This is a genomic window from uncultured Arcobacter sp. (genome assembly GCF_937982575.1).
Lineage (GTDB): Bacteria > Campylobacterota > Campylobacteria > Campylobacterales > Arcobacteraceae > Arcobacter.
This window is the reverse complement of record NZ_CALJLR010000015.1, coordinates 115,344-221,767: the sequence shown is the minus strand read 5'-3', so window position 1 is coordinate 221,767 and position 106,424 is coordinate 115,344. Positions and strand designations below refer to the sequence as shown.

The 106,424-nt window shown below is 29.1% G+C and carries 126 protein-coding genes, 2 tRNA genes and 1 pseudogene (1 of these 129 only partly in view); 70 read left to right on the top strand and 59 right to left on the bottom strand.

What is annotated here, in order from left to right; translation table 11 throughout:
• A pseudogene (locus tag Q0617_RS11065) lies at window positions 1–343 on the top strand (MBOAT family protein); the annotation flags it as partial.
• 8 nt (window positions 344–351) lie between these two features.
• Window positions 352–1,452 carry a hypothetical protein gene (locus Q0617_RS11060; protein ID WP_298753347.1) on the top strand — a complete coding sequence of 367 codons (1,101 nt, stop codon included), beginning with the start codon at window positions 352–354 and terminating at the stop codon, window positions 1,450–1,452.
• 88 nt (window positions 1,453–1,540) lie between these two features.
• Here Q0617_RS11060 and Q0617_RS11055 read toward each other — a convergent pair whose 3' ends face one another.
• On the bottom strand, window positions 1,541–2,365 hold the full coding sequence (locus Q0617_RS11055) for a glycosyltransferase (protein ID WP_298753346.1): 825 nt from the start codon (window positions 2,363–2,365) through the stop codon (window positions 1,541–1,543).
• Window positions 2,362–3,375 carry a glycosyltransferase family 4 protein gene (locus Q0617_RS11050; RefSeq protein ID WP_366517904.1) on the bottom strand — a complete coding sequence of 338 codons (1,014 nt, stop codon included), beginning with the start codon at window positions 3,373–3,375 and terminating at the stop codon, window positions 2,362–2,364. Before Q0617_RS11050 ends, Q0617_RS11055 begins: the two co-directional genes overlap by 4 nt.
• Before the next feature lie 114 nt (window positions 3,376–3,489).
• Here Q0617_RS11050 and Q0617_RS11045 point away from each other — a divergent pair, with 114 nt between their 5' ends.
• The 18 genes from Q0617_RS11045 to Q0617_RS10960 all read left to right on the top strand — a co-directional run bounded on the left by Q0617_RS11045 (window position 3,490) and on the right by Q0617_RS10960 (window position 18,748).
• Entirely contained in the window at window positions 3,490–4,230 is a 741-nt protein-coding gene (locus tag Q0617_RS11045; protein WP_298753343.1) for a hypothetical protein, read from the top strand.
• Window positions 4,223–4,939, top strand: coding sequence for a polysaccharide deacetylase family protein (locus tag Q0617_RS11040; protein WP_298753342.1), 717 nt, complete (start codon window positions 4,223–4,225; stop codon window positions 4,937–4,939). Before Q0617_RS11045 ends, Q0617_RS11040 begins: the two co-directional genes overlap by 8 nt.
• A 7-nt stretch (window positions 4,940–4,946) precedes the next feature.
• On the top strand, window positions 4,947–5,696 hold the full coding sequence (locus tag Q0617_RS11035) for a glycosyltransferase family 2 protein (protein ID WP_298753341.1): 750 nt from the start codon (window positions 4,947–4,949) through the stop codon (window positions 5,694–5,696).
• 335 nt (window positions 5,697–6,031) lie between these two features.
• A complete protein-coding gene (locus Q0617_RS11030; protein ID WP_298753340.1) occupies window positions 6,032–6,610 on the top strand; it encodes a glycosyltransferase family 9 protein in 579 nt (192 codons plus the stop codon).
• Window positions 6,607–7,668 (top strand): hypothetical protein, encoded by a 1,062-nt coding sequence (locus tag Q0617_RS11025; RefSeq protein WP_298753339.1) that lies wholly within the window; start codon window positions 6,607–6,609, stop codon window positions 7,666–7,668. Before Q0617_RS11030 ends, Q0617_RS11025 begins: the two co-directional genes overlap by 4 nt.
• Window positions 7,661–8,596 carry a glycosyltransferase family 9 protein gene (locus Q0617_RS11020; protein WP_298753338.1) on the top strand — a complete coding sequence of 312 codons (936 nt, stop codon included), beginning with the start codon at window positions 7,661–7,663 and terminating at the stop codon, window positions 8,594–8,596. The genes Q0617_RS11025 and Q0617_RS11020 overlap by 8 nt, the downstream gene beginning before the upstream one ends.
• Complete coding sequence (locus Q0617_RS11015) at window positions 8,589–9,461, top strand: glycosyltransferase (protein ID WP_298753337.1); 873 nt, start codon at window positions 8,589–8,591, stop codon at window positions 9,459–9,461. Before Q0617_RS11020 ends, Q0617_RS11015 begins: the two co-directional genes overlap by 8 nt.
• A 60-nt stretch (window positions 9,462–9,521) precedes the next feature.
• Window positions 9,522–9,710: a 50S ribosomal protein L28 gene (gene rpmB, locus Q0617_RS11010; protein WP_298753335.1), complete on the top strand. Its 189-nt coding sequence runs from the start codon at window positions 9,522–9,524 to the stop codon at window positions 9,708–9,710.
• 26 nt (window positions 9,711–9,736) lie between these two features.
• A complete protein-coding gene (locus tag Q0617_RS11005; protein ID WP_298753334.1) occupies window positions 9,737–10,867 on the top strand; it encodes a potassium channel protein in 1,131 nt (376 codons plus the stop codon).
• Window positions 10,867–12,048, top strand: a complete 1,182-nt coding sequence (argJ, locus tag Q0617_RS11000; RefSeq protein ID WP_298753333.1) for a bifunctional glutamate N-acetyltransferase/amino-acid acetyltransferase ArgJ — start codon at window positions 10,867–10,869, stop codon at window positions 12,046–12,048. The genes Q0617_RS11005 and argJ overlap by 1 nt, the downstream gene beginning before the upstream one ends.
• Before the next feature lie 38 nt (window positions 12,049–12,086).
• On the top strand, window positions 12,087–12,308 hold the full coding sequence (locus Q0617_RS10995; protein ID WP_298753332.1) for a DUF465 domain-containing protein: 222 nt from the start codon (window positions 12,087–12,089) through the stop codon (window positions 12,306–12,308).
• A 114-nt stretch (window positions 12,309–12,422) separates the two neighbouring features.
• Entirely contained in the window at window positions 12,423–14,981 is a 2,559-nt protein-coding gene (gyrA, locus tag Q0617_RS10990; protein WP_298753331.1) for a DNA gyrase subunit A, read from the top strand.
• Between the two features lie 2 nt (window positions 14,982–14,983).
• Window positions 14,984–16,021, top strand: coding sequence for an aspartate-semialdehyde dehydrogenase (locus Q0617_RS10985; protein ID WP_298753330.1), 1,038 nt, complete (start codon window positions 14,984–14,986; stop codon window positions 16,019–16,021).
• Window positions 16,021–16,533: a YqhA family protein gene (locus Q0617_RS10980; protein WP_298753329.1), complete on the top strand. Its 513-nt coding sequence runs from the start codon at window positions 16,021–16,023 to the stop codon at window positions 16,531–16,533. Before Q0617_RS10985 ends, Q0617_RS10980 begins: the two co-directional genes overlap by 1 nt.
• Before the next feature lie 20 nt (window positions 16,534–16,553).
• A complete protein-coding gene (gene hemE / locus Q0617_RS10975) occupies window positions 16,554–17,585 on the top strand; it encodes a uroporphyrinogen decarboxylase (RefSeq protein ID WP_298753328.1) in 1,032 nt (343 codons plus the stop codon).
• Window positions 17,585–18,493, top strand: a complete 909-nt coding sequence (locus Q0617_RS10970) for a radical SAM protein (RefSeq protein WP_298753326.1) — start codon at window positions 17,585–17,587, stop codon at window positions 18,491–18,493. The genes hemE and Q0617_RS10970 overlap by 1 nt, the downstream gene beginning before the upstream one ends.
• Before the next feature lie 72 nt (window positions 18,494–18,565).
• Window positions 18,566–18,640, top strand: a tRNA-Asn gene (locus tag Q0617_RS10965).
• A gap of 33 nt (window positions 18,641–18,673) precedes the next feature.
• Window positions 18,674–18,748: transfer RNA gene (locus Q0617_RS10960), tRNA-Asn, on the top strand.
• A gap of 162 nt (window positions 18,749–18,910) precedes the next feature.
• Here the strand turns inward: Q0617_RS10960 and Q0617_RS10955 are convergent.
• From Q0617_RS10955 to Q0617_RS10930, 6 genes are all read right to left on the bottom strand, one after another.
• Window positions 18,911–19,576 (bottom strand): hypothetical protein, encoded by a 666-nt coding sequence (locus Q0617_RS10955; RefSeq protein WP_298753325.1) that lies wholly within the window; start codon window positions 19,574–19,576, stop codon window positions 18,911–18,913.
• Window positions 19,577–19,732: 156 nt separating this feature from the next.
• Window positions 19,733–20,062: a hypothetical protein gene (locus tag Q0617_RS10950; protein ID WP_298753324.1), complete on the bottom strand. Its 330-nt coding sequence runs from the start codon at window positions 20,060–20,062 to the stop codon at window positions 19,733–19,735.
• A 332-nt stretch (window positions 20,063–20,394) separates the two neighbouring features.
• Window positions 20,395–20,883: a hypothetical protein gene (locus tag Q0617_RS10945; protein WP_298753323.1), complete on the bottom strand. Its 489-nt coding sequence runs from the start codon at window positions 20,881–20,883 to the stop codon at window positions 20,395–20,397.
• 93 nt (window positions 20,884–20,976) lie between these two features.
• A complete protein-coding gene (locus Q0617_RS10940; protein WP_298753322.1) occupies window positions 20,977–21,852 on the bottom strand; it encodes a DMT family transporter in 876 nt (291 codons plus the stop codon).
• 40 nt (window positions 21,853–21,892) lie between these two features.
• Window positions 21,893–22,291: a rhodanese-like domain-containing protein gene (locus Q0617_RS10935; RefSeq protein WP_298753321.1), complete on the bottom strand. Its 399-nt coding sequence runs from the start codon at window positions 22,289–22,291 to the stop codon at window positions 21,893–21,895.
• Window positions 22,292–22,339: 48 nt separating this feature from the next.
• Window positions 22,340–22,669: a hypothetical protein gene (locus Q0617_RS10930; protein ID WP_298753320.1), complete on the bottom strand. Its 330-nt coding sequence runs from the start codon at window positions 22,667–22,669 to the stop codon at window positions 22,340–22,342.
• 198 nt (window positions 22,670–22,867) lie between these two features.
• On the opposite strand from Q0617_RS10930, the gene Q0617_RS10925 reads away from it, so the two are divergent.
• Both Q0617_RS10925 and Q0617_RS10920 read left to right on the top strand, forming a co-directional pair.
• On the top strand, window positions 22,868–23,857 hold the full coding sequence (locus Q0617_RS10925) for an LLM class flavin-dependent oxidoreductase (RefSeq protein ID WP_298753319.1): 990 nt from the start codon (window positions 22,868–22,870) through the stop codon (window positions 23,855–23,857).
• Between the two features lie 112 nt (window positions 23,858–23,969).
• Window positions 23,970–24,482: a hypothetical protein gene (locus Q0617_RS10920; protein ID WP_298753318.1), complete on the top strand. Its 513-nt coding sequence runs from the start codon at window positions 23,970–23,972 to the stop codon at window positions 24,480–24,482.
• A gap of 30 nt (window positions 24,483–24,512) precedes the next feature.
• Here Q0617_RS10920 and Q0617_RS10915 read toward each other — a convergent pair whose 3' ends face one another.
• A complete protein-coding gene (locus tag Q0617_RS10915) occupies window positions 24,513–24,917 on the bottom strand; it encodes a DUF350 domain-containing protein (protein WP_298753316.1) in 405 nt (134 codons plus the stop codon).
• A gap of 98 nt (window positions 24,918–25,015) precedes the next feature.
• A complete protein-coding gene (locus Q0617_RS10910; RefSeq protein WP_298753315.1) occupies window positions 25,016–27,277 on the bottom strand; it encodes a glutamine--tRNA ligase/YqeY domain fusion protein in 2,262 nt (753 codons plus the stop codon).
• A gap of 296 nt (window positions 27,278–27,573) precedes the next feature.
• On the opposite strand from Q0617_RS10910, the gene Q0617_RS10905 reads away from it, so the two are divergent.
• Window positions 27,574–27,855 (top strand): iron oxidase oxidoreductase, encoded by a 282-nt coding sequence (locus Q0617_RS10905; RefSeq protein ID WP_298753314.1) that lies wholly within the window; start codon window positions 27,574–27,576, stop codon window positions 27,853–27,855.
• Window positions 27,856–27,993: 138 nt separating this feature from the next.
• Window positions 27,994–28,488: a redoxin domain-containing protein gene (locus tag Q0617_RS10900; protein ID WP_298753313.1), complete on the top strand. Its 495-nt coding sequence runs from the start codon at window positions 27,994–27,996 to the stop codon at window positions 28,486–28,488.
• Between the two features lie 8 nt (window positions 28,489–28,496).
• Here the strand turns inward: Q0617_RS10900 and Q0617_RS10895 are convergent, their stop codons facing one another.
• A complete protein-coding gene (locus tag Q0617_RS10895) occupies window positions 28,497–29,417 on the bottom strand; it encodes an MBL fold metallo-hydrolase (protein ID WP_298753312.1) in 921 nt (306 codons plus the stop codon).
• A 223-nt stretch (window positions 29,418–29,640) separates the two neighbouring features.
• Between Q0617_RS10895 and Q0617_RS10890 the strand changes: the two genes are divergently transcribed.
• Window positions 29,641–30,243: a hypothetical protein gene (locus Q0617_RS10890; protein ID WP_298753311.1), complete on the top strand. Its 603-nt coding sequence runs from the start codon at window positions 29,641–29,643 to the stop codon at window positions 30,241–30,243.
• Window positions 30,244–30,337: 94 nt separating this feature from the next.
• On the top strand, window positions 30,338–31,168 hold the full coding sequence (locus Q0617_RS10885; protein WP_298753310.1) for a methylated-DNA--[protein]-cysteine S-methyltransferase: 831 nt from the start codon (window positions 30,338–30,340) through the stop codon (window positions 31,166–31,168).
• Between the two features lies 1 nt (window position 31,169).
• Here the strand turns inward: Q0617_RS10885 and Q0617_RS10880 are convergent, their stop codons facing one another.
• Window positions 31,170–31,415 carry a hypothetical protein gene (locus Q0617_RS10880; RefSeq protein WP_298753309.1) on the bottom strand — a complete coding sequence of 82 codons (246 nt, stop codon included), beginning with the start codon at window positions 31,413–31,415 and terminating at the stop codon, window positions 31,170–31,172.
• Between the two features lie 121 nt (window positions 31,416–31,536).
• Here Q0617_RS10880 and Q0617_RS10875 point away from each other — a divergent pair, with 121 nt between their 5' ends.
• The gene (locus Q0617_RS10875) at window positions 31,537–34,911 is read left to right on the top strand and encodes a transporter substrate-binding domain-containing protein (protein ID WP_298753307.1); all 3,375 of its coding nucleotides are present in this window, start codon (window positions 31,537–31,539) and stop codon (window positions 34,909–34,911) included.
• A 209-nt stretch (window positions 34,912–35,120) separates the two neighbouring features.
• Here the strand turns inward: Q0617_RS10875 and Q0617_RS10870 are convergent, their stop codons facing one another.
• Together Q0617_RS10870 and aat are read right to left on the bottom strand one after the other, a co-directional pair.
• Window positions 35,121–35,693 carry a methyltransferase domain-containing protein gene (locus Q0617_RS10870; protein ID WP_298753306.1) on the bottom strand — a complete coding sequence of 191 codons (573 nt, stop codon included), beginning with the start codon at window positions 35,691–35,693 and terminating at the stop codon, window positions 35,121–35,123.
• Between the two features lie 11 nt (window positions 35,694–35,704).
• The gene (gene aat / locus Q0617_RS10865) at window positions 35,705–36,370 is read right to left on the bottom strand and encodes a leucyl/phenylalanyl-tRNA--protein transferase (RefSeq protein ID WP_298753305.1); all 666 of its coding nucleotides are present in this window, start codon (window positions 36,368–36,370) and stop codon (window positions 35,705–35,707) included.
• 81 nt (window positions 36,371–36,451) lie between these two features.
• Between aat and Q0617_RS10860 the strand changes: the two genes are divergently transcribed.
• Window positions 36,452–36,811: a DUF6172 family protein gene (locus Q0617_RS10860; RefSeq protein ID WP_298753304.1), complete on the top strand. Its 360-nt coding sequence runs from the start codon at window positions 36,452–36,454 to the stop codon at window positions 36,809–36,811.
• Here Q0617_RS10860 and Q0617_RS10855 read toward each other — a convergent pair whose 3' ends face one another.
• The gene (locus tag Q0617_RS10855) at window positions 36,812–37,669 is read right to left on the bottom strand and encodes an ARMT1-like domain-containing protein (protein ID WP_298753303.1); all 858 of its coding nucleotides are present in this window, start codon (window positions 37,667–37,669) and stop codon (window positions 36,812–36,814) included.
• A 142-nt stretch (window positions 37,670–37,811) separates the two neighbouring features.
• Here Q0617_RS10855 and Q0617_RS10850 point away from each other — a divergent pair, with 142 nt between their 5' ends.
• From Q0617_RS10850 to Q0617_RS10820, 7 genes are all read left to right on the top strand, one after another.
• On the top strand, window positions 37,812–39,110 hold the full coding sequence (locus Q0617_RS10850) for an NCS2 family permease (RefSeq protein WP_298753302.1): 1,299 nt from the start codon (window positions 37,812–37,814) through the stop codon (window positions 39,108–39,110).
• 3 nt (window positions 39,111–39,113) lie between these two features.
• Window positions 39,114–39,563 (top strand): phosphoribosyltransferase family protein, encoded by a 450-nt coding sequence (locus Q0617_RS10845; protein ID WP_298753301.1) that lies wholly within the window; start codon window positions 39,114–39,116, stop codon window positions 39,561–39,563.
• Between the two features lie 74 nt (window positions 39,564–39,637).
• On the top strand, window positions 39,638–39,892 hold the full coding sequence (locus Q0617_RS10840) for a hypothetical protein (protein WP_298753299.1): 255 nt from the start codon (window positions 39,638–39,640) through the stop codon (window positions 39,890–39,892).
• A gap of 58 nt (window positions 39,893–39,950) precedes the next feature.
• Window positions 39,951–40,352 carry a DUF423 domain-containing protein gene (locus Q0617_RS10835; protein WP_298753298.1) on the top strand — a complete coding sequence of 134 codons (402 nt, stop codon included), beginning with the start codon at window positions 39,951–39,953 and terminating at the stop codon, window positions 40,350–40,352.
• A gap of 82 nt (window positions 40,353–40,434) precedes the next feature.
• Window positions 40,435–40,935, top strand: a complete 501-nt coding sequence (locus Q0617_RS10830) for a YajQ family cyclic di-GMP-binding protein (RefSeq protein ID WP_298753297.1) — start codon at window positions 40,435–40,437, stop codon at window positions 40,933–40,935.
• 15 nt (window positions 40,936–40,950) lie between these two features.
• Window positions 40,951–41,616, top strand: a complete 666-nt coding sequence (locus tag Q0617_RS10825; RefSeq protein ID WP_298753296.1) for a response regulator transcription factor — start codon at window positions 40,951–40,953, stop codon at window positions 41,614–41,616.
• Window positions 41,603–42,775 (top strand): HAMP domain-containing sensor histidine kinase, encoded by a 1,173-nt coding sequence (locus tag Q0617_RS10820; RefSeq protein WP_298753295.1) that lies wholly within the window; start codon window positions 41,603–41,605, stop codon window positions 42,773–42,775. The genes Q0617_RS10825 and Q0617_RS10820 overlap by 14 nt, the downstream gene beginning before the upstream one ends.
• Here Q0617_RS10820 and Q0617_RS10815 read toward each other — a convergent pair whose 3' ends face one another.
• Together Q0617_RS10815 and Q0617_RS10810 are read right to left on the bottom strand one after the other, a co-directional pair.
• Window positions 42,776–44,359, bottom strand: a complete 1,584-nt coding sequence (locus Q0617_RS10815; RefSeq protein WP_298753294.1) for an ATP-binding protein — start codon at window positions 44,357–44,359, stop codon at window positions 42,776–42,778.
• An 18-nt stretch (window positions 44,360–44,377) separates the two neighbouring features.
• Complete coding sequence (locus Q0617_RS10810) at window positions 44,378–44,968, bottom strand: hypothetical protein (protein WP_298753293.1); 591 nt, start codon at window positions 44,966–44,968, stop codon at window positions 44,378–44,380.
• Window positions 44,969–45,065: 97 nt separating this feature from the next.
• On the opposite strand from Q0617_RS10810, the gene Q0617_RS10805 reads away from it, so the two are divergent.
• Window positions 45,066–45,641 (top strand): NUDIX hydrolase, encoded by a 576-nt coding sequence (locus tag Q0617_RS10805; protein WP_298753292.1) that lies wholly within the window; start codon window positions 45,066–45,068, stop codon window positions 45,639–45,641.
• A 72-nt stretch (window positions 45,642–45,713) separates the two neighbouring features.
• On the opposite strand, the gene Q0617_RS10800 is transcribed toward Q0617_RS10805, so the two are convergent.
• A complete protein-coding gene (locus Q0617_RS10800; RefSeq protein ID WP_298753291.1) occupies window positions 45,714–45,956 on the bottom strand; it encodes a hypothetical protein in 243 nt (80 codons plus the stop codon).
• Between the two features lie 287 nt (window positions 45,957–46,243).
• On the opposite strand from Q0617_RS10800, the gene Q0617_RS10795 reads away from it, so the two are divergent.
• Genes Q0617_RS10795 through Q0617_RS10780 form a run of 4 tightly spaced genes read left to right on the top strand, consistent with a single transcriptional unit; the run spans window position 46,244 to window position 48,582 of the window.
• Window positions 46,244–46,663 (top strand): hypothetical protein, encoded by a 420-nt coding sequence (locus Q0617_RS10795; RefSeq protein ID WP_298753289.1) that lies wholly within the window; start codon window positions 46,244–46,246, stop codon window positions 46,661–46,663.
• Window positions 46,663–46,920 (top strand): hypothetical protein, encoded by a 258-nt coding sequence (locus Q0617_RS10790; protein WP_298753288.1) that lies wholly within the window; start codon window positions 46,663–46,665, stop codon window positions 46,918–46,920. The genes Q0617_RS10795 and Q0617_RS10790 overlap by 1 nt, the downstream gene beginning before the upstream one ends.
• Window positions 46,917–47,561 carry a response regulator transcription factor gene (locus tag Q0617_RS10785; protein ID WP_298753287.1) on the top strand — a complete coding sequence of 215 codons (645 nt, stop codon included), beginning with the start codon at window positions 46,917–46,919 and terminating at the stop codon, window positions 47,559–47,561. The genes Q0617_RS10790 and Q0617_RS10785 overlap by 4 nt, the downstream gene beginning before the upstream one ends.
• Window positions 47,548–48,582 (top strand): HAMP domain-containing sensor histidine kinase, encoded by a 1,035-nt coding sequence (locus tag Q0617_RS10780; protein ID WP_298753286.1) that lies wholly within the window; start codon window positions 47,548–47,550, stop codon window positions 48,580–48,582. The genes Q0617_RS10785 and Q0617_RS10780 overlap by 14 nt, the downstream gene beginning before the upstream one ends.
• Window positions 48,583–48,629: 47 nt before the next feature.
• On the opposite strand, the gene Q0617_RS10775 is transcribed toward Q0617_RS10780, so the two are convergent.
• Both Q0617_RS10775 and Q0617_RS10770 read right to left on the bottom strand, forming a co-directional pair.
• Window positions 48,630–48,866, bottom strand: coding sequence for a hypothetical protein (locus tag Q0617_RS10775; RefSeq protein ID WP_013135959.1), 237 nt, complete (start codon window positions 48,864–48,866; stop codon window positions 48,630–48,632).
• Between the two features lie 62 nt (window positions 48,867–48,928).
• A complete protein-coding gene (locus Q0617_RS10770; RefSeq protein WP_298753284.1) occupies window positions 48,929–49,906 on the bottom strand; it encodes a phospholipase A in 978 nt (325 codons plus the stop codon).
• Between the two features lie 99 nt (window positions 49,907–50,005).
• Here Q0617_RS10770 and rpe point away from each other — a divergent pair, with 99 nt between their 5' ends.
• The 5 genes from rpe (at window position 50,006) to Q0617_RS10745 (ending at window position 53,052) form a co-directional block, all read left to right on the top strand.
• Window positions 50,006–50,647: a ribulose-phosphate 3-epimerase gene (rpe, locus tag Q0617_RS10765; RefSeq protein WP_298753283.1), complete on the top strand. Its 642-nt coding sequence runs from the start codon at window positions 50,006–50,008 to the stop codon at window positions 50,645–50,647.
• A 3-nt stretch (window positions 50,648–50,650) separates the two neighbouring features.
• Window positions 50,651–51,241 carry a phosphoribosylanthranilate isomerase gene (locus Q0617_RS10760; RefSeq protein WP_298753281.1) on the top strand — a complete coding sequence of 197 codons (591 nt, stop codon included), beginning with the start codon at window positions 50,651–50,653 and terminating at the stop codon, window positions 51,239–51,241.
• The gene (locus tag Q0617_RS10755; protein ID WP_298753280.1) at window positions 51,231–52,052 is read left to right on the top strand and encodes a 3'-5' exonuclease; all 822 of its coding nucleotides are present in this window, start codon (window positions 51,231–51,233) and stop codon (window positions 52,050–52,052) included. The genes Q0617_RS10760 and Q0617_RS10755 overlap by 11 nt, the downstream gene beginning before the upstream one ends.
• Window positions 52,052–52,594, top strand: a complete 543-nt coding sequence (locus tag Q0617_RS10750) for an HD domain-containing protein (protein ID WP_298753279.1) — start codon at window positions 52,052–52,054, stop codon at window positions 52,592–52,594. Before Q0617_RS10755 ends, Q0617_RS10750 begins: the two co-directional genes overlap by 1 nt.
• Before the next feature lie 245 nt (window positions 52,595–52,839).
• A complete protein-coding gene (locus Q0617_RS10745; RefSeq protein WP_298753278.1) occupies window positions 52,840–53,052 on the top strand; it encodes a hypothetical protein in 213 nt (70 codons plus the stop codon).
• Window positions 53,053–53,095: 43 nt separating this feature from the next.
• Here the strand turns inward: Q0617_RS10745 and Q0617_RS10740 are convergent, their stop codons facing one another.
• The 6 genes from Q0617_RS10740 to Q0617_RS10715 all read right to left on the bottom strand — a co-directional run bounded on the left by Q0617_RS10740 (window position 53,096) and on the right by Q0617_RS10715 (window position 56,545).
• Window positions 53,096–53,368 (bottom strand): type II toxin-antitoxin system YafQ family toxin, encoded by a 273-nt coding sequence (locus Q0617_RS10740; protein ID WP_298753277.1) that lies wholly within the window; start codon window positions 53,366–53,368, stop codon window positions 53,096–53,098.
• Window positions 53,369–53,372: 4 nt separating this feature from the next.
• A complete protein-coding gene (locus tag Q0617_RS10735) occupies window positions 53,373–53,606 on the bottom strand; it encodes a type II toxin-antitoxin system RelB/DinJ family antitoxin (RefSeq protein ID WP_298753276.1) in 234 nt (77 codons plus the stop codon).
• Between the two features lie 89 nt (window positions 53,607–53,695).
• A complete protein-coding gene (locus Q0617_RS10730; RefSeq protein WP_298753275.1) occupies window positions 53,696–54,253 on the bottom strand; it encodes a 2-oxoacid:acceptor oxidoreductase family protein in 558 nt (185 codons plus the stop codon).
• A gap of 9 nt (window positions 54,254–54,262) precedes the next feature.
• The gene (locus Q0617_RS10725; RefSeq protein ID WP_298753273.1) at window positions 54,263–55,096 is read right to left on the bottom strand and encodes a 2-oxoglutarate ferredoxin oxidoreductase subunit beta; all 834 of its coding nucleotides are present in this window, start codon (window positions 55,094–55,096) and stop codon (window positions 54,263–54,265) included.
• Window position 55,097: 1 nt separating this feature from the next.
• A complete protein-coding gene (locus Q0617_RS10720) occupies window positions 55,098–56,228 on the bottom strand; it encodes a 2-oxoglutarate synthase subunit alpha (RefSeq protein ID WP_298753272.1) in 1,131 nt (376 codons plus the stop codon).
• 2 nt (window positions 56,229–56,230) lie between these two features.
• Window positions 56,231–56,545 carry a 4Fe-4S dicluster domain-containing protein gene (locus Q0617_RS10715; protein ID WP_298753271.1) on the bottom strand — a complete coding sequence of 105 codons (315 nt, stop codon included), beginning with the start codon at window positions 56,543–56,545 and terminating at the stop codon, window positions 56,231–56,233.
• Between the two features lie 153 nt (window positions 56,546–56,698).
• On the opposite strand from Q0617_RS10715, the gene Q0617_RS10710 reads away from it, so the two are divergent.
• The 6 genes from Q0617_RS10710 (at window position 56,699) to Q0617_RS10685 (ending at window position 61,130) form a co-directional block, all read left to right on the top strand.
• Window positions 56,699–57,409, top strand: a complete 711-nt coding sequence (locus Q0617_RS10710; protein ID WP_298753270.1) for a methyltransferase — start codon at window positions 56,699–56,701, stop codon at window positions 57,407–57,409.
• Window positions 57,406–57,789, top strand: a complete 384-nt coding sequence (locus tag Q0617_RS10705; protein ID WP_298753269.1) for a YkgJ family cysteine cluster protein — start codon at window positions 57,406–57,408, stop codon at window positions 57,787–57,789. Before Q0617_RS10710 ends, Q0617_RS10705 begins: the two co-directional genes overlap by 4 nt.
• On the top strand, window positions 57,765–59,018 hold the full coding sequence (locus Q0617_RS10700; protein WP_298753268.1) for a hypothetical protein: 1,254 nt from the start codon (window positions 57,765–57,767) through the stop codon (window positions 59,016–59,018). The genes Q0617_RS10705 and Q0617_RS10700 overlap by 25 nt, the downstream gene beginning before the upstream one ends.
• Entirely contained in the window at window positions 59,015–59,806 is a 792-nt protein-coding gene (gene trpC / locus Q0617_RS10695) for an indole-3-glycerol phosphate synthase TrpC (protein ID WP_298753267.1), read from the top strand. Before Q0617_RS10700 ends, trpC begins: the two co-directional genes overlap by 4 nt.
• Window position 59,807: 1 nt before the next feature.
• Window positions 59,808–60,515, top strand: coding sequence for a divalent cation transporter (locus Q0617_RS10690; protein WP_298753266.1), 708 nt, complete (start codon window positions 59,808–59,810; stop codon window positions 60,513–60,515).
• An 81-nt stretch (window positions 60,516–60,596) separates the two neighbouring features.
• The gene (locus Q0617_RS10685) at window positions 60,597–61,130 is read left to right on the top strand and encodes a hypothetical protein (RefSeq protein WP_298753265.1); all 534 of its coding nucleotides are present in this window, start codon (window positions 60,597–60,599) and stop codon (window positions 61,128–61,130) included.
• A gap of 17 nt (window positions 61,131–61,147) precedes the next feature.
• Here the strand turns inward: Q0617_RS10685 and Q0617_RS10680 are convergent, their stop codons facing one another.
• The 18 genes from Q0617_RS10680 to Q0617_RS10595 all read right to left on the bottom strand — a co-directional run bounded on the left by Q0617_RS10680 (window position 61,148) and on the right by Q0617_RS10595 (window position 79,024).
• Window positions 61,148–61,828 (bottom strand): YggS family pyridoxal phosphate-dependent enzyme, encoded by a 681-nt coding sequence (locus tag Q0617_RS10680; protein WP_298753264.1) that lies wholly within the window; start codon window positions 61,826–61,828, stop codon window positions 61,148–61,150.
• 8 nt (window positions 61,829–61,836) lie between these two features.
• The gene (rseP, locus tag Q0617_RS10675) at window positions 61,837–62,889 is read right to left on the bottom strand and encodes an RIP metalloprotease RseP (RefSeq protein WP_298753263.1); all 1,053 of its coding nucleotides are present in this window, start codon (window positions 62,887–62,889) and stop codon (window positions 61,837–61,839) included.
• 8 nt (window positions 62,890–62,897) lie between these two features.
• Complete coding sequence (gene pgsA, locus Q0617_RS10670; protein WP_298753262.1) at window positions 62,898–63,440, bottom strand: CDP-diacylglycerol--glycerol-3-phosphate 3-phosphatidyltransferase; 543 nt, start codon at window positions 63,438–63,440, stop codon at window positions 62,898–62,900.
• The gene (locus tag Q0617_RS10665; RefSeq protein ID WP_298753261.1) at window positions 63,440–64,219 is read right to left on the bottom strand and encodes an enoyl-ACP reductase; all 780 of its coding nucleotides are present in this window, start codon (window positions 64,217–64,219) and stop codon (window positions 63,440–63,442) included. The genes pgsA and Q0617_RS10665 overlap by 1 nt, the downstream gene beginning before the upstream one ends.
• Window positions 64,219–65,106 (bottom strand): 4-hydroxy-tetrahydrodipicolinate synthase, encoded by an 888-nt coding sequence (dapA, locus tag Q0617_RS10660; protein WP_298753260.1) that lies wholly within the window; start codon window positions 65,104–65,106, stop codon window positions 64,219–64,221. The genes Q0617_RS10665 and dapA overlap by 1 nt, the downstream gene beginning before the upstream one ends.
• 9 nt (window positions 65,107–65,115) lie before the next feature.
• Window positions 65,116–65,580 carry a globin gene (locus tag Q0617_RS10655; protein ID WP_298753259.1) on the bottom strand — a complete coding sequence of 155 codons (465 nt, stop codon included), beginning with the start codon at window positions 65,578–65,580 and terminating at the stop codon, window positions 65,116–65,118.
• A complete protein-coding gene (locus Q0617_RS10650) occupies window positions 65,561–66,841 on the bottom strand; it encodes a pitrilysin family protein (RefSeq protein ID WP_298753258.1) in 1,281 nt (426 codons plus the stop codon). The genes Q0617_RS10655 and Q0617_RS10650 overlap by 20 nt, the downstream gene beginning before the upstream one ends.
• Window positions 66,842–66,911: 70 nt before the next feature.
• Window positions 66,912–67,973, bottom strand: coding sequence for a quinone-dependent dihydroorotate dehydrogenase (locus Q0617_RS10645; RefSeq protein WP_298753257.1), 1,062 nt, complete (start codon window positions 67,971–67,973; stop codon window positions 66,912–66,914).
• Between the two features lie 56 nt (window positions 67,974–68,029).
• On the bottom strand, window positions 68,030–69,739 hold the full coding sequence (locus Q0617_RS10640; protein ID WP_298753256.1) for an ABC transporter transmembrane domain-containing protein: 1,710 nt from the start codon (window positions 69,737–69,739) through the stop codon (window positions 68,030–68,032).
• Window positions 69,740–69,777: 38 nt separating this feature from the next.
• Window positions 69,778–70,626 carry a UbiA family prenyltransferase gene (locus Q0617_RS10635; protein WP_298753255.1) on the bottom strand — a complete coding sequence of 283 codons (849 nt, stop codon included), beginning with the start codon at window positions 70,624–70,626 and terminating at the stop codon, window positions 69,778–69,780.
• A 7-nt stretch (window positions 70,627–70,633) separates the two neighbouring features.
• Window positions 70,634–71,908 carry a cytochrome c oxidase subunit II gene (gene coxB / locus Q0617_RS10630; RefSeq protein ID WP_298753254.1) on the bottom strand — a complete coding sequence of 425 codons (1,275 nt, stop codon included), beginning with the start codon at window positions 71,906–71,908 and terminating at the stop codon, window positions 70,634–70,636.
• Between the two features lies 1 nt (window position 71,909).
• Entirely contained in the window at window positions 71,910–72,233 is a 324-nt protein-coding gene (locus Q0617_RS10625; protein WP_298753253.1) for a cytochrome C oxidase subunit IV family protein, read from the bottom strand.
• Window positions 72,230–72,904, bottom strand: a complete 675-nt coding sequence (locus tag Q0617_RS10620; protein WP_298753252.1) for a cytochrome c oxidase subunit 3 — start codon at window positions 72,902–72,904, stop codon at window positions 72,230–72,232. Before Q0617_RS10620 ends, Q0617_RS10625 begins: the two co-directional genes overlap by 4 nt.
• Window positions 72,897–74,567: a cbb3-type cytochrome c oxidase subunit I gene (locus Q0617_RS10615; protein ID WP_298753251.1), complete on the bottom strand. Its 1,671-nt coding sequence runs from the start codon at window positions 74,565–74,567 to the stop codon at window positions 72,897–72,899. Before Q0617_RS10615 ends, Q0617_RS10620 begins: the two co-directional genes overlap by 8 nt.
• Window positions 74,557–75,357: an SCO family protein gene (locus tag Q0617_RS10610; RefSeq protein ID WP_298753250.1), complete on the bottom strand. Its 801-nt coding sequence runs from the start codon at window positions 75,355–75,357 to the stop codon at window positions 74,557–74,559. The genes Q0617_RS10615 and Q0617_RS10610 overlap by 11 nt, the downstream gene beginning before the upstream one ends.
• Before the next feature lie 88 nt (window positions 75,358–75,445).
• Entirely contained in the window at window positions 75,446–76,747 is a 1,302-nt protein-coding gene (gene murJ, locus Q0617_RS10605) for a murein biosynthesis integral membrane protein MurJ (protein WP_366517903.1), read from the bottom strand.
• On the bottom strand, window positions 76,737–78,290 hold the full coding sequence (locus Q0617_RS10600) for an endonuclease/exonuclease/phosphatase family protein (RefSeq protein WP_298753248.1): 1,554 nt from the start codon (window positions 78,288–78,290) through the stop codon (window positions 76,737–76,739). Before Q0617_RS10600 ends, murJ begins: the two co-directional genes overlap by 11 nt.
• Window positions 78,291–78,370: 80 nt before the next feature.
• Window positions 78,371–79,024 (bottom strand): ferritin family protein, encoded by a 654-nt coding sequence (locus tag Q0617_RS10595; RefSeq protein ID WP_298753246.1) that lies wholly within the window; start codon window positions 79,022–79,024, stop codon window positions 78,371–78,373.
• Between the two features lie 176 nt (window positions 79,025–79,200).
• On the opposite strand from Q0617_RS10595, the gene Q0617_RS10590 reads away from it, so the two are divergent.
• Window positions 79,201–79,605, top strand: a complete 405-nt coding sequence (locus Q0617_RS10590; RefSeq protein WP_298753245.1) for a Fur family transcriptional regulator — start codon at window positions 79,201–79,203, stop codon at window positions 79,603–79,605.
• A gap of 1 nt (window position 79,606) precedes the next feature.
• On the opposite strand, the gene Q0617_RS10585 is transcribed toward Q0617_RS10590, so the two are convergent.
• Window positions 79,607–80,527: a calcium/sodium antiporter gene (locus Q0617_RS10585; protein WP_298753244.1), complete on the bottom strand. Its 921-nt coding sequence runs from the start codon at window positions 80,525–80,527 to the stop codon at window positions 79,607–79,609.
• A 1-nt stretch (window position 80,528) separates the two neighbouring features.
• Window positions 80,529–80,948, bottom strand: coding sequence for an rRNA maturation RNase YbeY (ybeY, locus tag Q0617_RS10580; RefSeq protein ID WP_298753243.1), 420 nt, complete (start codon window positions 80,946–80,948; stop codon window positions 80,529–80,531).
• 114 nt (window positions 80,949–81,062) lie between these two features.
• On the opposite strand from ybeY, the gene Q0617_RS10575 reads away from it, so the two are divergent.
• Window positions 81,063–81,467 (top strand): thioesterase family protein, encoded by a 405-nt coding sequence (locus tag Q0617_RS10575; protein WP_298753242.1) that lies wholly within the window; start codon window positions 81,063–81,065, stop codon window positions 81,465–81,467.
• A 25-nt stretch (window positions 81,468–81,492) separates the two neighbouring features.
• Here the strand turns inward: Q0617_RS10575 and radA are convergent, their stop codons facing one another.
• A complete protein-coding gene (gene radA, locus Q0617_RS10570) occupies window positions 81,493–82,842 on the bottom strand; it encodes a DNA repair protein RadA (RefSeq protein WP_298753241.1) in 1,350 nt (449 codons plus the stop codon).
• 214 nt (window positions 82,843–83,056) lie between these two features.
• Here radA and Q0617_RS10565 point away from each other — a divergent pair, with 214 nt between their 5' ends.
• The 4 genes from Q0617_RS10565 to Q0617_RS10550 all read left to right on the top strand — a co-directional run bounded on the left by Q0617_RS10565 (window position 83,057) and on the right by Q0617_RS10550 (window position 86,222).
• Window positions 83,057–83,713 carry a restriction endonuclease gene (locus tag Q0617_RS10565; RefSeq protein ID WP_298753239.1) on the top strand — a complete coding sequence of 219 codons (657 nt, stop codon included), beginning with the start codon at window positions 83,057–83,059 and terminating at the stop codon, window positions 83,711–83,713.
• Between the two features lie 148 nt (window positions 83,714–83,861).
• A complete protein-coding gene (locus Q0617_RS10560; RefSeq protein ID WP_298753236.1) occupies window positions 83,862–84,116 on the top strand; it encodes a hypothetical protein in 255 nt (84 codons plus the stop codon).
• Window positions 84,117–84,849: 733 nt separating this feature from the next.
• Window positions 84,850–85,770 carry a sialidase family protein gene (locus tag Q0617_RS10555; RefSeq protein WP_298753234.1) on the top strand — a complete coding sequence of 307 codons (921 nt, stop codon included), beginning with the start codon at window positions 84,850–84,852 and terminating at the stop codon, window positions 85,768–85,770.
• A 14-nt stretch (window positions 85,771–85,784) separates the two neighbouring features.
• Window positions 85,785–86,222, top strand: coding sequence for a nucleoside deaminase (locus Q0617_RS10550; protein ID WP_298753232.1), 438 nt, complete (start codon window positions 85,785–85,787; stop codon window positions 86,220–86,222).
• 1 nt (window position 86,223) lies between these two features.
• Here Q0617_RS10550 and Q0617_RS10545 read toward each other — a convergent pair whose 3' ends face one another.
• A complete protein-coding gene (locus Q0617_RS10545; RefSeq protein WP_298753230.1) occupies window positions 86,224–87,090 on the bottom strand; it encodes an aldose 1-epimerase family protein in 867 nt (288 codons plus the stop codon).
• A 79-nt stretch (window positions 87,091–87,169) separates the two neighbouring features.
• On the opposite strand from Q0617_RS10545, the gene Q0617_RS10540 reads away from it, so the two are divergent.
• A complete protein-coding gene (locus Q0617_RS10540; protein WP_298753227.1) occupies window positions 87,170–87,721 on the top strand; it encodes a YqiA/YcfP family alpha/beta fold hydrolase in 552 nt (183 codons plus the stop codon).
• The gene (locus Q0617_RS10535) at window positions 87,718–88,182 is read left to right on the top strand and encodes an RNase H family protein (RefSeq protein ID WP_298753225.1); all 465 of its coding nucleotides are present in this window, start codon (window positions 87,718–87,720) and stop codon (window positions 88,180–88,182) included. The genes Q0617_RS10540 and Q0617_RS10535 overlap by 4 nt, the downstream gene beginning before the upstream one ends.
• Here Q0617_RS10535 and Q0617_RS10530 read toward each other — a convergent pair.
• The 7 genes from Q0617_RS10530 to Q0617_RS10500 all read right to left on the bottom strand — a co-directional run bounded on the left by Q0617_RS10530 (window position 88,179) and on the right by Q0617_RS10500 (window position 94,497).
• Window positions 88,179–89,204 (bottom strand): thioredoxin fold domain-containing protein, encoded by a 1,026-nt coding sequence (locus Q0617_RS10530; protein ID WP_298753223.1) that lies wholly within the window; start codon window positions 89,202–89,204, stop codon window positions 88,179–88,181. The genes Q0617_RS10535 and Q0617_RS10530 overlap by 4 nt on opposite strands.
• 163 nt (window positions 89,205–89,367) lie before the next feature.
• Window positions 89,368–90,252, bottom strand: coding sequence for a c-type cytochrome (locus Q0617_RS10525; protein WP_298753221.1), 885 nt, complete (start codon window positions 90,250–90,252; stop codon window positions 89,368–89,370).
• An 82-nt stretch (window positions 90,253–90,334) separates the two neighbouring features.
• On the bottom strand, window positions 90,335–91,468 hold the full coding sequence (locus tag Q0617_RS10520; protein WP_298753219.1) for a HAMP domain-containing sensor histidine kinase: 1,134 nt from the start codon (window positions 91,466–91,468) through the stop codon (window positions 90,335–90,337).
• A complete protein-coding gene (locus tag Q0617_RS10515; protein ID WP_298753218.1) occupies window positions 91,455–92,117 on the bottom strand; it encodes a response regulator transcription factor in 663 nt (220 codons plus the stop codon). Before Q0617_RS10515 ends, Q0617_RS10520 begins: the two co-directional genes overlap by 14 nt.
• Window positions 92,114–93,004 carry a cache domain-containing protein gene (locus Q0617_RS10510; RefSeq protein WP_298753216.1) on the bottom strand — a complete coding sequence of 297 codons (891 nt, stop codon included), beginning with the start codon at window positions 93,002–93,004 and terminating at the stop codon, window positions 92,114–92,116. Before Q0617_RS10510 ends, Q0617_RS10515 begins: the two co-directional genes overlap by 4 nt.
• A gap of 20 nt (window positions 93,005–93,024) precedes the next feature.
• Entirely contained in the window at window positions 93,025–93,954 is a 930-nt protein-coding gene (ftsY, locus tag Q0617_RS10505) for a signal recognition particle-docking protein FtsY (protein ID WP_298753213.1), read from the bottom strand.
• Complete coding sequence (locus tag Q0617_RS10500; protein WP_298753211.1) at window positions 93,955–94,497, bottom strand: TlpA disulfide reductase family protein; 543 nt, start codon at window positions 94,495–94,497, stop codon at window positions 93,955–93,957.
• Window positions 94,498–94,556: 59 nt separating this feature from the next.
• Between Q0617_RS10500 and Q0617_RS10495 the strand changes: the two genes are divergently transcribed.
• Window positions 94,557–95,093, top strand: coding sequence for a 5-formyltetrahydrofolate cyclo-ligase (locus Q0617_RS10495; protein ID WP_298753209.1), 537 nt, complete (start codon window positions 94,557–94,559; stop codon window positions 95,091–95,093).
• Between the two features lie 24 nt (window positions 95,094–95,117).
• Window positions 95,118–96,659 (top strand): ribonuclease Y, encoded by a 1,542-nt coding sequence (gene rny, locus Q0617_RS10490; protein ID WP_298753350.1) that lies wholly within the window; start codon window positions 95,118–95,120, stop codon window positions 96,657–96,659.
• A gap of 7 nt (window positions 96,660–96,666) precedes the next feature.
• Here rny and Q0617_RS10485 read toward each other — a convergent pair whose 3' ends face one another.
• The 3 genes from Q0617_RS10485 to Q0617_RS10475 form a co-directional block, all read right to left on the bottom strand.
• The gene (locus Q0617_RS10485) at window positions 96,667–97,134 is read right to left on the bottom strand and encodes a DUF4405 domain-containing protein (RefSeq protein WP_298753207.1); all 468 of its coding nucleotides are present in this window, start codon (window positions 97,132–97,134) and stop codon (window positions 96,667–96,669) included.
• 76 nt (window positions 97,135–97,210) lie between these two features.
• On the bottom strand, window positions 97,211–98,023 hold the full coding sequence (locus tag Q0617_RS10480) for an aldo/keto reductase (protein ID WP_298753206.1): 813 nt from the start codon (window positions 98,021–98,023) through the stop codon (window positions 97,211–97,213).
• A 54-nt stretch (window positions 98,024–98,077) separates the two neighbouring features.
• Window positions 98,078–98,971 carry a hypothetical protein gene (locus Q0617_RS10475; RefSeq protein ID WP_298753205.1) on the bottom strand — a complete coding sequence of 298 codons (894 nt, stop codon included), beginning with the start codon at window positions 98,969–98,971 and terminating at the stop codon, window positions 98,078–98,080.
• Between the two features lie 206 nt (window positions 98,972–99,177).
• Between Q0617_RS10475 and rsmD the strand changes: the two genes are divergently transcribed.
• The 3 genes from rsmD to Q0617_RS10460 are packed head-to-tail and all read left to right on the top strand — an operon-like array spanning window position 99,178 to window position 101,128.
• A complete protein-coding gene (gene rsmD, locus Q0617_RS10470; protein ID WP_298753204.1) occupies window positions 99,178–99,768 on the top strand; it encodes a 16S rRNA (guanine(966)-N(2))-methyltransferase RsmD in 591 nt (196 codons plus the stop codon).
• 3 nt (window positions 99,769–99,771) lie between these two features.
• Window positions 99,772–100,572 carry an ABC transporter permease gene (locus Q0617_RS10465; RefSeq protein ID WP_298753202.1) on the top strand — a complete coding sequence of 267 codons (801 nt, stop codon included), beginning with the start codon at window positions 99,772–99,774 and terminating at the stop codon, window positions 100,570–100,572.
• Between the two features lie 4 nt (window positions 100,573–100,576).
• Complete coding sequence (locus Q0617_RS10460) at window positions 100,577–101,128, top strand: manganese efflux pump MntP family protein (protein ID WP_298753201.1); 552 nt, start codon at window positions 100,577–100,579, stop codon at window positions 101,126–101,128.
• Here the strand turns inward: Q0617_RS10460 and Q0617_RS10455 are convergent.
• Window positions 101,125–101,949, bottom strand: coding sequence for an SDR family NAD(P)-dependent oxidoreductase (locus Q0617_RS10455; protein ID WP_298753200.1), 825 nt, complete (start codon window positions 101,947–101,949; stop codon window positions 101,125–101,127). The two genes, Q0617_RS10460 and Q0617_RS10455, sit on opposite strands and share 4 nt — an antisense overlap.
• Before the next feature lie 64 nt (window positions 101,950–102,013).
• Here Q0617_RS10455 and Q0617_RS10450 point away from each other — a divergent pair, with 64 nt between their 5' ends.
• From Q0617_RS10450 to Q0617_RS10425, 6 genes are all read left to right on the top strand, one after another.
• Window positions 102,014–102,793, top strand: coding sequence for a TIGR02757 family protein (locus Q0617_RS10450; protein WP_298753199.1), 780 nt, complete (start codon window positions 102,014–102,016; stop codon window positions 102,791–102,793).
• A 72-nt stretch (window positions 102,794–102,865) separates the two neighbouring features.
• Window positions 102,866–104,743 carry a hypothetical protein gene (locus tag Q0617_RS10445; RefSeq protein WP_298753198.1) on the top strand — a complete coding sequence of 626 codons (1,878 nt, stop codon included), beginning with the start codon at window positions 102,866–102,868 and terminating at the stop codon, window positions 104,741–104,743.
• Between the two features lie 93 nt (window positions 104,744–104,836).
• Window positions 104,837–104,977 carry an alpha-amylase gene (locus Q0617_RS10440; protein ID WP_298753197.1) on the top strand — a complete coding sequence of 47 codons (141 nt, stop codon included), beginning with the start codon at window positions 104,837–104,839 and terminating at the stop codon, window positions 104,975–104,977.
• The gene (locus Q0617_RS10435) at window positions 104,977–105,207 is read left to right on the top strand and encodes a type II toxin-antitoxin system HicA family toxin (RefSeq protein WP_298753196.1); all 231 of its coding nucleotides are present in this window, start codon (window positions 104,977–104,979) and stop codon (window positions 105,205–105,207) included. The genes Q0617_RS10440 and Q0617_RS10435 overlap by 1 nt, the downstream gene beginning before the upstream one ends.
• A gap of 408 nt (window positions 105,208–105,615) precedes the next feature.
• A complete protein-coding gene (locus Q0617_RS10430; protein ID WP_298753195.1) occupies window positions 105,616–105,888 on the top strand; it encodes a helix-turn-helix domain-containing protein in 273 nt (90 codons plus the stop codon).
• 3 nt (window positions 105,889–105,891) lie between these two features.
• Window positions 105,892–106,424, top strand: the 5' portion of a protein-coding gene (locus Q0617_RS10425; RefSeq protein ID WP_298753194.1) for a phage replisome organizer N-terminal domain-containing protein. Its footprint extends 220 nt past the window's final position; the window shows 533 of its 753 coding nt (coding positions 1–533); its start codon is at window positions 105,892–105,894; its stop codon lies off the right edge, out of view.

Here is a 106,424-nt window from a genome sequence, read left to right as displayed (position 1 = left end):
CTTTTTTAGAGCCAAAGAGTGGGATGATGCTATTAAAGTCTTAGGGGCTATGTTTAGTTTAGATAATATTGTTTTACCAGAGAAGTATTTTAAGTTTTTAGAGGCTTATAATGGGCTGTATTTTAACTATGGAATCGTATATGAAAATATAATGGGTAAAAATAAAACGACGGCATTTATTTTGGTATGTTTTATATTAGTTTTACTATTTAAGAACTCTATGGAAAAAAAAGAAACATTTTTTAATAAGCCGTATCTAAATTCATTGGTTTTTATTGTTTTTTCATTGTATATCATTTCAATTATGAGTAAATACTCAGAATTTTTATATTTTAATTTTTAGGGAGATATATGGATAAGTATAGAAAAATTACATATTTCTGGATAATTGCATTATTGATTCTACTGTTATTTCATATTACAACGTATTTTGTGTATACAAGTGTAGTTTATCCTAATCCTGATGACAATAAATATATAGGGGATTTAGGAAGAACAAGTTACATGGTAGATATTTTACATGAAAGACCAATAAATAAACAAACCTTCACTAAGTCATATATAGATTTTAAAGATTATAATGGTGGAAAGGTTGACTTAGTTACTATAGGGGACTCTTTCTCCCAAGGTATGGGCTTCGGTTTAAATCGTTTTTATCAAGATTATATAGTTAATGAGTATAATTTAAAAGTTTTGAATATTCAACAGTTATCAGGTACAGACAATTATATAGAAACAATTGTTCTATTAGCTAATTCAAACTATCTGAAAACTATAGGTGTTAAATATATCTTAATAGAATCTGTACAGCGTGAAGCATTAGAAAGATTGACAAAAAGAGTGAATTTTTTTAAAATAAGTAAAAATGAAAATTTCACTTCTTTAATAAACAATCAAAAAGAAATATATAATATAAACTCCTTATCTGAAAATAAGATAACTATGATTAATAATTTGAATTTCAATGCTTTAAAATATAATTTAAAGTATTTTTTTAGTGGGTATGGTTCTTTTGGAAGTTTTTACAGAGAAAAATTAAATCAAAAGTTTTTTACAGCTAAATCCTCTTCAGATATAATGTTTTATGCAGATGATATAAATAAGTTATCACTTGAGAATGTAGAGAATATTAAATTATTAAATTATAATTTAAATAGATTATCTGATATTTTAGAAAAACAAAATATAAAGCTTATTTTTATGCCAGCAGTAGATAAATATAATTTATATAGAAAATATATCATAAATCAAGAATATCCTAAAAGTTTATTTTTTGAAGATTTAAGAAGTTTATCAAAAAAATATTACTTTATTGATACAAAAGAAATATTGGAAAAAGAGTTGAAGAAAGGAGTAATCGACTTATTTTATAGTGATGATACTCATTGGTCATATAAAGCAAGTGAGATAATTATTCAAGATGATTTATTTAGAAGTATTGTACAAGATTAAATAGACAAACTTCCTAATCTTTGATTTTATATAAATAAAAGTTACTTTACTTTAATTAACTAAAGGTACTTTTGTGTTCTTTAGAAAGTTATGAATAACTATTTAGACCTTTGGAACATTGATACTGTTTATTTATTTTATTTGTTTGAATTTGGTCCATCATATCACGCTTAAAAGTTCCACTCTTTCTTTTATGAAAGAGATGAAACTGGTTAGCAATGTATTTTGCAGAAACTATTTTATACCCTAAACCTTTAAAACGCCATTCGAGGTCTGTATCGCTGGCATATGCTGAGTTTCCAAGTGCTTCATCAAATCCATTAATATCGTATATGGCTTGGCGATAACATGAAAAGTTACAGCCTAAAAGAGGTAACTCTTTTTTCCTTCGTTTTAAAAGAGAGTGAATCAATCCATGGGGCTTTATTCTTAATCCCTCTTCTGTATGCTTCTCCTCTTTTGCATCATTTGCAATATCAAAATATTTGCGAATAAAGTTTTTTTCAAGCCATAATGCAGTGATTTTTTTATGTCTTAACATGGTTGAGTATTTAGGTCCCAAGTTCACACGACGACCCGATACAATACTTTTTTCAGAAGAAACAGCAAGGTGTTTTTCTATAAAATCAATGTATAAAGTACAATCCCCATCTATAAATATCAAATACTCTCCTGAAGATGCTCTGATACCTTGGTTTTGAGAGTTTGATTTTCTTACTCCATTATCTTCTTGCGTGGTATGCTTTATATCCAAGTCTTTTACAGTAGCTACAAATGTTTTCATCTCTTCAGACTTTCCATCTTCAGCAATGATGACCTCAAAGTTTTTATAAGTTTGATGTCTGAGTGACTCAATGATGAGTTCTAGAGCCTCAACATCTTTATACACTGCTATTATAATACTGACTTTCATAGATTCTCCAATATATTTTTAAAAGCTTGAAACTGTGTCTGACTGTCAAAATATAAATTGGCTTTTTCTTTACCTTTTTGTGCCAACTGTTGTTGAAGTTGAGTGTCATTGACAACGAGGCTTAGCTTATTATATAAATCTTCACTGTCCATACTTTCAAAAAGCAAACCATTTTCATTGTCATCAATGATTTCAATGGGTCCCCCTTGGTTACTTCCTAAAACACAAATACCACACTTCATGGCTTCAATTAAAACCAATCCAAATGTTTCTTTTTGTGTAGCTAAAACCAAGCATGAAGCAATTTGCATTAAGTCACTTACATTATTAATAAATCCTGTAAAAACATCTTTTGGGTATTTTGTTTTTAGTTCAGTCAAATAGGCTTCATCCATCGCATGTCCAATTACTAAAGTCTTAGCCTTAAGTCCATTTTGACGTAACTTTTCAACTGCTTCTAGGACAATGTGTTGTCCTTTTGGTTTCTCAATTCGTCCTACAATAGCAACTGTAAATTCCTCTTTTAAGTTATATCTTTCTTTGAGCTCTTTTTTGTCTTCATCACTTAGTGGAGAAGGAGTACTAGCACCAATATAGCACGTTTTGATTTGGGGTCTCACTGAAGCTGGGATAAACTCATTGAGTTGGTCTTTGACTAAATGAGTCACAGCAATCATGGTATCTATATTTTTGTATAAAAATTTATGGTAAAAATCACTTTTAAAACGTGTCATATGCATGTGTCGCGTTTGTACAATTTTAGGTTTTCTTTTAGAAAGCAATTTTGCAAGTACGACGGTGGGGATATCTTTTGTCCAATGCAAGTGTACAATATCGATTTCATTTTCATCTATGATTTTTGCTAAAGGAAAGAAACTTCGACGTCCAATTTTCTTATATGTATAAGGGCTGTCTTTAAAAAAAGTTTCCAGTTTGGAAGTGCTATTAATAACCACAAGGGAGTTCAGATGTTGAGCCAGGTTTTTAACATGAAGTTCAAGTCCACCCAAATCAGGAGAAAGACAAATTTCTAAAATATTTTTATTCAATTGATAAGATACCTTTTGTTATAATGTTTGCATTTTAACGAAATATAAATTATTTTTAACTAAGAAGTGAAACCAATGCAATATAAACTAAACAGTGGGTTTGAAAAATTTGAACCTTTTATTAAAAACATACAATCGCATTTTAAACAAATAAATGGAAATATCCATAAAGCACGAAATGAACTTAAAATTTTAAATTGGAATGACACTTCGGTGGTTGTTAAGTCTTTTAAAGTCCCACATTTTATCAATAAGATTGTTTACACGTTTTTCAAAGATACAAAAGCCAAGAAATCGTATGACTACTCGATAAAAATTGGAGATTTTACTCCCACTCCTATTGCATACGTGACATTTTATAAAGGAGGTTTACTTAATGAAAGTTATTTTATCAGTGAAGAGTTTAAATATGACTTTACGATACGTGAACCACTTTTAGAAGAGAATTTTGAAGACAAAGAAGAGGTCTTTAAACAGTTTGCCCAATTCACCTATTCTTTGCATGAAAATGGCATCCTTCATCAAGATTATTCCCCTGGAAATATCTTAATTAAAAAAGAGGGAAGTATCTATACTTTTAAGATTGTGGACATCAATCGAATGCAGTTTATAAGCTTGAGTTTAGAGCAACGACTTAAAAACTTTTGTAAATTGTGGGCAAAAGATAAAGACCTTGAAATCATAGCAACAGCATATGCTAAATGTATCAAAGAAAAAGAGCAGATGTGTGTAGAATTGGCATTGCAATATTCGCAACACCATAAAAATAAAATCAATTTTAAAAAGCGTCTAAAAGGGATTGAAGTTGTTGATTAATCTTATGTATCATCATGTCAACAGTGACAGATGCAGTAATAACATAGAAGTTTTTGAAAAACATATGCAGTACATTGCTTCTCATTTTCAAACCACCTTTCCTACAAAAAAAGAACTCAAAGGAAAATACGCTTGCTTAGTTTTTGATGATGCGTATGCGGATTTTTATTATTTAACTTTTCCTATTTTAAAAAAGTACAACATTAAAGCTTTATTGGCTGTGCCCACGAAGTACATTTTGGATGTATGTAGCCAAACACCTGAGGTACGAATGTCCTTTGAACATAATGATGAGTTTAAAAACTATGAAAAAGGTACATTTTGTACTTTTAAAGAAATGAAAGAGATGATTGAGAGTGGTTTGGTGCAAATCGCGTCCCATTCACATACCCATACGAATCTTTTAGAAGAGGATGTAAATATAAAAGAGGAGTTAATACTTTCTCAACAAATTTTAGAAGAGAAACTCAGCATCAAAGTAGAGAGTTTTGTATTTCCTTTTGGAAAATACAATGATGCCATCGCAACAGAGACACTCAATTATTATACATATGCTTTTAGAATTGGCAATGCTATTCATAAAGATTTTTCAGGAATAAAAGGTATCAACTATCGTGTTGATGCTGATGGTTTAAGCACTGCTGATGAAATCTTTACATTCAAAAAGCAATTGGGTTATAAGTTCAAAGCTTTTATCAAATCATTTTAGGATAGTTATGAATATAAGTGCCGTAGTATTAGCAAAAAACAACGAAAATACCATACGAAGAACATTAAAGAGCCTAAAAGGTTTCAGTGATGTGGTTGTCTATGACAATGGTTCAACAGATACCACTATGAATATTGCACAAGAGTTTTCAAATGTTAACTTGATTCAAGGTGAGTTTAAAGGATTTGGATGGACTAAAAACCATGCAGCTTCATTTGCTAAAAATGATTGGATACTCATCATTGACAGTGATGAAGTCGTGGATAAAGAACTCTTTGAAACACTGCAAAACAAAATCTTGGATGAAAAGTGTGTCTATAAACTGAACTTTAAAGCCTTTTACAAAGAGATTCAAGTGAAGTATTGTGGTTGGAACAATCAAAAAATCAAACGCCTCTACAACAAAAAATGTACACAATACAACAGCAACGATGTGCATGAAGATATTATTACTGATGGGTTTAAGATTGAAGAGTTAAAAGGTAATGTCGAACATTACAGCTATCACTCAATTTCACAATTTGTGATTAAAGCCGACCACTACTCAACACTTTTTGCACAAAACAATGCAGGGAAGAAAAAATCTTCTCCTGCAAAAGCTTATTTCAATGGGTTTTATTCGTTTATACGTACCTATATATTTAAACGTGGATTTTTAGATGGCTATGTGGGATTGATCATCGCTTTTTCTCATATGGTTACAAACTTTTATAAATACATCAAACTGTATGAAGCCAACAAAGAGTTGAAAAAATGAATTTACTCATAACACGACATGACAAAATAGGGGACTTTATTGTGACCTTGCCTTTATTTAAAGCCATTAAAGAGCAATACCCTCAAACTAAACTCACGGCACTTGTAAGCAAAGTCAACTTTGAATTCGCACAACATATTGAGTTTATAGATGATGTGATTTTGTACGACAAGAATGATTTAAATACAACGTTACAAACGATAAAGTCTAAAAAGTTTGATGCCAGTATCAGTGCTTATATCGATACTAATTTAGGAAAACTGCTTTTTAAAAGTGGCATTAAAAAAAGAGTCGCACCCGCAACAAAGATTGCTCAATTTTTTTTTAACAAACGGGTGAAACAACGACGAAGTCGTGTAGAAAAAACAGAATGGCAATACAACCTTGATTTGGGGTTAAAACTTTTCCCTGATTTGCAAGCAACTTTTTCTAAACCACTTTTAAATATCACTTCATCTAAAGAGAAAAAAGTGGTCTTTCACCCAGGATTTGGAGGAAGTAGTGATGGAAACTTAGCACTAGATGACTACATCACCTTAGCAAGAACCCTTCAAAACAATGAATATCGTGCAGTGTTTACTTTTGGACCTGATGATGGAGATTCTAAAGAGTACATTCAAGCACATTTAGATTTTGATGCAGAGATTTTAGACTCTAAGATGTCGTTGTATGAATTTACCCAATTTTTAAGTTCATGTTTTCTGTTTGTCAGTACTTCAACGGGGCCCATGCATTTAGCAGGGGCAGTCAATACAAAAACGCTTTCATTTTTTGGAGACACACTTTTTGCAAGTGATAAACGCTGGGCAACAATCAGTGAAAAAGAGAACCAAAACAACTTTTTAGTTCCAGCTGATTATTCCAACGCATTGTATTTGGAAATCGAACAAAGATTAAAAGAGTTGACTTCATGAATCAAGCGCCTTTTTTTTGGGATGAATACTCAGACCAGCCGCATGTTATTAAAGATAAAGCGTATAAAAAAGCCATGCGTAAAAGATATGTGTTGGACTATGTCAAACTTCTTCTGAGTTCTTTGATTGTTTTGCCTTTTGCCATATTAGTGATGAAGTTTTTTTCAAAAAAGCAAAACATTGACAACTCATTTTTTGGAATGGGTGTGAATTTAGATAAAGGCAATGACCAACAAGAACTCATAGAAGAGTTGGGCATTAAACACTTAATCATTCGACTTCCTTTGTGGGAGATGGATAAAATCGATGAGTATGTTACATTTGCCCAAAGTTTTAATGTCCAAAATAAAAAACATATTTTGCTGAATATCATGCAAGACAGAGTACATATTGAAGATGGCAAACTGCTCAAAGAAGATTTAAATATCATTTTGACTAAGTTTGATGGAATCGTTGATGAGTATCAAATTGGTACCACGATTAATCGTGCCAAATGGGGCTTTTTTAGTGTGAAAGAGTATTTGGATTTTTACCTTATTGCGCAAAAATTAAAAAAAGAGCACTTCCCTCACGTTCAACTCATAGGTCCCAGTATGATTGACTTTGAATACTACTACACTATAAGAGCACTGTTTAATACTTTTAATGTAGAGTTTGATAAAGTAAATGCGCTGTTATATGTAGACAGACGAGGTGGTCCTTCAAATACTCAGTATGGTTTTTTTGATACACACAACAAAATTGATTTGTTGTATACTTTGGTGAAACTCTCTTCAAAATGCAAAAGCGATGATGTCTATATCACAGAAGTAAACTGGCCTCTTTCAAACACGGCACCGTATGCACCTACGAGTGAAAAAGAGTGCGTAAGTTGTGATACCTATACAAAATATATGAAAGAGTATCATGAGATTGCCATAAATACAGGGAAAGTTCGTCGTGTCTATTGGCATCAACTGATTGCTCCAGGGTATGGTTTGGTGGATAATAGAGAGGGTAAACTCATCAAATTGCCACAATTTTATGCTTACAAAGAGATGGTACAACACTATGGTTAAAAAAATATTTATAGAAATTCCTACATGGTTAGGCGATGCAATTATGACTACCCCTGCAATTGAAAATATCATCAAAACCTATCCCAATGCAGAGATTACAATGTTGGGTTCGTATGTCTCAACACAAGCTTTGGGAAACTTTAAAAACGTCAAACGTATTCTTGTTGATAATAGTAAAAAAGCTAAGAACCGTTATGTGGGTTTATTTAAAATTGCTAATGAAATAGGCTCAGTAGACTTAGCCATCTCTTTTAGACGAAGTTTTTCTTCTAAGTTAATGATGTTTTTTATTAAGGCTCAAAAAAAATTCAACTATAAAAGACTTGTGAAAGAAGAAAAACATCAAGTTCTTCGTTACAATGACTTTATCAATCATGCGTTAAATTTAAACAACCTCCCTGGTGATTTAAAACTCTATTTTGAACCTTTTTCATACTCAAAACCGACTTTAGGAATAAACCCTGGGGCAACTTATGGTAGTGCAAAAAGATGGTACCCAAAAGAGTTTGCAAAAGTTGCTGTTGAGCTAGCATTTAAGTATGATATTGTAATTTTTGGTGGTCCTGGGGAAGTTGACATTGCTAGTGATATTGAAAAATCTTTAAAAGAAAATGGTATAAAAAACTACCAAAATATAGCTGGAAAGACTAGCATTCCTGAGCTTATTGAAAAAGTTGCAGGGTTAGATATTTTTATTACAAATGATTCTGGACCTATGCATATAGCAGCTGCTTTTAAAGTTCCTACTTATGCAATTTTTGGTCCTACAAGATACAAAGAGACAAATCAATGGAATAATCCCAATGAGCACATTATCACTAAAAACTTAGAGTGTGCACCTTGTATGAAAAGAGTATGTCCTTTAGGGCATCATGATTGTATGAAGCTTATAACTTCAGATGATGTGTTAAAGGTAATAAATGAATAAAAACTTATCAATTTATTTCAAATCAAAAAACATACTTATAGATGAACTTCTAAAAAAAGAAAATATAAAACTCCATAAAAAACAAAATATTTTGGATAAATTAACTTTCAAGAGTAAAACTTATCCTGATATCTATTTTCATAGTGGAGTATTAGATGAAGAGTCAATTGAGTTAGTTGAAAACTCTAAGAAAACTATTGCTAATTCATATACTATGAAACAAGAGATGATAAAAGCTTGCAATATTACAAATGATAAGATTGAGGTTATTTATCCCACAATAACTTCAACATATCTAAAACCAAAAGAGTCAAAAGAAATATTGTCACAAGAGTTAAATCTTAATAAAAAAGATAAAATCATACTTTTTCATGCAAAGAATTTAATGAAAAATGGAGTAATAGAGTTTTTAAATATAATAGCAACATTGAGTGCAAATAACTTTAAAGCAATAATTGCAGGTGATAGTAAACAAATCTATACTCTAAAATTTAAATTCACTAAATATAATTTAGATGATAAAGTGATGCTTTTAGAAGATTATAAAAATATGGATTTGTTATATAGTGCTGCTGATATTTATATACTACCTACATATATAAAAGCTTTCTCTTCAAATGTTATAAAAGCTATGTTTTATAAAACAGCAGTTTTTGTAAGTGCAAATAGTGCCTCAAGAGAAGTTATTGATATATTTTCAACAATGGATTCACCAAGTGATAGGTCAATGCAGTTTAAAGTAGAAGCAATCTTATCAAATAAAGATGAACTAAAAAATATAAAAAAAACAAACAAAGAAACAGCGGATGAATTTTTATTTGATATCCAGTTTAAAAGATTAGAAGAAATACTTTCTGATATTTAAATTAAACTTAAGATAAAAAAGATATAATTCGCAGATATTTTGAAAACAGAAGGAAAAATAATGTCAAGAAGATGTGCAATATCTGGAAAAGGACCTATGGCTGGAAACAACGTAAGTCATGCAAAAAACAGAACAAAAAGAAGATTTTTACCTAACTTAAGAACTGTAAGAGTTACTTTAGATGATGGTACTACACAAAAAATTAAAATATCAGCAAAAGAGTTAAGAACTCTTAAGAAAAACTCATAATAGAGGCACTAAAATAAAGTGCTTCTATGAGCATCTTTCGTAATTTAAAAAAATCCCTTGGCTGGGAAATAAGAACTACAAAGCCAGAATACGATCTTAACCCCTTAATATATCAACAGTTAAAACCATTTAGAGTACCTTTAGTACTAGTACAATTATTAATGATGATTGGTACAGTTGGATATGTGCTTATAGATGATTTTCCAATATTAGATGCTATTTATCAAACAGGTATCACTTTTACTACAGTTGGTTTTGGAGAGATTGCTCCAATTTCTGATGCGGGTAGGTTTTTCACCGTCACACTTATTATTTTTGGGTTTGCTTTGTTTACTCTTTCAATTGCTGTACTAATTGATGCAATTGTAAAAGGTAACCTGATTGAACTATATAAGGAAAGAAATATGCTTTATAAAATTGCAAGACTTCGTAGACATTTTGTTATCTTTCATCACAATGAATATACAATTCAGCTCGCTAGACAATTTAGAGAGAATCATGTACCTTTTGTAGTAGTTGATCCAAGAGAAGACATAGAAGAGATAGCAAAAGAGTACAACTACCCATATTATGTATGTGAGGAATCTTTTACTGAAAGAGCCTTTTTAAAGTCTCACTTATCATCTGCAAAGGGTGTTATTACACTTGCAAGAAATATTTCTGATAATATTACACTTATTGCATCTGTTAGACTTTATGAGAAAGAGTTAGGAAGAAACAAACCATTTTTGATTATCTCAAATGCAGAAACACAGCATGATAAAGAGAGATTAAAAAAACTTGGGGCGGATAAAGTTGTAGCTCCTCCATCACTTATGGCAAAAAGAGTTTCGGCTATGGCAGTTCGACCTGATATGGAAAATGTACTTGAAGAGTTTTTATATAAACCTGATACTCCTATTGATATGGAAGAGGTATTGGTACGTGAAAGTTCATGGTTAGTAACAAGACAGCTAAAAGATATTCATTTAAGAGATAGATATAAGGTTTCTGTGATAGGTATTACAGAAAAAAGAGGAAGATTTATTCAAATGCCAAAAGGTTCAACTATTATTGAAGGTGATTGTAAATTACTTTTAGTAGGTAATCAAAAAGGTATCGCAAAAGCAAAAATTTTAATAAATCAAAAAGTTGTACCAGAGGAGTGTTGTAGCTAATGTTTTCGATTTTTCCAATAAAAGGTTTTATAGACCAAATTGATGGTTTCTATTGTGATGGTATCTCTGCTGGTTTAAAAGCAAATAATAAAAAAGATATAGGTTTCATTTATAGTGATACTTTGTGTGATGTGGGAGCAGTTTTTACAAATAACAAATTTCAAGCAGCACCATTAAAACACTATCAAAAATATTCGGCTAATTTTAAAACAAATTTTGTCTTGATAAACTCAAAAAATGCAAATGCGTTAACAGGTCAAAAAGGTATTGAAGATATTGATACTATTTTTTCTTCACTAAATTTTGATATTAAAAATCCAATTATGAGCTCAACTGGAGTTATTGGAAATAGACTTCCAATACAAAAAATAGTTGCTGGAGCTAAGAAGTTTGATTTAACAAGTAAAAATGGTGAGAGTTTAAGTCAAGCTATTATGACAACAGATGCCTATGCAAAAACTTGTATGTATGAAGTTAAACTTGAAGATGGAACTAGTTTTAAAATAGGTTCAGTAGCAAAAGGTGCAGGAATGATAAATCCAAACCTTGCAACAATGTTATGTTTTATTTGTACTGACGCAAAAGTTTCACAAGAGGCTATTCAAGAAGCTTTAAATGAAGCTAGTGAAACAACTTTCAATGCAATCTCAGTTGATGGAGATACTTCTACAAACGATACTGTATTAGTATTGGCAAATGGTAAATCAAATGCTTATGATAAAGAAGCATTTAAAGAGGCTTTAAAACTAGTAATGCATGACATGGCTATGTTAATGGTTGCTGATGGTGAAGGTGCTAAAAAGAGTGTTGCCTTTGAAGTTATTAATGCTGCATCAAAAGAAGATGCAATGAAAGCTGCAAAAGCTTTATCAAACTCACTGTTAGTAAAAACAGCACTATTTGGAGAAGACCCTAACTTTGGACGAATAGCTTCAACAATAGGAGCTAGTAGAATAGCGTGTGATGAAAACACTTTAGTTATCTCTTATAATGATGTAGTTGTATTTAACAAAGGTGAAATTGTATTTGATGCAAAATGTGAAGAAGATGCTGGAAAAGTATTACAAAATAGAGAGTTTAAAATTATTTGTGATATAGGGCTTGGTAGTGAAAACTTTACTGCATATGGATGTGATTTAGGTTATAAATATGTAGAAATTAATGCAGACTATAGAACATAACTGTTATAATAAAAAGAATTTAAAAACAAGGAAAACATATGTTTCATGAACACAGAGAAATAATAACTCAATTAAAGAGCCGTGATAACCACTTTCACAATCTTTTTGATAAACATAATGCTTTAGATGAAGAGATTGCACAATTAGAGAAAGCTCATGCTGATCAATTTGAAATTGAAACTAAGAAAAAAGAAAAGCTTAGACTAAAAGATGAGATCTATGACGTTGTTATAAAGTATAAAAAAGATAATAATTTATAAAAATTAGATTAAATTTGTACAAGGGGGAGAGTTTTATACTTTCCCCCTTTTTTATTCACTAACACTAAGTAAAATTTGGATAAAATATCTAAATTTTATAACAAGGCAATATCAATGGAAAACCTTTTTGAAAATCAAGATATTATAGATATAAATATCGAAGATTCCGTAAAGTCTTCATACTTAGACTACTCGATGAGTGTAATTATTGGTCGAGCTTTACCAGATGCTAAAGATGGATTGAAGCCAGTACACAGAAGAATACTATTTGCAATGCACGATTTAAATATGAGTGCAAGAGCACCATATAAAAAATCTGCAAGGATAGTTGGGGATGTTATTGGTAAGTATCACCCCCATGGAGATACTTCAGTTTATGATGCACTTGTAAGAATGGCACAAAGCTTCTCTATGAGAGAACCACTTATTGATGGACAAGGAAACTTCGGTTCAGTAGATGGTGATAGTGCAGCAGCTATGAGATATACAGAGTCAAGATTTACAAAAATCTCTGAAGATATTTTAAAAGATATTGATAAAGATACTGTTAACTTTACAATGAACTATGATGATACTATAAAAGAGCCATCAGTTTTACCTACAAGAGTTCCTACATTACTTATGAATGGTTCTGAAGGTATTGCAGTTGGTATGGCGACAAAGATTCCTCCTCATAATCTAAATGAGTTACTTGATGCAACAATGCATATTCTTGATAATCCAGAAGCTACAGCTGATGAGTTAATGGAGTTTATTCAAGGTCCAGATTTCCCAACAGGTGGAACTATCTTTGGAAGAAGAGGTATTATTGATGCATATAATACTGGACGTGGAAGAGTTAGAATTAGAGCTAAACACCATATTGAAACTAGAGGAAAAAAAGAGATTATTGTACTTGATGAATTGCCTTATCAAGTAAATAAAGCAAGACTTATTGAGCTTATTGCAAACCTTACAAAAGATAAGCAAATAGAAGGTATTTCAGAAGTTAGAGATGAATCAGATAGAGATGGTATTAGAGTTGTAATTGAACTTAAAAAAGATGCCATGAGTGAAATAGTTATGAATAATCTATACAAATCAACTCCTATGGAGACTACATTTGGAATTATTCTTTTAGCTGTACATAATAAAGAGCCAAAGGTATTTACATTGCCTGAGCTATTAAATGTATTTATTTCACATAGAAAAACAGTAATTATTAGAAGAACTATATTTGACTTAGAAAAAGCAAAAGCAAGAGCTCATATCTTAGAGGGTCTTAAAATTGCCCTTGATAATATAGATGAAGTAGTTAAAATCATCAGAGCAAGTTCAAATGATGCTGATGCAAAAGAGAAATTAGAAGTGAGATTTGGATTAAGTGCAATCCAGTCACAAGCTATTTTAGATATGAGATTAGGAAGATTAACAGGTCTTCAAAGAGATAAATTAGAGGCAGAATATCAAGAACTTATGGCTATTATTGCAGAACTTGAAGCTATCCTAAAATCAGAAGAAAGATTAGTTGAAATAATCAAAGAAGAGTTAAATGAAATTAGAGAAAAATACTCATCTAAAAGATTAACTGATATTGAAGATTCTTATGATGAGATTGATATTGAAGACTTAATTCCAAATGAGCCAATGGTAGTTACTATTACTCATAATGGATATGTAAAAAGAGTACCAATAAAATCTTATGAAAAACAAAGAAGAGGTGGTAAAGGTAAAGTTGCAGTTACTACTCACGATGATGACTTTATTGAAAGATTCTTTGTAACTAATACCCATGATACCTTGATGTTTGTTACAAACATGGGGCAACTATACTGGTTGAAAGTTTATAGAATCCCAGAAGGAAGCAGAACAGCTAAAGGTAAAGCAGTTGTTAACTTAATCAACCTAAGACCTGATGAAAAAATTATGGAAATCATTCCAACAAGTGATTTTGATGAGTCAAAATCATTGGCATTCTTTACAAGAAATGGTGTTGTTAAAAGAACATCATTAAAAGAATTCTCAAACATCAGAAGTAATGGTGTAAGAGCAATTGTTCTTGATGATGCAGATGAAATTGTAACAGCAAAAATCACAACTGTTGAATCTCAATACCTGATGGTTTTCACAAGCTTAGGTCAATGTATTAGATTTGATATTGAGAAAACAAGAGAACAAGGTAGAAGTACAAGAGGTGTAAGAGGTATCAAGTTTAAACATGATAGTGACTTCGTAGTTGATGCAAATGTTGTTGATAATGTTGAACAAGAGTTGTTAACAGTATCTCAAAAAGGTATTGGTAAACGAACAACAGTAGAAGAGTATAGAGAGACAAACAGAGCTGGAAGTGGTGTTATTTCTATGAAATTAAGCGCTAAAACTGGTAGTGTTGTAGGTGCTGTATTAGTTGATGAAGCACAAGACTTGATGATTTTAACTTCTATTGGTAAAATGATTAGAGTAGATATGCAAACAATCAGAAAAGCTGGAAGAAATACTTCTGGTGTAATTATTGTAAATGTTGATGCAAAAGATAAAGTTGTTTCAATAGCAAAATGTCCAAAAGAAGATGATGATGAGTTGGATATTGAAAGTGCTGATACTATGGATGGTATTAATTTAGATGAATTTAATTTAAAAGATAAACCAGAAGAAAGTACAGTTGATAAAGATAATACTTTAGGAGAGGATTAGAAATGAGAAGATTTAATGTAGCAGTAGTTGGTGCTACTGGTGCAGTTGGTGAAGAACTGTTTAGAGTTATGGAAGCATATGACTTCCCTGTTAATAAAATTGTTCCCTTAGCAAGTGCAAGAAGTTTAGGTAGTACTATTGAGTATAAAAATAAAGAGATAAATGTTTTAGAGCTAACTGAAACTTGTTTCGAAGAAAATGAAGTAGATATTGCTTTTTTTAGTGCAGGTGGATCTATATCTGAAAAGTTTGCTAAATATGCTGTTGAAGCAGGTGCTGTAGTTATTGATAATACAAGTCACTTTAGAATGGACCCAACTATACCTTTAGTTGTACCAGAAGTAAATCCAGAAGATATAGCTTTGTGGAAACAATCAGGAATTATTGCAAATCCAAATTGTTCTACTATTCAAATGGTACTATCATTAAAACCACTTGATGAACTTTATGGAATCAAAAGAGTTGATGTATCTACATATCAAGCTGTTTCAGGAGCTGGTAAAAAAGGTATGGAAGAGCTTGTAAAACAAATGCAAGGTATGTTAGCTTTTAAATTAGATGAAGTAAATGTAGAAGCTTTTGCACATCAAATTGTAAATAATGTTATTCCTCAAATAGATGTAGCCCAAGATAATGGCTTCACTAAAGAAGAGATGAAAATGGTAAAAGAGACTCAAAAAATCATGCACAAAGATATGCAAATAGCTGCTACTTGTGTGAGAGTTCCAGTTCTTAGAAGCCATAGTGAATCTATCACTGTAACGTTTGCAGATGATGTTGATGTTGATGTTAATGAAGTAAGAACTGCATTAGAAAAATTTGAAAATGTAGAAGTAATAGATGACCTTGAAAACAACGCATACCCTATGCCAATTATTTCAACTGATACTGATATTACATATGTAGGAAGAATTAGAAAAGATATCTATTCTGCAAATATGGTTCACTACTTTAATGTTGCTGACCAAGTAAGAGTAGGGGCTGCAACTAACTCTGTTAGAATAGCACTTAAATGGATTGAGTTGGAGAACGACATTTAATGATTGAAAAGCTTTTTGAAGCTGCCATGTGGAAGACAAGATTTCTTGTTCTTTCGGCAGTTATTTTTGGGCTCATTGGAGCTTTAGTTCTTTTTGTTGTAGCTAGTATGGATATTTTTGGTGTAGCTGTATATGCTTTTGATACAATTGTTGCAAGTGCACATCCAGAACATTTCCACGAAGATATTGTAAGTGGTATTATTGGAGCTGTTGATTTATATTTGATAGCAGTTGTTATGTTAATATTCTCATTTGGTGTATATGAACTCTTTATTTCTCCAATTGACCACTCACAAGTTGCAAAAGATGACTCAAAAATTTTATCAATAACAACACTAGACCAACTAAAAGATAAAATAGCAAAAGTTATAGTTATGGTTTTAGTTGTAAACTTTTTTCAAAGAGTTTTACATACAAAATATGATGGTGCACTAGAGATGCTATATTTTGCACTTGCGGTTACTGCACTATCAGTTGGACTTTTCTTTTTGGGAAAAGTTGGAAAGAAATAGAATACAAAAGGAAAATTATAATGTCAAAAATATTTGTAGATGCATGTTTTAGAAAACCAACACCTTACACTCCTGTATGGATGATGAGACAAGCTGGAAGATACTTACCAGAGTACATGAAAGTAAGAGCTCAAGCTGGAAACTTTTTAAACCTATGCCATAATCCAGAATTAGCAGCAGAAGTTACTATCCAACCACTTGATATAGTTGGAGTTGATGCAGCTATTTTATTTAGTGACATTTTAGTTATCCCAAATGAAATGGGTATGCACTTAGAGTTTATCAAAGGTGAAGGTCCAATTTTCAGAGATCCTGTTAAAACAGAAGCAGATATTGATGCTTTACTTGGTGGAAAAGAAGCCGCTGATAAATTAACTTACGTATACGATACTATCAAGTTATTAAAACAAAAGTTACCAGAAGATAAAGCACTTATAGGTTTTACAGGTGCTCCTTGGACACTAGCAACTTATATGATAGAAGGGCAAGGGACAAAGACATACAATATTTGTAAAAAAATGATGTACTCAAATCCAGAACTTCTACATAAAATTTTAAGAAAAGTAACTGATATAGTAAAACTATATATGGAAAACCAAATCAAAGCAGGGGCAGATGTTGTTCAGATATTTGATTCATGGGCAGCAGCAATAGAACCAGCTAAATACGATGAGTTTTCATGGAAATATATGGTAGAAATTGCTGAGTATTTAAAAGAAAAATATCCACATATCCCGGTAATCATGTTCCCTAAAGGAATCCCTGCATTTTTAGACAAAGTTTATGGAAATTTTGATGTATTTGGTGTGGATTGGGGAACTCCAATGGCACTTGCAAAAGAAAAACTTGGAGATAAATATGTTCTTCAAGGTAATATGGAACCTTGTAGATTATACTCAAAAGAAGCTACAACAAAATGTGTTGAAGGAATTCAAGACATCATGCAAGGTGAAGGGCATATCTTTAACTTAGGTCATGGTATCTTACCTGATGTTCCAGTTGAAAATGCAATTCACTTTGTAAAAGAGTGCCAAAGAGTTAGTAAAAAATAGTGTCAAACATAATCTTTGGACCTATTCCTTCAAGGAGATTTGGTATCTCTTTGGGAGTAGATTTATCTCCTGATACAAAACAGTGTAATTTTGACTGCTTATACTGTGAATTAAAGCCTGCAAAAACTGTTGATAAGATGAACTCTTACCCAAGTGTAGATGAAGTCTTAGAGGCTATTGAAAACTCTTTTAAGAAGTATCCTAAAATAGATATGATAACAATCACTGCAAATGGCGAGCCAACTCTATACCCAAACTTAGATGAACTAATCACAAGAATAGATAAAATCAAAAAAGAGGCAAAGACTTTAATACTATCAAATGGAAGTACAATATATGACAAAAAGATTTTTGATGCCTTATTGAAATTTGACACGGTGAAGTTATCACTTGATTGTGTAAGCCAAAAGTGTTTTAAGAAACTAGATAGAATACATGAAAATATTGATATAGAAAAAATAATTGAAGCTATGATAGAGTTTAAAGCAAAAACTACAAAAAGTTTTGTTTTAGAGATACTTTTTGTAAAAGACTTAAACGATAAAGAAAGTGAAATAGAACTACTTTATGAAGCTGTTAAAAAGATAAATCCACATAGAGTAGATATTGGTACAATTGATAGACCACCAGCTTATGAAGTTAAACCAGTGAGTTTTGAAACTTTAGAAAGTATTGCAAAAATATTTGAAAATATAAATGTAAATATTGCATTTAAAAATAGACGAAAACAACTAAACTCTTATAGTAATGAAGAGATATTATCTTTGCTAGAAAGAAGACCTTTGACCTTAGAAGATATCGATAATATGTTTGATGAAAATAGTAAAAAAGAGCTAGAAAAACTAGTGAAATCATCGAAAATATCTCTAGTTGATAGTGCAGGTTTAAATTTTTATAAAATTTGCTAATTTTTGGGAAATTTCCTTGACAAAAAAAACAAATTTTACTATACTTCCACTCCATTTAAAGAGAAGAAAGATTCCGGCATAGCTCAGTGGTAGAGTAGATGACTGTTAATCATTTGGTCCCTGGTTCGAATCCAGGTGCCGGAGCCATCAAACTTCTTTTTAAATACCTTTTATACAAGTTCCGGCATAGCTCAGTGGTAGAGTAGATGACTGTTAATCATTTGGTCCCTGGTTCGAATCCAGGTGCCGGAGCCACTTCATTTTGCATTCAGCAAAAAAATCAATTTATTAAACAATCTTTTAAAATATTTCAGCGTTAAATCAATTTTTTGATTTACTCATTACCGTGAAGGTAAATCCTAAACCAAAAAATTAATTTGCCTCGAACTCTTTCAAAATCTTATTCACTAAATTGATTTAATTAAAATATTCTTTCATTTTATTATGTTTTTCTATCATATCTTTTGATTTGGCTAGTTCAGCTAAAATATAATTTATAATTCTTAGAGAAGATGATTTATCATTGTTTGCGATATGAGTATTTTTCAGAATTTTAGATAAATGAATTAATTCAGAAGCTGTATTTTTTATATTTAATAAATCAAAAACTAATCTTTCAGATGTATATTTATGTAATTCAATATTTAACAAGTAGTCAATATTTTTAATTATTATATTTTCATTTGTTTCATTGTCATAGAAATATTTAATTAAATCTATTTCTTTTAAATCAACATCTTGGCTTTTATTTATTTCTTGTGATAATTCTTTAAAGTATGTTTCTTGGTCATCTATCATCTCATTAAATAGCTTTAATCCTGCAATTAAAATAACTTTATTTTTTTTCTTTTCATTTTCTTTTTTTTCAAGTTCAATTTGTTGAGTATTTAAAATAGTTCTAATTACAGCAAATGAAGCTATAAGTGAAGAAAGTAAAATAGCTGTTGAGGGTAGTATCTTATACAAATTTTCTTTTTCACAATTTAAATATAATGATACAGACCAAAGGAATAAACATAAAAAAGAAATAATTCCTAAGGTAATAAGTGCTCTAAATATTAAAATTAATAATTTGTTTTTCATATGTAATTACCTTTTAATTAGTTATGACTATTATAAGCAATTAGAACTTTACAATTTCTTCTTTTCTATTTTCTTTATTGGATAAAAAATCTGGTACCAGTTTATTAGTTAACCAATTGATAGTTTATACTTTTATCTTCAGTTAAATGATAAGTATCAAAGTTTTGCCAACATAACTAAAATAAATGGAACATGATGTTTTGGAGCATCAACGATATCGAATATTTTGCATGTTACACCTGCAAACTTTAAAATATCATCTTTTGTATATTCATGTTCGTAGGCATTATCAAATAACTCTAAAGTTTTTTGTGATACTAGCTCTAAATCATCACAATTAACAATATCCTCATCAAGTGATTTTACAAATTTACATGCATGTGGAAATGTTTCTAATAGCTCTTTTAACTCTTGTTCTTCAATACCTTCTAAAAGTTGTGAGTACTTATGAAAAAAATCACTTATCTCTTGAAACTTACAAACCATATGATTCCTTTGTGTTTATTTTTTAATATACAAAAAGTGTACCATGTCCTTTTTCAATAAGGATAGACTCCAAATGAGAACTTTTCTGAAACTAATCTTGAAGTTTTGAGAACACAACTTGCATAGTAATCTTTATGAATACTTATTCCTTATATTGTCACAATTGTAAAAAAAAATATAATGTTCGCAAGGAAGATTTAGAACTGATGCAAGAGCATTATAAAAGCTTTGATGGAAAAGAGTATACAAAAGGTTGTTTTTTTAAAGATTTGTCATATATTAAAAAATCAAAAGCTTCAAAGTAGACTTAATAAAAAGAGTCATTAAAACCTTTATATAATCACATACCTACAATTATAATAATCATCTTTTAGTATGATTTTTGAAGATTTGTCTAGTGCATCCTCATAGTGTATTATATATCTAAATTTCACATCATGCTCTTTTAGATTATTTGTCTTAACATAGTTGATTGCACTTTTATGAAATACTCTTATATCTTCTGCTTTGATTGATTTTGCTTTTGAGTTGTTATTGCATTTTATTAGAAATGTTTGCTCATCTTTTGTGCAAATCATGTCTATGCTATCTTCTTTAGGCTCTTTGGTTTGGTTATAGATTACTTTAAATCCTAGTTTTTCATATTTTTCGACTGTACGTAACTCTAGGCTTTGACCTTTTTTTTCATGCTCTTCATTTATGTTTATTCTATGTTTTTTGGATTTGTTATTCATAAATTTTTTTAATAATACAATAAAAATTACAATTGGGATTATATGCCATACTTTTGATAATGAAGCAAGTATCATTTCACTAGACATTATATTTTCTCATTTTATTCCTTATGGGCCTATTTTTGGAGATAGTATATCTAATTAATATAAATAGTATTGAGAAAAAAAAGAGAAAATATATTAGTAAGTTTTATTTCTTTTTTTAATTATACTTGGCAAGGCATTTATAAATATAGCAAATATAACTAATGTACCACCTATTATTGTCATTTTTGGTGGTATTTCGCTAAGAAAAAGCCATAGCCAGATTGGTGCCATTGTTGTTTCAATAGTAGTGAAAAGACTTACTTCTGCTGATGTTATATATTTTGTTGAGATAAAAATAAAATACATGGCTAATGGAATCTGAATAAAGCCCATAATACTTAGCCAAAACAGTGATTCTAAAGAGATATCTAAAAGCTTATCACTAAAAATATACATTATGCCTGCAACAAGAAAACCACTAAGAGAGATGACAAGCATAGTAGGAAAATGTCCATATTTTCTAAGCAGAGTAAGCTCAATACCCATAGTTATAGCTAAAGCTAAACCTAGTATATCTCCTATCCAATTTCCAGAAAAAGAAAAAGAGTTTCCAAAAACAATAAATACACCCAAAAAAGATATAACTATTGCAATAACAGTTTGTTTTTGAATTCTCTCTTTTAGTAAAAAATAGCTAAATATAGCTGCAAAGAAAGAAGAGGTTGCCAAAAGTACAACAGTATTTGCAGCAGCTGTGTATTTTACAGAAAAGACAAAAAGACAAGTTCCCAGTGCGGATAATATGACCACTAAAGAAAAATTCATAAACTCTAGTTTATTGGCAGGAATCCAAGTTTTGCTACTACTTCGTCTCCAAAGAATCAACATACTTATTCCCATAAAAAGACCTCTATAAAAGGAAATAACAGATGCATCAAGATTTGCAAGTCTTACTAAAAGAGCATCAAAGCTTATGATAAATACTCCCAATGCAGCAAGAATCATCCCTTGAACTTTTATATCTTTCAAAAATCAAATCTCCTCAAATTAAATATAATTTATTAGTATTTTAATTTTCTTCTACTTTTCTATTTTCTCTTATCCATGATTTAATGCCATGCTCTAAATGAAAGACATTTTCATATCCCATTTGTTTAGATAAAAATTCACCAACTAAACTTGTTCTATTTCCAGACCTACATATTAGAACAAAAGCTTGATTTTTATCTTTTACATACTTTGAAAACTCATTAAGCCAACTTTGAACATCATAATTTCCTTTTTCATCAAAGAACATGATTTTTTTACTTGTTGGAACAACTCCCAGCTCTTTCCATTCAGGAGGAGTTCGTATATCAATAAGTACTATGTTTTTATCAATTTTATCTTGAAGCATTTTAGGACTAAGTCCTTTAAAATCTCCAAATGCAAAAATAGCTAAAAATACCAATGATAGGAATACTCTCATATCTATAACCTTTTCTTAATTAATTACCAAATAATAGCTTTAAATAGTTTAATCTATAGTTTCTATATTCACAAGTTCTACGTCTGCACAATCTTTTTTTGCAAGATTTCTTTTTTTTGCATCTTCTTCACTTAGTGTTATTAAATCGGCAAAGTCATTCTTATCTACTTCAAATTTATATAGCTCTTTTTTGGTCTCTATTTTTATTTTAGCTTCACTATCTTTTGTGAGAATATCAATATTTCTAATACCTTTGGCAAATTCACTTTTTATTGTTTTTGCTATCTTTTCATTTGCAAATAGTTTTTCAAGTGTTAGCTCTAAGTTGAAGTCATTTTTACACAGTATTTTATAAGTTACTATCATTTTACCATCCATGTTTTATCCTCTATATTTTAAGTCTTATGCGATGATTGTACCATTAAAAAATGATGATATTTAAAATTATTGCAAGTTGTAAGATTTTGTAATTCCTTCACATATAATATATTTTAAAACAAATGAGTGGTTTTTATTATTATATTTCAATTTAGTTTCTTTTTGTATACTTGAAAAACTAAAAAATTAGAGGTTCATATGAAAAAACAAATTCCTTTATCTGTACTTGACTTGGTTCCTATTTGTGAAGGATATAGTATAAGTGAAGCTATTGAAAATAGTACAAAACTAGCTCAAGCGGTAGAAGAGTTAGGGTTTGAGCGTTATTGGATTGCGGAACATCATAACTTTAGTAGTATTGCAAGTGCTGCAACATCTGTGATTTTAAGTCATATTGGAGCAAGAACAAAAAAAATCAGAATTGGCTCAGGTGGGATAATGTTGCCAAATCATACGCCTTTGGTTATAGCAGAACAGTTTGGTACCTTAGAATCAATGTATCCAAATAGAATAGACCTAGGTTTAGGAAGAGCACCGGGAACTGATCAAAGAACAGCAATGGCTTTAAGAAAAGATAACAATGATGGTTCTGATTTTCCTGTTATGTTAAACCATTTACAATATTTTTTATCCAATGAAGGGGGTAAAAAAGCTATAAAAGCTGTACCTGGATATGGACTTGAAATACCTATTTGGCTATTGGGCTCAAGTACATTTAGTGCAAGTTTAGCTGCTGTAAAAGGTTTACCTTTTGCTTTTGCTTCACACTTTGCACCTGATGCGATGATGGATGCTATTGATGTTTATAAATCAAACTTCAAACCCTCAGCACAACTAAAAGAACCTTATATAATAATCTGTATCAATGCAGTATGTGCTCAGACAAATGAAGAAGCCAAATATTTAGCTACCACAGAAATCCAAAAATTTCTTTACCTTCAAAGAGGTGATGAGAGACCCATTTCCAAACCAACTGAAAATATAGATGAGTTGTGGGAAGAGTGGGAAAAAAGAAGTATAACTCAAAAGCTAAGAGAATCCATCTGGGGAACACCAGAATTTGTAAAAGAGAAGTTAGAAAATCTTGTACAAAGAACAGGTGCTAGTGAAATAATGATAAACTCATGGATTCACAATCCCAAAAAAAGAATTCACTCTTATGAGCTTATTGCAAAAACTTGGTTTTAAAATAGAGTATTTATATTTTTTTGAGTTTTATTTTTTACATTAAAGAAAGTGTAGATTAGTTAATATTGCTCTAACAAATTATCATAGATAGAATTAGTTATATGGAGAGTAAATGCAGTTAACTGAACAAAAAGAGTTTATAAAAAAGAATGCATATTTGATATACGAGTATATAAATAGTGAAGTATTAAAAAATGTAGGAACACTAAACCCTAACTTTTATATAAAACTTATTGATGATATATTTGTTAAGCAAATTGATATAAAAATAGGTGAACTAAATATAAATGTAAATATATTACCTTATTTTATTTTTACAATGCTTTTTGGAAAAGGGAAGATGGATTATACCTCTTTAAGAGCCGAGACAATTGACTTAACTGAAATAAACAAAGAGTCAAAAATCTATTATAACTATGCACGATTTACTTTAGAAGATGACTTTTTATGTATAGATTTGATGCAGACTAAAATAGGTGGGATGCCAATTGAAGAAGATATTGTAAAGTTTACAAAAAGAATTCCTGTACAAAATTCAGGATTGGAAAAGTTTATTAGTAAAAATAGAAATATAAGTTCTGAAACATTTAAAAAGATAAAAGAAGATATTGATAATATTCTTTAAGAAAATAGAAAAATATTTAATCAATGAGTTTTAATAACTCATTGATCCTGCATTTAAAAGTCCAATTGAAATTGATAAAAATGCCATCAAAATACCAACAGAAATAATTCCATCGGAAATCTTAGTTTTAAAAGAGTATTTACCACCAAGTCTTGTTACAATAAATGCAAAAATTAATTGAATAAATATTGCAACTGTTCCCCAGATAGCAAAATCTACATAAGATACAGAGTGAACCAATGCACTATACAAAGGAATTGATACTCCAATAATAGCTCCACCAAAACCAAGAGCTGCTGCTAAATTGTTTTCTTCAAAAATTAGCTTGTAATCATCATAAGGTGTAACAATTGCATATAAGTAAAGAAAAACAATCACTAAAATTATTGCGGTAAAAAAGAAACCAAGAAAGCCTATAAATAATTCTATTTCCATTTAAATCCTTTTTTTGAAATCTTATCTAAAGTTAGCTATAAAGATTCATATAATATATTATCTATAAGAAAGCTAGTTTGGTTTATAACTAGCTTTGTTTAATTTAACTTTTGAGCCACAAGTTCATTTACAACTTGTGGATTTGCTTTTCCACCAGTAGTTTTTAAAACTTGTCCTACAAAGAAGCCTAAAAGTTTTGTATTACCTGCTTTAAATTTAGCTACATTATCAGGATTTTTTGCGATGATTTCATCAATAATCGGTAAGATTATTGCAGGGTCACTTATTTGTACTAGACCTTTATCTTCAACTATTTTTTCTGGATTTTCTCCTGATTTTGTCATTTCTTCAAATACTTGTTTTGCAATTTTACTTGAAATAGTTTCTTCATCAACCATTTTTATTAGTTGGGCTATTTGAAGTGCTGTAAATTTTAGCTCATTTATTTGTTTTTCTTTTAGCTCTTTTGCTACATCATTTGCTACAATATTTGCTATTGCAATAGGGCTATTAAGTTCAGATAATGCCTCTTCATAAAATGATGATAGTTGTTCATCACGTGCAAGGATGTTTGCAACCTCACTATTTAGTTTAAGTTCAGTAGTATATTTATCAAAAAGTGCTTTTTGTTCTTCATTTAAAGGCTCTGCTTCACCATGTACAACTGCTTTTTTAATCTCTTGTTTAGGAGCAGATTTTTGTGTAGTTTCAGGTGTTTTTGTCTTTTTAGCCCAAGAGTCTTTTAGTCCTACTATTTTATTAAATACTGGTTTTTCATCACTATAATCAATAGGGTCAGCATAAAAATATCCTTCTCTTTCAAACTGAAATCTTTCATCTTTTTTTTCAGTAATAACAGCAGGTTCTATAAGAGCATTTTCAATGATAGATAAAGAGTTTGGATTTAAGTCTTCTAATCCTTCTGGTGTTTCATTTTTGTATAGTCTGTCATAAAGTCTTACTTCGATTTGTTTTGCCTCTTTTGCATCAACCCAATGAATTGCACTTTTTACTTTGATACCACTTTTATCTTGTCCACTTTTTGAAGTAGGGTTATATTCTGCTTTTATTTCAGTGATATTTCCTTTTTCATCTTTAATGATTTCTTTACATGTGATAATATAAGCATGTCTTAGTCGTACAGGTTGTTCAGGTGCAAGACGATTGTAGTCTTTAGAAGGATTTTCCATAAAGTCTTCACGTTCAATATAAATCTCTTTAGAAAAAGGTATTTTTCTTGAACCCTCTTTAGGTACATCATGAGGGTAGTATGAAGCCTCAATCTCTTCACTTCCTTCATAATTTTCGATTGTAACTTTTAGTGGGTTAATCACACACATCACTCTTGGTACTTTTTGATTTAAATCATCTCTGATACAAAACTCTAATTGTGATACATCAACCATTGAGTTTGCTTTTGCAATACCAATTTGATCACAAAAGTTCAAAATAGATTCAGGTGTATAACCTCTTCTTTTATATCCAGCAATTGTAGGCATTCTTGGATCATCCCAACCACTTACATATTTACCTTCTACTAGCTCTAAAAGCTTTCTTTTACTCATAACTGTATAGTTAATACCAAGTCTTGCAAACTCATGTTGATAAGGACGAGGAGGAGTAAGTTTAAGTGTATCCAATACCCAATCATAAATTTCTCTGTTATTTTCAAACTCTAGTGTACAAATAGAGTGTGTAACACCTTCTATATAATCAGATAAACAGTGAGCAAAGTCATACATTGGATAAACATACCACTCATCTCCAGCTCTATAATGATGAGCATGTCTGATACGATATAAAAGTGGGTCTCTCATCTTCATATTAGAAGCTGACATATCAATCTTAGCTCTTAAAATGTGTTCACCATCTTTGAACTCACCTTTTTTCATTCGTTCAAAAAGGTCTAAGTTCTCTTCAATACTTCTATTAGCATATTTACTTCTACGTCCTGCTTGTGTAACTGTTCCACGATATTCTCGTATCTCTTCTTCTTTTAGACTATCAACATATGCTTTACCCATTTTGATAAGTTCAACAGCATAATCATAAATTCGAGGGAAGTAATCAGAAGTATAGTACTCTGTTTCTCCCCATTCAAATCCAAGCCATTTTACAGCATCTTTTAAAGCCTCAACATACTTTGTATCTTCTTTTGTAGGATCTGTATCATCCATTCTAAGGTTACAGTGACCATCAAAATCACGGGCAATACCAAAATTTATACAGATAGATTTAGCATGTCCAATGTGTGGAAAGCCATTTGGCTCAGGAGGAAATCTTGTAATTACTTCTTTATATTTGCCTGATTTTAAGTCTTCATCTACTTTGACTCGTAAAAAATCTTTGTGCTCACTCATTATTATTAAACCTTTTAAATAAACTGCGTTTTGATTCTAAAACTATTTAAGAGATGTATTTTATCAAATTAGTGCTTATAGCACCTTAGTAGAAGTTATTTGAAGATAAAAAGATTAGAGTTGTTTGTTGTTTTTTAACATATAATTAAAGTAAGGATTTTTATATTATTTGAAGAAACTATAGTTTATGTATAATTTTGAATTAAGCATTATTTTGTAACTATTAAGTAGTTTAAAGGTGAGTAAGCTGTTAGTATAATCAAAAGAATCAATGTAGCAAAATGAAAGGATATGCAATGAAACATGAATCTAAAGATAATATCAAAAGTTTAAACAAACTGCTAAATAGAAGAGGGTTTTTTAAAAGTATGGCTTTTCTTGGTCTAGTAACTTTATCAACAACTCCACTACATGCAAAAGGTTCTAAAAAACAATTTAAATATCAAGATAGTCCTAAAAATGGTGAAATCTGTAAAGATTGTATGCATTTTGAACCTAAATCAAATACCTGTAAGGTTGTTGAAGGTTCAATAAGTCCAAATGGTTGGTGTACCTTATTTCGTAAACCTCCACAATAAGTTCAAGTAAGAAAAGATATAGACTATTTTATTTCATACAGTTTTTTATTTTTTTCATAATTGGCATTTTATCTTTTATTTTAATACAATTACTGTATTTTAAGAGAAGATAACACTAGGTACTAAGTAAGGCAATAATTGAAAGATAAAATAAAAAAATACATTAAAGAGGGTGTAATACTTGTGGTGATGTTGACAATTGCTATGAATGCAATTAGTTATTATCGCTCACTTGATCTAAATAAAGATAGACTAAATATAGATACATTTTATCTTTTTGATGGAACTGAATATGAAGTCTCAAAAGATAAGCCTATACTGATTTATTTTTGGGCTACATGGTGTCCTATTTGTAAAGTTCAATCACCTAATATACAAAAATTATCAAAAGAGTATGAAGTAATAACTATTGCAGTTCAATCTGGAAGTAAAGAGGAGATACAAAATTATCTTGATGAACATAATCTTACATTTAAGGTAGTAAATGATGAAGATGGTTTTTATTTTCAAAAGTTTAATATAGAAGTTTTCCCTACTACACTTATATATGATAAAGATAAAAACTTTAAATTTAGTGAAGTAGGGTATACAACTACCGCTGGACTCTATACAAGGATGTTATTAAGTAAATAAGTTATACTTTATTCCCACTCAAGTTGAGTGTAATATATGGATATATTTGCGCTATTTAACTGTTCAAAATGCTTAAGATAATCAAACTTTTTGCTTTTGACATGATTTTTAACTTCAAAAATATCAATCTCATCTTCATATGCTTTTTTTACGTCATCTCTTAATATTTTTAGGTATTCTAAAGATGCTTTGTAAGAATCTTTATGAAAATCTTTTCCATGTCCACCTAAAAGATATTTTGCTTTTATTTTAGCTAAGTTTTCTAAGGCTTCTATCCAGCCATTTATATTTGAAGTCTTTTTATAGCTTAGGAGTCTTCCATTAAATACCATATTTCCTACGAATAAAAAGCTATCATCTTTTGAATAAACTGCTATATCACTTTTTTCTTCTGAGATTTTGCTAGGTTTTATTATTTCAAGTGTTTTTTTACTTCCTTTTATCTTATATCCTCCCTCAACTAAAGTGTCAGCATTTATTAGTTCTGTTTTTTGATAAATCTCTTTTGGTAAAACTGCTTTCATCCTTTGAAATTTTGAAGGGTTTTGTTTTATGTCATCATTTATAGTTTTGTGTCCTAGAATTTTTGCACCAAGTTCTTTAAAGTAAGATGCCCCTTGAATTCTATCATCGTGATAATTACTTAAAACTACATGGGATATCTTTTTATTTGGATACTCTTTTTTCATTAGCTTATGAAACTCTTTTGCAAATATGTAAGTAGGTCCTGCATCAAGTACAACTAAACTATTTCCCATATTTACATAACACATATTTGAAACAAATCCATTGTTTTGTTTATTTGGTGGATTTATATCTCCTATTACACAGCTAATATCATCTGTAATCTTTATAGGTTTTAGATTATAAATATCTGCAAATAATAGACTACCTAAAGCACTCAATAGCACAAGAACTCTTTTAATCATAACTTCATCCTTTTGATTGTAATAATATTATACTATTTTAATTGCACTTGGCAATATAATAGTGAAGTAAGATATGCACCTGTATTATAATATATTCAAAAAAATGTATCTAAGAGTAGCTGCTTTTTATAAATTCTAAAAATATATAAAAATTGGTACCTTTATTTTCTAAAAAGGAACAATAAATGCTTGAAATCTTTTTATCAAATATTAAAGGAATAAAATGGTTTTAGATATGAATATAGAACTTGAAGGTATTGATGAAGAGTTTTTAGAAAACTTTGAAGAGCTTATTGAAGATACCAGAGTGGAGTATTTTATAATCAACCCTAAGACAAAAGAAGATGTAGAAAAAGCACAAGCACTTTGTTGTGAATATGAGAGGTTTAAGTATACTCTTCCAATAAACTTTTATGAAACTAAAGACAATAATTGTGTGGCAATAAGAGTATCCAATATTGAAGAGTTAGAAACTATTGAAAATATGCCTGTTATTATAGACTCTAAAACTCTTGATGATGAGTTTATAGATGTTTTAAACAATAAAGCAATAAGTGGAGTTGTATTAGAAGCAAAACAAAGTGATAATAGACTTCATAATTTTGCCTATGCAATCTCTTATGATTCTCTAAAAGATTGGACAAAAGAAGGGCTAACAGATACTGATTATAATAAACTTGCCTTACAAAGTAACTATCCAAAATACTCTTATGATGATTTGTTTGATTTATTGTTAAAAGATATGTCTGACCTTACTTTTAGAGCAGAACAATCAATAGCTTCAGGTGGAACAAGAACGGTATTGAAAATCTTCAAACTTTTATAAATAGCAAGATTCGGATTGTAAATATTCTTTTAAAATTATATACTTTTACATACTTAACTTATGTAATAATATATAATTAATAAAAGATATTAAAATGAATGAATTAGAAATAAAAAGTAGATACTATGAAGATATTAAAAAAGCAATTGAATATTTTGATGAAAACTATTTATATCAGCCAAACTTAGATGAGGTCGCAGCTCATGTGGGGATGAGTAAATACCATTTTTCAAGAATTTTCAAAGAGTATGCAGGTATCTCTGCTTTACAATTTTTACAAGCAACTACTTTTTCATACGCAAAAAAGAAACTTCAAACTTCCAAGTCCATATTAGATAGCTCGATTGATTTAGGTCTATCTAGTTCAAGTAGACTTCATGAACTCTTTGTTAACTTTATTGGAGTAACTCCAAATGAGTACAAAAAGCTAGGTGAAAATCTAGAGATAAGATATGGCTTTGGTTTTTCAATCTTTGGTAAAACTATGATTGCTAGTACAAAAAAGGGCATATGTGCTTTAGAGTTCTATGATGAATCATATGATGAGGTTTTTAGTAGACTAAAGTCATCGTGGGAAAAGGCAAAGTTTATCAAAGATGATAAGCATGCCCAAGAATTATTGGATAAAATCTTTATAAATAAAGAAAAAGTAAGTCTATATGTAAAAGGAATAAACTTTCAAATAAATGTTTGGAAAGCTATTTTAAACATATCAAAAGCAGAAGTTTCAACTTACTCAGATATTGCTACTTTAATTGGAAAACCAAAAGCAGTAAGAGCAGTAGCCAGTGCAGTAGGGGCAAACCATATTGGCTTTTTAATTCCTTGTCATAGAGTTATTTCAAAAAGTGCAGCTATGGGTGGATATAGATGGAAAGTAGGACGAAAAAAAGTCATACTTAGTTTTGAAGAAGCGGAAAAATAATTTAGTAAGAAGAGTCCCATTCAGTATAGTCTTGAGGAATACCTAAGCTTGAAGTATCAACTTCTTTATTTGTATTTGGGTCTATTACTGCGCTTGTTTTATTTGTGATTAGATTATCAACTGCCTCTTGGATTGAAGTAAAAGCTCCTAATGATGTATCATCAAATATTACATGGTATTCCTTATCTTCACTTTGTCCTATATCAAAAATACCTATGTCTGTAGGATATGAAATTAATACTCTCATTATAAATCCTTTTATTTGTATATAATAGTATTTTAACGATGTTTTCTTTGATTTTTTTTAAGGGGTTTTATTATTTATTTAATATGATATAATATTTAAAAATAAGATTTAATGGATTTTCATGTCAAAAATAATGTTTAAACTTTTTTTAATTTTATCGCTATTTACTTCACTTTATTCTCAAGAAAAAGTGACTTTACAGCTAAAATGGTTTCATCAATTTCAGTTTGCAGGTTATTATGCTGCAAAAGAGAAAGGCTTTTATAAAGAGGCTGGTTTAGATGTAGAGATAAAACAAAGAGACCTAAAATATAATAACGTCGAAGAAGTAATAAAAGGCAAAGCTCAATATGGGATTGCCGATTCTATACTGATACTTTATAAAGCAAAGGGAGAGCCTGTTGTTATTGTATCTCCTATTTTTCAACATAGTGCTAGTGCTTTAATATCTTTAAAAAGTAGCGGTCTCAATTCTCCTTATGATTTAGGTGGAAAAGATGTACTTTTTTATCCTAATGATACAGATGGTTTCGCAGTATTAGCTATGTTTAAAAAATTAAATGTAAAACCAAATTTGATTCGAGAAAGAGAAAAAGATGATTATTTAAAACTAATAAACAAAGAGATTGATGTTTCTCCTGTTTATTTGAGTAATGAGCCTTTTTATTTTAAAGAAAAGAACATAGATATTAATATTATCAATCCTTCTAATTATGGTTTTGACTTTTATGGTGATATCTTATTTACTAGTGAAGATGAGGTAAAGAATCATCCCAAAAGGGTTCAAAAGTTTAAAGAAGCTACTTTAAAAGGGTGGAATTATGCTTTAGACCACAAAGAAGAAATTATTCAACTAATACACAATAAATATAATTCTTCAAAGTCACTTGAACATTTGCGTTATGAAGCAAAAGCTATTGAAAAACTTATCATGAGAGAAGTAGTCTCTTTAGGAAATGTAGATAAGGGTAGGATTAGATATATTTCTGATTTATATAATGAATATGGTTCAAATATAGAGTCATTTAATATAAATGATTTTATATTTGAAGAGTATATTGAAGCAAAATCAAAAATCAATTTGACACAAGAAGAAAAGAAGTATTTGGATGAAAATCCCATTTTAAGAGTTCAAAACTTAAATGCTTTCCCTCCTTTTAACTTCATTGAAAATAATCAAGCACTAGGTTACACAGTAGATTATATGAATTTGATGGCAAAAGTTCTTGGAGTTAAAATAGAGTTTATTAGTCATAAAAGTTGGAAAGAATCTCTTGATATGCTAAAAAATGAACAACTTGATATCATACCTCACGTTGCTATTAATAATGAACGAAAAAAGTTTATAAACTTTACTGAATTTGAGCATATTAGCTATAAAACAAGTCTAACAGTTAGAAAAGGTTCAAATATAAAATCTTTTGATGACTTGAAAGATAAAACTATATCTGTATTAAATAAGTCTTTTATACATACTATTTTAAAAAATCGATATCCAAATCAAAAACTTTATTTAGCTAATAATACAAAAGAAGCAGTTATTGCTGTGTCAAATGGTAAAGCAGATGCTGTAATTGGAAGTTTGCCTACAACAGAGTATTATATTAGTCAAAACTGGTTGAGTAATTTAGAGACTATACAGTTAAACAATGTAGAATTTATTCCCTCTGAAACTCCACTATACATGGGGGTTTCAAAAGGAAACTTACTACTTAAATCAATTTTAGAAAAAACCTATATGGCAATGCCACATAATGAAGTTTTAGATTTAAAAGAAAAGTGGTTAAACGTAAACGCATCAAAAAAGATAAAACTTTCAGATGAACAATATGCCTATTTGCAGTCTAAGAAAAAGTTAAAATTTTGTATTGACCCCAATTGGTTGCCTTTTGAAAAAATAGAAAAAGGTAAACATGTTGGTATGACAGCTGAGTATATAAAACTTTTTCAAGAAGAGTTACCAGTTCCTCTTGAGCTTGTTTCTAGCAAAAATTGGTCAGATACTATTAGATTAGCAGAAAATAGAACTTGTGATTTTGTAACTGTTATGATGGATACAAAAAAACGCCGAACCTATTTTAATTTTACTGAAAATCTTATGAGTATGCCTTTGGTTATCTCTACTAAATCTGAAAAGCCTTTTATTAATGATATTTCATCTGTATTGTCAGAAAAACTGGCTATTGTAGAAGGTTTTGCCTATTCAGAGATATTAAAGAAAAAATATCCAAATATCAAAATTGTTGAAGTAAAAGATACAATGGAGGGTTTAGAAAAAGTAAATAAAAATGAGCTTTATGGTTTTATTGGAGTTCTTCCAGTTATAGGTTATCACATTCAAGAAAACTTTTCAACAAATCTAAAAATAGCAGGTAAACTAGATACTATAGTTGGCTTTCCCATGGCAACAAGAAATGATGAACCTATTTTAAATGAGATAATTAATAAATTAATATCAAACGTACCTTTAGAGAAAAATAAAGAGATTTTAAATAAATGGCTATCAATTAAGTATGAAGAGAATATTGATTATAAAACTATACTTTATGTAATTGGGGTATTTTCAATTATACTTTTAATCATCATAATCAAAAACCAAGCTATAGGTAAACTTAACGATAAACTTTCAAAATATCTTCATGTAGTAGATGAAAATGTCTTAACATCAAGTACAGATATAGATGGAACTATTGTTTCTGTTTCTCAAGCTTTTTGTGATATTAGTGGATATACAAAAGAAGAACTAATTGGCAATAATCACAGAATCATAAGACACAAAGATATGCCAAAAGAGTTATTTGTTGAGTTATGGTCAACAATCTCAAGTGGAAAAACCTGGAAAGGTGAAATAAAAAATAGAAATAAAAACGGAAGTTTTTATTGGGTATATGCCGTTATTTCTCCTATTTTTGATGAGAAGAATAAAATAGTAGGTTATACAGCAATCCGACAAGATATAAGTGATAAAAAGAAAATAGAAAAAATATCTATAACAGATGAATTAACAAGTTTATATAATAGAAGATATTTTAATGAAGTATTTGAAAACGAACTTAATCGTGCAAAACGTGAGAAGCATTTTTTTGCATTGATTATATTAGATATTGATTTTTTCAAACAGTACAATGACTTCTATGGACATCAAAAAGGTGACAGCGTATTAAAAGGTGTAGGGAAAGCGTTAATTGATATTTGTAAACGTGCCTCTGATGTTCCTTTTAGAGTAGGAGGAGAAGAGTTTGCAATTATATTTACTCCAAAAGATAAAGAAGATGCCATAAGTTTTGCAAAATTGGTTAATCAAAAAATTGAAGAGTTAAAGATAGAACATAAGCACAACAAAGCAAGTAGTTATATAACAGCTTCTCTTGGACTATATGTGGCATATGGAGATGAAATAGATGCTTCTGAACATATTTATAACTTTGCAGATACTGCTTTATATAAAGCAAAAGAGAGTGGAAGAAATAAATTTGTTTTATATGAGAAAGATTAAAAATATAAAACAAATTTTGATATTAACTTTTTGAAGCTTTTTTAGCTTTTTTATCAGCTCTTTTTTCTTTCATTGATTTTGCAGGTTCTGTTTTAACAGATTTCTGTACATCTTTACCTTTAGCCATACTATCTCCTTTATTTGAGTTTATTAGGTAGTATAGCTTAATAATTGAAATATGGTGTTATAAAAAATAGTAGCTTTGTATTTTAAAGCTTTTTAATAGTAATAGCTTGTTTTTTCATTCTATATAACTCATAACTCTCATTAAAAAACTCATCATAATCTAAAACTTCAAACTCTTCATTAAAAAAGCTTTTAAGTTCATCTTTTTTTAATAAAAAATCAGGGTTTGATGGAGGCTTTTCATTATCTTTATCTTCCATATATGTTTCTATAAATAGTATGCCATTTATTTTAAGTGCATTTGATAGTTTTGGGATTAGTTTTCTATTAAGAAAGTTTGTCATAACAATGAGGTCATAACTATTTTTAGGTATTTCATATTCATCTAAATCGACTAATTTAGTACTTATATTTTCAAAGCCTTTTTTATCAAGCTCATCAAGTGCAACTTGTGATATGTCCATAGCATCAACATCAAAACCTTTTGTTGCAAGATAAATAGAGTTTCTTCCAGCTCCACAAGCTACATCAAGAGTTTTTTTACCCTTTACTTTATCTAATATTTCAATTAACTTTTTACTTGGCTCTCTTTTTTCAAGTAATGAGGGAGTTTCATTATATTTTTTGTCCCATTTTGTTTTATCTTTTTGTGCCATCTTATACCTTTTTATTTTCCTAAAATTTTAAAATACTCTTCTCTATCTATCTCTTTTGCACCCAAACTTGCAAGGTGATCATTGTAGACTTGGCAATCTATAATTTTGATACCATTCTCTTTTGCTTGCTTGCAAAGATGATAAAAGGCTACTTTTGAAGCATCTTTTTCTTCTGCAAACATACTCTCTCCACAAAATATATCACCAATAAGTAACCCATAAAGTCCACCTACAAGTTTTTCATCTAAATAACACTCAATAGAAAAAGCATATTCAAGGTGAAAAAGATTTGTATAAGCTTCTATAAACTCATGGCTTATCCAAGTATTATCCTCATGTTTTCTTTTTATATTTGCACAAGATTTTATAACATCTTCAAATCGTTCGTTTGATTTTACTACAAAGCCTTTGTTTTTTATAACTCTTTTTAGGCTTTTTGTTAGTCTAAACTCTTCTGGATATAAAACCATTCTTTTTTTAGGACTAAACCAATGAATGTAATTGTATTCATCTATATACCAAGGAAAAAGTCCATTTTGATAAGCATTGATTATTCTTTGGGGATGAAAGTCTCCACCAATAGCAACTAAATCATCTTTCATCATATTTAGAGTTGGGAAATCAAAGTTATTATCATCAAGTAAGTAAATCTTTTCTTTATCATCTAATATTTTCATAGTAAAAATGTTATCTCAATTTCACTAAAAATTGTCATCATATGGAGTAAATTTGGGTACAATTGCAAAAAAAGGAAAAATTTGAAAAAAACTTTTAAACTTCAAGTAGAAAATAAAAAACCTCAAAGAGTTGTAGAATCAATAAAAAATGAGATAAGAAAATATATAAAAAGAGAACAAAGAAAAACATTATCAACTGATAAACACTTTTGGTTTTTTGATTGTAAGTTTGCAAAAGCTGATGAAACACCAGTTGAAATACCACTTTCTCATGTAATCAAATCTATTGATTTAGCAGCTGCTGATAATTGTGAAACTTGTTATTTAGAGATAATTGCAAGAGAAGAATTAAAGAAAGAAAAAGAGAAAATTCAAACTTTAGATGAAACTGTTCAAGAAGAATCAGATGAAATCCAAGAGATAAAAGAAGAGGATATTTAGTTATCCTCTTTTTAAGATTATCTCTCCTAAATTTCTATTTATAGTTTTTGCAACTACATTACATTTTACTTTAAATAAGAAAAATATTTTTTCATCATTGTATGATTCCAAGCACTCAAAGTTACCCATACCTTTTGATAATACTAAGGGTGTTTTGTTAAATAGTTCCATGAACTCTTTAGAAGCTCTAGTTTTGTCTAATCCTGGAGTATCAACACCTGAACTAATAACTTTACAATATTTATCAATACCACTTTGCAAAGCTTCTTTTGTAGTGATATCGTTTATTATAGCTTTTCCTCTTGTGGCATAAGATATTTGAATATTTGGATATAAGCTAACTATTGTTTTTACCAAAACCTTATCAAATACATTTTCCCCTGCATTATCAGCTAAGATAATCAAAGAGTCGCTTTTTTCTAGCTTTTCTTTAAATATTTTATAATCATTTATTGAAAAATCTGTTTGGAATATAGAATTTATCTCTTCATCTAAAGAAAACTCTTTTGTTGTAGCAAAATCAATTACATTTCCAGCAACTGCAGCTTTTATTGCAGTGAAAAGTTTATCTTCACTTGAAGAAATTTTCTCTTCAATAAGTGGTAGATAAGTTGTTGCTTTTTTTATAGATTCTTCTTTTAAAGTCTCCAATGGATCTTTTAGATTTGTTTTAAAGGCAAGATATTCATAAACATCTTTTGCCACAAAAGGAGGCGACTTTTCAAAATCAAAACCTGAAGCTCTTTTTTCTACTTCACTATTAATCTCATTTGCTAATTTTTCATCAAGTTTAAGTAATTTTGTTGCTTTATCTATTTGTCCTACTATACACTCAACACAATCTTTTGTTATATTCATTTTTTCACTTTTATGTTTTTTTTATTATAGAAAATATTTCTTTATCTTTGATTATTTTACTTGCTTTAATTAATAATTATCCAACTTTAGCTATTATTTTAGGACAAAAAAAGAGAATATCCTCTTTTATTTAGGATTTTATGTGGGTTTTTTTAAATTAAAAAAAAATAATACAAATGTTAAAACTGAGTTTACAGCTGGGTTAACTACATTTTTGACGATGATGTATATTGTTCCAGTGAATGGATTTATACTTTCAGATGCAGGGCTACCTATGGATGCTGTTATAACAGCAACAGCACTAATTACGATTTTAGCAACACTATTTTCAGGTATTTGGTCAAATACACCTATTGCTATGAGTGTAGGTATGGGATTAAATGCTTATTTTTCTTATGGTTTAGTTTTGGGTATGAATATACCTTGGCAAACAGCCTTAGGTATTGTGTTTATTTCAGGTTTGCTTTTTGTAGCTTTATCTTTTACTAATTTTAGAGTTTGGATTATGACTTCTATTCCTATGAATTTAAGAAGAGCAATTAGTGCAGGTATTGGTACCTTTATTGCTTTTATTGGTTTAAAGCAGATGGGTATGATAGTTGACAACCCAGCTACTCTTGTTGCCTTGGGAGATTTTACAAAAGATACAGTTATGTTAGGTACTTTTGGTTTGATTTTAACTTTTATTTTGTTTTCTTATAATTTAAAGGGTTCTTTTATCTTTTCAATAATGATTACCTCTATAATTGCGTGGTTCTTTGGAATAGGGGATGCTCCAAAAGAGTTATTTTCAACACCAGCATCTATTGCCCCTATATATATGCAACTTGATATTGCAAGTGCAATCAGTTTGTCACTTTTACCCGTTATCATTACTTTTTTAATAACAGATATGTTTGATACCTTAGGTACTTTAACAGGTGTTGGTTCACGTGCTAATCTTTTTCAAGAGAATAATAAAGAAGATAAATCTTTACAAAAAACACTTGAAGCAGATGCAATTGCAACAGTTGGTGGAAGTTTATTAGGAGTCTCTACTACGACTTCATTTATTGAGAGTGCTTCTGGTGTAGAACAAGGTGGAAGAACAGGATTAACAGCTGTATTTACAGCCTTGTTTTTTATAACAACACTTTTTATGTTGCCACTTTTTAAATCTATTCCTTCAAATGCTATTTATCCAATTTTGGTGGTTGTTGGAATTTTGATGTTTAGTGAATTGGGTAAAATAAATTTTGAAAAAGTAGATTTTGCTACTGCTTCAGCGTCATTTTTTATAGTGTTACTTATGCCTTTGACTTTTTCTATTACAAATGGAATTGCAGCAGGGTTTATAGTATTTACTATCATAAAATTGGTAAAAAACGAGAGAGAAGATTTAAATTTAGGAATCTTTCTTTTGACATTTATTTCATTATTAGTTTTTATATTAAGAGGTTAAAAATTGCAAGAAAAATATTATTATGGTTATGATGAGTTTAAAAATGATACTCAAGTTTTAGTAGACAAATGTAGAGATTATGAGCCTGATATCTTATTGGGAGTAGCACGAGGTGGTTTAACTTTGTCGCATCTAATGGGACAGGCTTTAAATATGAGAAATGTATTTACGATTAATTCTATACATTATGAGGGTGAGTTAAAACTAGATACTTTTAACATCTTTAATATTCCTGACTTATCCCATGCCAAAAGAGTTTTGGTTATTGATGATATCGTTGATAGTGGTGAAACTATGAGGGAAATTTTAAAGCTTTTAAATAAAAAGTTTCCAAATACAGAATTTAAACTAGCTACCATCTTTTATAAGCCAACAGCCTGTATTAAGGCTGATTATAGTGTTAAAATAGCTGATAAGTGGATAGAGTTTTTTTGGGAAGTAGATATTAAATAATATATTTAGTATATATATTATATATATTTAGTATATATCTAGTATAATTAATTATTATTAAAATAGGAGAATATATGACATTTATAGATTTTAAGAAGCTTCTTTTGGATGCTGAGTTAACGATTCCAAAGTTTACAGCACTAATAAAAGTTAGTGAAAAAAACATTCAAGCATATAAAAAGAAAAAAGAAGTTCCAAATGCTATAGCTGTAGTTGCTGCATGTTTTGCTAAAATGAATCAAGATGGTGTTGATTTTAAAGAGATAATTGAAGATCTAGATTTAAAGAAAAAAGAGAAAAAAGGTGCAGGTTTTTCTGCTAAAAAATAATTTTAAATTTTCAAATTAATTTTTTTTCGATATACTTCCAAGAAATTAGGGAGTATATATGTTAGTAACAAAAAATACAAAAAACTTTTTGATTATTGCCTCATTTATGATGGCAGTTGTCATCGCAATTGGTGCTTTTGGTGCACACGGATTAAAGGCTACAAACGACGAGTATATGATGGCCATATATAATACTGGTGTTCAATACCATTTTTACAACACACTTGGACTTTTCGCTATAGCACTAATCACTCATTTCTTACCAAATTCTAAACAAATCGTTGTATCTGGATATCTACTTATTTTAGGTACTTTAATCTTCTCTTGCTCTTTATATTTGTTAGTTATTTTAAAAGTTTCATGGTTAGGTGCAATTACACCATTTGGTGGGACATTGATGATTATTTCGTGGATGGTTATTGGATTTACTGTTCTTAATGAACTGAAAATTAAAGAATAAAAGAGATAAATAGAGTCTCTTAACAATTATTACATATAAATTTTATATAATGTATAAATAATTATTAAAAATAGGAGAAAATATGGCAGTAAAAGAACATGGATTTGATATTTCTGCAAAGTTAGATATGCAAGAACTAAAAAATGCAGTTATTCAATCACAAAAAGAGATAGAAAATAGATATGACTTTAAAGGTTTAAAAGCAGAAATAGATTTTAATCAAGGTGCTAAAACTATAACTTTAATATCTTCTAGTGATAATAAAGTTGATGCTATGTATGATATTTTGATTTCAAAAATGAATAAAAGAGGCTTATCTATTAATTCACTTGATGAAGCAAAAAAAGATGATAGTTCAGGTGGAAACAGAAAGTATGTTTATGCAATAGTTGATTCAATCAAACAAGATGAAGCAAAACAAATCCAAACAGAGATAAAAAACCTTAAACTAAAAGTAAAGGCTGTAAACCAAGGTGATGAGATAAGAGTTACTGGAAAAAATATTGATGACTTACAAACTATCATGAAACATTTAAAATCATTGGACTTTAAATCACCACTAGTTTTTGATAACTTCAAATAAAACTCAAGGAATATCATGAAAGTTTTACTTTTAGAAGATGACCCAGCTTTAAGTGATATTTTAAATGATTATTTAAATCATAAAGGCTATGAAGTAACTTTGTGTACTCAAGGTGAAGATGCTTTAGAAAACCTAATTGAGAGTGTATATGATTTTGCAATATTAGATGTAAATACTCCAACTATGTCAGGACTTGATGTTTTAAAGCATGTTAGAGATGATTATAAGAGTCGAACACCAATTATAATAATAACTGCATACCAAGATACAAAACATCTAAAAACTGCCTTTGAATTAGGAAGTGATGACTATATTAAAAAGCCTTTTGATTTAGAAGAGTTAGAACAAAGAATAAATAGACTTTGCAGATACTTTTCTTTGGGGACAAGAGATGAGATAAAGATTGATAATAGTATCTCTTTTATTCCCCATGAGTGTATAGTTTTATTGGATGAAAAAAAAGTTCATATTGCTCAAAAAGAGAGAGATATTTTAAAGTATTTTGTCAACCATGCAAATAGGGTGATTTCTTCAGATGAGTTATTACAAAACATTTGGCAATATGATGAACAACCAACTGATGCTACTATAAGGGTTTATATAAAAAATCTTAGAGAAATACTAGGAAAAGAAAAAATAGAGACCATAAGGGGAGTGGGGTACAAGTTTGAACAAAAATGAAAAAAAAGCCCTATATAGTTTTCTTTTTATTTATATAGGTTCAACAGTTTTAATTCTTTCTATTTTATTATTATCTTACTACCAAAAAGAGACTGATATGGTGGAACGTCAGTGCTCAATTGAGATGATAAGTGCAGCAAATAAAATAAAAGCAGATATACTTAATGCAGAAATGGAAAATAAAACTTTTGTACCCAAAGAGTTAAAAAACAAAAATCTAAAATATGGACTTTTTGATAAAGATGGAAATCTCATCTACTCAAAACTTGAAAACAGCAGTATAGACTTAAATACTGAAGTATCTCATAACTCAACTCATTCTTTTCATGTATCACAATTAGAAAAACAACACCATGAAAAAATCAAAATCAAATATATAGTAATAGAGACAAATCAAGCAATTAGTGAGATAAAAAAACTAAAGATTTATATTATATTAATTCTTTTTTTAAGTACCATTTTTATTGGTTTTATTGGATATTTACTTGCAAAGCTTTTATTAAAGCCTGTAAGAGAAAAAGTAGAGCATATGGATAAGTTTATAAAAGACTCTGCACATGAATTAAATACTCCAATTGCAGTTTTGATGACTTCTACATCAACATTAAAACAAGGAAGAAACCCTGAGAAAATGTTGAACTATATAGTTAGTAGTGCAAAACAAATTTCACAGCTATATAATGATATGCACTATAGTGCTTTTAGTAAACAAGATACTTTTTTAGATGTTAATATAGATTTTAATGAATTGATTAATGAGAGTGTTGAGTTTTTTCAAGATATTGCTATTACAAAAGGTATTAAGATTTATGAAGAGTTAGATGAGTGTGATATCTTTATGGATAAAACAAAAACACAAAAAATAGTAAATAATCTTATTTCAAATGCCATTAAATATTCTAACAAAGATTCTAAGATAATTGTAAGAGTAAAGAAAGGTGTTTTTTCTGTTCAAGATTTTGGAATAGGTATTGAAGAAAAAGACCAAAAAGAGATTTTTAAAAGATATAAAAGAGGCAAAAATTTTGAAGGTGGTTTTGGTATTGGCTTAGATATTGTAAGTGAAGTATGTAAAGAGTACAACTTAAAGCTATGGCTAGAATCACATGTGGACAAAGGTTCTATATTTTACATAGATTTTGAGTCAGTTTTAAAATAGTTATTGCTTTAAATCTGGGATTCTTATTTCAAACTCTAAACCCAAATAGCTATCTTTTTGGAAATAAAAGTATGCATTTTTAGCTGTTATTGTACCTTTTAAATGTCTTCCAACTATTTCTTGACACATATATAGTCCAATACCAGTTCCTAGTTTTTGCTTTTTTGTTGTGAAGTATGGTTCAAAGATTCTTTCCAATATATCTTCTGGTGCACCATTTCCAGAGTCTAAGATTTTTAATACTAATAAATCATTTTCTTTATAAGCTTGTATACCTATATATCTATCCTCTGTATTTTTAAGCTCTGAGAGTACATCAATTGAGTTATTTAGAATATTTATCAATACTTGTATTAGCTCATTTTCATAATTTGTAATTATTATAGGAACAATCTCTTTTTTAATTTTAATATTTTCATTCTCTACTCTTGAATCTATTAATTTAAGTGCTAAATTTAATACAGTATCTATTGAAAAACTATTTTTTTCTTTAACTGTAGCAAAATAATTTCTAAAATCATCAATGGTATTTGAAAGATATTGGGCATTTAGATTAATGCTTTCAAATGCTTCGTTTTCTATATTTGATGTATCAATTCCATATTTCTTTTTCATCAAAATACCTGTAGCATAGGTTGATATGATAGATAAAGGTTGTCTCCACTGATGGGCAATATTTTCTAACATTTCTCCCATCATGGCTTGTTTTGTTTTATGCATTAGGATTTGTTCTTTTTCTATTTTCTCTTCTTCAAATCTTTTTTTCTGTAAATAATTGTTATGATTTTCAACAGCAATTCCAGTGATATTTGCAATATCTTCTATAAGTTTTATATCAAATTCGCTAGGTTCTTTTGGAGTATTATAATAAATAGCAAAAGAGCCTAATACTTCATTTGAAGAGGAGAAAAATGGTTGAGACCAACATGCTTGAAGGTTAACTTTTGCAGCTAAGTTTTTTGCATATTTCCAGTTCTCGTGGGTTTGTATATCTTTGACAATAACCCTTTCTTTTAGAAAAACTGCTGCACCACAAGAACCAACATTTGCTCCTATTTGCATACCATTTAGTTTTTCATTGTAAAACTCAGGCAAAGATGGAGCTGCACCTTTTATTAGTTTTTGTTTGGATTCATCTAAAAGTAAAATAGAACAAATCATATTGTTATTTCTTTTTTCAACAGATTTAATAATCTCATCTAGAATAAATTCAATTGGTTTAGCTGTGGCAATATACTTTAATAGATTTTTATGGTCATCATATAAAACTGAATATTTTTTAAACTCAGTAATATTTCTTCGTATGATTTTTATATAGGGCTCTTTGTTAATTTTTTTTACTAGAACTCTTTTTATTTTGAAATAATATATCTCTTTGTTTATTTCAATTGTTTCATCTAAAATCTGTTTTGAATTATTTGATAAGTTGAGTTGTTTGAAAAAATCACTCTCTTTTTTTCCTAAAACATCTTCAATATTTTTATTGATAAACTTTAGAAAAGCAGAGTTTGCCTTAATTATATTATTGTCTAAATCGACTTTTATAGTTAAGTTTTTAAATAAATTAAATGTGCTTTTCCCCACCTATTTTATCTCCAATAACTAGAATCTTATTTGTAACTCTAAAGTACAATTTTCGTTTTCAATAAGCTTTGACTCAACAGAAGTTTTACCTTGAGCCAAATATCCTTGAATAGTCTGTAATACATGCCAAAACTTTTCATTAAAAGGAATACTAATATCTCTTATTTTATGCTCTTTGATTAAGTTTGAGATTATTTCTATAATATGCATATAATAGATTTTGTTTATTGCTCTTTGAACTCTATATTCATGCATTATCTCTAAATTGTTTTTTAGGGCATTTAGTTCTAAATCACTTAAAAGAGGATGCGAATCTTTTATATTTTCAATCTCCGCTTTTAAATAAATTTCATAAGAGTCTACCTCTTTTTCAATTGTATCTTTTAATTCAGGTTTATACTTTGTAATAGTATCTTCTACCTCTTGATCTGACAAGTTTGTAAAGTCAGGATCATATTTATATACTTTACCTTTTATATATTCATGATTTAGTGCATGTAGAATCTCTATTGCATTTTGAATATATACATATTTGTCTTCTTTACCATCTTTAAAACTTATACCATGTTCCGAAATCATAGGTTTGGGCCCTACATATTTTAATTGCATTTTCAACCTTATACTTTGTAGCTTATATGTATTTTACTATATGTTTACTTTCTTTAAATAATTTTTGTATAGAATATCAAAATATAAAGGCTATTTTATGAATAATATTATAAAAAATTTTGAAACATCTGAGTTAAATAATACAAAATTTGTACACCCTGTAAAAATAACATATAAGCAAAATGGTGTAAAAAAGTCATGGGAAGCAGTTAAGAGTTTTGATTCTGTATCTGTCTTACTTTACAATGTAAATAAAAATGCATTTTTATTAGTAAAACAGTTTCGACCACCTGTTTATTTAAATGATAACTCAAACCTATGTACTTATGAACTTTGTGCAGGGATTATTGATAAGGATATCTCTTTAGAAATGATTGTAAAAGAAGAGATAGATGAAGAGTGTGGATATGATGTTCCTATAGAAAATATAGAAAAAATAACCTCTTTTTATACAAATGTTGGAGTAAGTGGAGCAAAACAACACCTATATTATGCCAAAATAGATGATAGTATGAAAAAACACAGTGGTGGTGGAATTCATGATGAAGAGATTGAGACTGTGTATTTGAAAGTTGATGATTATGAAGAGTTTATTTATGATGAAAATAAAGCGAAAACACCAGGATTGATGTTTTCGTTTATGTGGTTTATGGAAAAGAAATTATCTAAATAGAACTTTAGAAAATATAGATTAACCAGCTATTTTTAATTGTTAAATAATATTTATAGAAATAGTTTTTTAACATTATCTTTCTAGAACTTTAGCTAATTGTAGTTTGTTACTAACAATCTCTTGTGCGGCAGGCAGCTCTTTTTTATCCATATTTGTAAGTTTCGTGTCAAGCTCTTTTAATAACTCTGCTCTTATTTTCACATCAGCAGTATTATTGATTTTATAAACTAATTGACTAACATCAGATACTCCTGATGCAAACAAACTTGTTGTTCCTACAATTGCTAAGATAGCTAATTTTTTACCTAATTTCATTTTTATATCTCCTTGATTTTTTATGTGTGGAAGTATATAAATAAAGTGTAAGTTAAATATTAGTTCAAATTTTTTAATCAAAGATTCTTTATTGGCAAAAAAATTGTCTTGATGTTTAATGAATATTCTATTATAATACAGGCCTTAATAGTGGAGTTTGTAGTGATATTTAGGTTTTATATTCCATTATAATTATTAAGTATTTTCCCATATAAATCTAATAGTAATAGGGAATAAATAAAAAATACAAATATGAACGCTGTTTTATTGTAAAAGGAAAAATATAGATGTATAAACTATTGCAAGTATGTTTTATAACAGCTCTTTCAATAACACTAATTGGGTGTAGCCAAAAAGATTTTTCTATAGGTGAAAAAAAGAGTGAGTCTTCAAAAGAGATTATTAGAGATAAAAATTGTAATAAATATAAAAAAGCTATGGATTATGCCTCTACATATATACAAGAAGAGTTTGAAAAAGGCTACTTTTCAAAAAATGATACAGTAGGTGCAAAAGCACAGCTTTTTTTAATAGAGAGTAAATCTTCAACAATTTTTGCAAAAAATATAAATGCTGCAAAAGAGTCTTATGATGCTAATTACAACTTATCAAAAAAAGGAAATTGCAGTCTAAAAAGCTTTTATATACATCCTTTCGAAAAGTTAAAAAATAGTATAGAGACTTTAGAAAAACAAAAGGTTAAATAGTGAGATTAAAAAGTTTAATAATTATATTTATCTTTTCTATGACTTTGCAATTATTTGCTAAAGAAAAAGTAGTGGAAACTCTTCTAGAAAAAGTTAATCAAGCTTCAACACCCCAAGAAAAAAAGCAATTAATAGAAAAATTAAAAGTGGCCTTAGCAAAAAAAAATAAAAAAGCTAGAGAAGAATCAAATGCCATAATAAAAGCAAAACAGAAAGTGCCAATTAAACTTTTTGATGATAAAGTACTTGATAAATGAATAAAAAAATAAAAATCTTACTTTTAGAAGATGATACAATTTTAGCCCAAACTATGGTGCAAATTTTAGAACAAGAAAATTATGATGTTACATTAGTATCTGATGGAGAAGAGGTTATTGAGTATACATATGATAATAAATATGATCTTTATTTATTTGATATAAATGTACCTTTGCTTGATGGAATGGAGACCTTAAAGCTTTTGCGTCAAGCAGATGATAATACACCTACTTTTTTCATAACAGCACTAATTGACATAAAATCTACCCTAAAGGGGTTTGACTATGGTTGTGATGATTATATAAAAAAGCCTTTTGATTTAGATGAGTTGTTAGCTCGTATTCAAGCAACTTTAAAACGGAAAAATCCTGTTCTTCAATACAAAAATATTACATTTGATTTACTAGAAAGTAGGGTATTAAAAGATGATATTGAAGTGCCCTTGGGAAGTGTAGAAAAAGAAGTCTTTTCACTTCTTATAAGAAATATTGGTATGACTGTAAACAAATCTACTTTTTTTGATTATATGAATAAGCCTAGTGAACCAGCACTTCGTGTTTTAATTAGTAAATTAAAAAAGCTTTTAGATTTAGATATTTCAAATATAAAAGGTGTAGGATACAAACTTGAAAAACTATGAAAAAAAGTCTTTAATTACTACTATTTCTCTTTTTTTTATTCCTTTATTTATACTTGCAAGTATAGTTTTATATATGTATCACAGTGATAAAGTTAAAGATATAGAACAAAATATTTTATATCAAATGAAAGATTATACTTTTGATTTTAAAGGTGATACGTTTAGCCTTGATATTGTTGAGGATAATAAAGAAAAACAACTTTTTAAAATCTATCATTGCAAAGAGGGACTTTGCGCTTATTTTCAAATACCCTCAACAGGTCCATATCTTTTAAAAGTAATTTATGACAAAAAGAAGTATGAAAAAGTTTATTATGATTTTCTAGTAGATATTTTTAAGTTTTCAGTTGTAATCTTCTTTTTTCTACTTTTTATCTCTGTTGGTTTTGCCCTATATTCTCTGCGACCAATGAAAGAAGCACTTCATCTTTTAGAAGATTTTCTAAAAGATTTAATTCATGATTTAAATACCCCTGCAACTTCTATTTTGTTAAATTCAAAATTATTAAAAAGACGTGGAGATTTTGAAGAGACTGAAAGAATAGAGTTAAGTGCTAAAACTATATCTTCTCTTTATAAAAATCTAGAACTAATAACTCCTAAACAGATATCAAAAACTGAAGAAGTATCTCTTAGTAAATTGGTAGATGAAAAGATTGAAATTTTACAAAAGTTATATCCTAAAATCAAATTTAATAAAAATATGCAAAATGTTTTCATAAAAAGCAATAAAAATGCAATGGAACGTATTATCGATAATCTTTTAACAAATGCTTGTAAATATAATAAAAAAAATGGTGAAGTAAATATTAGTGCAAGTGAACAAAAACTTATTATAGAAGATAGTGGTATTGGTATAAAAAATGTTAAAAAAGTATTTCAAAGATATTATAAAGAGAATGAGACCGGACTTGGTATTGGCATGAGTATTGTAAAACAGCTTTGTGATATTTTGGATATAAATATTAGTATAACTAGTGTGATTGATAAGGGTACAAAGATAGAGCTTACTTTTAAATAGCTTGAGTAAAAATCACCTTTGAAAAATTCAAAGATGATTTTTACTACTTAAAGAACTTTAGATATTTTTAGTTTAGTATTAATAATTTGCTGAGCGGTAATAAGGTCTTCTTGCCCCATTGATGAAAGCTTTGCATCAAGTTTCTTCAATAGTTGGCTTCTTTCATTTAAATTAGTAGCTGTATTGATTTTATCTACTAATACATTTACATCATTAATTCCAGCAGCGAATAATCCCGTTGCCCCTAATATTGCAAAAATTGCTATTTGTTTACCTAACTTCATATTTCACTCCTTTTTTTAAAGATGTGAAAGTATATGAAGAAAGTGTTAGTTAAGTGTAAGTTTTATCTTGAAAGGCTAATTCCAAAGCTTATTCGATTTATTTCTTCATTATAATCAATTAAACTATCCCCATAACCACTTGATACTTGAACATATCCAAAAGTATTTTTTGAGTTTAGTAAAGGGAAAGTCCAGCTAAGTTCTGCAAAACCTTTATTTGAATCATCAAATTTTAGATTATTTCTAAGCAGTAATTTAAAAGTGTGTTTTTTATATGGTAAATCAAAAGTTAAATCCCCATATCCAAGATAGTCTTCTATATCTGGATTATCATCATTTTGTCCATCTGGTATTCTATACCAAATTCTTGGGCTGAAAAATAGACTTGAAAATTGAAAATAACTTTGGGCATATAATCGGTTCCATGATCTAGATTTTGCTTGGGCTTGGCCATTTGATTCATGTAAAAATCCAAACTTTAAGGCTTTTAAAGAGGTTTTGTTTTTTTTACCATATGGAATCATAACAAAAACTTCAGGCTTATAATTTGTCTCTCTAAAAGGTGATGATTCAGAATATAGTTGCCACCAAGACTTTTGAGTATATGCGAAGTTTATACTCTCTTTTAAACCAAAAAAGTTATAAGAAATAGGCTTTTTAACACTTAGTTGAAATACTGTTTCAAAATCTTTTCTTCCATCATCAAGTTTTGAACTATATGAAAAAGGTAGAAGATAGTTTTCATTGTATGGATATAGGTCAAAAGAAGAGGCTAATATTTGAGATAAAGTGTTTCTTGTCTCTTTATCTTCAATTGTATCTAAAACCTTTTTTGTAGCTTTTACTTCTGCTTCTTTGTCTTCATCTATAAAAGTAATTTTATCATTAGTTTCAGACTTTGCTATTTGTTTATATATAAGCATAGCCTCTTTATAGTTGTGTTCATCTTCAAATTTTTTAGCTTTTGCATAGAGTTCATCCAAATTTTCATTTGCAAATATTGCTGAGATTAAAAAAATAGATAGTAGAAGTTGTTTCATTTACATAAGCCTTAAATAAGTTGGCACAATATTAGCATAAAAAGTAAAATAAAACTATAAAATGATATAATCGCCACAATTAAAGAAAAAGGTATTTTTATGTTAGTTGCTCCTTCGATACTATCAGCTGATTTTGGGAAATTAAATGAAGAGATAAAAGCTATCTGTGATGGTGGCTGTGATTTGATTCATGTGGACGTTATGGATGGTCATTTTGTACCAAATATGACACTAGGACCTGTTGTTGTAAACCCTGTTGCAAAAATAGCAACTAAACCTCTTGATGTACATTTAATGGTAGAAAACAATACTTTTTTTGTGGATTTATTTGCACCTTTAAAACCTGAATATATCTCATTTCATATAGAGAGTGAAAAACATCCACATAGACTTATCCAAAAAATAAGAGATTATGGAATAAAACCAGCAATTGTACTAAATCCTCACTCAACTCCTGAGTCAATCGAATACTTACTAGAAGATTTAGATATGGTTTTACTAATGTCAGTTAATCCAGGTTTTGGTGGACAAAAATTTATTAAAAGTGTTGTTGAAAAGAGTAAAAAACTAAAAGAGCTTATAAATAAAAGAAACCCAAACTGCCTTATTGAAGTAGATGGTGGAGTAAACGATAAAAATATTCATGAACTAAAAGCTGCTGGTGTTGATGTGGTTGTTGCAGGTTCTTTTGTCTTCTCTCAAGATGACTATTCTAAAGCTATAAAAAGCCTTCAGGTATAAGTTATGCGAGTAAAGATTTGTGGTATTACAAATTTAGAAGATGCTATTGATGCTATTAATGCAGGAGCAGATGCTTTAGGATTTGTATTTTATGAGCCAAGTCCTAGATATATTAGACCCATTGATGCTAAAAAAATAGTTGAGCAACTTCCTCCTTTTATACAAACAGTAGGGCTTTTTGTAAATGAGTCATCAAAACACATAAATGATATTTGTAAAGTTGCCCATATGCAATTGGCACAAATAATTGATGATGAAGATACCACAGAGTTTGATAATCTAGAAATAAAACATGTAAAAGTTGAAAGAGTAGCTTCAAAAGAGGACTTAGAAGACTTAGAAGAGAACTTTATGTTAGTAGATGCTTTTGTTCCAGGTTTTGGTGGAGAGGGCAAGCGTATAGCTCTTGATTGGTTTGAGGGTGTTGATTGTTCTAAAATAATTATTGCTGGTGGATTAAAAACTGAAAACTTGAGTGAGTTAAAAGGTTTTGGTTTTTATGGTGTTGATGTTAGCAGTGGAGTAGAACAAAGTAAAGGTAAAAAAGACAGACAAAAAATGATAGACTTTATAAAAGTTGCCCATGAAATCTAAGAAACAAATCGTACCTTCAAACAGTGATATTATTGTATCAAAAATAAAAAAAGGATTATCTACTTTAGATGAGTTGCTTAGCTTAATTGAATCACTTAAAAATACATTTTTTGATGATGCTTTTTTAGAACTTGAACTTCTTCTATCAAATGGTTTACCCTTAGAAATAATAAATGATAAAGTCTTTTTAAAAACAAACATAAACTCTTTATCTGAACAAGTTTTTTGTATAGTGGATATTGAGACAAATGGAAGTAATGTAAAAAATGGGCAAGTCATAGAAATAGGGGCAGTTAAACTTAAAAATGGGCAGATAATAGATAGCTATGAATCCCTTGTTTACGCAAAAGATGTACCGCCATATATCCAAGAAGTGACAAATATAACTCCCTCTATGTTAAAAGATGCACCGGTCTTAAAAACTGTACTTGAAGAGTTTAAAATATTTTTAGAAGATGATGTTTTTGTTGCACACGATATTAAGTTTGATTATAGATTTATCTCTGAGTCTTTTAAAAAGTACAATTTAGGTGAACTGCAAAATAGAAAACTTTGTACTATTGATTTAGCAAAAAGAACAATTGAGGCACAAAGATATGGATTGGATTTTTTAAAGGATTTATTGCATATAAATATAGATACTCAACATAGAGCTTATAGTGATGCCTTAAGTACAAGTTATATTTTAAAAGAGTCTATATCAAAGTTATCTGAAAAAATTATCACAGCTGAAGATTTAATAGCTTTTTCAAAATCAGATAATATAATTAACAATAAACATAAACAAAAAAATAAAGAAAAGGAAAAGTAATGTTTTCACAAGAAAAATACCTAAAAGCACTAAACTATGCAGCAAAGGTACACGGTGAGCAAAAAACACCACATGGCTTACCTTATCTTACTCATCTTACAGCAGTAGCAATGGAGATGATGCATGCTTGTGAGCAAGGCAATGTAAAAATAGAAGATGCAGACTTTGCAATATCAGTTGCTCTACTTCATGATGTATTAGAAGATACAAATGTAACTATTAGTGAACTAATTGAAGAGTTTGGGGATGAGATTGCAAGTGGAGTTGAAGCCTTATCAAAAGATCCAAATATAGAGTCTAAAAAACAGCAAATGGCTGATAGTATAAATAGACTTCTAACTCAAAATTATGCAGTACAATGTGTAAAATTAGCAGATAGAATTTCAAACCTACAAAAGCCACCAGCATCTTGGGATAATGAGAAAATATATAGTTATTTTCAAGAATCGAAGTTTATACTTAGTTGTTTGAAAAATGCTAATCCGTTTTTGTCAAAGAGATTGGAAGATAAGATAAACATCTACCGAACCTACATAAAATAAAAACTCAGCTTTTTGCCCAACTCTGCGTTCGACTGCAATATTAATTACACTCACTTACTTTAGTAAGCTCCTTTATTAATATTTTGTCTGCCTTGATTTGAACAAAAATCAGAGTTTTTAGATATTTTTAGATAAAGTTTTTATAAAACAATAAAGTAATTTATTGTTTATCTTGGAGAGTGTAAGTGACGTTATTTATTAATTGTACCTGCCTCCCTTTATCAATAATAAAAGAGGAAAATAAAATGATTAAATATTTACAATATTTTGTTGCTTATTTGAGCTTAATAATACTATGGATTTTTTTTATTTTAGCTTTTGGTAGTATATTTAATTTATTTGGAGTTGATACTAATCCAGGTTTAGTTATAATTGGAATTTTTTTTGCTTTAATTTATCATAAATATAAACCTATGAAATTTAAAGATTTATTAGCAAAAATAGGTATATCTATATAACATAGACATCGGGGTCATGAATAAAGGGGGACAGGCATCTTTTTTAATTCTTAAATAACTGACTGTGAGTGCCTATTCTTGTTAGTTTAACATAACCATCATCTATTATATATACTAAGAGCATATCTCCACTAATATGGCATTCTCTAAAACCTTTATAATTACCAATAAGGTCATGGTCTAAAGCTTCATCAGGAAGCTTTTTATTTTCAAGTAATGAAGAAACAAATTTTATATACTTTTCATAGTGTTTATCTGATAACTTAGTTTTATCATAATCTTTTACAAATTGTTTTGTTCTAAATAGTTTATACATTATTTTATAAATCTTTTAGAGAAATTTCATCTCCTTTAAACTCTTTTGCTTCTTTCATTGCTTTTAATGTATCTTTATTTGGAATTTTTATCTCAAATGGAATACCATTGTTTAGTTTTACCATATTTAAAAACATAACAATCGCTTGAGAAGTATTCAGACCTAAACTTTTAAATATTGATTCTGTTTCTTCTTTTAATTGGCTATCTACTCTAGCTCTTACTGTTGCATTAAGCATTTATAATCCTTTTTATTGAGTGTAGCACAAATGAGCTACAAAGTCAATAAGTAATGAGCCTATTGCAAATGATAAGCTTTAATAAAATATTAGCCAGAAACCTGTCTAGCATACTCCAAACCTAAATCAAAGGCTTTGTTGTTTATCTCATGTACTTTTGCTGGTACTTTTGAGAGCATGGTTTCTCGCAAGGTATTATTGTCTACACTTTCACCTGTCATATAGTTAGCAATAGCTAAAGCTAGGACTGATTGGGTGATTACATTTCCTACTTCTTCTTTTGCTATTGTTATGATTGGGATTTCATAGATTTTCCATCTTTTTTTATCTTCATCTGTGGGTTTTACTAGGTTTGGTTCTACTACAATTACTCCACCTTCTTTTACACCCTCTTTAAACTGGTCATATGAAACTTGGGCAACTGATAACATAAAGTCTATCTCTCCATCATTTGCATATGGGTAAAGGATTTCTTTATCATCTAGTGTTATATCAACAACAGTTGCTCCTCCTCTTACTTGTGAGGTATATGTGGCTGTTTTTAGACCATATCCACCTGCATTGATTTTTGCTGCTGCAAAGATTGCACCTGCTAGTAAAACACCTTGACCACCGACACCTGTAAATCTCATCAAAATCTTACTCATTATCTTTCCTTATAACACTACAGCTGTTTTGTTTTTATGTGCAGTTTTTACTTTTTCATACTGGTCTGTGTACTCTTTTGCTTCTTCATCTTGTTTTAAAATGCCAGTTGGAAATTTGCCAACTTTTTCTTCATCACTTAGTTTTTCAAATTTATTTTTTGCAACTGTAATTTCATCTATCCAATTAAGATTTTCCATTGCAGAGTTCATTTTGTTTTTTCTTCCTAGGTTTATATGACAGTTTGAAAAAATATCAAAAAAAGCATATCCATTATGATTTAAACCTTTTGTAAAAAGTCTCTCTAATTTTTTAGGTTCGTTTACACTCTCTCTAGCTACAAAAGATGCACCCGCTGCGATTGCTAAATTACAAGGGTCAAAAGTAGGGTCAATATTTCCTCTTTTCATAGTAACAGTCCACATTCCCTGTGGAGTTGTTGGACTTGTTTGTGAGTTTGTTAAACCATATATGAAGTTATTTACAACTATATGATTTATATCTATATTTCTTCTACATCCATGAATTGTATGATTCCCCCCAATTGCAAGACCATCTCCATCTCCAGTTACACAAATAACATGTTTGTCTGGGTTTGCCATTTTGATACCTGTGGCATAGGCTATTGCTCTTCCATGAGTAGTATGAACTGTATTGCAGTTCATATATGAAGAAAATCTTCCAGAACAACCAATTCCAGATACTACACATACATCATTCATATCCCAACCAAGCCCATCGATAGCTCTAAGTAGGGCTTTTAAAATAACACCATCTCCACAACCCCAACACCATAAAGTTGGCATTTTATTTATTCGTAAATATTTATCATAATTAAAAGCCATCTTACATTCCTTTGATTTTTTTTACTATTTCAAGTGGTGCTATTGGTCTACCATTTGCTTTAAACATTGTTTCAAAATCTAATCTTCCACTTACTCTTTGAATCTCTTGAATATATTGCCCAAGATTTAGCTCACAAACTAATACTTTTTCAAACTTATCACATAACTCTTTTATCTTTTTAGCAGGACTTGGCCAAAGTGTTATTGGTCTAAAAAGTCCAACTTTTACACCTTCTTCTCTTAGTCTATTAACTGCTTCTTTTGCAGAAAGAGATAAAGAACCATAAGCGATAATCATAATATCAGCATCTTCAAGTTCATACTCTTCATATGATTCTATTTCATCAAGGTGTGCATCTACTTTTCTAAATAGTCTCTCTATTAGATTTTCACACATAGTTTCATCTTCTGTTGGATGTCCATTAAAGTCATGATGAAGTCCAGTGTAGTGATATTTGTAACCTTTAAACATAGGATTTAAAACAGCTGGTTGGTCATCTGCTACATTATAAGGTTCATATTCACTTGGGTCACCTTCAAAGACTTTTCTTGGAACAATTCCTTTTTTTACCTCTTCAAGAGTTGGTAGAACTGCTTTTCCACTCATATGTCCTATTGTTTCGTCAAGTAGTACAAAAACTGGTTGCATAAATCTATCTGCTAAATTAAAAGCTCGAACTGTTTCTGTATAACACTCAGCTAAATTTCCTGCACATAAAGTAATAGAGTTATAATCTCCATGTGTAGGATTTTTAGCTTGTAAGATATCACCTTGTGCTACACGTGTAGGAAGTCCAGTTGATGGTCCTCCTCTCATAACATTTACAATTACAAGGGGAACTTCTGCAATAAAACCAAGACCAATATTTTCAGCTTTAAGTGAAATCCCTGGACCACTTGTAGCTGTAAGTGATCTTTTACCACTCATTGATGCACCTAAGGCTGCACAAATTCCTGCAATCTCATCTTCCATTTGAATAGCAGCACCACCTGATGCTGGAAGCAAATCAGATATTACATGCATAACTTCACTTGAGGGAGTAATTGGATATCCAGAAAAGAACTCACAACCTGCATCAACTGATGCAATTGCTGAAAGTTCATTTCCAGTACTTATAATTTCTCTTGACATTATTATTCCTTGATTCTGAAATTGTTTTCTTTTAGTATTCGTGCTCTCTGTTTTGCTTCTTCTGTAAGTTTTGAGAATTTATAATCATCTTTACTTGCTACCGAAATAGCAAAGTCAGGACAGGCAAGTTCACACTCACCACAGCCAATACATGATTCTTTTGAAATAATTCTTACCATTGAACCAAGAGTTGATGTAGAGTCGTAATCCATAGCTATAACTCCTGCTGGACACAAAGATGCACAGATATCACAGGCTTTACACCTTTTTGCATCTACCCAAACTGGAGTATTTATTGGAGTTTCCATTATTGTCATTTTATCTCCTTTTATTTTTATTAAATAAAAATATTAAATTGTATTTAAAAATAATATCTAATAAAGACTAAATCTTTATATAAATTAAAATAGTAGTTTCAAATCATTATTAGAGAGTTTTTAGTACAATATCAAAAAATAAAAAGGCTATTTTTGCTTCTATATCAACCCCATGATGGATATTGCTATAACAGTGATACTCATTTTTTGCATCATTTTATAAATACTAATTTAAAAATCTTTAAAAATATAAAAGGTGAACTTTTAGATATAGGCAGTGGAAGTGGAATACTTGGCCTTCTTGTTGCTAGAGATAATGCAAAGTTAAACCTCAATCAATGTGAACTGCAAGAGAAGTTTCAAGAGCTAAGTAAAATAAACTCAAAAAACAATAAAATAGACTCAAAAATATATAAAGGGAAATATCAAGATATAAGTTTTGATAAATTATTTGATATATGTGTATCAAACCCTCCTTTTTATCATAGTAGTGTAGTAAAAAGTGAAAATGAAAATATAAAGATTGCAAGATATAATGACTCTATGCCTTTGGTTGATTTTATATCAAAAACATCAAAAATATTAAATCAAAATGGTAAGTTTTTCTTCTGTTATGATGTTAAGCAGTTAAATGATATTATATTAACTTTAAATGAGTTTAAATTTAATATAGAGTCAATACAGTTTGTACATCCAAAGCTGGGAAAAGATGCCACTTTGGTTTTAATATATGCAAGAAAAAATTCAAAATCTTTGATGAAAATTTTAAGTCCACTCATCGTTTTTGATGGGGAAGATTTTACAAATGAGGTTCAAGATATTTATAAGGTATCGTCAACTCATAGTATAAAAGTTGAAATATGAATGAAATAATAAAACAAGATGGTTTTACCTATGGCTTCAATCCAAAAGCATGTGATACTTGTGAAGGTAATTGCTGTATAGGTGAGAGCGGTTATATTTGGATAGCTAAAAGTGAATGTGAAGAGTTAGCCAAACATCTAAATATAGAATTAGAAGATTTGCTACACAATTACTTAAGAAGAATAGGGTATAACTATTCTATAAATGAGAAAAAATTATCAGAAGATAATTATGCATGCATATTTTTTGATTTAGAAAAAAAACAGTGTTCTGTTTATGAAGCTAGACCAAAACAGTGCAGAACTTTCCCTTTTTGGGATTATTTTAAAAATAGAGTTAAAGAGGTAAAAGAAGAGTGTCCTGCTATAAAAGATATTTAGTTATATTTATATTTATTTCTTCTTTATTTGCAAAAGAAGCAAACTTCAATGAAGATTTATATATTTTATATGCTTTAGAGTATGAGAAACAAGACAAAACAAATGAAGCAAGAGCTTTATATGAAAAATTATTTGAGAACACACAAAACTATGAGTATTTTATAAAGTATTTAAGAGCATCTCTTGCAACAGGAAACTTTCAAGATATAGTTAAAAAAGTACCAAGTCATTTAAAAAAAGATATAGATGAACAGGAACTAATAACTAGAATATACTGTGTTTCTTTGCTTAACTTAAATAAGACAGATAAAGCATTAAGTGTTGCACAAGAACTTTTAAGCAAATACAAAACTGCACTAAATTATGAAGTTTTGGCAAATGTTTATTTTGTAAAAAAAGAGTATACAAAAGCTGCTTCATATTTTGAAACTTCATACTCAATGAACAATAACTCAAATACACTTTTCAATTTAGTAAATATTTTATATGCATATTTAAACAGAAAAGCTGAAGCTTTAGCATATCTTGAGACTCATGTTAGACTTTATGGATGTGATTCAATTGTCTGTTCAAAGCTAGTATCTATTTATCAAGAGCAAAATAATATAGATGGTATTATATCAGTATTAAAAAGGTCATATCAAGCTAATAGAGATGCTGGAAATAAAGATATGGCAAACAAAACATATAAACTTTTAATAACATACATAGAAAAAAAAGATATCAATGAAGCCATCTCTTTTTTAGAAAAAGAAAAAATCGATAATGTAAAATTAGTCAATTTATATAAAAGAACAAATCAACCCCTAAAAGCTTTGAAATTAGTTCGTAAACTCTATAGGGAAGATGGCAATATAGATTTTCTAGCACAAATAGCAATTTTAGAGTTTGAAACAGCAGAAAATAAGAAAAAAGTCTTAAATAATGTTATTAAAAAGTTCAATGATGTATTAACAGTACTAGATAGTCATGTATATCAGAACTATTTAGGATATTTGTTAATTGACTATGATATTGATGTTAAAAAGGGTTTAGAGTATGTTGAAAGTGCCTTAGAAAAAGCACCTAACAATATAGCATATTTAGATTCAAAGGCTTGGGCTAATTATAAGTTAGGAAATTGTGCAGAGGCTTATAAATCTATGAAGAGAGTTGTTGATGAAGTTGGTCTAAACGAAAGTGAGATTAAACTTCATTGGAAGAAAATTAAGGAGTGTAGTAAAAAATGATTTTAGATGAGATAAACAGAAGAACTTTAGAAGATGTGGAAAAAAGAAAAAAAGATTTGCCACTTGAATTACTTGGAAGAAGTTTAAGTTCTAACCCATATGCACCAAGGGATGTTAAGCCTTATCTTACATCAACTAAAGAAGAACCAATTAGAATCATTGCTGAAGTTAAAAGAGCAAGTCCTAGTAAGGGAATTATAAAAGAGGATTTTGATCCACTTAAGATAGCACAAGAGTACTCAAACACTGGAGCAAATGCAATTTCTGTACTAACAGAACCTCACTATTTCCAAGGAAATTTGGAGTATCTTACACAAATAAGAAGATATGTTCCAACACCACTTCTTAGAAAAGATTTTATTTTGGATAAATATCAAATCGTAGAAGCTTTAGTTTATGGAGCTGATTTTATACTTCTTATTGCAAAAAGCTTATCAACTAAAGATTTAAAAGAGTTATATGAATATGCTCTTCATTTAGGATTAGAAGTATTAGTAGAAGTACATGATAAAGAAGATTTAACAAAAGCTATGAAATGTGGAGCACATATCGTAGGAATCAACCATAGAAATCTAGAAACAATGGAAATGGATATGACCCTTTGTGAAAAATTAATACCAATGATTCCAAATGGCAAAATCATAGTTGCAGAAAGTGGAGTAAGCAATACTGAAATAATAAAACACTTAAGCCAAATAGGAGCAGATGCTTTTCTAATAGGTGAACACTTTATGAGAGTTCCAAGTATAGAAGAAGAGTTGAAGAAGTTCAAAAACTCACTAAACTAAAATGTTTTTTGAAATTATTCTATTTTCATTATTATCAGGGTCTACCGTATTTATTGGAGGTTTGATTTCTTGGTATTTTGAAAATAGGGTACATAACAAAGAGCTAAAAGAGATGACGATTCATTATCTAATAGCTTTTGCAACTGGTATTATGCTTTCAGCTATTGCCTTTGTACTTGTTCCAAAAGGCATGGTAGAAATCTCTATTTTACTAAGCTGTACTCTTTTTATATTGGGAGGAGTGAGTTTTTATTATTTTGATAAATTTGTTGAAAAAAATAGATACAAATTACCACAAGTAATAGCTATGTTGTTGGACTTTATACCCGAATCAATAGCTCTTGGAGCTGTTTTTGTTTATGACCATAAAACTGGAATCTTACTTTCTATTTTTATTGCTTTACAAAATTTGCCTGAATCTTTTAATTCATATATTGAATTAAAAAGATTAAATCACTCAACAAAAAAGTCACTAAAACTGCTGTTTATTTTAAGTTTTGTGGGACTATTCTTTTCCTTGTCAGGGTATTTTTTCTTAGATGAAAGAATAGAAATCACATCTTCTTTGATGCTTTTTTCAGCAGGTGGTATAATGTATATTATTTTCCAAGATATTGCACCACTGTTGCAATATAAAAAAAGAAGACTTATTGCCCTTGGGGTAAATTTTGGTTTTATTGTTGGTATGTTAGGTGAAGCAATAGTATAAGAAAATCTTATGTAATTTTTAACATTTATTTTATGATTTATTCAATATAATCTTTTACAAATTACTATATAAAGGTTTTTTTTGAATAGAATTTTATTAGTTATTCTTATTGGAGTAATTCTATTTTTTTCATATGGTATCTATTCAAATTTAAATAAAAAAAGTATAAAATCAAAAAGAGTTGTTTGCCAACAGCAAACAGTAACCTTTGAGTCCATTTATGATAAAACAAATATAGCTAAAGTACAAAAACTATTTACGTCTAAAAACTATATTATCAAATCAAATATTATCTACTCTGTTTTTATGCCAACTGTTTTAAAAAACAATTTAAATGCTAACTTAGCAGATGATATTTTAAAAAGAAATATCCCTATAACTGACATAATAAAAACCGATGAAAAGCTTGTAATAGATTATTATATTTATGAGAATGATAAAGATGATAATAAGAAAAAAAATCCAAAAGCGAAACTATATGCGGGATATTTACTTTTTGAGTTTAAATTAAATGAAAAAATAGTTTATAAAATACAAACTGATTATATGAAACAAGATGGAAGTGATATAGAAAATAGAATAGAGTGTGTGGTTAAATCGTTTTTAAGTATATAAATAAATTTAGGAAAAGTCTATTTAAATAGACTTGAACCTACTCGAATCATATTTGAACCACATGTAATAGCTAACTCAAAATCACCGCTCATACCCATAGAACAATATTTTGCACCTAAGGGTTGAAGTTCATCAAAGATTTTTTTAGTTGTTTCAAAAGATTTTTTTATAGTATCTTCATCTTCAACATGCGCACCTATACTCATTACACCTTTTAAACTAATATTTGGGCAAGATTCAATTATATTTTTATAAACTTCAATTGCCTCTTCTGGCATAACACCAGCTTTTGATTCCTCATATGCTGAGTTAATTTGAAGAAGGGCATTTATTTTTTTATTTTTTGCTTCAAGTTTTTTATTTAATTCAATTGCCAAATCAAGTGAGTCAATTGATTGAATTAGTGTTGGATTTAAGTCAATAAGATTGTTTATCTTATTTTTCTGAAGTCTTCCTACAAAGTGCCACTCTAAAGGTAACTCTTCAAGTATCTCCATTTTTTCTTTTAAATCTTGAACTTTATTTTCCCCATATGCTCTTTGCCCTGCATTATATAGTGTTGCCACTTCATCTGCTTGGCTATATTTACTAATAGCTATTATTTTTACTATATGGTGATGTGAAACTTGAAGTCTTGCTGCTTCAACTTTTTCTATAACTTTGTCTAAATTTTCTACAGCTAACTCTTTTGTTAACATCTATTCTCCTACTTTAATAATCTGTTGATATCATTGTAGATACCTAAAAGCATAAGTGAAGCAAGGATTACCCATCCTGCAACAGTTAAGTATAAAAATGCTTTATCACTAGGCTTTCTTCTTGTAATGATTTCATAAAGGTTAAACATAATATGTCCACCATCAAGAGCTGGTATTGGAAGAAGATTTAAAACTCCCAAATTTACTGAAATTAGTGCAGTAATTGTTAAAAGTGCAATAATACTTGATTGACTTGCATCTGAGATTACTTTTCCTATTGTTATAACTCCACCAACTTCACTACTAGGAATTACCCCTTGAATTAGTTTTTGAACACCTTTAAAAATCATTTTTGATGATTCTATTGTTGTGTCATAGGCAAAAACTAAAGACTCAATAGGCGTCATATTTAAGGTTACAACTTTTGGAGCTGGTGCAATACCTATCATTCTTTTTTTGATTTTTTCTTTAAAAATATTTTCACTATCACTAATATGAGGTCTTATTACTTTACTAAGTATTACTCCATCTCTTTTAATATAAAATTTTAATGCACCTTGTGAATTTATAATTTGTTTACCAATATCTTTCCACTGCTTAACATCTGTATTATTTATTCTTAAAATCTCATCATTTACTTTTAGTCCAGCCTTATGGGCAGGAGAGTCAACTACAACTTGTCCAATAGTTGGACTTAAGGCATTTGCTCCGAGTAGAGCAATTGTAAAATATAAAATTGCCGCAAGGATGAAGTTAGCAAAGGGACCTGCAAAAAGTATAATAATTCTTTGCCAAGGTTTTTTGTTGTTGTATGAATCATTTCCAGCTTCTACTAAGCCAGGTTTTGTATCATCTTGACCTTTCATTTTTACATATCCACCAAGTGGTATTAGTGCAAATTGCCAGTTTGTTCCCATCCAATATTTAGAAAAAAGTTTTTTTCCAAAACCAATAGAAAATACTTCAACTTTTATCCCAAAATAACGTGCTGCTAAAAAATGTCCTAGTTCATGGAAGAAGACTAAAAAAGAAAGAACCAGTAAAAAAGTTATAGTACCCAAAAATATCCTTAGTTTTTAAAATAGTCTCTTATATATTCATATCCTGAATATATTGTTAAAATTACTGCTAACCACAAAAGTTCAGTTGCAAAAGGCCAATTCATAATCAAAAAACCTATTGCAACCATTTGAATTACAGTTTTTATTTTCCCTGCCATTGTAGAGGCAACATTTTTGCCTTCAGCTACTGCAACAACTCTAAGTCCTGTGATAAAAAATTCACGAGAAAGTATCAAAAATACAGCCCAAGCTGAGGCTCTATCTATTACCATAAGACCTAAAAAACCCGCAAGCATAAGCATCTTATCTGCAAGAGGATCTAATATTCCACCTAGTTTTGTTATTTGATTCCAAGAACGTGCAATAAACCCATCAAAGAAATCTGTAACAGAAGCTATGACAAAAATTAGTCCAGCAAAATAGTCAAGCCAGCTAGGGTGCCAAGCAGAAAAGAAGCTTGAATCTCTATCAACTAAAAACCAAAGCATTAGCGGAGCTAATGCTATTCTTAAAAGAGCGAGTAAATTTGGAAGATTTAGTGCTTTTGACATTATCTAAAAGTTGTCCCACCATCAACGATTAAAGTATGACCTGTAATCCATGATGCATCATTAGTACATAAGAAATAACAAGATTGTGCCAAGTCTTCTGGTTGACCAATTCTGTTTAGTGCAGAAAGTTCAGCTGTTTTTTGTTTAACTTCTTCATAGTTTGTAAATGCTTTAAGTGCATCAGTGTCTATTGGACCTCCTGATACTGCATTTACTCTAATATTCATAGCTCCAAGTTCTGTAGATGCATATCTTACCATTGCTTCTACTGCTGCTTTATTTGTCCCATGACCTGCATAGTTTTCAATATATACTAAGTTTCCTGTTGAAGATAAAGAAACAATTGCTCCACCACCAACTTTTTCCATTCTTTTAGCAGCTTGTTGTGCTCCACAAACAAAGGCATTTACAGTTGCAGTATAGATATTATTTAATCCTCTAGGTTTTAGTTTCATAAACTTACCATATCCACCAACAACAGCTCGACCATAAATCATAGCGTTTGAAATAAAGAAATCAACTCTATCAAAATCTTTATCTATTTCTAAAAACAGCTCTTTGTATTTTTCTGGCTCTAGGATATTGAAAGGGTATGCTTTACATTTTACACCAAATTTTTCTTCAACATCTTTACAGATATCTTCTGCAAATTGTTGGTTTGAATTATATGTAAAAGCAACATTTATACCATTGCTAGCAAATTTATAAACACACTCTTTTCCTATACCTTTTGTTCCACCAGAAATTACTAGTGTTTTACCCTTCATTTCGCTACTCATTATTTTATTACCTCATAGTTTTTAATTACATCTTCAATTTTTTTCATATTCTCAGCACTTGGTTTTGTAAGTGGTAGTCTATACTCTAAAGTATCTATTAATCCTGCTAAATACATAGCAGCTTTAATTGGAATAGGATTGTTTTCACAAAACATAATTTTATTTAAAGCATAAAGGTCGTTATTGATAGTTCTACCTGTTTCATAATCACCTTCAAACACAGATTTTACTAATTTGCTTTTATAATTAGGAAGTAAATTTGCAGTTACTGAAATGATTCCTTTTGCTCCATTTGCTAACATTGGAAAATCAATAAGGTCATCACCTGAAACTACACAAAAATCAGCTCTTTTTGCATTTAGTTCAATTGCTCGCTCTAAACTTCCCGTTGCTTCTTTAATAGCATAGATATTTTTTATATCATCAAAAAGTTTTATTGCTGTATCTGCTTCAATATCAACGCCAGTTCGTCCTGGTACGTTATAAAGCATAACTGGGATTTCAACAGATTGTGCTATTGCTTTGTAGTGTTCATAAAGTCCATCTTGCATAGGTTTATTGTAGTATGGTGCAACAGATAATATTCCGTCAGCTCCTACAGTTTGTGCATGTTTTGCTATATCACAAGCTTCATGGGTAGCATTTGAACCAGCACCAGCTATTACTTTTACATTAGTTCCTTTACAAACTGCAACTGCAATTTCTATACACTCTTTATGTTCACTATGCGATAGCGTTGCACTCTCTCCTGTAGTTCCTACTGGAACAACTGCATCCATTCCTTGTGCAATTTGTCTTTTTATTAAATATTCATAGCAATTAGTATCTAGTTTCCCATTTTTGAAAGGGGTAATTAATGCTGTCATTGAACCTGTTATTATATTCATTCTTTTCCTTTAAACTTTTACTATATCTTCTGGTAATTTTAGACCTGTGTCAACATTTACCGTATGTTTTGAAAATGTTTCTAGATAGTTCCAAAAGCTTTTCTTTGCATCTTGTGAAATATCTACATTAGCTAAAACTTGTTGCATACATCCTAGCCATTCAGTTCTTGCTTTTTCTGTAATTGAAAATGGCTCATGGGCCTTAATCATATCAAAGTGACCTACTGCTTGAGTATAATATTTTGGACCACCACAAGCTTCAATAAAAAACTTTACATTGTGAGATTTAACTTTTGCTAACTCTTCTTCATCTTGAGGAAAAAAGTTAGAGATATCACTATCAACTAACAAGTCATAAAAATCATTAAATAGTTTAACTAAACCATCTTCTCCTAACTCTTGATAAAATAAAGGTGTTGGTAAATCAAAATGAGGTTTTTGACCAAATTCTGTTTTACTTATCTTGTAATCCATCTTTATCATCCTTTTTTAAAATTAAAGTTGTAGAGTTATCTTCTTGTAAATATTTTTTTGCAACTTTGACTATATCTTTTAGTTTTAGTTTTTGTATATTTTCTTCATATGAAAAAAGAGGTTTAACATTATCTCTTACAAAGTAACTCCCATATAAAGATGCAACAGAACTAGAACTATCAAGTGAAAAAATAAAATCAGCTTTTGTATTGATTTTTATTTTTTCTAAATCTTCTTCTAGGATTTTCCCTTTTTTGATTTCATCAATTATACTCAAAATCTCTTTTTCAACAGCTTGTGCTTCTACACCTTCGTTACAAACGGCTACAAATAAGAAAAGACCTGGATCTTTTAGTTCTATATTATATGCATAAATAGAGTTTACTAATCTTTTTTCATCAACTAATATTTTTTGTAAAATAGAACTTTTTCCTGAACTTAAAAGCTCACTTAGTGCTGATAGAGCTGTTTGATCTTTATGTTCAAAATTAGGTATATGATAAGACATAGCTAACATCTCTACTTGAGAATCTTTTTTAACTATTGCTCTTTTTGCACCATCAATTTTTGGTTCAGTCATGTGAACAGTTGTTGGAATATCTTTTTTATTTTTTATATCTTTAAAATGTTTTTTAACTAATTTAAAAACATCATCTTTATTTATATCCCCAGCAATTACTACTATTGCATTTTTTGGTTGATAATAAGTGCTATGAAAATCTCTAATATCTTTTATTGTCCAAGTTTTAATATCACTCATAAATCCAATTGGAGTCCAATGATAAGGATGATAGATATAAGAATTATTGAAGAGTCTAAATTGTAAATATCCCATTGGATTATTATCTGTTCTCCAACGTCTCTCTTCTGCAACTACATCACGTTCAGGTTGAAACTCTTTATCTTTTAAAGTTAAGTTTTCCATCAAGTCAGCAAAAAGATTTAAAGATTTACCCATGTTTTTAGAACTTGATTTTATGTAATAGTGCGTATAGTCAAATGAAGTAGAAGCGTTATTAACTCCACCAAATCCTTTTACTATCTCATCGAATTCGCCAGCTTTTAGGTTTTTAGTTGATTTGAAATTTAGGTGTTCAAGCATGTGTGCTATACCACTTTTACCCATAACTTCATTTCTACTTCCAACTTTATAAAAGATATCAGTAGATACAACATTTGAACCATTATCCATAGGAATAGCTACTATTTGTAATCCATTGTCTAAAGTTTTTGTAAAATATTTTGGTAGACTATTACTCATTAATTCTCCTGCAAATATAAATAAAAGTGAGAATTGTATTAGTATCAATTTTATCACTTTTTATCCTTTTTTATTTTTTTAAATCAGCACCAACTGCTTGGGCTATATTTGTAAAACCATCTTCTTCAAGAAGTTTTAACATTCCTTCATTTATGTTTTTTACCATTGATGGGCCTTCAAAGATAAGTCCTGAATAGACTTGAACTAATGAAGCTCCGGCTTTTATTCTTCTATATGCATCTTCAGGAGTTGATATACCACCCACTGAGATTAAAATTGTTTTTCCAAAAAGTTCATGGGCAATCTCTTTAAAAAGTTCATATGACTTCTGTGATAGAATTGCACCACTTAGCCCTCCAAAGCTTTGACAGCCTGGAAGTAAATCATAATCAATAGTTGTATTTGTAGCAATAATTCCAGCTGCTCCTGCTTTTACAGCAGTTTTACATAAATCAATTGCAACCTTAGCTTCCATATCAGGAGCAATTTTTAAAAAGATTGGTTTATCTGTTTGCTCTTTTGCCATAGAAAAAAGCTCAGTGATAAACTTTTCATTTTGTAAGTCCCTAAGATTTGGTGTATTTGGACTAGATATATTTATCACTATATAATCACTAATATCTTTAAACTTATTAATTAAAACCTTATAATCACTTAATGCCATATCTTCAGGTGTTGTTTTATTTTTCCCAATATTAGCACCAACTGGTATAACATATGGAAAAACTTTTCTAAGGTTTTTAGCCACATCATATGAACCTTTGTTATTAAATCCCATAGCATTTTGAACTGTTTTTTGTTCTGGATATCTGAACATTCGTGGCTTTGGATTTCCATCTTGTGCACGTGGTGTCATAGTTCCAATTTCCGTAAAACCAAAACCTAAAGCCATCATAGATTCTATCATAGTTGCATTTTTATCAAATCCAGCTGCTAAACCAACAGGATTTTTAAAATTTATTCCTAAAATATCTTGAGATAATCTATGGTCTATTATAAAATTTCTATTCACCATATAATTATTAAGTGTTCTACAATAAGGTAATTTTGTTAATCCAAACTCGGCAATGTTGTGTGCTGTTTCTGGTTCAAAATTAAATAACAGTTTTTTTAATGTGTTGTAGTTAAACAAATCGTTCCTTTTATATATTTTGGTATTTTATCTAAAACTTTGTAAATATTTCTTTATTAAATATTTGCTAAATTATGAAGTCTCTTATATTCGTCGCAGTTTGATAGTAACTCATATTCAGTTCCTTGGCAAACAATTTTACCACCTTTGAATACTGCAATTTTATCAGCACTTTTTATTGTACTTAATCTATGTGCAATTACAAAAGTAATTCTATCTTTACTAACATCATCAATAACTTCTGAAATTATTGATTCACTCTCATTATCAAGTGCTGAAGTTGCTTCATCTAAAATCAATATTTGAGGGTCTTTATATAAAGCTCTAGCTATTGCTATTCTTTGTCTCTGACCTCCACTTAAGTTTGTTCCAAACTCATCAAGTTTTGTTTGAACCCCATTCTCAAGTGACATTACAAAGTTATATGCGTGAGCTTGCTTAAGAGATTCAATTACTCTTTCCTCATCAATTTCTTGTCCATAGGCAACATTTGCAGAGATGGTATCATTGAAGATATAAACCCTTTGGGTTACTATTGAAATTTGATCTCGAAGTGATTTGATATTTATGTTTTTTATACATTTATCATTAAAAAGTATTTCACCTTCACTTATTTCATAAAATCTGATAATCAAATTTACTAAGGAAGATTTTCCACCACCACTATCACCAACAAGTGCTATCTTTTCACCTCTTAAAGCTTTTAAATTAATATTTTCTAAAGCAGTAAATCCATCATATTGTAGTTTGATATTTTTAAACTCAACTGCTTCTATTTTTGTGGGAAAAGAGTCACTTCCTGTTAGAATAGTTGCTTTTGTATTAAATATTTCATTAACTCTTTCATTGGCTGCAAGGGCATCTTGCATTTTATTGTATAGACTTGATAATCTTTTTATTGGAGTATAGAGCATAAATAGTGCTGTCATAAAAGAGAAAAATGAACCAACACTTAACTCTCCCCCAATAACTTTATGTCCACCTACAACAATTACTACAGCAACTGCAATTGAACCTAAAGTTTCCATTATGGGAGATACAAGTTCATTTGTTTTGACTGATTTTATATTTATATGAAAAAAGTTTTTATTATGGGCTGCAAATTTCTTTGCTTCGATTAATTCAGTCGAATTTGCTTTGATTATCTCTATATTATTAAATGTTTCACTTAAATTTGTAGTAATATCAGAATTTGATTCTTGAGATCTAAAAGATAGCTTTTTCATCTTTTTAGCTAACACAGTTAAAGGGTATATTGCCATTGGAAGTACAACTAAGCCATAAAATGCCAACTCTGTACTTTGATATATAACAACCCCAACAAGGGCAACGATTGTTAAACTTTCTCTAATAAATTCTGCAATTTGATTTGATACTGCTGTTTGAATTCTATTTATATCATTTGTGATACGAGAAATTAATTCTCCACCATGTCTTTTTTGAAAAAAATCAATATCTAAAGTTAAAACATGAGCTAAAAGTTTATCTCTTACTATTCTAACAATATCTTGTCCTATATATGAGATATAGTATGCTTGAATATACCCTCCAAACCCTTTAGCAAAATATAAAGCTATAACTATGAATGGAAGAACCTGCAACATATGAGCATCTTTTGCTATAAATATTTCATCAAGTAGCGGTTTGATAACATAAGCACTTCCACTTGTCCCTGCTGCAACTAATGCCATACCAATAAAAGCGTAAAAAAATTTTAAAATATAATTTTTATAATAAGGTATATATTGTCTAAAAAAATCTTTCATATCTCTCCTAAAAATTAGGATTATATCCAAATATTACTTCATAACAAAATATTGATTGATAATAAGATCATAAGTAGTGTTATATAGATGTTTATAGCAATAAAAACCTTTAAATAGTTGTGCTGTTTTCTAAGTTGAAAAACAGAGTATAAAGTATAAAGTACTAGTAGAAAAATAAGCAAAAATATAATATTTGATTTTATAGGAAATAATGCAACTGTAAATAGTCCACAAATTATTGTCAAAAGTAACCAGACAAAAGTAATTCTTTCTAATCTTTGTACGCCAAAAGTATTTGCAACTGTATTAAAGCCTGCACTTTCGTACTGTTTGTGATACTTTAATATAAGAAGCCAAAAATGGGGTATTTGCCAAACTAAATAAAATAGTCCAATTGCCAAAAATCTAATATCAGTAATTTCTCCACCTCCAGCTAACCAACCAATAAGAGGAGGAATAACCCCTAAAATTGCACCATAAACAGCTGCATAGACAGTTGTTTTTTTTGTTTTAGTATAGACAAAGTTATATAAAATTATTACACTAGTAAAAATTATTATACCTACATAATTTAGACTAAAAAATATAGTTATATAAGATAATAAAATTAAGCCTAAAGAGATAATTAAGCCTTCTCTTGGACTGATTTTACCAGATGCAATAGGTCTATTTTTTGTTCTTGCCATTTTTGCATCATCAAGGTATTCTTGGTATTGGTTTAAGGCACTAACTCCAAGTGCTAAAAGTAAAACTCCTATTAATGGATATATTATGTCAAAACTTATTTCCTCTCTTACAAGAATAAAAGAGAAAACAGAGGAAAGAGTTACTGCAAATGACAATTTAAATTTTGTTAAGACTAAAAAATCTTTTAAGTTTATAGACATAGTATTCCTATTTGATAGTTTTTAAATAATCAATGATTGCTTTTATCTCGTCATCATTTAAGATATTTTCAAAGGAAGGCATAACTCCTGCATAATACCCTTCAACTATTGCATCATTTGGTTTTAATATTGAGCTTTTAATATACTCATCATCCACAATTATCTCTTTTAAACTATTATTGATAGTGATTTTTTCTATTCTTCCATAAATACCTTTAAAACTTGGACCTACAACTTTACTTCCATCTAATGAGTGACAACCAATACAGCCATTATTTTGAACTAATTCTTTTCCACTAATTTTATTTTCTTCTTTTTTAGGGGCTTGATTATTATTTTCAGCTGTACCTTTGATGTATTTAATTAATTCATTAACATCCTCATCACTTATTACATCTTTAAAGGTAGGCATCATATCTGGATTGAAGCCCTCTACAATATCTTTATTTGCATCTAATATTGCAGTTTTTAAATAGTTGTCATCCCTTATTATTTCTCTTTTTTCAGAATCAGTTGTTACTGTAACTTTTTTATTATAAATATCTTTAAGTGATGGTCCAACAAGTACCGTTCCATCCATAGAGTGACATCCTACACAAGCATGTTGAGAAAATAGTTCTTCTCCTTTTGATTTTGTATCTTCTTGTTTTCCAACTTTTGGATCTAACCAATCCTTATATTTATCTTCATCTACAACTTCCACATATGAGTGCATATATGAGTGCCTCATTCCACAATATTCAGCACACTCTATGTCATATTTACCTTTTTTGTTAATATTAAACCAAAGCTGTGTTATTTGTCCGGGAACTACATCTTCTTTTGCTCTAAATGCAGGTACATAGAAGCTATGTAAAACATCATTTACAGGAGCAGTCATTTTTAGTTTTATATTTTTATTTACAGGAATCATTAAAAAAGAACTTTTTTTACCATTTTCATACTCAAAATTCCAAGACCATCTTTGTCCTATAACTTTTACAACAATAGAATCAGTATCTTTAGGCATTGTTCTTTGAGCTCTTAAACTATCTAATCCATAATAAAATACAATTCCAAGTAAAATAGTTGGAACAACCGTCCAAATTATCTCTATTGGGGTATAATGTTCGATATTTTTGGCATTTTCAGGAGGATTTTTACTTGCTCTATATTTATATACAAAATATAACATTGCCCCTATAGTTACAATAAAAAGAAAAAGCGTGATTAAATTTACAACCCAAAAGGCTCTATCCACATCTACTGCATAGGTTGAAACACCTTCCATTCCTTCTAACATATCAGCCTCCTACTTGAAACATATCAAATGTTTCATTTCTAAATATGGCATCTGTTGCCGTTATTACAAAAAATATCCCAAGGGTAACTACAGCAAATAAAACAATATATCTAAATAAGGCAGTTTCATATTTCAAGTGCATATAATAACTAACTATTAAGATGGTTTTTACACATGCAATAAAAATCTGAATAACTACTGTTCCATGAAGAGAAGAGGGTAAAATCATAGGTTGTAAAAATGTTAAAGTTGTTAAAATAACTAGTGCAATAAATATCTTAATATACTTTTGTGCTGTCATTTCATGAATTGCTATATCTTTCATGACTCACCTCCAAAAGATATCATATAAAATAGTGGAAATAAAAATACCCAAACAAGATGTACTAAATCCCAATATAACGCAATATTTTCTAAAACAACACTCTTATTGGGATTTATTTTTTTATTGTTTATGAGTTTTATTGCCCACAACATAACTCCAATTCCAACTATAATATGGAGACCATGAAAACCTGTCATTGTAAAATATAGACCAAAAAAGAGTATTTCCCCATTTGCTAGCTTATTTAAAGCTTCTGAATCTGGATATATTCCATGATGGATTTCTGCCATCCACTCAAAATATTTTATTGTTAAAAAAATAAGTGATAATATAATTGTAATATAAATCATTTTTTTTGATTTTTCTATATTATTTAACTTCATATTTAATGATGCAATTCCCATAAAGTAAGTACTTATAAGTAAAACAACAGTATTAATTGAACCTAATGTTAGATCTAGATTGCTTGATGCAATTACGAAATCATGACTAAATCTATAAAAGAAAAATGAAAATACTAAAAACATAGAACCAAAAAGCATAAGTTCTGTAAATAAAAAGAGCCAGAAGCCAAGTTTTGAGCCTATGTCATCATTATTAAAATCAACTACTTCGTGCGCATTCCCCTCTTTGTCATATACAAGTTCCGGGTTATTATTATCATTATTCATTGCCTTCTCCTTGTATAATCTTACTTAAGTCTCTTTTGGGTTTACCATTTTCATACTCATATGGTCCAAAGTCAATATATGGAATATGTTTAAAATTTTCTAGGGGTGGAGGAGAGCTTATTTGCCACTCTAAGGTTGTAGAGTTCCACGGATTATTTCCAGCAGGTTTACCATTTTTTATTCCTTTATAAAGCACATAAAGCATAAATAAAATACTAGCTACGGTAATAACTGCTCCAACTCCTGCAACTCTATGATATATTGTAAATTCTGGCAAATAATCAAAGTATCTTCTAGGCATTCCTAAGGCTCCTGCTAAAAACATAGGAAACCATAAAGTATTAAATCCTATAAAAATACCCACAAAAGCTATTTTTGCTTTAGTCTCATCGTACATTTTTCCTGTGAATTTTGGAAACCAATAGTGCATAGCTGCAAAAAGCATAAATACAACACCACCAAAAATAGTATAGTGAAAATGAGCAACAACATAATATGTATCATGCAAATGTATATCTACTCCAAGAGTTACTAGTGTGATGCCAGTAAGCCCACCTATAGCAAAAGTGATTATTGTACCTATTACCCAAAGCATCGGAGTTGAAAATATTATGGAAGCTTTATACATGGTTGCAACCCAGTCAAAAAACTTAATACCTGTAGGAATAGCAACAAAAAATGTTAAAAATGAAAATATAATTTTTGTCCATTCACTCATACCAGAAGTAAAAAGATGATGTCCCCAAACCAAATAACCTATTATTGCAATCATTGCTGATGAAACAGCAATTGATCTATACCCAAAAATAGTTCTTCTACAAAACGTTGGAAGAATCTCTGAAACTACACCAAATGCAGGTAAAATCATAAGATAAACAGCAGGGTGAGAATATATCCAAAATAGGTGTTCATAAAGAATAGGATCTCCCCCTTTGGATGGGTCAAAGATACCAATACCTAGTGTTCTTTCCAAGATAACTAAGATTAAGGTTATTCCAATAACAGGAGTTGCAAGTATTTGAATCCAAGCTGTTGAATATAAACCCCATACGAAAAGTGGCATTTTAAAAAAGTTCATACCTGGAGCTCTTAATCTATGAATTGTAACAACAAAATTTATTCCCGTGAGGATTGAAGCAAGCCCCAAAATATAAGCAGCACTTAGTGCAAAAATAACATTTGTACCAGTTTTTACACTATATGGAGCATAAAATGTCCACCCAGTATCAGCAAATCCTTGACCTACAAATAGTGAAGTTACAGCTAATATTGCTCCTAGTAAGTATAACCACCAAGATAATAAGTTTAATCTAGGAAAAGATACATCTCTTGCACCTATTAAAAGTGGAAGAAGGAAGTTTCCAAAAACAGCAGGAATCCCTGGAACTACGAATAAAAATATCATAATAGTACCATGTAGAGTAAAAGCTTGGTTGTAAGTGTTTGGATCCATAATTTGTTGACCAGGGGAAAAGAGTTCCATCCTCATAGAGAGGGCTATAAATATGGCTGTTACAAAAAAAGCCATCATTACAGCTAGGTATAATATAGCTATTCTTTTATGATCAATTGAAAAAATCCATTGAAGAATTTTATTGTCATGATGTCCAAATACTGTGTGTGTTTCATCATAGAAGCTTTTTTGAGTCAAATTATTCATCATCTTTCTCCTGTTTTTTTCTACCTGTTTTTACAAGGTAGATAAAAAATATAGCAACAATCAAAAACATAAGAATCCCTATAACTTTTTCTGCTTGAAAAATATAGGTTTTACTTTTTGCATCATATGCAAAACAAAATAGTAAAGTTTTTGCTATTGTTGGGCCAACTCTCTCCTCTTTTGCTTCAAGTAAAGCAAGTTTCAAATCAAAGGGTAAATAATCAACTCCATTTAAATATCTTGAAATCTTTCCGTTTGGTGAAAGTACAATGATAACGCCTGGATGAAGATAATCAACAACTCCATCTTTTATTCTTTTTTTATATTTAAATCCAATTGCATCTGAGATTTGGTTTATGTTTTCTTGCGTTCCTGTTAAGAAACTCCAAGTTTGAGGTGGAAAATCTTTTTTTATCATTTTTAAATGAGTTTGTTTTTTTGCAAGTGCTGTTTGATGGTCATCTTTTGGATCTATACTTATAGTCAGCACATTATAATCAACATACGGTTTTAAGTCTAATTTGTTTAAAACGTGCGAAACACCTGTCAGAAGAGGTGAACATAGTGCTTTACAACTATAATAGTTGAGTGTTAAAACAGTTGGTTTATTTCTGATAAATTCTTCGAGAGTTTTTGTTTTGTTATATTCATCTGTAAAAGTTAAATGTAGTGGTACGGTATCACCCTGATGTTCATATACACCAATTTGATCAAGATTATTTTTCATTTCTATTTCTTGGGCATTGGTATAACAAATTAGAGTAAGAAGAAGCAAGTATAACTTTAATAACATAGAAAACTCCTGCTATTTAGTTTGAGTAACAACGATAATTATAGAACTATTAAAATTAATTTATTCTTAAGTTTAAATGTATGAAAAATTATTTATTTAACAATAAAAGTTTGAATTTTGAAAAGCCAAACTCTTTTATAGTAAGAAAAAATAGTATAAATCCACTTAAAGTACTTGCAAAGGCTAAGCCTGCCGCTCCATATGGTTTGATTAAAAGAAGTGAAAAAACTATATTAAAAGCTAGAGCTTTCATAGAAATTTTTGCAGCTAAGAATTGCTGTTCATGGGAGTATAACCACAGAGAAAAAATCTTTGCAATTCCAAAAGGAATAAGTCCAATTAAATACATACTCAATATTAGTGCTGTATTTTGTGTATCATTACTTGTAAAAGCGCCTCTTTCAAATAGTAATTCAACAATAAATTTATCAAATACTATTCCTATAAGAGTGGCTATTGAGAGTAGGATTGTCAAAATAATAGTTGATTTTCTCATAAGTTTCAGGGCTTTTTCTTCATCTTTATTTTTAATTGATTTTGCAATCATTGGAAAAAGTGCGATTGATGTTGCTATGGCAAAAAGTGCTAAAGGAAGTTGAAAAACTCTATTTGCGTAGTATAAATAAGAGATAGAACCACTTACTAAAAATGAAGCTAACCAGGTATCTAAAAAAGCAGAAATATGAGAAGTTGAACTTCCCAAGGTTGCACTCACAAAGTTTTTATAAAACTTATTTTCTTTTATATTTACTTTTCTAAAGGTAAATATTTTTAGTAAGTTTTTATTTTTCATTGCAAGAAGATGAACTAATACTTGTAACAATCCCCCAACTAATACTCCATATGAAAGATAATATGTAATTTCATATTTATCTAAATCTTTTGATATAAGAAGTGCTGCTATTAATGCTAGATTTAATAGTGTGGTTGAAAATGCAGTAGTGGCAAAGTGATGTTTGTATTGTAAAAGTGCAGCCATAAAAGTAACTACAAATATCATGGGTAAATAGTAAAAGTTAATTGCTACAAGTGGTGCTGCTAAATCAACAGTTTTTTCATCAAATCCTAAGGCTATAATATGTGTTACAAACTTTGAAAATAGGGTGACCAAAAGTGAAATAAATAAAATAAGAGCCAAAAACTGTAGAAATATGGCACTTGAAAATCTGATTTTTTGTTTTGTATTTGCATATGCAGGAATAAAAGCTTGAGTAAATGCACCCTCTGCAAAGATTCTTCTAAAAAGATTTGGAAGTTTAAAAGCTACAAAAAATATATCAGAATAAATATTTGCTCCCAAAATAGAAGCTGTAAGTAAATCCCTTACAAAACCCAATACTCTTGACACTAAAATTCCACTACTATTTGTAAAAATTGATTTAATCAACATATGCATAGTCACTTTTTTTATAGATTATTATTTGTGGTTTTGATTTATAAAAACCTAAATGAGCATTTATTATAGTGATTTTTTGCCCATTTTTTGGTAAAAGTTCTCTATTTTTTGAATAAATTCTTATTTTCTTATTTTCATTTTTAAAAATATAGTGAAAATATTTATCTTTTATCTTTCCAGTTATATTTGTAATAATCTCATTTTGAAAACTACTCTTTTGTATGTCATATATTGAAGCATCTAAATAGAGAGTTTTTTTATTTAAGTTACTCATTTGACTCTCTTGAATATCAAAATCAACTATTTCTAAAAGACCATTAAACTCTTTTATTTTATCTATTTTTATAGTATAAAGTTTGTTATATTTTAAATTGTCTACATTTTTATAAATGAAAATTGCTCTATTGTTTTTTTGTTTTATTATTGCTACTTCATTGGTTTTATATATAAGTGTTATATCTTTTAATACTATTGGATAAGTAAGATTGTTTTGAGAGTAAAGTTCACTAATAAAGCTTACTTTTTCAACTTCAATTTTTGGCTGCTTTGAAGTGCTAAAAGTACCAAAAATAGGTAAATGATCAGAGTAACCTCTATTTTTATGTATGTTATTTTTCATTTCCCATCTATATATTTTATTGTTATTAATTAAATATTTAGGTTTAAAAATACCAAAACTATTATTAACATATGAGATATTTTTATTGTCAAACAAAGATTTAGGTAAAAGCATATTATCGGGGGTTTGGCTTTCTCCTCTATATTTATAAGAGAACCTTTTTTGATAGTTTAACTGCAACCAAAGGTTATAGTGAACTCTTTTTTTTTCACTTAAAATTTTATTAATAGACACATACTCATTTTTATTTCTTGTATTTAGTACATCATTTATTCCCGTTAGGTTGTATGTATTGTTTAGTTTTGAGTATTTGAAGGTTTCAAACTCATTATAGTTTGAATTCAAATCTCCTAAAATGATGTAGTCAATATCATCATTTAAATTTTTTATATAATCTTCTATTGCTTGGGCATATAAAACTCTTTGACTCTCTTCTTTTCTTTTTGATGGCCAATGGTTATTAAAAATTATTAATTTATTTTCATCAATATTTATTGAGACTTTTAGAATAGGGCGGTTTACTTTTGAGTGCTTAACATCTAAAAGCTCATAATCTATGATTTCATATTTACTTAAAAGAGCTAAACCTATACTTGAAGATTTGTATTTTTTAAAGATACTGTATTTATATTGGGGTAGATTTTGTGTTATATCTTTAAATGCTTCATATGATTCTATCTCTTGTAAAGCTATGATATCTTTATCTAAGTCATTTATTACTTTTAATATATTGTTTAATTTTGTTGTGTATGTTTTTTTATTCCAGTTCGCTTTTGTATTTGGAATATATTCTTTATACTCTGTCTTATCATATTTTAAATCAAAGAAATTCTCTACGTTGTATGAAGCTACTGTAAAATCTTTTGAAAAAGAGAAATTATATAAAAAAAGTATAAGGATTAAAAGTCTTAATATCATAAGCAATTATATAGTTAAAAGGATTAGAATAGGGTAAGTTTTAGGTTATTTGCAATAAATCAAATAACCTAAATGGGTTTTTATTTTTTAGCGTTCAATCTTGATTGATACTCTTGAGGGTGTTTACATACAGGGCACATTTTTAAAGCTTTTTTCCCTCTGTGAACATGTCCACAAACTTCACAAATCCACTCTTCTTCCTCATCTTCACTAACATGTTCAGCACCACTATCAAGTCTGTCTTTTAGATTTTTATACATATTCTCATGTTCGATTTCGATTTTACCAATCATAGTTAACATTCTTGAAATATCTTTATGTCCTTCATCTGCCGCAATCTTTGCAAAATCTGGATACATTGTTGTATTTTCGTAACTCTCTCCATCAATTGCGTATTGTAAGTTTTCACTTGTATTTCCAAACTCTTTGTCATAGTTTAATACATTGTGTGCTTTTAATTCTAGTTTTGCATGCATTTTTTCATTGTTTGCAGCTCTTTGAAAATGTTCAGCAATATCTCTATATCCCTCTTTTTGAGCAATCTTAGCAAAGTATTCATACTTATTTCTTGCCATTGACTCACCAGCAAAAGCTTTCATAAGTACAACAGATGTTAAATCACTTGTGATACACTCCATAGTCTGACCACAGCAAGAAAGCTCTCCTGCACCTACCTTTGATACTTCAACTTCGTTTCCACATATATTACACTTGTAACTTTCATGTATTCTCATAATTTCACCTTTTTATAGTTTTGGATAATTTTTATCTTTTGATAATTATAATCACTTATACCTTAATATAATATAATAGTTAAATAATAATTTTTTTCTTTAACAAAATATTATCATATTTATAATAAGATTCTAATACTAGAATAAATGTAATATATACTTTTAAAGGAGGTTTCATGGAAAATTCTACAAAATTATTAAAAGAGTTTAATTTGAAAGTAACACCTCAAAGAGTAGCTATAGTTGATGAACTTTATCATAAAGGACATCTAAATATTGATGAACTTTATGCAATTATGTTAAGTAAATTTCCATCAATTTCACTAGCAACGATTTATAAAAATGTAAATTCGATGGTAGAGAAATTTTTTATATCTGAGGTTAAAATACCTAGCGAAAAATCTGTTTATGAATTAATAAAAGAAGAACATTCTCATTTAGTTTGCGAAGAGTGTAAAAAAATCGAAGATATAGTTATAGATACTTCAAGTGTTTTAGACGAATTAAAATCTCAAAGTAAATTTAATATCAAACATACAAATGTAATTTTTACAGGTGTGTGTTCTGAGTGTTCAAAATAGCTTACATAAAGCTATTTTGAATTACTAATCCAAATACTACCATTAGTGCAATTCCTGCACTCTTATTATACATCTTATTAGCAGTTATAAATACTAACATAAGTGATAAGATAAAAGCAGCTGCTATATCAAAAAAGTTTCCAGTTAAGTCCACATTTAGAGGGTTTACAATAGAAGCCACTCCTAACACCATAGTAAAGTTAGCAACATTTGAACCTATGATATTTCCTATTGCTAAATCTGCTTGATTATTAAGTGCTGCTTTTACTGAAATAGTTAGTTCTGGTAAACTTGTACCAAAGGCAACTAAAAATAATCCAATAAGCCATTCACTAATTCCAAACTCTCTTGCAATACTTGAAGCACTATTAATCGCAAAATCAGCTCCACCGATTGTTAAAATAAATCCCAATGCTAAAAATAGTGCTGATTTGCCCCATCCAAAAGGTTCTTTTTTTAACTCATCGTCTAGTTCTTCAACTTGATTTGATGAGATTAAAAAAAGTAAGAATCCACACATTAAAAATAAAAATAAAATACCATCTACTAAACTAAGTTTTCCATCTATACTCATAAGTATAAAAACTAAAATAGGAAAGAGTGCCCATGCTGAATCTTTTGCAAATAAATCTCTATCTGGCATGATTTTTTTAGCTAATAAAAATACTGCTCCTAAAACCAAAGCAATATTAAAAATAGTACTTCCAATCACATTTGCAACAGCAATATCAGCACTTCCTTTAAGTGAAGCAGAAATAGAAACAGCCATTTCAGGTAAACTCGTACCAACTGCAACTAATGTAGCTCCAATAACAAAGGGTGAGATATTATAATGAAATGCTATTTTTTCACTTTGATGTATTATGAAATCAGCTCCATATATAAGGGCTGTCATTGAGACAATAAAAATTAAAATATCCATATTATGAATTCCTTACGATTAAACTATTTGGAAGATTGTACTTTTTGATTAACTCTTCTTCTTTTTCTCTGTGTTCACCATTGTCTTTTTCGTGGTCAAATCCAAGTAAATGCAAATGTCCATGAATAAAAAGAAGTGTTAATTCATCTAAAAAACTATGATTATACTCTTTTGCTTTATCTTCTACAAAATCAACCGAAATAACAATAGATCCTAAAGGCATATTTGGCATATCATATTCAAGTGGAAAGCTAAGCACATCTGTAGCTTTATCTATATTTCTATGCTCTTTATTTAAAATCTGTATTTCATCATTTTTTACTAATATTAATTCAATATCTTTTGGAGTTAAATCATTGTGAATTATTTCAAATGATGAAATATCAATTTCTAAATCTGTTTGATTTTCAAAGTCAATCATTTCTATCCATTAATTTTTGCGAATTATATCAAAATTAGTCAAAGTAGTAAATAAAGAGTATTTTTATTTTTAAGTTAATTCAATATAAAATATAAAAACTTTTAGGAGAGAACTATGTCATTAGAAATTGGAACAAAAGCTAGTATAGAATATAAAGTAGAAGATAAGGATTTAGCAAAGAATTTACAAATATCAGCAGAAGATAATTTTCCAGAAGTATTTGCAACAGCAAGAATGGTAGCACTTATGGAGTGTTCAGCTGCAAAAATGTTATTACCATTTTTAGAAGAGGGACAACTTTCTGTTGGAGTTGAAGTAAATATAAAACATCTAGCCCCAACACTTAGTGGTGATGTAGCTGTTTCCACTGCAACTTTTGAGGGTATGGAAGGTAAGCTTTATAAGTTTAGTTTAGAAGTTGTGGATTCTGCAGGAGTTGTAGGAACTGGAACCCATACAAGAGCAATAGTTACAGAAGAGAGACTTATGAGTGGCGCTAATAAAAGAGTAGGAAAGTAATACTTAGATAAAAAGAATTGAGCTATTAAAATAGCTCAATCATTTTTACCACTTCATCCACAGGAAAAACTTTTAGGTTTGTTTTAATATTTGGTTTTAAAGCAACTATTGCTTTTGTAACACCTTGTGCACTAGCCTCTTTTAGTCTCATATCCACAGAATATACATCTTTTATCTCACCAGTAAGTGAAACTTCACCAATAAATACAGATTCTTTAGAAATAGGTCTATCCCTAAATGAACTAATAATAGAAGCAATCACAGCCAAATCAGCAGAACTCTCTTTTATCTTAATACCACCACTTATATTTATAAATACATCATAATGATTTAGAGGTAAATCAAGTTTTTTCTCTAAGAGGGCTAAGAGCATATTTAATCTATTTACATCAAAGCCTGTGGCGCTTCGTTTTGGGTTTGGGTAAGTACTTTCACAAACTAAAGCTTGAACTTCAATAATAAGTGCTCGAGAGCCTTCCATAACTACAGTTAAAGCTGAACCACTTTGGGGTTTACTTTTATCAAAAAACTTAGAGGCTATATCTTTAGCACTTATAAGTCCCTCTGCTGTCATCTCAAATATTCCTATCTCACTTGTACTTCCAAATCTATTTTTAAAGCCCCTTAGCATCCTAAGTTCTTTGCTAGATTCTCCTTCAAAGTATAAAACAGTATCAACCATATGTTCCAAGACTCTAGGTCCTGCGATACTTCCATCTTTTGTGATATGTCCAATAATAAACATAGCGATATCAGATTCTTTTGCTTTACGCATAAGTTCAAAGGTTATCTCTCTTACTTGTGAAACAGAACCCGGAGCTGATGTTAGTGAGCTTGAATATATAGTTTGAATAGAGTCAATTACTACTGCTTCATAATTTTCTCTTAATAGCTCTTCTTGTATCTCTTCTAGTTTGATTTCAGATAATAAATAAAGGTTATCACTATTTGCATCAAGTCTATTTGCTCGCAGTTTTATTTGTCCCATACTCTCTTCACCTGATACATAAAGAACTTTTTTACCTGATTGTGAGATATCTCCAGCTACTTTTAAAAGCAGTGTTGATTTTCCAACCCCTGGACTTCCACCAATAAGTGTAAGGCTTCCAGGAACTATTCCTCCACCTAATACTAAATCAAATTCATGGTTATTTGATGAAAATCTGATGATGTCATCTTGTTCTATTTGTGTTATTGGTTTTGCTTTTGATGTTGTGTTTATTATTTTTGATGTTTGTTTTAATACTTCTTGTTGTTCTGTATTGAGTTCAACAAAGCTATCCCATCCTCCACAAGATGGACATTTTCCCATCCATTTTGTACTTTGTTCTCCACAGTGTTGACACTCAAAAAGAGAGGTTTTTTTCTTCGCCATATTTTTTCCTTATAATCACAAGGGGATTTTATATTATTTTTGTTTAATTTTATGAACTTTAGCATAAAAAGTTGGAGGGGATTGAAAATATTGCAATTTGTGATTTTTTTGTTATTTAATAACTAACATTTAAAATGTATAGATATTAATAATTTTAAGGGTAAGTTATATAAAATATATGATTAATAAATAGTTAAGTTACAAAAGGAATATTTTGCCATCAGTAAAAGAAACACCTCAATGGAAACAATATGAATGGCTCATTACCAAGATATTTCATGATAAGAATGCATCACTATCTTCTAAAGTATTACATGATATAAATTTAGTTGGAGAGTACTCAGAAATTCCCCGTCAAATTGATATTTTAATTAAAGAAAATAATATAAAAACAATGATTGAATGCAAACATTATTCAAAACCTGTCAATATAAAAGAGCTAGAATCATTTTTAAGTATGTTTTCTGATGTTCAAGCTGATTTTGGTATATTCATTTCTTCAAGTGGGTTTACAAAATCTGTTTATAAGCGTATTAGAGAATTTAATGGAAGAATAACTCTTGAACATATTAATTGGGAAAAAGCATATACATCTTTTGAAGAACGACCTCATGGGCGAATTACTGATTTATGTAATGAATGTACAGATAAATATGAACGAGGAAAAGAAGTTCCTGGATTACTTTGTTGGGAACATGGATTAGGACTTGAAGTTGATGGAATTATATCAATGTATTCAATCGGTGAATGCCTAAAATGTGCTAATAAAATAGTTTATTGTGACCCCTGTGGATGGATTACAAATGTAAATGAGAAAGAAAGTTGCTGTACTTTCAGAGATGTTTTTCTGAAGCTGTATAGTGCAACTTAAAAACCTTTGCCAATAAATGCCTAGCGGTCATTTATTGGATAGAGTCTAACGTTAAACAAAGAATAAATAAACCTTTAGTTTACTATAGGTATTCTATGGTTTACTTTTGGAACTATACTCGCTATAATTTGTAAAAAAGGATTTGATTATGGCAAAAACATTTTTTCCAAATGCTAAACAAACAATTTATGTCGAGGCAAGTGAACCACATCCAAAAAATACACAGTATAAAATTTCAATTGGATTAGAAAGTTGGGGAAATGAAAATCATGAAGTAGTAAAAGTACAAATGGTATATGATGGTAAAATTTCTGGAAGAAGAAGTCCTTCTTATCCAATTGGTACAGATGATTTCCAAAGAGTAATGACAAAAGTAAATGAGCTAATATCAAATAGAGAATAAACTGTCTAACTAAACCTAGGAGTATAAACAAAGCTATAATATGATTTTTTGAGCTTTTATTGTATCAAGTTAGATACCTTATTCTCATAAACACCTGACGGTCTTCGCTTCTTCTTACTTTGTGTGGACAAAGTAAGCAAAACCACCAACGGCTGCGAAGCCCTTTGGGTACCTTCGCTTATTGTTTTATCTTTCCTGTCTTGCAAAACTCATAAATAAATATGCGTTTAGCATATTTATTTACTCAAACAGTTGCAATCCTTTTCCGAAAAGATAAAACAAACGCTCAGCTTCTGTAGATGTTGGTATCAAAGGTGGGATAAGGACATTTGCATTTTTGATTTGTTTAGATTCTTTGCTTTTAATTACTCTTCTTTACGCAAGATAGTTTAAACTTTTTAAAATAGAGAAAGTGACAATTAAAGGGATTTCTTTCTGCCTTTGATGAAGCCGGAAGTTTTGAAATAATTTTCGGAAAAGCCTGAGGACTGTTTGAGGAGACAAAAGTCCTAAATGGACTTTTTCGACGAGTTTCGCAAGGCAGAAAACTTATTTTAAAACTGTAGGGGAGCTTTGCCTTCATCAACTTGGCAGTCTTTTTTGCTTACTTTTTCGAGATCAAAAAGTAAGAAAGCGGAGAGGTTTACCTCTTCAAGAGGGATAAAGTTTTATATTCAGAGCAATTTCTATATAATATATAAAATTAGACAGATAGACAAACAAGGAATCATAAATGGAATTTTTAGAAGTCAAAAAAATATGGGATAAATCACCTCACAATGCTTTTACTGATTTGATACGATTTGGTGATTATCTTTATTGTACTTTTAGAGAAGCCAATGAACATATGTCTATGGATGGGAAGCTTCGGGTTATTAGATCTAAAGATGGAAAAAGATGGTCTTCTGTTGCACTTATGGCTTATGATGGTGGAGATGTTCGTGATGGTAAGTTTTCTATAACTGCTAAAAATGAACTTATGTTAAATGCTGGAATAAGGCTACATGAGCCAATAGAAGGACATAAAACTCGCTCTGTTTCTTGGTTATCAGAGGATGGCAAAAAGTGGAGTGAAATCTTTACTTGTCCTACAGGTCTAGGAACTTGGAGATGGAGTGTATCTTGGAATAAAAAGTCTGGCTTTAGTATAGGCTATACTGGAAAAGATAAGCAAGGGTGTTTATATAGTACAAAAGATGGGAAAAAGTGGAAAGTAGCAAAAGATAAGTTATTTCCTTTTCAAAATTCATATTGGAATGAGAGTTCAATAGTATTTTTAGAAAATGGTGATATGTATACTCTTTTACGTCGTGATTCTCAAAGTTATGCGGCCGTTCTTGGATTTTCTAAGTTTCCTTATGAAGAGTGGTCTTGGAGTGATTTAAATGTTCCTATTGGTGGACCAAAGATGATTTATGTAGAAAAGTATGATAAGTTTTTATCTGCAGTTCGTCTTTTTGGCCATAAAAGTGCAAGAACATCTTTGTGTTGGATTGATTATAAAGAAGGGGAGTTAATAGAAGCTTTAGCTCTACCATCAGGTGGTGATACAAGTTATGCAGGAATGGTATATGAAGAGGATATATTATGGATAAGTTATTACTCTTCCCATGAGGGTAAAACATCTATTTATCTAGCTAAAGTAAAAATCTAAAAGAGGTAGTCAATATGGATAAGTTCTTAGAAGTAGCAATAGAAGAAGCAAAAAAAGGTATGGCTGAGGGTGGAATACCTATTGGCTCTGTACTTGTGCTTGATGGAAAAATAGTTGGAAGAGGACATAATAGAAGAGTACAAAAGGGAAGTTCTGTTTTACATGCAGAAATGGATTGCTTAGAAAATGCAGGACGAATAAAGGCAAGTGATTATAAAAGAGCAACTCTGTATTCTACTTTATCTCCATGTGATATGTGTAGTGGTGCAGTTTTACTTTATGGAATACCCAAGGTTGTTATAGGTGAAAATAAAACATTTAAAGGACCAGAAGAGTATGTTAAATCAAGAGGTGTAAAAGTAGAAGTTATAGATAATCAAGAGTGTATAAATCTAATGGAAACATTTATAAAAAACAATCCAGAGTTATGGAATGAAGATATTGGAGTATAGTTTATATTGAAATAGTATAACTACTTTCAAATATCTCATTTGCAAGTAAAGTGATTATTCCTTTTTTTTCTTCGAGTTTTTTATTATGTCCTATAAAATCAGCAATACCATGCCAAGGCTCAATACAGATAAATGGTGCACCACTAGGTTTTGACCAAAGTCCAAGATAATCAAATCCATCAAAATTCATCTTTATACTTCTAGTGTCTTGACTATTTTTTAAAGTGATAGTTTTATTTTCTAAGTTTTCAATAACTAGGGCATCATCTTTAAAAAGTTCTTCATTTAAATATAATTTGCTGTTTTCTAAATCTAGTATCTCTTTATTGTCTGATATTCCATCTTGGGTTAAGGGTAGTCTTTCTAACTCATTTGTATCTTCAAACTCAAAATAGTAGTCACTCTTATTTGCTTTTTCTAGGGGCCAATTAAAAGCAGGGTGTGCTCCTATGGAGAAGAGCATAGTTTCTTTTGATTTATTTACTACTTTATAAGATACTTGAAGTGTGCTATTTATTAGTCTATATCCTAGATATAGTTCAAATTTAAAAGGATAAAACTTTAAAGTATCAATACTATCTTCTAGTTTAAAACATATATAATCATCTTCTTGTATAAATACTTGAAAAACTTTGTCTCTAGCAAAACCATGTTGTCCCATCTGGTAAGTAGTATCTTCATATGTATATTCATTGTCTATAAGTTTACCAACTATAGGAAATAAAATAGGAGCATGACGGTTCCAATATTTTTCATCACCTTGCCAAATATACTCAGTGGAGTCATATTTCTTTTTCAAACTACAAAGTTCTGCACCTAAATCTTTAATTGAAACTTCTAAAAAAGTATTTGAGATTTTGTATTGCATATTTGTCCTTTATACTGATTATAATCAAATTTAGATTATGATAAACAAATTATTAGAATAATATTAGTAAGGTTTTTTTATGATTATATATATACATGGTTTTGCATCATCTGGACTTGGTGGCAAAGCAGCACTTTTTAAGGAGTATTTTGACGAAGAGTTAATCTCTCCATCCCTTTCATATGTTCCATCACTTGCAATCAATACACTTGAACAACTTATTGAATCATATATATCTTTAGATGAAGAGGTTTATTTAGTAGGTTCATCTTTAGGTGGGTATTATGCTATTTATTTAGCCAATAAATATGATTTAAAAGCAGTGTTAATTAATCCTGCTGTTCATGCCTATGATACTTTAGATAAAATTGGAAGTGCAACTAACTATTATGATTATTCAAGTTTTGAAGTTATAAAAGAGCACTTAACATATCTTAAATCAATAGACGTAAGTGAGATAAAAAATCAATCAAATTTTATGGTACTACTTCAAGAGGATGATGAGGTTTTAGATTACAATGATGCAATGGAAAAACTTCCAGAAGCAGAACTTGTAGTAGAACAAGGTGGTAGTCATAGTTTTGATGAGGTTGAAAGATATTTTAGAAAAATAACTACGTTTTTTAGATGAATACATTAAAACTTTTTTGTGATGGAAGTGTAAATCCCCAAAGTAAAATAGGCTTTGGGGCTTATTTTATCTATGAGGAAAACTTAACTACTCAAAATATAAAGCTAAAAAAGTTTGAAGACACATCTTCTACAAAGTTAGAGTTAGAGGTTTTACTATGGGCTTTAGCTGATGAAAGTATTTTAAAAAATGAGATTATAGTTTATACTGATTGCCAAAATATTTTAGGCTTAGAAAATAGAAGAGAGAAGTTAGAGCAAAACTCTTATAAAAGTAGCACTGGCAAAGATATAAAAAATAGAGATCTTTATAAAGCTTTTTTTGAAGTATGCGATAGCTTAAATTGTAAATTTATAAAAATAAAAGGGCATAAACCCTCTCAAGAAAAAGATGACACAGATAAACTTTTTAACTTGGTTGATAAAGCTTCAAGAAGGGCACTAAGAGAGTATCTCTCTTAATCCCAAATATTTACATCAATACCTTTTTCTCTTATCTTATCTGCTCTTTTGGTAAGGTATCTTTGAAACTCACTTTCAGTTTTATATGCATCACTTACAACATAGTCAACTATACTTTGAAAATGAAAGTTTTTAAACATGGCTTCTATTCTCATTATCTCATTTGCTTTTTCATCAAAAAAGATGATAGTAGGAGTATGGGTGATATTTAGTATAGTTATCCAATCTTTTATATTGTAAACCATCTTATCCGGACTAACAATAGCTTCTTTTGAGTTTATATCAACTTGAACCAAATCTATTTTTTTGAGTAGTTCTCTTGTAGTTTTATCTTTTAAAAGTTTGTTATGGAGTATTTCACAATTATCACAATTGGATGATTCAAAAAATATTGCTATTTTTTTAGAATCTTTGGTTCTCATGAAATTTTTTAACTCTTTAAAAAAACCTGGTTCACTTATCAAAGCACTATTTTGTATTTTATTTTTGAGTATATACTCTTGAAAAGTTAAACTAGTCTCTTTTTTATCTTTTATATAATCTAAGGCAAGATTAAACTGTGGTATATCAATGTATCCATTTAATCTTAGTATCTGTTTTTTGTTTTCATCAAAGAAGATAATAGTTGGAGTGAACTGTATATTATGCTTTTTTGCAAACTCTTTTTCTGTAAACTCTTCACCATCAGTATCTATAACCTCTCTGTCACCAAACATATTTAAATCAATGACACCAAAATGTTTTTGCACTTTTTCTTTTGTTTTTGTATGGCTTAAGTTTTTTGTTACAAAAGCATGACAGTAGGGGCAACTATCTTGTTCTACAAAGAGTATAAGTCTTTTGTTCTCATTTGCTAAACTTTCGATATCTTCAGAAAAATCAAGAAAGCTATTCATAAACCAAGAAGGCATTGTAGTTTGTTTTGTACCAGAGAATTCTCCAATTTTTGGACTTTCTGCATATAGTACACTTATAAATAAAAGCATTGTAAATAGAGCTATTAAATTCTTTTTTAAATACATAACTGACTCCTTTTCGAAGTTTATATATATTAACCTATATGTTTTAAAAATAAAATATAAATTTATTTTAGTTCAGAAAATTTAGGAAACTCTTTTTTGCTTTATGGAATAAAGAGCACAAACTATTAAATCCAAGTAGAGAAATCTACTTGGATAAAAAGTTTTATTTTCCTTTGATTGTAGCTAAGTCTAAACCAAAGGCTTTAAAGTTTGATTCTACAGAGTGCATTTCACTTGAAACTTTTGAGTTATAGTGACCCATCTCTTCTTTTGGTAATAAACGTTTTTGTAAATCAAAATCATCTCTTTCTTGTGCATTTACAAAGATTGAGATATCTACAGCCTCTTGCATAGATAAATCAGGATTTCCTAAAGGCATATTTCCTCTCATCCAAGTTACCATTTTATCAAGTTTACTAAGTCCTGCTCCTGTATTGTAAGAATTACTTCCCCACACAGGTGGAAATGTTGCTACACCTTGTCCATCCATACCATGGCAGCTTGCACATTTCGTATTGTAAAGTTTTTGTCCATTTAGATAGTTTTCATGTGTTGCTTTTACTATAAAAGGTTTAACTTCTTTTGTTCCTGGCCAACTTTTAGTATAAAAAGGATTTACTGGTTTTTTAGGATTCATTTTCATAGGTAAATCTTCTGATAACCAAGTGATATATGTAGCCATAGCAATTGATGCTTCTGTGTCTACAATAGGTCTTTTACCATTCATACTTCTCATGAAACAGTTATTTATTCTATCTTGTAATGACTGAACTGTTTTTTCTCTTTTTGAATAAGCAGGAAAGGCAGTTGCTGTTCCTATAAATGTACCTATTGCTTTATCTTTACCACCATTTAAATGACAATTTGAACATGTCAAACTATTGCCCACATAATCTTTTGTCAGTTCATGGGTATTTGTTTTCATGATGATTTCTTCACCAAGTTTAACCATTCTTCCTAATTCACCTTCTGGGTATACTGTTGGTGCATCAGGTACTTGTGCATATACAACTAGACTTAATGCTAGTATTGAAATTAGCTTTTTCATACTATCTCCTTTTGATTTGAGATATTGTAACAATTTAATGTAAGTTGAAAGTTTGTTTTATAGTTTATAATTTAAGTATAAATTAAGATTGTAAGATATAATTAAAAGTACTACCTTCATTTAGTTTTGATTTTACTTCTATTTTGATGTTATTTTCTTCACAAATATTTTTCACAATATTTAGACCAATACCAAAGCCACCTTTTATAGAATCTTCCCTGTAATATCTATTGAAAATTGTTGATGTATCTTTTATGCCTTTGCCAAAATCCTTAATTGTAAGTTCTATTTGAGTCTGTTTTTTTAAACTTACAATTATTTTTTTGTTTTCACTGGAGTATTTTATTGCATTTGATAGGGTGTTATCTATGATTCTTTGCATTTGGGCTCTGTTTATGTGTATAAATATATTTTCTTGGATATGTAGCTCTAAAGAGATACTTTTGGAGTTTGCCAAGCTTTCGAAGAGTTCAACTCTTTGTTTTAAAAACAAAGATAAATCAAGCTCTTCTTTTGTAAATGTTACTCTTTTATTTTTTATTAGATATTCAATATCTTCATAAACAAATAGAAGGTTTTTGAGACCATTGAGTGAGCGGGTGATCTCTTTAGACTCTTTTTGTTTTGATTCTAACATCTCTAGATTTAATTGCATAACTCCAAGGGGTGTTTTTAGTTCATGCATGGCATCATTAAAAAAGGCATCAAGGTATTCATTTGCTTTTTTATATGGGGTAATACTCTGTTTTAAGATTAAAAACAAAGAGATAAAAATAAATACACCAATACAAAGTGTCAAAAGAGAGATTTTGATATAAATCTCTTCATAGCTAAAGTCTTTTGTTACAACCAAATAACTAGCATTGAGTCTATTTGTCTGCAAAGATACTTTTTTTATAAGTTGATTTGTTCTATTTTCATCATAGCTTTTATTATTTGTTGAATAGATAAGTTTGTTTTGCTTATCAAATAAAAAGGCATCAAAAATAAATGATTTTGGAAAGTGAAAAATATCGCTTTTGGAGTCTGAAAAGTCACTGATACTTCTTTGTATATTTGAAGTATGTATCTCCATAACTCTATTTTGGTCATATTTATAACCTTCAAGTTCTGCTTGTGTGTAAAAATAAGCAGGAATACAAATAAGAATTATGATTAAAAAAGAGTAGCCAAGAGCTAGTTTTAAAATATAATTTTTTGTTTTAATCTCTAACAATTTTGTATCCTAAACCTCTTTGATTTATTATAAATGTTTTTGAGGTTTTTGTTCTTATGTTTTTAATACATACTCTTATATCTGCTTCATTTATATATTTATTATCCCAGACCTCTTCTCTAAGCGTATCAATACAGACATATTGGCTTTTATGACATAATAGACAAAAAATAACTTGTTGTTCTTTTTTAGTCAAATTTATAACTTCTTCTTTATGTAGAAGTTCCATTGTTGTAGTATTGAAAGAGAAATCTTCAGAAAGTTTTAGGAAGTTTTGATTTAGATGGAAGTAGGTTGATTTTATAACTTGTTCAATTCTATACTTTAACTCTTTTGGTGAAAAAGGTTTTTTTATATAATCATTACATCCTAATTCATATCCCATACTTAAGTTGTTGATATCTGTTAGTGAGGTTATAAAAATAACAGGAATATCTTTATTATCATCTCTTAATATTTTAACTAGCTCATATCCGCTAATTGTGGGAACTTTAATATCTAAGATTAAAAGATGATAACACTTTTCATAAATAGCATTTAAAGCATCTTCTCCATCCTCAAAATCATCAACTAAATAATTTAGGGATTCTAAATACTCTTTAATACTTATCTTATAATCAAAATCATCTTCTAATAAAAGTATATTCATTGGATAAAGACCTTACTTTCTTGTTTTGTATATATGTTTTCATAATTCTCATTGAGTTGCAGTTTTGAACTGTTTTTTGAAGATATTATAAAATATCCAAGTTTTTCTTTTTTTAGTGAGTAGTATGTAAAATAACTAAAACCTAACTCTTTATTTGTAAAATAGCCATAATCTTTTAATTCTTTTAGACTAAACTTATGAGAATGTAGTGTTTCTTTTTGATTTACTAAAGTAAAGCCATCTAGTTTTTGATTGTTTTTCAAAGAAGTTGCAATATTTAGGTATTTATCATCCAGTAAAATACAAAGTTCATATGCTTTTTGTTTTAACTCTTTTTCTATGTGCTCAAAGCCTATTATTACTTCAATAGAACCTATAAAGTTATTATTATCTATTATAGGCGAGATTGCTTTTATATTTAATCTTTTACCAAGTTCTATGGAAACTAAAGGTTTCTTATCCTCTTTTACTTTTACTAAACCTTGTCTAAAAGAAGATAGAGGAATATCTTTTATAGAAAAGTCCCAACTTCTTATATAGGTATTTAACTCTTTTGTATGAACTTGAACTTCAAAAAGAGTATTTTGAAGTTTTTTAAGAGTATTGATTTTTTTATTTACTATGTTAAATACTTTTAGTCGTTCATCATTTGAGTATGCCTTTATGAGTTCTTTGTCTTCTGCAAGTAAAATTGATAAAGATAGAGCATATCTTTTTTCTTCTTCTAATAAATTCTTTGTAATAACTAAAGAGTTTTCAAGTTTTGAGATTAATTTTTTTTCATTATTTATATTAAGAAGTACGTAAAAAATAAAAGTTATGAAAACAAGTGAGAGAAGGGCAGTTGCTAGGAAATATTTGTTTGATTTTGATTCAAAAAAGTTCAAGATATTTCCTATTTATGTATTTATTCCGCTATATAAATTTCATCCAAGAGTGAATCAACAAAGCTATCTGGTGAAAACTCAATAAGATCATTCATTGTTTCACCAACTCCTATATAAAAAATAGGAAGTTCTAGTTGGTTTGAGATTGAAAATAGTGCTCCACCTTTTGCAGTTCCATCTAGTTTGGTAACAATAATTCCATCAATACCAACCATTTCATGGAAAGCTTTTGCTTGCTCAATAGCAGTATTACCTTGTGTTCCATCAAGTATCATAAGCTTTTGATGGGGAGAACCTTCTTTTGCTTTATTACAAACTTTTACAATCTTTTTTAACTCATTTGAAAGATTTGTTTGAGTTTGTAGTCTTCCTGCTGTATCTATTATGGCATAGTCAAAGTTTTTGGCAACAGCTGAAGAGATAGTATCGTATGCTACTGCACTTGGATCATGTCCTTGTTTTGTTTTTATAATAGGAACTTCTAATTTATCTGCCCAAATAGAGAGTTGTTCAATAGCAGCTGCTCTAAATGTATCTCCAGCTCCTAAAATAACTGTTTTATTCTCTTTTTTATACATATTTGCAAGTTTTGCTATTGTAGTAGTTTTACCAGCACCATTAACACCAATAATTAGTTGTATAAAAGGTGAGGGTAAATTTTCCATATCAACATCTGGGGCATGTTCAAAAAGCATAACAAGCCTATGTCTAAGCTGTTTTCTATTTATCATCTCTGGAAGTCCATCCATAGCTTTTTCAATAATAGAATAATCCATATCAGCTTCTATTAGTAACTCTTCTATATCCTCAAAAGAGATTTTCTCTTTTTTTTGAGGAACAACTGATTTTATATTTTCAAATGTTTTTGATAAGGCATTGGAAAAAAAGCTTTTACTCTCTTCTTTCTCTTCAATTGTTTCTTCTTTATTCTTTTTTAGAAAACTAAACATCTATTTTATTGCCTTTTTTATATCAATTTCCATCATCTCTATTGGAACTATTCCAACATATTTTTGAATGATTTCACCCTCTTTGTTATACAAAAACATAGTAGGAATCGCTTCTACTCCACCAACAATATCAGAAAAAGTTAAATTCTGTCTAGAATTAGTTACTACATAGTTAATATTATACTCACTAATAAAATCTTTTACTTTATCATTTCGCTTATTATCTTCAAGTAATACAGAAACAATTTCAAAGTCGTTTTTATATTTTTCTTTTAAGTGCACTAGATAAGGAATTTCTACAATACAGGGTTGACACCATGTTGCAAAGAAGTTCACAAGTACGGCTTTTCCTTTATACTCTTCAAAAACAAAACCATTTTCTATTCTTGTGATATTTAGAGTTTGAGCCTCTGTTGTTGTAAGTTTGAAGTTCTTAATTTCTTCAATATTAGTATTTTTATCATTTTTTGAATTATCTGTTCCGCATGCTGCAAAAAATATTGTTATAAAAAATGTTAAAAATGCTATTTTTTTAAACTGCATTTTAATTCCTTTTGGTAAAATATTTGAAGCTAAGAATTTTAGCTAAGTAAGGCTTAAATATGTCAGAAAATCACAAGAGTGATTTTAGAAAATCGTGTATAAAAAAATTAAAATTTGTTAGTCGATTTACAAAGAATTATAAAGATAAAAAAATAGTTAATGAAATATATAAGACTATTTGTAAATTAAAAAAAGAAAATGTTTTATTATATATCCCACTTGACTTAGAAGTGGATGTATATCCTTTGATTAAAAGATTAAGAAGAGAAAAAAGAGTTCAGGTTTTTGTGCCATATATGGAAGGGCTTAGTTTCAAAGCAGTTAAATATAGGCTGCCTTTAAAAACTAAAAAATTTGGCATAAAAGAACCCAATAACTCTTTTTCTAGTCGTAAAATTGATTTGGCAATAGTTCCTGCTGTGGGAATTGATGGTGCAAATAAAAGAATTGGTTTTGGTAAAGGCATGTACGATAGGTTTTTTTATAATCTAAATTACAAGCCAACAATACTTTTTACTCAAAGAAAACTTTGCAAAACTACAGAAATTTTAAGTGACAAATACGATATTAAAGCCGATATAATAATTTCTAGCTAAAAGCTAAAAGGTCATAATATGGATATGTTACTAATAGAAGGGTTTGTGGTTGCTATTCTTACTACAGCAATTACACTTTTCGTAATGAAAAAGTTAAATAAAGAGAAAATAGAGATTTATATAGAGCAAGCAAAAGCAAAGGCAAAAGTTATTGAGCATGAGGCAGAAGTAGTTTTAAAAGATGCTCAAATCAAGGCAAAAAGAGACTATGAGAGGGAGTTTAAACACGCCAAAAGAGAATATGATGAGATGTTTTCTAAGATTGAGAAAAAAGAGAAAGATTTAAATCATCATTTAGAATCAGAACTTGCTGCAATAAAAAAAGAGAAGCAAGAAATAGTTGAAAACAATCAAAAAATAGCCTCACTAAAAGAGGGATTACAAAAGCAAAGTAAAACTTATGAAGAAAAAATAGTAAAAGCTTTAAAAGTTTTAGAAAATGCATCTGGATTAACACTTGATGAAGCAAGAGAGTTGATGCTTGAAAAAGTTGAAGAAGACTCAAGGGCAAAAATAGCTTCTATTTTTAGAAAAAAATATAAACTTGCAGAAGATAATGCTAAAAAAGAAGTAAACAATATGCTTTCCCATGCAGTTACTCGTTATGCAGGTGAGTTTGCAGCTGAAAGACTTATAAATAATATTCCTATAAATGATGAAGAGACAAAAGGGAAAATTATTGGTAAAGAGGGAAGAAATATAAAAGCCCTAGAGATGCTTTTAGGTGTAGATATTATTATTGATGATACTCCAAATACTATTACTATCTCTTCTTTTAACCTTTATAGACGTGCAATTGCTACAAAAACTATAGCTGACTTACTCGAAGATGGAAGAATCCAACCTGCTCGTATTGAAGAGATATACAACAAAGTTAAAACAGAGTTTGATAAAAATATCTTAAAAGAGGGTGAAGATGTAATTATGGATTTAGGTATTAAATCTATGCATCCAGAGCTTATAAAACTTGTGGGAAGATTAAGATATAGAGCTTCATATGGACAAAATGCACTTAAACATACCCTTGAAGTATCACATTTAGCTGGATTATTAGCTTCTCAAATGGGTGGAGATGCTATTTTAGCTAGACGTGCTGGACTTTTACATGATATTGGAAAAGCATTGACTCATGATTTACCAGGATCTCATGTGGATTTAGGTGCAGAGATGTGTAGAAGATATGATGAGCCAGCAACGGTTATCAACTCTATTTATGCCCACCACGGACATGAAGAGCCTATAAATGTAGAGAGTGCTGCTGTTTGTGCAGCTGATGCACTAAGTGCTGCAAGACCAGGGGCTAGAAGAGAAGTCTTAGAAAGCTTCTTAAAAAGAGTAGAAGAGGTTGAAAATATCTCTACTTCTAAACGAGGTGTTATAAATGCCTTTGCTATTAATGCAGGAAGAGAAGTAAGAGTAATAGTTAAAGCTGAACTTGTAAATGATGATGAAGCTATTTTACTAGCAACTGAAATTGCAGAAGAGATTGAACAAAAAGTTCAATACCCAGGTGAAATAAAAGTAAATGTAATCAGAGAGATAAGAGCTGAATCTTACGCAAGATAGAGTTTCTCTATCTTGTTAAAATTGAAATAATCTCAAATGGGCTAGTTTTATTAAGCTTAGCCAACTCCTCTATTGATGAAGTCTCTATATATTTTAAATTCTCTTTTTCCAACTTTTCTTTACCATTTGTTATATTTAAAAGAGCAAATGATTGATTAAGTGGTGCTTTTAGTACTGATTGGATAATTTTTCCTTTAGGACTTTGACCTTTTGTAGAACTTTGTATAATAAAACCACTACTAACAATAACTGCTAAAAGTAAAGTACTAATAAAAACTCTTTTAGTAAAATAGTTTTTCATACTTTTAAAGTTATAAAATACATGAAAAATTACAGCACCTACAAAAACAAGTCCCAAAATCTCGTGTAACTCTTTAACTTGCCCATTATAAAAGTGAAAAAACATCATAATCCCACTTATTGCTATGACTAAAAATAGGGTAGTTGTTAGAGAGGTTGCAAGTGTTTTATTCATAAAAGTCCTTTAATTTTTTTAAAATAGTAGCATATTAATTTAACAAAATATTAATAGAACTTAAATGAAAGTGTATTTAGTCTAAAAGTATATTTATACTCTCTATTTCATCATCTTCTAATTCAAAAGAAAAAATATCCAAATCCTCTATCATATGCTCTTTTGATGTTGTTCCATTTAAAGGAGTGATTCCTATTTGCGTAAGAAATCTATAAAAAATCTGTGCTTGAGTTCTTTTGTATTTTCTTGCTAGATTTATTATTATTTCTGAGCCCAATAGATGTGGATTGGCACTTAGTGTCCAAAAACCTAGATATGTAATACTGTTTTCTTTACAAAACCCTCTAATCTCTTTATCATAATTACTATCTTTATAAAATCTATTTTGTAATATTGTAGGTTTTATTGTGGCTTCTTTATATAAAGCTTTTAAAACTCTTATATCATAGCAGTTACTTATTCCTATATTTTTTGTTTTTCCTTTTTCATAAAAGCTTTCCATGACTTTCCACACTTTCATCATATGATTAAAAGGGAAAATAGGAGAGTGTAAAACAAAAGAGTCTAAATATGAAGTTTGAAGGTTTTTTAAACTCACTTCAAAAGAGTCTGATACTTGCTTTTCTAAAGCATCATCGGGATTATAAGGGATATTATTTATATCTTGTCCATCTTTTGGAGTAAATTTTGTTTCTAAAAATATCTCTTCTCTTTTAAAACCTTGCTTGTAAAGACTCTGTAGGGCATCACCCACACCCTTTTCATGGTAGTGTCTTGGTTGACAAGCTGTATCAATAGCTCTAAAGCCACTTTTTACAGCAAGTTCTACTAATCTTTCAGTTTGATCTTTTTTCCATGCAGTTCCATATATAAGTTTTGGTATATTCATTTTTCATCCAATTTTTGCGTTTATTTGATTATAACAAAATATAAGATGCAAGAATCATTCGCTTTTGAATTTCATAATTATTTGAAAAAGTTCTGATTGGTTTTCCATTTGATCTGGAAGATTTTTTTTAGCTCCTCTTTTTAGTTCGGTAACAGCTTCTTCAGCCATATCGAGTCTTTGTGTCATATTTCCAATAGAACTATTAGTACTATCTTTATTATCAATAGACTCAGCATCAATAATCTCTTCTCCTGTGATTTTTTTCTTATAAAAAGCTATTTCTTTTTCTAATCTATCCATCATCTTTTGAACATCTTTTTTATTATAATTCTCTTTTTTTATTTCTTCTTTAATTTTTGCTATGAGTTCTTCTAATGCTTTTATCTCATCTGTTGTCATTCCTGTTCTCATAACAGATTTAATATCTTCAAATAATTTTTTTATATCTTCTTTTATTTCTTCTTCTGTTCTAGTATCACTTTTATCATTAATTATTTTTGTATCTAAAGTGGAATTCATCTCTTCTTTTTTTACATCTTCATGTTCAAATACAGACATTCCTACTAAATCTTTTTTAAACTTAGATACTTTTTTTTCTAGTTCTTCAACTAAATTTTCTAGTTCTTTTATATTAGGATTATTATCCCTTAACTTTTCTTGTGTTATTTCAAGCATCTCTTTAAATACTTCTATTTCCTCTTTTGTTAAACTTTTTTTTATGACTGATTTTATATCACTTAGAAGTTTATTTATATCTGTAATTTCTTCATTATCACTTTTTGTGTCATTTTTGAGATATTTACTTTGTGCTTCATGCAAAGAGTTTTCAAAACTATCTGAGCCTTTTTTACTAGTTGAAGCATTGTGTTTACTTCTTTCTTGCTGATAAATATCGCTTGAGTTTGGTGAAATAAGAGTGGTTTTTTTGTTATCTGTATCGATATACATAATAGCTCCTTAAAATATAGTAATATTTTACATGATTTTAAGTAATTTATTCATATTAAATAAGTTGCTTAAGTATTAAATTTATATAATTTAAACTAAAATTAAGCATTATTAATAATTTATAAAGTTATTATATAAAATACTATTTTTCAAAATAGAACCCTCAACAACTTTTGACTATAATTACAAAAAAACTAAGAAGTATAATGAAAAAAAACATATTAACAACACAAATTATCGCAGGAAAATATAAAGGCAAAAAGATAGAACTTCCATCTTTAGATGTTACAAGAAGTTCAAAGGCAAGAGTTAAAGAGTCATTCTTTAATGTTCTTCAATTTGATATTATTGATAAAGTATTCATTGAAGCTTTTGCAGGAAGTGGAAGTATTGGTTTAGAGGCAGTTTCTAGGGATGTTAAAAAATCATATTTTATAGAATTAAATAAAAGCTCATATAATATCTTGGTAAATAATTGTAAATCAATAGATATAAATAAGTGTCAAACAATGTTGGGAGATACTTTTGAACAGCTACCACTTTTATTAAACTCATTGAAAAACTCTAGTGAAGAGTTGATTGTTTATATTGATCCTCCATTTGATTATAGAGATGGAATGGAAGAGATTTATGAAAAATCATTTGAACTAGTTAAAGATATAGAAAATGATAACATCATGATGATATGTTTTGAACATGTTTCAACAGTAGATGTTCCAGATATATTAGGAAGATTTGAAAAATATAAGTCTAAAAAATTTGGTAAAACTACACTTACATATTTTAGGTTAGCATAAATCATGGGAAAAGTGGCATTTTATATATTAGCTTTTTTTGTAGCTATTATTTTTTTTATGCCACTACTTTATAGTGTTTCCCCTTATGAATTAAATCCAAGTAAAATATTACAAGCTCCTAGTTTAGAACATATAATGGGAACAGATAGACTAGGAAGAGATATTTTTGCTAGAATTTTAGATGGTGGACAAACTTCTTTAATAATCGGCTTTGCAAGTGCTGGTATATCTTCACTTGTAGGTCTTTTTATAGGAATAAATGCTGGGTATTTAAAGGGTAATATTGATAAAACTATTACCATAATTATTGATTTGTTTTTGACTTTTCCAACTTTCTTTTTACTGCTTGCCTTGGTCTCTTATATTCAAGCTTCTTCAATTATATTGATTATAGTTATTTCTATAACGGGTTGGATGGGAATGGCAAGAATGATTAGAAGTGAAAGTTTTTCAATAGGAACAAAACCATATATCAAGGTTTTAAAACTTGCCAATGTAAGTAGCCTAAAAATCATATTTAAATATTTCACTCCGCTTTTAGCACCTATTTTTCTTATTTCTTTTACATTTGGAGTAGGTGGGGCTATTTTAGCTGAGTCTGGATTGTCCTTTTTAGGTCTTGGTGTTAATTCTCCTGAGATGTCATGGGGAAGTCTTTTAAGTGATGGAAAAGCAGTACTTGATATTGCTTGGTGGGTGAGTTTCTTCCCTGGTTTGATGATATTTATTGTTACTTTTTGTTTGATGCAAATAAGTGATTTCTTACAAAGTAAAATAAATACAAAAGAGATACAAAAAGGTTAGTTTAGTGTTTGAAGTTTTACTGTTATCATTTGCTTTAGCTATGGATGCCTTTGCTGTTTCTATAGGACTTGGAGTAAAAAGAAAAGAGTTTGATAAAATGTTAGCATTAAAAGCTGCATTGTTTTTTGGTATTTTTCAAGCTTTGATGCCTTTTATTGGTCATATGGCTAGTTTAGGAGTAGGTAGTTTAATAGAGTCAATTGACCATTGGGTTGCCTTTTTACTTTTAAGCTTAATTGGTGGAAAAATGCTTTATGAGAGTTTTGGTGAAAATACAGAAGATGAAATAAGTATTATTACAAATAAGGTTTTACTAATCTTAGCAATTGCCACAAGTATTGATGCTATGGCTGCTGGATTTACTTTGAATTTATTAGATTTCAATCCTTACATTTCTATGATAATTATTGGACTTGTTACCTTTTTATTTAGTTTTGTAGGTGTATTCATTGGCTCAAAAGGTGGAAGCTTTTTAGAAGATAAAGCTGAAAAACTTGGAGGAGTAGTGCTCATAGGTATAGGAGTCAAGATACTTGTTGAGCACACACTGTTTTAAATCTTATTTAATAACTTATCAAGTAAATTAGTACTTAGTACTCTTTTTGCAAAACCTAAAAGATAAGTGGCAATAGTCACATAATATCTAGGTTTTGGTTTTTTGGCTTTCATGATTTTTAAAACAACTTTTGCAACACTACTTGCAGGTAGATTAAAAGGTGTTGTATCTTCTTTACTTTCTAATCTACTTTTTAATTCTTGTTCATATGTATTTCTAAAATAGCTATCTTTTGCATTGATATTTTTATTGAACATCTTAAGTGCATTTTCTCTAAATTTACTAGTAACTGGTCCTGTATTTATTGTAGAGATAAAAATGCCATTGTGATTTAGTAACTCTTGCCTAAATGTATCTGTTAATCCCTCTATGGCATATTTGCTTGCATTGTATGCGCCTCTAAATTTTAAAGAGATAAGTCCAAGTACAGAACTGTGTTGGATTATTTTTCCATAGCCTTGATTTCTAAAGATTTTCATAGCTTGAAATGTAAGTTCATGGGTACCAAAAAAGTTAGTTTCAAACTGCTCTTTTAAAACTTCCGTTGATAAATCTTCTACAGCTCCAGGTTGTCCAAAACCTGCATTATTAAAAACAGCATCTAAAGCTTTGTCAAGCTTTAATATTCTTTCCAAAACTTCTGTTATCTCAACACTATTTGTTACATCTAGTTTATAAGAGATAAAATCCAACTCTTGCAACATAAGCACATCTTCTTTTTTTCGTGCAGTTGCATAGACCTTGTAACCTTTATCTTTGAGAAGTTTTGCAGTTTCTAATCCAATACCTGAAGAACAACCTGTTATTAATATATTTGCCATTTTTAACCTATCTTTTTTTCTAAGATGCTATTATAACGAAAAAGATTTTACTTCAAAGAGTTATATGAACAAAAAAGATATCAAACTTAAAAACTTACTAGACAATGAAGTTCTTTGTAGAAATAATGAGTGTGAATTAACACTAGAACGTCCTGATCCCTTATTTATAGCAAAAAGACACAATGATGAATATATCTCACTTATTTGCGCACTATTTGCCTATGGTAAAGCCTCTTTAATAATAAAATTTTTAGATAGTTTAGACTTCTCACTTTTAGATAAAGATGAAAATATTATTAGAAAAACCATTGATGGATTTTATTATAGGTTTCAAAGCAGTAAAGATATCCAAGAGTTTTTTATAGCATTATCAAGACTAAAAAAACAAACAAGTTTAAATGAACTATTTATAGAAAAGTACAAAATAAATAATGATATATGTGAAGGTATAGATAACATAATATGCAAAATAAATGAAATCAATCCATATACTTCACAAGGCTACAAATTTTTACTTGGTTCAAATTTTAAAAGAGATAAACAAAACAACATAAAACAAATAGGAAATGCCGCATATAAAAGATGGTTTATGTACTTAAGATGGATGGTTAGAAAAGATAACTTGGATATGGGATTATGGCAAGGTGTATCAAGTAAAGATTTACTTATGCCACTAGATACGCACACCTTTAATGTATCAAATAAAATAGGGCTAATAGAGCGAAAAACCTGTGACTTATATGCTTCATATTTACTAACATCAAAGCTCAAAGAGTTTGATAAAGAAGACCCTATCAAGTATGATTTTGCACTATATAGAATTGGTCAAGAAAAGTTAATATAATCTATTAAATAGGTAGTTTGTTAAATATTTAGAAAATAAAAGTACACTTATTGTACGTTTTGGAGAATTAATTTGTTAAATATTGAAGAATTATTAATTAAAATCATGCAAATACTTGATTTTGATATGAATGATGTAAAACTAAAACGAACATTAGAGAAAAGAAGGTTTTTTAATAAAGAACTGAGTGCTGAAAAATATAGAGAACACATTGAGCTTATATTAGAAAAATTAAGTCTTGATACAAAGAACAATCAACTAGTAGATATTTTTATTGATTTAATTAATTTGTATATACCAATATATCAAAAACTTAATTTAATTAAATTTGGTGCTACTCAAAAAAAGATGAACTGGGTGATATTAAAAAGACTTGTAATCCCATATTTAGCAAAAAGGTTATCTTCTTTGGATTATGATTATAATTCGAGAATTGATAAAGGTTTGTCAGGTGGTCGATTTTGGTATTTACCTGATATAACTGATTATCCTAATATTAAATTACCAATGGAGTATATAATGAATTGGTGGGTAGATTTATATGGTAAGAACTTAGATAGTTTATGTGATGAATTAGATAATAATAATCAAAGTGAAAGTAAAGCATTTGAATCAAAAAATACTATTAAGCAGTGGTTTAAAAAAAGTATACCTGATAGAAAATCTATTGAAAAGTATTGCAGTATTCCAATAAGATATGTCGGATACTTTAAGCCAAATGTAAATGATACTTTAAATATTCAATTCCAAAAAGCTTATACCTTTGTAGTTGAGACAAAAAAGTTATCAATTGATGAAATAAAACATGAAATTCCATACAATTCGTTAGTTGATAAAGTTTTTAGTAATGAATCTATCTCAAAAGATGAAAAAAAAGAGTTTGTTAGATTTATTTCGGAAAGATGGGAAGTACCTACTAAAGAAAAGCTTATTAGTATTTTTATTATTGCTAGAGGTTCTCAATCAATATATGAAAACTTATTAGAGTATTTTGCATTTGAAGACTCATCTGATATTGAAGAAAATAAACTTTTGCAATTGATTTATTTATATTTTCAGTTATATAATGAAAACCTTCAAAGATATTTACATAGAGTATATAAGTATGACGAAGTAGATATATTTAAAACCAACTATGAGTACTTAGATGTATTAAATAACAACTTTTTAGAAATAGTTACAACAATTTCTAATGATATAGGTATTGAATTATCAAATCAGAACTTTTCAAAAACATACTTAGAAGATATTTATCAGATAAAACTTAATGTATTTTTGCAAAATAAAGATAAAAGAGCTGAATTAGTTTCTAAGCAGTTGAAAGAGCATTATGAGTTTTTTTATGAAAAATTTGATCAAATTGAATATGATATTAAAAAGTATTTTTTATTGTCTTCTGAAGAAAAAAAACAGTTTATAAATAATGTTCAAGATATTCAATGTTTAATCAATATTTGTGATAGAGAGTTTTTTGTTAATTATGAACTTGCTGAAATGTGTGTTAAGCGAATGGAAATCTTATCAAAAACAGACACTGATGAGATTATAGTAGTATCATATTATCTAAAGTTTTATACTTGGTTGGGTTTTGAACAAAATTTAACAAAACGGGATGAGGCAACTACTTATATTGAGAATTATAGTAAGTTAATAAAAAATATTGAAGAGAAGTATATAGAATTATTAAAATACAAATTATATTTTTACATTAAATCTAAACAATTTGATAAAGCTTTAGTTATATCAAATGAGTTTTTTAAACGATATATTGAAGCTAAAAAGAAAGATGAAGACTCAATCGAAGTTCTTATTTTAGGTGCATATATTGCATATATTGAAAAAGATAAAAAGGCTTTAAAACAGTATAATAAGTATTTAAAGAAATATATAAATATGTCTTTTCAAAACAGTCAGTCTTTACCTTTTAAAATATATTTTTATAAAAAATAAAAAATGTACGAGTTAACACCCTAAATAAAAATATCATATTCTTGTAATCTTCTCATAGTGATTTTAAATCACAAAAAACTAAAAGGAAAGATTATGTCTAACAATAATCATAAAGCTAATCAGGCTAATTCAAACAAAGGTACTAGTGGTACAAACAGTGCTAATGCAAAAGTGCATGGTAATAGAGGTGCTCAAATGAACCCTAATAATACTAAAGGTTCAAAAGGTAAATAATGGCTTCTTTATCTAATATAACAGGTAGAGAGTTAATAAAGTTTGTCAAATCTATAGGTTATAGATTTGATAGGCAAAATAGAGGTAATCATAGAATATTTGTTCATGATGAGAAAAAAACTTTAACCATTCCTGTATATAAAAAGAAAATGGTAAAGATTGGATTACTAGGTGGAATACTAAAAGATATTGGTATTTCAAAGGCTGAGTTTATTAACTCAATTAGTTAAAAATAAAGGAAATAAAATGTTTAAGTATATTAATTGTTCAGATTGGATTGATGATAGAGGATTGGAAGATGAAGATTGGGTAAAAGATAGAGGTTTGAGATAATACACTAAATTTACTCTTAAAAAGACAAAGATAATTTTCTTTGTCTTAATAAAAATGTTACTTTTAGTAATAAAATAAATTTTTTATAATAAATTCTCAAAAAATAAAAAATAAATTTTTTTTACTCTGAATTCATTATAAAGTTATATAAGATTCTCTTCAAAATAAACTTAAAAATAAACCTTGTAAAAACTATAAACCCCTAAAAATAAGACTTTTTAAAAGAAAATTAAAAAAACTTGAATTTTCTACATATGATATGATTACTTATCAAATAATATAGATATATATATGAAAGGATAAGTATGAAATTCATAGTTGATGAACAAATATTACAAGAACTATTGACAAAACAAAATAGAATTTTGGAGTTGATTAATAAAAAAATAATTTTTAATTCTTTACCTAAAGATTATTTTAAATCAAAATTATTAACTGTATCTCAATCTGCTGAACATCTTAATGTATCAGAAATATTTTTACGAAAAAAAATTGAAGCAAAAGTTTTAAAAGTAAAAAGAATTGGAAAAGCAATTCGTATTGATATTAATGATTTAGAAAGTTTAATAGAGGACTAATTGATGGGAAATTCAAAAAGATATTACTGGTTAAAACTAATGAAAGATTTTTTTCAAACAGCACGTATTAAGAAGATGAGAAAAATTGCAGGTGGAGATACTTATGTAATCATATATCTAAAAATGATGTTATTGAGTATCAATAGTGAAGCCATCATAGAATATGAAGAGGTTGAAAATACATTTGCAGATGAAATAGCTTTAATTCTTGATGAAGATATTGAAAACGTAAAAGTTGTGATTGCTTTTCTTATTGCAAATAATTTAATGACACAAATAGATGAACATAATTATAGATTGAATGAAGTTGAATATTTAATAGGTAGTGAAACTGACAGTGCACAACGAGTAAGAAAACATAGAGATGAAAAGAGGGCGTTACAATGTAACAAGTATGAAATAAATAGTAACACAGATATAGATGAAGAGCTAGAGATAGAGTTAGATGTAGATAGACAGATAGAAATAGAGAATAATAAAGAGAAAGAGTTAAAAGAAGAGAATAATAGAAAAGAATTTTTTGATTTTAAAAATGA

Bases quoted from the DNA above. Each gene is read 5' to 3' on its own strand.
- Q0617_RS11060 (WP_298753347.1), top strand. From the start codon at position 352: ATGGATAAGTATAGAAAAATTACATATTTCTGGATAATTGCATTATTG.
- Q0617_RS11055 (WP_298753346.1), bottom strand. From the start codon at position 2,365: ATGAAAGTCAGTATTATAATAGCAGTGTATAAAGATGTTGAGGCTCTA.
- Q0617_RS11045 (WP_298753343.1), top strand. From the start codon at position 3,490: ATGCAATATAAACTAAACAGTGGGTTTGAAAAATTTGAACCTTTTATT.
- Q0617_RS11035 (WP_298753341.1), top strand. From the start codon at position 4,947: ATGAATATAAGTGCCGTAGTATTAGCAAAAAACAACGAAAATACCATA.
- Q0617_RS11025 (WP_298753339.1), top strand. From the start codon at position 6,607: ATGAATCAAGCGCCTTTTTTTTGGGATGAATACTCAGACCAGCCGCAT.
- Q0617_RS11020 (WP_298753338.1), top strand. From the start codon at position 7,661: ATGGTTAAAAAAATATTTATAGAAATTCCTACATGGTTAGGCGATGCA.
- Q0617_RS11015 (WP_298753337.1), top strand. From the start codon at position 8,589: ATGAATAAAAACTTATCAATTTATTTCAAATCAAAAAACATACTTATA.
- rpmB (WP_298753335.1), top strand. From the start codon at position 9,522: ATGTCAAGAAGATGTGCAATATCTGGAAAAGGACCTATGGCTGGAAAC.
- Q0617_RS11005 (WP_298753334.1), top strand. From the start codon at position 9,737: ATGAGCATCTTTCGTAATTTAAAAAAATCCCTTGGCTGGGAAATAAGA.
- argJ (WP_298753333.1), top strand. From the start codon at position 10,867: ATGTTTTCGATTTTTCCAATAAAAGGTTTTATAGACCAAATTGATGGT.
- Q0617_RS10995 (WP_298753332.1), top strand. From the start codon at position 12,087: ATGTTTCATGAACACAGAGAAATAATAACTCAATTAAAGAGCCGTGAT.
- gyrA (WP_298753331.1), top strand. From the start codon at position 12,423: ATGGAAAACCTTTTTGAAAATCAAGATATTATAGATATAAATATCGAA.
- Q0617_RS10985 (WP_298753330.1), top strand. From the start codon at position 14,984: ATGAGAAGATTTAATGTAGCAGTAGTTGGTGCTACTGGTGCAGTTGGT.
- Q0617_RS10980 (WP_298753329.1), top strand. From the start codon at position 16,021: ATGATTGAAAAGCTTTTTGAAGCTGCCATGTGGAAGACAAGATTTCTT.
- hemE (WP_298753328.1), top strand. From the start codon at position 16,554: ATGTCAAAAATATTTGTAGATGCATGTTTTAGAAAACCAACACCTTAC.
- Q0617_RS10955 (WP_298753325.1), bottom strand. From the start codon at position 19,576: ATGAAAAACAAATTATTAATTTTAATATTTAGAGCACTTATTACCTTA.
- Q0617_RS10950 (WP_298753324.1), bottom strand. From the start codon at position 20,062: ATGGTTTGTAAGTTTCAAGAGATAAGTGATTTTTTTCATAAGTACTCA.
- Q0617_RS10945 (WP_298753323.1), bottom strand. From the start codon at position 20,883: ATGTCTAGTGAAATGATACTTGCTTCATTATCAAAAGTATGGCATATA.
- Q0617_RS10935 (WP_298753321.1), bottom strand. From the start codon at position 22,291: ATGAGAGTATTCCTATCATTGGTATTTTTAGCTATTTTTGCATTTGGA.
- Q0617_RS10930 (WP_298753320.1), bottom strand. From the start codon at position 22,669: ATGGATGGTAAAATGATAGTAACTTATAAAATACTGTGTAAAAATGAC.
- Q0617_RS10925 (WP_298753319.1), top strand. From the start codon at position 22,868: ATGAAAAAACAAATTCCTTTATCTGTACTTGACTTGGTTCCTATTTGT.
- Q0617_RS10920 (WP_298753318.1), top strand. From the start codon at position 23,970: ATGCAGTTAACTGAACAAAAAGAGTTTATAAAAAAGAATGCATATTTG.
- Q0617_RS10915 (WP_298753316.1), bottom strand. From the start codon at position 24,917: ATGGAAATAGAATTATTTATAGGCTTTCTTGGTTTCTTTTTTACCGCA.
- Q0617_RS10910 (WP_298753315.1), bottom strand. From the start codon at position 27,277: ATGAGTGAGCACAAAGATTTTTTACGAGTCAAAGTAGATGAAGACTTA.
- Q0617_RS10905 (WP_298753314.1), top strand. From the start codon at position 27,574: ATGAAACATGAATCTAAAGATAATATCAAAAGTTTAAACAAACTGCTA.
- Q0617_RS10895 (WP_298753312.1), bottom strand. From the start codon at position 29,417: ATGATTAAAAGAGTTCTTGTGCTATTGAGTGCTTTAGGTAGTCTATTA.
- Q0617_RS10890 (WP_298753311.1), top strand. From the start codon at position 29,641: ATGGTTTTAGATATGAATATAGAACTTGAAGGTATTGATGAAGAGTTT.
- Q0617_RS10885 (WP_298753310.1), top strand. From the start codon at position 30,338: ATGAATGAATTAGAAATAAAAAGTAGATACTATGAAGATATTAAAAAA.
- Q0617_RS10880 (WP_298753309.1), bottom strand. From the start codon at position 31,415: ATGAGAGTATTAATTTCATATCCTACAGACATAGGTATTTTTGATATA.
- Q0617_RS10875 (WP_298753307.1), top strand. From the start codon at position 31,537: ATGTCAAAAATAATGTTTAAACTTTTTTTAATTTTATCGCTATTTACT.
- Q0617_RS10870 (WP_298753306.1), bottom strand. From the start codon at position 35,693: ATGGCACAAAAAGATAAAACAAAATGGGACAAAAAATATAATGAAACT.
- aat (WP_298753305.1), bottom strand. From the start codon at position 36,370: ATGAAAATATTAGATGATAAAGAAAAGATTTACTTACTTGATGATAAT.
- Q0617_RS10855 (WP_298753303.1), bottom strand. From the start codon at position 37,669: ATGAATATAACAAAAGATTGTGTTGAGTGTATAGTAGGACAAATAGAT.
- Q0617_RS10840 (WP_298753299.1), top strand. From the start codon at position 39,638: ATGACATTTATAGATTTTAAGAAGCTTCTTTTGGATGCTGAGTTAACG.
- Q0617_RS10835 (WP_298753298.1), top strand. From the start codon at position 39,951: ATGTTAGTAACAAAAAATACAAAAAACTTTTTGATTATTGCCTCATTT.
- Q0617_RS10830 (WP_298753297.1), top strand. From the start codon at position 40,435: ATGGCAGTAAAAGAACATGGATTTGATATTTCTGCAAAGTTAGATATG.
- Q0617_RS10825 (WP_298753296.1), top strand. From the start codon at position 40,951: ATGAAAGTTTTACTTTTAGAAGATGACCCAGCTTTAAGTGATATTTTA.
- Q0617_RS10810 (WP_298753293.1), bottom strand. From the start codon at position 44,968: ATGCAATTAAAATATGTAGGGCCCAAACCTATGATTTCGGAACATGGT.
- Q0617_RS10805 (WP_298753292.1), top strand. From the start codon at position 45,066: ATGAATAATATTATAAAAAATTTTGAAACATCTGAGTTAAATAATACA.
- Q0617_RS10800 (WP_298753291.1), bottom strand. From the start codon at position 45,956: ATGAAATTAGGTAAAAAATTAGCTATCTTAGCAATTGTAGGAACAACA.
- Q0617_RS10795 (WP_298753289.1), top strand. From the start codon at position 46,244: ATGTATAAACTATTGCAAGTATGTTTTATAACAGCTCTTTCAATAACA.
- Q0617_RS10785 (WP_298753287.1), top strand. From the start codon at position 46,917: ATGAATAAAAAAATAAAAATCTTACTTTTAGAAGATGATACAATTTTA.
- Q0617_RS10775 (WP_013135959.1), bottom strand. From the start codon at position 48,866: ATGAAGTTAGGTAAACAAATAGCAATTTTTGCAATATTAGGGGCAACG.
- Q0617_RS10770 (WP_298753284.1), bottom strand. From the start codon at position 49,906: ATGAAACAACTTCTACTATCTATTTTTTTAATCTCAGCAATATTTGCA.
- rpe (WP_298753283.1), top strand. From the start codon at position 50,006: ATGTTAGTTGCTCCTTCGATACTATCAGCTGATTTTGGGAAATTAAAT.
- Q0617_RS10760 (WP_298753281.1), top strand. From the start codon at position 50,651: ATGCGAGTAAAGATTTGTGGTATTACAAATTTAGAAGATGCTATTGAT.
- Q0617_RS10755 (WP_298753280.1), top strand. From the start codon at position 51,231: ATGAAATCTAAGAAACAAATCGTACCTTCAAACAGTGATATTATTGTA.
- Q0617_RS10750 (WP_298753279.1), top strand. From the start codon at position 52,052: ATGTTTTCACAAGAAAAATACCTAAAAGCACTAAACTATGCAGCAAAG.
- Q0617_RS10745 (WP_298753278.1), top strand. From the start codon at position 52,840: ATGATTAAATATTTACAATATTTTGTTGCTTATTTGAGCTTAATAATA.
- Q0617_RS10740 (WP_298753277.1), bottom strand. From the start codon at position 53,368: ATGTATAAACTATTTAGAACAAAACAATTTGTAAAAGATTATGATAAA.
- Q0617_RS10735 (WP_298753276.1), bottom strand. From the start codon at position 53,606: ATGCTTAATGCAACAGTAAGAGCTAGAGTAGATAGCCAATTAAAAGAA.
- Q0617_RS10730 (WP_298753275.1), bottom strand. From the start codon at position 54,253: ATGAGTAAGATTTTGATGAGATTTACAGGTGTCGGTGGTCAAGGTGTT.
- Q0617_RS10725 (WP_298753273.1), bottom strand. From the start codon at position 55,096: ATGGCTTTTAATTATGATAAATATTTACGAATAAATAAAATGCCAACT.
- Q0617_RS10720 (WP_298753272.1), bottom strand. From the start codon at position 56,228: ATGTCAAGAGAAATTATAAGTACTGGAAATGAACTTTCAGCAATTGCA.
- Q0617_RS10715 (WP_298753271.1), bottom strand. From the start codon at position 56,545: ATGACAATAATGGAAACTCCAATAAATACTCCAGTTTGGGTAGATGCA.
- Q0617_RS10705 (WP_298753269.1), top strand. From the start codon at position 57,406: ATGAATGAAATAATAAAACAAGATGGTTTTACCTATGGCTTCAATCCA.
- trpC (WP_298753267.1), top strand. From the start codon at position 59,015: ATGATTTTAGATGAGATAAACAGAAGAACTTTAGAAGATGTGGAAAAA.
- Q0617_RS10690 (WP_298753266.1), top strand. From the start codon at position 59,808: ATGTTTTTTGAAATTATTCTATTTTCATTATTATCAGGGTCTACCGTA.
- Q0617_RS10680 (WP_298753264.1), bottom strand. From the start codon at position 61,828: ATGTTAACAAAAGAGTTAGCTGTAGAAAATTTAGACAAAGTTATAGAA.
- pgsA (WP_298753262.1), bottom strand. From the start codon at position 63,440: ATGTCAAAAGCACTAAATCTTCCAAATTTACTCGCTCTTTTAAGAATA.
- Q0617_RS10665 (WP_298753261.1), bottom strand. From the start codon at position 64,219: ATGAGTAGCGAAATGAAGGGTAAAACACTAGTAATTTCTGGTGGAACA.
- dapA (WP_298753260.1), bottom strand. From the start codon at position 65,106: ATGAATATAATAACAGGTTCAATGACAGCATTAATTACCCCTTTCAAA.
- Q0617_RS10655 (WP_298753259.1), bottom strand. From the start codon at position 65,580: ATGGATTACAAGATAAGTAAAACAGAATTTGGTCAAAAACCTCATTTT.
- Q0617_RS10650 (WP_298753258.1), bottom strand. From the start codon at position 66,841: ATGAGTAATAGTCTACCAAAATATTTTACAAAAACTTTAGACAATGGA.
- Q0617_RS10640 (WP_298753256.1), bottom strand. From the start codon at position 69,739: ATGAAAGATTTTTTTAGACAATATATACCTTATTATAAAAATTATATT.
- Q0617_RS10635 (WP_298753255.1), bottom strand. From the start codon at position 70,626: ATGTCTATAAACTTAAAAGATTTTTTAGTCTTAACAAAATTTAAATTG.
- coxB (WP_298753254.1), bottom strand. From the start codon at position 71,908: ATGTTAGAAGGAATGGAAGGTGTTTCAACCTATGCAGTAGATGTGGAT.
- Q0617_RS10625 (WP_298753253.1), bottom strand. From the start codon at position 72,233: ATGAAAGATATAGCAATTCATGAAATGACAGCACAAAAGTATATTAAG.
- Q0617_RS10620 (WP_298753252.1), bottom strand. From the start codon at position 72,904: ATGAATAATGATAATAATAACCCGGAACTTGTATATGACAAAGAGGGG.
- Q0617_RS10615 (WP_298753251.1), bottom strand. From the start codon at position 74,567: ATGATGAATAATTTGACTCAAAAAAGCTTCTATGATGAAACACACACA.
- Q0617_RS10610 (WP_298753250.1), bottom strand. From the start codon at position 75,357: ATGTTATTAAAGTTATACTTGCTTCTTCTTACTCTAATTTGTTATACC.
- murJ (WP_366517903.1), bottom strand. From the start codon at position 76,747: ATGTTGATTAAATCAATTTTTACAAATAGTAGTGGAATTTTAGTGTCA.
- Q0617_RS10600 (WP_298753248.1), bottom strand. From the start codon at position 78,290: ATGATATTAAGACTTTTAATCCTTATACTTTTTTTATATAATTTCTCT.
- Q0617_RS10595 (WP_298753246.1), bottom strand. From the start codon at position 79,024: ATGAGAATACATGAAAGTTACAAGTGTAATATATGTGGAAACGAAGTT.
- Q0617_RS10590 (WP_298753245.1), top strand. From the start codon at position 79,201: ATGGAAAATTCTACAAAATTATTAAAAGAGTTTAATTTGAAAGTAACA.
- Q0617_RS10585 (WP_298753244.1), bottom strand. From the start codon at position 80,527: ATGGATATTTTAATTTTTATTGTCTCAATGACAGCCCTTATATATGGA.
- ybeY (WP_298753243.1), bottom strand. From the start codon at position 80,948: ATGATTGACTTTGAAAATCAAACAGATTTAGAAATTGATATTTCATCA.
- Q0617_RS10575 (WP_298753242.1), top strand. From the start codon at position 81,063: ATGTCATTAGAAATTGGAACAAAAGCTAGTATAGAATATAAAGTAGAA.
- radA (WP_298753241.1), bottom strand. From the start codon at position 82,842: ATGGCGAAGAAAAAAACCTCTCTTTTTGAGTGTCAACACTGTGGAGAA.
- Q0617_RS10560 (WP_298753236.1), top strand. From the start codon at position 83,862: ATGGCAAAAACATTTTTTCCAAATGCTAAACAAACAATTTATGTCGAG.
- Q0617_RS10555 (WP_298753234.1), top strand. From the start codon at position 84,850: ATGGAATTTTTAGAAGTCAAAAAAATATGGGATAAATCACCTCACAAT.
- Q0617_RS10550 (WP_298753232.1), top strand. From the start codon at position 85,785: ATGGATAAGTTCTTAGAAGTAGCAATAGAAGAAGCAAAAAAAGGTATG.
- Q0617_RS10545 (WP_298753230.1), bottom strand. From the start codon at position 87,090: ATGCAATACAAAATCTCAAATACTTTTTTAGAAGTTTCAATTAAAGAT.
- Q0617_RS10540 (WP_298753227.1), top strand. From the start codon at position 87,170: ATGATTATATATATACATGGTTTTGCATCATCTGGACTTGGTGGCAAA.
- Q0617_RS10535 (WP_298753225.1), top strand. From the start codon at position 87,718: ATGAATACATTAAAACTTTTTTGTGATGGAAGTGTAAATCCCCAAAGT.
- Q0617_RS10530 (WP_298753223.1), bottom strand. From the start codon at position 89,204: ATGTATTTAAAAAAGAATTTAATAGCTCTATTTACAATGCTTTTATTT.
- Q0617_RS10525 (WP_298753221.1), bottom strand. From the start codon at position 90,252: ATGAAAAAGCTAATTTCAATACTAGCATTAAGTCTAGTTGTATATGCA.
- Q0617_RS10515 (WP_298753218.1), bottom strand. From the start codon at position 92,117: ATGAATATACTTTTATTAGAAGATGATTTTGATTATAAGATAAGTATT.
- ftsY (WP_298753213.1), bottom strand. From the start codon at position 93,954: ATGTTTAGTTTTCTAAAAAAGAATAAAGAAGAAACAATTGAAGAGAAA.
- Q0617_RS10500 (WP_298753211.1), bottom strand. From the start codon at position 94,497: ATGCAGTTTAAAAAAATAGCATTTTTAACATTTTTTATAACAATATTT.
- Q0617_RS10495 (WP_298753209.1), top strand. From the start codon at position 94,557: ATGTCAGAAAATCACAAGAGTGATTTTAGAAAATCGTGTATAAAAAAA.
- rny (WP_298753350.1), top strand. From the start codon at position 95,118: ATGTTACTAATAGAAGGGTTTGTGGTTGCTATTCTTACTACAGCAATT.
- Q0617_RS10485 (WP_298753207.1), bottom strand. From the start codon at position 97,134: ATGAATAAAACACTTGCAACCTCTCTAACAACTACCCTATTTTTAGTC.
- Q0617_RS10480 (WP_298753206.1), bottom strand. From the start codon at position 98,023: ATGAATATACCAAAACTTATATATGGAACTGCATGGAAAAAAGATCAA.
- Q0617_RS10475 (WP_298753205.1), bottom strand. From the start codon at position 98,971: ATGTATATCGATACAGATAACAAAAAAACCACTCTTATTTCACCAAAC.
- rsmD (WP_298753204.1), top strand. From the start codon at position 99,178: ATGAAAAAAAACATATTAACAACACAAATTATCGCAGGAAAATATAAA.
- Q0617_RS10465 (WP_298753202.1), top strand. From the start codon at position 99,772: ATGGGAAAAGTGGCATTTTATATATTAGCTTTTTTTGTAGCTATTATT.
- Q0617_RS10455 (WP_298753200.1), bottom strand. From the start codon at position 101,949: ATGGCAAATATATTAATAACAGGTTGTTCTTCAGGTATTGGATTAGAA.
- Q0617_RS10450 (WP_298753199.1), top strand. From the start codon at position 102,014: ATGAACAAAAAAGATATCAAACTTAAAAACTTACTAGACAATGAAGTT.
- Q0617_RS10440 (WP_298753197.1), top strand. From the start codon at position 104,837: ATGTCTAACAATAATCATAAAGCTAATCAGGCTAATTCAAACAAAGGT.
- Q0617_RS10435 (WP_298753196.1), top strand. From the start codon at position 104,977: ATGGCTTCTTTATCTAATATAACAGGTAGAGAGTTAATAAAGTTTGTC.
- Q0617_RS10430 (WP_298753195.1), top strand. From the start codon at position 105,616: ATGAAATTCATAGTTGATGAACAAATATTACAAGAACTATTGACAAAA.